The organism is Marinobacterium jannaschii DSM 6295 (genome assembly GCF_000620085.1).
GTDB lineage: Bacteria > Pseudomonadota > Gammaproteobacteria > Pseudomonadales > Balneatricaceae > Pontibacterium > Pontibacterium jannaschii.
In genome coordinates this window covers 57,672-173,014 of record NZ_KK211064.1, presented here as the reverse complement: position 1 = coordinate 173,014, position 115,343 = coordinate 57,672, and the positions used below count along the sequence as shown (strand labels likewise).

The 115,343-nt window shown below is 60.3% G+C and carries 94 protein-coding genes and 2 tRNA genes (2 of these 96 cut by a window edge); 51 read left to right on the top strand and 45 right to left on the bottom strand.

Features of this window, described 5'->3' with window-relative positions:
* From astD to Q354_RS28340, 5 genes are all read right to left on the bottom strand, one after another.
* Nucleotides 1–1,290: the 5' portion of a succinylglutamate-semialdehyde dehydrogenase gene (astD, locus tag Q354_RS0116710; protein WP_027858594.1), read on the bottom strand. The gene continues 180 nt to the left of window position 1, outside the view; 1,290 of the gene's 1,470 nt are visible here — the first part of the coding sequence; its start codon is at nt 1,288–1,290; the stop codon falls past the left edge of the window.
* Nucleotide 1,291: 1 nt separating this feature from the next.
* On the bottom strand, nt 1,292–2,320 hold the full coding sequence (astA, locus tag Q354_RS0116705) for an arginine N-succinyltransferase (RefSeq protein ID WP_027858593.1): 1,029 nt from the start codon (nt 2,318–2,320) through the stop codon (nt 1,292–1,294).
* Between the two features lie 68 nt (nt 2,321–2,388).
* On the bottom strand, nt 2,389–3,438 hold the full coding sequence (gene astA / locus Q354_RS0116700) for an arginine N-succinyltransferase (protein WP_027858592.1): 1,050 nt from the start codon (nt 3,436–3,438) through the stop codon (nt 2,389–2,391).
* The gene (locus Q354_RS27545; protein WP_027858591.1) at nt 3,407–4,354 is read right to left on the bottom strand and encodes a hypothetical protein; all 948 of its coding nucleotides are present in this window, start codon (nt 4,352–4,354) and stop codon (nt 3,407–3,409) included. The genes astA (Q354_RS0116700) and Q354_RS27545 overlap by 32 nt, the downstream gene beginning before the upstream one ends.
* Before the next feature lie 90 nt (nt 4,355–4,444).
* Nucleotides 4,445–4,624, bottom strand: a complete 180-nt coding sequence (locus tag Q354_RS28340; RefSeq protein ID WP_156948400.1) for a hypothetical protein — start codon at nt 4,622–4,624, stop codon at nt 4,445–4,447.
* Here Q354_RS28340 and Q354_RS0116690 point away from each other — a divergent pair.
* Nucleotides 4,623–5,081 carry an aminoacyl-tRNA deacylase gene (locus tag Q354_RS0116690; protein ID WP_051560280.1) on the top strand — a complete coding sequence of 153 codons (459 nt, stop codon included), beginning with the start codon at nt 4,623–4,625 and terminating at the stop codon, nt 5,079–5,081. The genes Q354_RS28340 and Q354_RS0116690 overlap by 2 nt on opposite strands.
* 227 nt (nt 5,082–5,308) lie before the next feature.
* Here Q354_RS0116690 and Q354_RS0116685 read toward each other — a convergent pair whose 3' ends face one another.
* Nucleotides 5,309–6,046 (bottom strand): FadR/GntR family transcriptional regulator, encoded by a 738-nt coding sequence (locus Q354_RS0116685; RefSeq protein ID WP_027858589.1) that lies wholly within the window; start codon nt 6,044–6,046, stop codon nt 5,309–5,311.
* Between the two features lie 400 nt (nt 6,047–6,446).
* Between Q354_RS0116685 and acuI the strand changes: the two genes are divergently transcribed.
* Together acuI and gcvA are read left to right on the top strand one after the other, a co-directional pair.
* A complete protein-coding gene (gene acuI / locus Q354_RS0116680) occupies nt 6,447–7,445 on the top strand; it encodes an acrylyl-CoA reductase (NADPH) (RefSeq protein WP_036230310.1) in 999 nt (332 codons plus the stop codon).
* Between the two features lie 159 nt (nt 7,446–7,604).
* Nucleotides 7,605–8,522, top strand: coding sequence for a transcriptional regulator GcvA (gene gcvA, locus Q354_RS0116675; protein WP_027858587.1), 918 nt, complete (start codon nt 7,605–7,607; stop codon nt 8,520–8,522).
* Between the two features lie 14 nt (nt 8,523–8,536).
* Here gcvA and Q354_RS0116670 read toward each other — a convergent pair whose 3' ends face one another.
* Nucleotides 8,537–9,496: a LysR family transcriptional regulator gene (locus tag Q354_RS0116670; RefSeq protein ID WP_027858586.1), complete on the bottom strand. Its 960-nt coding sequence runs from the start codon at nt 9,494–9,496 to the stop codon at nt 8,537–8,539.
* 193 nt (nt 9,497–9,689) lie between these two features.
* Between Q354_RS0116670 and Q354_RS0116665 the strand changes: the two genes are divergently transcribed.
* The 9 genes from Q354_RS0116665 (at nt 9,690) to Q354_RS0116625 (ending at nt 19,379) form a co-directional block, all read left to right on the top strand.
* Nucleotides 9,690–10,478, top strand: coding sequence for an ABC transporter substrate-binding protein (locus Q354_RS0116665; RefSeq protein ID WP_036230307.1), 789 nt, complete (start codon nt 9,690–9,692; stop codon nt 10,476–10,478).
* Nucleotides 10,479–10,538: 60 nt separating this feature from the next.
* Nucleotides 10,539–11,252 (top strand): ABC transporter permease, encoded by a 714-nt coding sequence (locus tag Q354_RS0116660; RefSeq protein WP_027858584.1) that lies wholly within the window; start codon nt 10,539–10,541, stop codon nt 11,250–11,252.
* Nucleotides 11,253–11,270: 18 nt separating this feature from the next.
* Complete coding sequence (locus Q354_RS0116655; RefSeq protein ID WP_027858583.1) at nt 11,271–12,020, top strand: ABC transporter permease; 750 nt, start codon at nt 11,271–11,273, stop codon at nt 12,018–12,020.
* The gene (locus tag Q354_RS0116650; protein ID WP_281174733.1) at nt 12,010–12,795 is read left to right on the top strand and encodes an ATP-binding cassette domain-containing protein; all 786 of its coding nucleotides are present in this window, start codon (nt 12,010–12,012) and stop codon (nt 12,793–12,795) included. Before Q354_RS0116655 ends, Q354_RS0116650 begins: the two co-directional genes overlap by 11 nt.
* Nucleotides 12,796–12,896: 101 nt before the next feature.
* Nucleotides 12,897–13,907 (top strand): N-acetyltransferase DgcN, encoded by a 1,011-nt coding sequence (gene dgcN / locus Q354_RS0116645; protein ID WP_027858581.1) that lies wholly within the window; start codon nt 12,897–12,899, stop codon nt 13,905–13,907.
* 2 nt (nt 13,908–13,909) lie between these two features.
* Nucleotides 13,910–14,896: an N-acetyl-D-Glu racemase DgcA gene (gene dgcA, locus Q354_RS0116640; RefSeq protein WP_027858580.1), complete on the top strand. Its 987-nt coding sequence runs from the start codon at nt 13,910–13,912 to the stop codon at nt 14,894–14,896.
* 3 nt (nt 14,897–14,899) lie between these two features.
* On the top strand, nt 14,900–16,048 hold the full coding sequence (locus Q354_RS26215) for an alanine/ornithine racemase family PLP-dependent enzyme (protein ID WP_051560221.1): 1,149 nt from the start codon (nt 14,900–14,902) through the stop codon (nt 16,046–16,048).
* 342 nt (nt 16,049–16,390) lie between these two features.
* Nucleotides 16,391–18,562, top strand: a complete 2,172-nt coding sequence (locus Q354_RS0116630) for an acetate--CoA ligase family protein (protein ID WP_051560220.1) — start codon at nt 16,391–16,393, stop codon at nt 18,560–18,562.
* A gap of 1 nt (nt 18,563) precedes the next feature.
* Nucleotides 18,564–19,379, top strand: a complete 816-nt coding sequence (locus Q354_RS0116625; RefSeq protein WP_027858578.1) for an enoyl-CoA hydratase/isomerase family protein — start codon at nt 18,564–18,566, stop codon at nt 19,377–19,379.
* Between the two features lie 38 nt (nt 19,380–19,417).
* Here the strand turns inward: Q354_RS0116625 and Q354_RS0116620 are convergent, their stop codons facing one another.
* The 10 genes from Q354_RS0116620 to Q354_RS0116570 form a co-directional block, all read right to left on the bottom strand.
* The gene (locus tag Q354_RS0116620; protein WP_027858577.1) at nt 19,418–20,065 is read right to left on the bottom strand and encodes a protein-L-isoaspartate(D-aspartate) O-methyltransferase; all 648 of its coding nucleotides are present in this window, start codon (nt 20,063–20,065) and stop codon (nt 19,418–19,420) included.
* A 1,204-nt stretch (nt 20,066–21,269) separates the two neighbouring features.
* Entirely contained in the window at nt 21,270–22,484 is a 1,215-nt protein-coding gene (locus Q354_RS0116610; RefSeq protein ID WP_027858576.1) for an aspartate aminotransferase family protein, read from the bottom strand.
* 154 nt (nt 22,485–22,638) lie between these two features.
* Nucleotides 22,639–27,405, bottom strand: coding sequence for an NAD-glutamate dehydrogenase (locus Q354_RS0116605; RefSeq protein WP_027858575.1), 4,767 nt, complete (start codon nt 27,403–27,405; stop codon nt 22,639–22,641).
* Between the two features lie 335 nt (nt 27,406–27,740).
* Entirely contained in the window at nt 27,741–28,316 is a 576-nt protein-coding gene (locus Q354_RS0116600) for a nitrous oxide reductase accessory protein NosL (protein WP_084332638.1), read from the bottom strand.
* Complete coding sequence (locus Q354_RS0116595; protein WP_027858573.1) at nt 28,316–29,143, bottom strand: ABC transporter permease subunit; 828 nt, start codon at nt 29,141–29,143, stop codon at nt 28,316–28,318. Before Q354_RS0116595 ends, Q354_RS0116600 begins: the two co-directional genes overlap by 1 nt.
* The gene (locus Q354_RS26210) at nt 29,140–30,060 is read right to left on the bottom strand and encodes an ABC transporter ATP-binding protein (protein WP_036230303.1); all 921 of its coding nucleotides are present in this window, start codon (nt 30,058–30,060) and stop codon (nt 29,140–29,142) included. Before Q354_RS26210 ends, Q354_RS0116595 begins: the two co-directional genes overlap by 4 nt.
* Nucleotides 30,047–31,456, bottom strand: a complete 1,410-nt coding sequence (locus Q354_RS26205) for a nitrous oxide reductase family maturation protein NosD (protein ID WP_084332637.1) — start codon at nt 31,454–31,456, stop codon at nt 30,047–30,049. The genes Q354_RS26210 and Q354_RS26205 overlap by 14 nt, the downstream gene beginning before the upstream one ends.
* A gap of 55 nt (nt 31,457–31,511) precedes the next feature.
* Nucleotides 31,512–33,422 (bottom strand): TAT-dependent nitrous-oxide reductase, encoded by a 1,911-nt coding sequence (nosZ, locus tag Q354_RS0116580; RefSeq protein WP_027858572.1) that lies wholly within the window; start codon nt 33,420–33,422, stop codon nt 31,512–31,514.
* A gap of 45 nt (nt 33,423–33,467) precedes the next feature.
* The gene (nosR, locus tag Q354_RS0116575) at nt 33,468–35,627 is read right to left on the bottom strand and encodes a transcriptional regulator NosR (protein WP_027858571.1); all 2,160 of its coding nucleotides are present in this window, start codon (nt 35,625–35,627) and stop codon (nt 33,468–33,470) included.
* A gap of 184 nt (nt 35,628–35,811) precedes the next feature.
* Entirely contained in the window at nt 35,812–36,741 is a 930-nt protein-coding gene (locus Q354_RS0116570; protein WP_036230301.1) for a choline sulfate utilization transcriptional regulator, read from the bottom strand.
* A 208-nt stretch (nt 36,742–36,949) separates the two neighbouring features.
* Between Q354_RS0116570 and betC the strand changes: the two genes are divergently transcribed.
* Together betC and Q354_RS0116560 are read left to right on the top strand one after the other, a co-directional pair.
* Nucleotides 36,950–38,482 carry a choline-sulfatase gene (gene betC / locus Q354_RS0116565; RefSeq protein WP_036230410.1) on the top strand — a complete coding sequence of 511 codons (1,533 nt, stop codon included), beginning with the start codon at nt 36,950–36,952 and terminating at the stop codon, nt 38,480–38,482.
* Nucleotides 38,483–38,577: 95 nt separating this feature from the next.
* Nucleotides 38,578–39,531: a choline ABC transporter substrate-binding protein gene (locus tag Q354_RS0116560; RefSeq protein ID WP_084332636.1), complete on the top strand. Its 954-nt coding sequence runs from the start codon at nt 38,578–38,580 to the stop codon at nt 39,529–39,531.
* Between the two features lie 378 nt (nt 39,532–39,909).
* Here the strand turns inward: Q354_RS0116560 and Q354_RS0116555 are convergent, their stop codons facing one another.
* From Q354_RS0116555 to Q354_RS26200, 3 genes are all read right to left on the bottom strand, one after another.
* On the bottom strand, nt 39,910–40,737 hold the full coding sequence (locus Q354_RS0116555) for a DUF3037 domain-containing protein (RefSeq protein WP_027858567.1): 828 nt from the start codon (nt 40,735–40,737) through the stop codon (nt 39,910–39,912).
* Nucleotides 40,721–41,572 carry a HipA family kinase gene (locus tag Q354_RS28335; protein WP_156948399.1) on the bottom strand — a complete coding sequence of 284 codons (852 nt, stop codon included), beginning with the start codon at nt 41,570–41,572 and terminating at the stop codon, nt 40,721–40,723. The genes Q354_RS0116555 and Q354_RS28335 overlap by 17 nt, the downstream gene beginning before the upstream one ends.
* A gap of 275 nt (nt 41,573–41,847) precedes the next feature.
* On the bottom strand, nt 41,848–42,741 hold the full coding sequence (locus Q354_RS26200) for a LysR substrate-binding domain-containing protein (protein ID WP_036230298.1): 894 nt from the start codon (nt 42,739–42,741) through the stop codon (nt 41,848–41,850).
* Nucleotides 42,742–42,882: 141 nt separating this feature from the next.
* On the opposite strand from Q354_RS26200, the gene Q354_RS0116545 reads away from it, so the two are divergent.
* Entirely contained in the window at nt 42,883–43,659 is a 777-nt protein-coding gene (locus Q354_RS0116545) for a HalD/BesD family halogenase (protein ID WP_027858566.1), read from the top strand.
* A 13-nt stretch (nt 43,660–43,672) separates the two neighbouring features.
* Here the strand turns inward: Q354_RS0116545 and Q354_RS26195 are convergent, their stop codons facing one another.
* The 3 genes from Q354_RS26195 to Q354_RS26190 all read right to left on the bottom strand — a co-directional run bounded on the left by Q354_RS26195 (nt 43,673) and on the right by Q354_RS26190 (nt 46,749).
* Complete coding sequence (locus Q354_RS26195) at nt 43,673–44,779, bottom strand: flavin reductase family protein (RefSeq protein WP_051560219.1); 1,107 nt, start codon at nt 44,777–44,779, stop codon at nt 43,673–43,675.
* Nucleotides 44,780–44,789: 10 nt separating this feature from the next.
* Nucleotides 44,790–46,070: an aromatic ring-hydroxylating oxygenase subunit alpha gene (locus tag Q354_RS0116535; protein ID WP_084332635.1), complete on the bottom strand. Its 1,281-nt coding sequence runs from the start codon at nt 46,068–46,070 to the stop codon at nt 44,790–44,792.
* A gap of 181 nt (nt 46,071–46,251) precedes the next feature.
* The gene (locus Q354_RS26190; protein WP_051560218.1) at nt 46,252–46,749 is read right to left on the bottom strand and encodes a Crp/Fnr family transcriptional regulator; all 498 of its coding nucleotides are present in this window, start codon (nt 46,747–46,749) and stop codon (nt 46,252–46,254) included.
* A gap of 213 nt (nt 46,750–46,962) precedes the next feature.
* Between Q354_RS26190 and Q354_RS26185 the strand changes: the two genes are divergently transcribed.
* The gene (locus Q354_RS26185; RefSeq protein WP_245601070.1) at nt 46,963–47,997 is read left to right on the top strand and encodes a GlxA family transcriptional regulator; all 1,035 of its coding nucleotides are present in this window, start codon (nt 46,963–46,965) and stop codon (nt 47,995–47,997) included.
* A gap of 21 nt (nt 47,998–48,018) precedes the next feature.
* Here Q354_RS26185 and Q354_RS0116515 read toward each other — a convergent pair whose 3' ends face one another.
* Entirely contained in the window at nt 48,019–49,266 is a 1,248-nt protein-coding gene (locus tag Q354_RS0116515) for an EAL and HDOD domain-containing protein (protein ID WP_027858564.1), read from the bottom strand.
* A gap of 533 nt (nt 49,267–49,799) precedes the next feature.
* Complete coding sequence (locus Q354_RS26180) at nt 49,800–51,872, bottom strand: hypothetical protein (RefSeq protein ID WP_051560216.1); 2,073 nt, start codon at nt 51,870–51,872, stop codon at nt 49,800–49,802.
* Nucleotides 51,873–52,444: 572 nt separating this feature from the next.
* Here Q354_RS26180 and Q354_RS0116500 point away from each other — a divergent pair.
* Nucleotides 52,445–52,645 (top strand): hypothetical protein, encoded by a 201-nt coding sequence (locus tag Q354_RS0116500; protein ID WP_027858563.1) that lies wholly within the window; start codon nt 52,445–52,447, stop codon nt 52,643–52,645.
* Between the two features lie 65 nt (nt 52,646–52,710).
* The gene (locus Q354_RS0116495) at nt 52,711–53,847 is read left to right on the top strand and encodes a methyltransferase (RefSeq protein WP_027858562.1); all 1,137 of its coding nucleotides are present in this window, start codon (nt 52,711–52,713) and stop codon (nt 53,845–53,847) included.
* 22 nt (nt 53,848–53,869) lie between these two features.
* On the opposite strand, the gene Q354_RS0116490 is transcribed toward Q354_RS0116495, so the two are convergent.
* Both Q354_RS0116490 and Q354_RS0116485 read right to left on the bottom strand, forming a co-directional pair.
* Nucleotides 53,870–54,706 (bottom strand): substrate-binding periplasmic protein, encoded by an 837-nt coding sequence (locus Q354_RS0116490; protein WP_156948398.1) that lies wholly within the window; start codon nt 54,704–54,706, stop codon nt 53,870–53,872.
* A gap of 57 nt (nt 54,707–54,763) precedes the next feature.
* Nucleotides 54,764–55,258 carry a thioesterase family protein gene (locus Q354_RS0116485; RefSeq protein ID WP_051560215.1) on the bottom strand — a complete coding sequence of 165 codons (495 nt, stop codon included), beginning with the start codon at nt 55,256–55,258 and terminating at the stop codon, nt 54,764–54,766.
* Between the two features lie 269 nt (nt 55,259–55,527).
* Here Q354_RS0116485 and Q354_RS0116480 point away from each other — a divergent pair, with 269 nt between their 5' ends.
* From Q354_RS0116480 to Q354_RS0116450, 7 genes are all read left to right on the top strand, one after another.
* Entirely contained in the window at nt 55,528–56,181 is a 654-nt protein-coding gene (locus Q354_RS0116480; RefSeq protein WP_027858559.1) for an ABC transporter permease, read from the top strand.
* A 42-nt stretch (nt 56,182–56,223) separates the two neighbouring features.
* Nucleotides 56,224–57,381, top strand: a complete 1,158-nt coding sequence (locus Q354_RS0116475) for an ABC transporter ATP-binding protein (RefSeq protein WP_027858558.1) — start codon at nt 56,224–56,226, stop codon at nt 57,379–57,381.
* A 14-nt stretch (nt 57,382–57,395) separates the two neighbouring features.
* Nucleotides 57,396–58,124 (top strand): ABC transporter permease, encoded by a 729-nt coding sequence (locus Q354_RS0116470; protein ID WP_027858557.1) that lies wholly within the window; start codon nt 57,396–57,398, stop codon nt 58,122–58,124.
* A gap of 69 nt (nt 58,125–58,193) precedes the next feature.
* Nucleotides 58,194–59,081, top strand: a complete 888-nt coding sequence (locus tag Q354_RS0116465) for a glycine betaine ABC transporter substrate-binding protein (protein ID WP_027858556.1) — start codon at nt 58,194–58,196, stop codon at nt 59,079–59,081.
* 62 nt (nt 59,082–59,143) lie between these two features.
* Nucleotides 59,144–59,983: a nitrilase-related carbon-nitrogen hydrolase gene (locus Q354_RS0116460; protein ID WP_027858555.1), complete on the top strand. Its 840-nt coding sequence runs from the start codon at nt 59,144–59,146 to the stop codon at nt 59,981–59,983.
* Between the two features lie 125 nt (nt 59,984–60,108).
* Complete coding sequence (locus tag Q354_RS0116455) at nt 60,109–61,437, top strand: MmgE/PrpD family protein (protein WP_027858554.1); 1,329 nt, start codon at nt 60,109–60,111, stop codon at nt 61,435–61,437.
* A 140-nt stretch (nt 61,438–61,577) separates the two neighbouring features.
* The gene (locus tag Q354_RS0116450; RefSeq protein ID WP_027858553.1) at nt 61,578–62,564 is read left to right on the top strand and encodes a GlxA family transcriptional regulator; all 987 of its coding nucleotides are present in this window, start codon (nt 61,578–61,580) and stop codon (nt 62,562–62,564) included.
* A 72-nt stretch (nt 62,565–62,636) separates the two neighbouring features.
* On the opposite strand, the gene Q354_RS0116445 is transcribed toward Q354_RS0116450, so the two are convergent.
* Both Q354_RS0116445 and Q354_RS0116440 read right to left on the bottom strand, forming a co-directional pair.
* Entirely contained in the window at nt 62,637–63,437 is an 801-nt protein-coding gene (locus tag Q354_RS0116445; protein ID WP_245601069.1) for a DUF1338 domain-containing protein, read from the bottom strand.
* 147 nt (nt 63,438–63,584) lie between these two features.
* The gene (locus Q354_RS0116440) at nt 63,585–64,499 is read right to left on the bottom strand and encodes a LysR substrate-binding domain-containing protein (protein WP_027858551.1); all 915 of its coding nucleotides are present in this window, start codon (nt 64,497–64,499) and stop codon (nt 63,585–63,587) included.
* A gap of 211 nt (nt 64,500–64,710) precedes the next feature.
* Here Q354_RS0116440 and Q354_RS26175 point away from each other — a divergent pair, with 211 nt between their 5' ends.
* From Q354_RS26175 to Q354_RS28895, 5 genes are all read left to right on the top strand, one after another.
* Nucleotides 64,711–67,320, top strand: a complete 2,610-nt coding sequence (locus Q354_RS26175; RefSeq protein ID WP_051560214.1) for a putative bifunctional diguanylate cyclase/phosphodiesterase — start codon at nt 64,711–64,713, stop codon at nt 67,318–67,320.
* A gap of 141 nt (nt 67,321–67,461) precedes the next feature.
* A complete protein-coding gene (locus Q354_RS0116430) occupies nt 67,462–72,555 on the top strand; it encodes an alpha-2-macroglobulin family protein (protein WP_051560213.1) in 5,094 nt (1,697 codons plus the stop codon).
* Entirely contained in the window at nt 72,542–74,893 is a 2,352-nt protein-coding gene (gene pbpC / locus Q354_RS0116425; RefSeq protein ID WP_156948397.1) for a penicillin-binding protein 1C, read from the top strand. Before Q354_RS0116430 ends, pbpC begins: the two co-directional genes overlap by 14 nt.
* 136 nt (nt 74,894–75,029) lie before the next feature.
* Entirely contained in the window at nt 75,030–75,368 is a 339-nt protein-coding gene (locus Q354_RS27540) for a VanZ family protein (protein ID WP_051560212.1), read from the top strand.
* 221 nt (nt 75,369–75,589) lie between these two features.
* Entirely contained in the window at nt 75,590–75,721 is a 132-nt protein-coding gene (locus Q354_RS28895) for a hypothetical protein (RefSeq protein WP_281174731.1), read from the top strand.
* 199 nt (nt 75,722–75,920) lie between these two features.
* Here the strand turns inward: Q354_RS28895 and Q354_RS0116410 are convergent, their stop codons facing one another.
* Together Q354_RS0116410 and Q354_RS26165 are read right to left on the bottom strand one after the other, a co-directional pair.
* The gene (locus Q354_RS0116410) at nt 75,921–76,835 is read right to left on the bottom strand and encodes a DMT family transporter (protein WP_027858548.1); all 915 of its coding nucleotides are present in this window, start codon (nt 76,833–76,835) and stop codon (nt 75,921–75,923) included.
* A gap of 81 nt (nt 76,836–76,916) precedes the next feature.
* Entirely contained in the window at nt 76,917–77,846 is a 930-nt protein-coding gene (locus Q354_RS26165; protein ID WP_051560211.1) for a LysR substrate-binding domain-containing protein, read from the bottom strand.
* 150 nt (nt 77,847–77,996) lie between these two features.
* Between Q354_RS26165 and Q354_RS0116400 the strand changes: the two genes are divergently transcribed.
* From Q354_RS0116400 to Q354_RS0116375, 6 genes are all read left to right on the top strand, one after another.
* Entirely contained in the window at nt 77,997–78,344 is a 348-nt protein-coding gene (locus Q354_RS0116400) for a RidA family protein (RefSeq protein ID WP_027858547.1), read from the top strand.
* A gap of 98 nt (nt 78,345–78,442) precedes the next feature.
* Entirely contained in the window at nt 78,443–79,438 is a 996-nt protein-coding gene (locus Q354_RS0116395; protein ID WP_051560210.1) for a TRAP transporter substrate-binding protein, read from the top strand.
* Between the two features lie 107 nt (nt 79,439–79,545).
* A complete protein-coding gene (locus tag Q354_RS26160) occupies nt 79,546–80,115 on the top strand; it encodes a TRAP transporter small permease (RefSeq protein ID WP_211252275.1) in 570 nt (189 codons plus the stop codon).
* Nucleotides 80,115–81,425 (top strand): TRAP transporter large permease, encoded by a 1,311-nt coding sequence (locus Q354_RS0116385; RefSeq protein ID WP_027858545.1) that lies wholly within the window; start codon nt 80,115–80,117, stop codon nt 81,423–81,425. Before Q354_RS26160 ends, Q354_RS0116385 begins: the two co-directional genes overlap by 1 nt.
* Before the next feature lie 99 nt (nt 81,426–81,524).
* Complete coding sequence (locus Q354_RS0116380; protein WP_051560209.1) at nt 81,525–82,778, top strand: NAD(P)/FAD-dependent oxidoreductase; 1,254 nt, start codon at nt 81,525–81,527, stop codon at nt 82,776–82,778.
* Between the two features lie 71 nt (nt 82,779–82,849).
* The gene (locus Q354_RS0116375; protein WP_027858543.1) at nt 82,850–83,734 is read left to right on the top strand and encodes a LysR family transcriptional regulator; all 885 of its coding nucleotides are present in this window, start codon (nt 82,850–82,852) and stop codon (nt 83,732–83,734) included.
* 18 nt (nt 83,735–83,752) lie between these two features.
* Here Q354_RS0116375 and Q354_RS0116370 read toward each other — a convergent pair whose 3' ends face one another.
* The 4 genes from Q354_RS0116370 to Q354_RS0116355 all read right to left on the bottom strand — a co-directional run bounded on the left by Q354_RS0116370 (nt 83,753) and on the right by Q354_RS0116355 (nt 87,064).
* Nucleotides 83,753–85,429, bottom strand: coding sequence for an amidohydrolase (locus Q354_RS0116370; RefSeq protein WP_036230296.1), 1,677 nt, complete (start codon nt 85,427–85,429; stop codon nt 83,753–83,755).
* Nucleotides 85,430–85,700: 271 nt separating this feature from the next.
* On the bottom strand, nt 85,701–86,666 hold the full coding sequence (locus Q354_RS0116365) for a DUF3179 domain-containing protein (protein WP_036230294.1): 966 nt from the start codon (nt 86,664–86,666) through the stop codon (nt 85,701–85,703).
* A gap of 126 nt (nt 86,667–86,792) precedes the next feature.
* Nucleotides 86,793–86,879 (bottom strand) — tRNA-Leu (locus tag Q354_RS0116360).
* 98 nt (nt 86,880–86,977) lie between these two features.
* Nucleotides 86,978–87,064, bottom strand: a tRNA-Leu gene (locus Q354_RS0116355).
* A 160-nt stretch (nt 87,065–87,224) separates the two neighbouring features.
* On the opposite strand from Q354_RS0116355, the gene Q354_RS26155 reads away from it, so the two are divergent.
* The gene (locus Q354_RS26155) at nt 87,225–87,632 is read left to right on the top strand and encodes a response regulator (RefSeq protein ID WP_036230292.1); all 408 of its coding nucleotides are present in this window, start codon (nt 87,225–87,227) and stop codon (nt 87,630–87,632) included.
* Here the strand turns inward: Q354_RS26155 and znuA are convergent.
* Nucleotides 87,605–88,582 carry a zinc ABC transporter substrate-binding protein ZnuA gene (znuA, locus tag Q354_RS0116345; protein WP_051560207.1) on the bottom strand — a complete coding sequence of 326 codons (978 nt, stop codon included), beginning with the start codon at nt 88,580–88,582 and terminating at the stop codon, nt 87,605–87,607. The genes Q354_RS26155 and znuA overlap by 28 nt on opposite strands.
* A gap of 64 nt (nt 88,583–88,646) precedes the next feature.
* On the opposite strand from znuA, the gene Q354_RS0116340 reads away from it, so the two are divergent.
* From Q354_RS0116340 to Q354_RS0116320, 5 genes are read left to right on the top strand one after another with little or no spacing between them, the layout of a single operon-like run.
* Nucleotides 88,647–89,138 (top strand): Fur family transcriptional regulator, encoded by a 492-nt coding sequence (locus tag Q354_RS0116340; RefSeq protein WP_027858539.1) that lies wholly within the window; start codon nt 88,647–88,649, stop codon nt 89,136–89,138.
* Nucleotides 89,135–89,902, top strand: coding sequence for a zinc ABC transporter ATP-binding protein ZnuC (gene znuC / locus Q354_RS0116335; RefSeq protein WP_027858538.1), 768 nt, complete (start codon nt 89,135–89,137; stop codon nt 89,900–89,902). Before Q354_RS0116340 ends, znuC begins: the two co-directional genes overlap by 4 nt.
* Nucleotides 89,895–90,686: a zinc ABC transporter permease subunit ZnuB gene (gene znuB / locus Q354_RS0116330; RefSeq protein WP_027858537.1), complete on the top strand. Its 792-nt coding sequence runs from the start codon at nt 89,895–89,897 to the stop codon at nt 90,684–90,686. Before znuC ends, znuB begins: the two co-directional genes overlap by 8 nt.
* Nucleotides 90,683–92,017, top strand: a complete 1,335-nt coding sequence (locus Q354_RS0116325) for an MATE family efflux transporter (protein ID WP_036230290.1) — start codon at nt 90,683–90,685, stop codon at nt 92,015–92,017. Before znuB ends, Q354_RS0116325 begins: the two co-directional genes overlap by 4 nt.
* A complete protein-coding gene (locus tag Q354_RS0116320) occupies nt 92,014–93,114 on the top strand; it encodes a PQQ-dependent sugar dehydrogenase (protein WP_027858535.1) in 1,101 nt (366 codons plus the stop codon). Before Q354_RS0116325 ends, Q354_RS0116320 begins: the two co-directional genes overlap by 4 nt.
* A gap of 333 nt (nt 93,115–93,447) precedes the next feature.
* On the opposite strand, the gene Q354_RS0116315 is transcribed toward Q354_RS0116320, so the two are convergent.
* The 3 genes from Q354_RS0116315 to Q354_RS26150 all read right to left on the bottom strand — a co-directional run bounded on the left by Q354_RS0116315 (nt 93,448) and on the right by Q354_RS26150 (nt 96,411).
* Complete coding sequence (locus Q354_RS0116315; protein ID WP_027858534.1) at nt 93,448–93,702, bottom strand: YheV family putative zinc ribbon protein; 255 nt, start codon at nt 93,700–93,702, stop codon at nt 93,448–93,450.
* A 129-nt stretch (nt 93,703–93,831) separates the two neighbouring features.
* The gene (gene prlC, locus Q354_RS0116310) at nt 93,832–95,865 is read right to left on the bottom strand and encodes an oligopeptidase A (protein ID WP_027858533.1); all 2,034 of its coding nucleotides are present in this window, start codon (nt 95,863–95,865) and stop codon (nt 93,832–93,834) included.
* 123 nt (nt 95,866–95,988) lie between these two features.
* Nucleotides 95,989–96,411 carry a hypothetical protein gene (locus tag Q354_RS26150; protein WP_027858532.1) on the bottom strand — a complete coding sequence of 141 codons (423 nt, stop codon included), beginning with the start codon at nt 96,409–96,411 and terminating at the stop codon, nt 95,989–95,991.
* A 226-nt stretch (nt 96,412–96,637) separates the two neighbouring features.
* Between Q354_RS26150 and Q354_RS0116300 the strand changes: the two genes are divergently transcribed.
* The 6 genes from Q354_RS0116300 to Q354_RS0116275 all read left to right on the top strand — a co-directional run bounded on the left by Q354_RS0116300 (nt 96,638) and on the right by Q354_RS0116275 (nt 105,230).
* Complete coding sequence (locus Q354_RS0116300) at nt 96,638–97,186, top strand: gamma carbonic anhydrase family protein (RefSeq protein WP_027858531.1); 549 nt, start codon at nt 96,638–96,640, stop codon at nt 97,184–97,186.
* Nucleotides 97,187–97,391: 205 nt separating this feature from the next.
* Nucleotides 97,392–98,687 carry an imelysin family protein gene (locus Q354_RS0116295; RefSeq protein ID WP_027858530.1) on the top strand — a complete coding sequence of 432 codons (1,296 nt, stop codon included), beginning with the start codon at nt 97,392–97,394 and terminating at the stop codon, nt 98,685–98,687.
* 69 nt (nt 98,688–98,756) lie between these two features.
* Nucleotides 98,757–100,226: a di-heme oxidoreductase family protein gene (locus tag Q354_RS0116290; protein WP_051560206.1), complete on the top strand. Its 1,470-nt coding sequence runs from the start codon at nt 98,757–98,759 to the stop codon at nt 100,224–100,226.
* Entirely contained in the window at nt 100,226–101,314 is a 1,089-nt protein-coding gene (locus tag Q354_RS0116285) for an imelysin family protein (protein WP_036230288.1), read from the top strand. The genes Q354_RS0116290 and Q354_RS0116285 overlap by 1 nt, the downstream gene beginning before the upstream one ends.
* Nucleotides 101,301–102,419: a DUF1513 domain-containing protein gene (locus Q354_RS26145; protein ID WP_036230287.1), complete on the top strand. Its 1,119-nt coding sequence runs from the start codon at nt 101,301–101,303 to the stop codon at nt 102,417–102,419. The genes Q354_RS0116285 and Q354_RS26145 overlap by 14 nt, the downstream gene beginning before the upstream one ends.
* Nucleotides 102,420–102,557: 138 nt before the next feature.
* Nucleotides 102,558–105,230 (top strand): cation-transporting P-type ATPase, encoded by a 2,673-nt coding sequence (locus Q354_RS0116275; RefSeq protein ID WP_027858527.1) that lies wholly within the window; start codon nt 102,558–102,560, stop codon nt 105,228–105,230.
* Between the two features lie 114 nt (nt 105,231–105,344).
* Here Q354_RS0116275 and Q354_RS0116270 read toward each other — a convergent pair whose 3' ends face one another.
* The 6 genes from Q354_RS0116270 to Q354_RS0116245 form a co-directional block, all read right to left on the bottom strand.
* Nucleotides 105,345–107,714 carry a Lon protease family protein gene (locus tag Q354_RS0116270; RefSeq protein ID WP_027858526.1) on the bottom strand — a complete coding sequence of 790 codons (2,370 nt, stop codon included), beginning with the start codon at nt 107,712–107,714 and terminating at the stop codon, nt 105,345–105,347.
* Between the two features lie 168 nt (nt 107,715–107,882).
* Complete coding sequence (gene aroE, locus Q354_RS0116265) at nt 107,883–108,710, bottom strand: shikimate dehydrogenase (protein WP_027858525.1); 828 nt, start codon at nt 108,708–108,710, stop codon at nt 107,883–107,885.
* A 2-nt stretch (nt 108,711–108,712) separates the two neighbouring features.
* Nucleotides 108,713–109,627 (bottom strand): oxygen-dependent coproporphyrinogen oxidase, encoded by a 915-nt coding sequence (gene hemF / locus Q354_RS0116260; RefSeq protein ID WP_027858524.1) that lies wholly within the window; start codon nt 109,625–109,627, stop codon nt 108,713–108,715.
* Between the two features lie 27 nt (nt 109,628–109,654).
* Entirely contained in the window at nt 109,655–110,224 is a 570-nt protein-coding gene (locus tag Q354_RS0116255; protein ID WP_027858523.1) for an L-threonylcarbamoyladenylate synthase, read from the bottom strand.
* Between the two features lie 219 nt (nt 110,225–110,443).
* Nucleotides 110,444–111,568 (bottom strand): DNA-processing protein DprA, encoded by a 1,125-nt coding sequence (gene dprA, locus Q354_RS0116250; protein WP_027858522.1) that lies wholly within the window; start codon nt 111,566–111,568, stop codon nt 110,444–110,446.
* A 71-nt stretch (nt 111,569–111,639) separates the two neighbouring features.
* Complete coding sequence (locus tag Q354_RS0116245; protein WP_027858521.1) at nt 111,640–112,671, bottom strand: LysM peptidoglycan-binding domain-containing protein; 1,032 nt, start codon at nt 112,669–112,671, stop codon at nt 111,640–111,642.
* Nucleotides 112,672–112,813: 142 nt separating this feature from the next.
* On the opposite strand from Q354_RS0116245, the gene def reads away from it, so the two are divergent.
* From def to rsmB, 3 genes are all read left to right on the top strand, one after another.
* A complete protein-coding gene (def, locus tag Q354_RS0116240) occupies nt 112,814–113,329 on the top strand; it encodes a peptide deformylase (RefSeq protein ID WP_027858520.1) in 516 nt (171 codons plus the stop codon).
* Nucleotides 113,330–113,546: 217 nt separating this feature from the next.
* Complete coding sequence (gene fmt, locus Q354_RS0116235; RefSeq protein ID WP_027858519.1) at nt 113,547–114,491, top strand: methionyl-tRNA formyltransferase; 945 nt, start codon at nt 113,547–113,549, stop codon at nt 114,489–114,491.
* Nucleotides 114,492–114,500: 9 nt separating this feature from the next.
* Nucleotides 114,501–115,343, top strand: partial view of a 16S rRNA (cytosine(967)-C(5))-methyltransferase RsmB gene (gene rsmB / locus Q354_RS0116230; RefSeq protein ID WP_027858518.1) — the 5' portion only. It continues 468 nt past the right edge of the window; the window shows 843 of its 1,311 coding nt (coding positions 1–843); its start codon is at nt 114,501–114,503; the stop codon falls past the right edge of the window.

The following is a 115,343-nucleotide window of genomic DNA, read 5'->3' as shown; positions in this document are numbered from 1 at the left end:
GTTAACGATACCGGCACGGATGCGACCGTAGAAGTTATCGAACTGGGCATCGGAATCGGTAAAGATACCGGCAGACAGACCGTAGCTGGTGTTGTTGGCTTCATCGATCGCCGCATCGAAATCGTCGTAACGGATCAGCTGCAGCAACGGACCGAAGTACTCATCGTCCGGCAGGGAAGCGATCGCCGTGACATCGATCAGGCCCGGGGAGACAAAACCGGTACCGGCCTGCAGTTTCTTCAGCTCAACCACCGGAGAGGCGCCCAGCTCGATCAGGTTAGCCTGTGCCGCCACCATGCCGTCAGCCGCCTGTTCGGAGATCATAGAGCCCATAAATGGCGCCGGGTCGGCCTTCTGCTCGCCGACCTGGATCTTCTCAACCGCCGCTTTCAGCAGGCTGATAAACTGATCGCCGGTCTCATTGCGCGGTACAAACAGGCGACGGGCGCAGGTGCAGCGCTGGCCAGTGGTGATGTAGGCAGACTGGATGGTCTCATGTACCGCCGCCTTCACATCGGAGATCTCACCGATAATCAGCGGGTTGTTGCCGCCCATCTCCAGCGCCAGGATTTTATCCGGACGGCCGCCAAACTGCTGGTGCAGGATATGGCCGGTGCGGGAGCTGCCGGTGAAGAACAGACCATCGATCTGCTGATGGTTCGCCAGTGCAATACCCGTATCACGCTCGCCCTGTACCAGGTTCAGCACGCCTTCTGGCAGGTCAGCCTCCTGCCACAGTTTAACCATCAACTCAGCGACCGCCGGGGTCAGCTCGCTTGGCTTCAGTACCACGGTGTTACCCGCCAGCAGGGCCGGGATAATATGGCCGTTTGGCAGGTGGCCCGGGAAGTTGTACGGGCCAAATACCGCGACCACGCCGTGTGGCTTGTGACGCAGTACCGCGCGGGCACCCGGCATTTCGGATTCACGGCTGCCGGTACGTTCGTTGTAGGCCTTGATGGAGATTTCAGCCTTACCGACCATGGCGCCGGCTTCGGTGCGGGTTTCCCACAGCGGCTTACCGGTTTCCATGGCGATGGTCTCGGCCATCAGCTCTTTGTTCTCTTCCAGCTTGGCGGCATAGGCACGGATAAATTCCGCACGCTGCTCGAAGCTTTTCGCAGCCCAGGCCGGGAAAGCGGCACGGGCAGCGTTCAGTGCCTGGTCTACCTGTGCGGCATCAGCACTGTTACCTTGCCAGATCACTTCGCCCTTGGCCGGGTTGAGTGAGCTAAAGGCTTCGGCTGCACCTGGCAGCCACTGTCCGTTGATAAAGAGGTTATCAGCCATTTCAGAATCTCCTGTCGGCGAAAAGCGGCACCGCACGCAGGGTGTCGCCCGATTGAATATTGAGACCCGCAGCGGTTTCAGCGCTGATCAGGGCTATGTCATTTCCTTGCATCCGCATCGGCGCCATAGCGCAGCGGTAGTCGTTGAACTCGCAGTTACTCAGCAAAAACAGCTCACCATCCAGCTTCTGGTCCACCAGTTTGGCCTTCACATAACGGCTGTCATGCACCGCGCGGATCTCGCGCAGCGGTGCTTCCAGCGCCGGACCGGCATCGAAGATGTCGATATAGCCGCTGTAGCGGAACCCTTCCTGCTCCAGCAGGCGGCGCGCCGGGGTGGTGTTGTCATGGGTCAGCCCGATCACCTCGCGCGCCGATTCCGGCAGCAGATTGGTGTAGATCGGGTACTTCGGCATCAGCTCGGCGATAAAGACCTTGGTCTTGTAAGACAGCTGATCGGCGTGATCGAAATCGATCTCGAAGAAGTGACGGCCCAGTCCCTCCCAGAACGGCGATACGCCGTTGGCGTCGGAGTAGCCGCGCATCTCGGCCAGCACCGTGTGGTGGAAACGCTCCTGGAACTCGGCCAGGAACAGGAAACGCGACTTGGAGAGCAGGTGACCGTTCTTGCTGTGACGGTAATCCGGATCGAGAAACAGGGTGCAGAGTTCGGTGTAACCGGTGAAATCATTACTGATGGTGAGGATCTGGGTCTGCTTGTAGATATCCAGCTCACGCGACGCCTGCACCATGGTTCCGACACGGTAGTTGTACCAGGGATAACTCAGACCCACGGCGGCATCGATACCACAGACGCCCACCACCTTACCGAGGCTCAGATCTTCCAGCACAAACAGGTAGTTACAGGCGTCCGGCGCGGTACCGTTGGCCATCGCCTCGACCCCGGCCTCCAGCTTGGCGCGTACCTGCTCATCATTGTCCTGCAATGAGGTGAAGCCCGGCCCTGTCTTGGCGGCCAAAGCTCTCAGGTCGTCCCAGTCCTGTTCCTTGATTGGTCGTACTACCATCATTTGTAGTGTCTGCCTCTGTTATTCTGTTTCAAGTCCCCGCGGACGGGTTGCAACGACAGCTGCCGCTCTCAACCCAATCCTACGCCAGCATCGGCCAGCTCAATCTCACCGGCGTCCAGCTTCAGGCAACGTATTTCGTCGCCCGCTTCCAGCTTCAGTGCCGCCGCCTCGGCCGCGGTCAGCGTCGGTGCCGCAGCATTGCTGCGCACCAGGGCACAGCGGTAATCCTGCAGCTTGTTGTTACTCACCAATACCCAGTCACTGCCGCCCTCTTCGCTGATCTGCAGCGGCAGGTTACGGCTCATATAGACCGAGCGGATATCATCACTGCGTACCTCAAGGGTCGGCCCGGCATCGAAGATGTCGACATAGCCCTTGTAGGTGAAACCTTCATCTTCCAGTAGGTCCATCACCACCTCCACGTCTGGACGCGGCTGGCCCAGTGCCGCGCGGGCTTCCGCGCTGAGCAGGGTGGCGTAAACCGGGTAATGCGGCATCAGGTCGGCGATAAAGCCCTTGGAGCTGATGCTGGTGAGGTAGTCTGCCTGGGCAAACTCCATCTCAAAAAAGTGCCGGCCCAGACACTCCCAGAAAGGCGACTGGCCGTTTTCGTCCTGCAGCCCCTGCAGTTCAGCCAGGGTGCGGCGGGCAAAGCGCTGCGGATGCTGTGCCATAAACAGCATCCGCGAGCGGGACAACAGGTGCAGCGCCGCCGGGTCACGGTGGTGCTGATCCAGGAACAGCGAACAGAGCCGGGTATTGCCGGTGTAGTCCTGGCACAGGTGCAGTGCCGGAATCCGGTTATGGATCTGCAGCTCGCTGGACGCGTGGACGATCTCGTCGATGCGGTAGCTGTAAAACGGTGTACGCAGCCCCACAGCGGCTTCGATGCCGGAGATGCCGACAACATTGCCGCTATCCGTCTCCTCCAGCACAAAGTGATAACTCTCTTCGCCTGCCCGTCCCACCTCTTTGGTCAGGGACTGCTGGGTCAGGCTGACCAGCTCACTCAGGTGGTCACGGTTTGCAGGCAGGGTCGTCAGACTCCCGCGCGCACTGTCTGCCAGGCGTTCCAGCGCCTCCAGATCAGCAAAGTTGAGCGGTCGGATAATCAGCATCGGTTTCCTCCAGCCAGGACAGCTCCCCGGCAGCAGCCAGTTTCATCAATAACAGGGCGCTCAGTTTGGCACGTTCGGTCAGGCTGAGCACCTGCATATACTCATCACTGCTTCGGATATTGCCGCCGACAACGCCGAGGTTGCGAATCTGCGGCAGGGTCACTCGCGGCCAGGCCACGTCAGCGCCGGCCGCGGCCAGCGGACGGAAAATACCGAGGCTGCGGGCGGTGTCATTGAGCCATTGCTGCATTGCCCCGCCACCCGTATCGGGCGGCGGACAGTCGATCGCCGCATCTGCGGCCACCGGGTTAAATCCCAGCATCAGCTGATGTCGGGTGGAGGCATCGGTGATGAACGCTGAAGTCGCCGCGCTTGGCTGCTCCCCGTCTGGGATCAGGAGCAGTTCCCAGCCGATCTGGCTGGCCCAGGGCGTCCGTTCCAACGCCTGCAGCGCCTTGATCATCACCATAATGCCGCCTTTCAGATGGGCAACGCCGGGTCCGCGGAGGATCTCGCCAGCAACTGCGTCATCCTCCAGCCGCGTTACCGCCTGAAACGGTTGAGTTGCCGGACAGGCCGTATCCAGCTGCGCCACCAGCAGCACCTGGCGTGGTGCCTGCGGTCGCTGGCACAGGCGGATCAGCTGACCCTGTCCGGACGGTTGTTCATTGCCCTGCGGATCTGCGAGCACACAGGGGCTTTGGAAAATCCCACGGTCGGGATTCAGAGCAAACACTTCACTTGTCGCACCCAGGCCGGACAGTAAGTCACGCACCAGCTCTCCAACCCGGTTTACACCTGTGGCATCACCGCTGCGGGAATCGATACGCGCCAGGCGGATCGTCTTCTCCAGCATCGCCTCGAACTGGTCATCCAGCCAGTCGAGCCAGGGTGTAAATGGGGTTATCTGTCGCATGCTTCGCCCTCGCGCTTTGGGTAAAGGTATTATTGAAGAAAGGGCTAAATCGACCAATATGCCCCCTGTCACTGAGGCGACACGGAGTTTTCATTTGCAGACATTTAGGAAAAGTTCTGTGAAAACAGCGCTAAAAACGCGCTTGAAGGCAGCAAAAACAGCGAAACACTCAGCCCGGCGCTGAGGTGAAAAATCCGCAAGTGCAGGCGGCGGCAGATCGGCTATTTTTGTTACTAAAAATACGGAGGAAAGCAGGATGGCTATCGCCATGTCTCTGTTAAACCATCTGCACGACCACGCCACCCCCTATCAACTGCTGCAGCACAAGGCGACCGGCTGCAGCCGCGACAGCGCCTATGAGGCAAAAGTCCCGGAAGACCACCTGGCCAAGGCGGTACTGTTAAAGGATGAACAGAGCTACCTGCTGGCGGTAATACCGGCCGACAGCTGGCTGCAGTTGAAGCGGCTGAGCCAGAAGCTGGGGCGTCAGCTGGAGCTGGCCAGTGAAACCGAGCTCAGGCTGATGTTTTCCGACTGCCTGCCCGGCGCGGTCCCGGCACTGGGCAAAGCCTATGAGATCGATACCGTAGTGGATGAAGACCTGGCCACCCTCTCCAACGTCTATATGGAAGGCGGCGACCACCAGACCCTGATCGCCCTCTCCGGCAGCGAGTTCCGCCTGCTGATGCAGGGCGTCAGGTACGGGCATTTTTGTCACCGACACTAAGCCTGAGCCGCGGGCCGGGCGCTGCGAGCGGCGCGCAAGAGCAGAAGCGCGCTTTGATTAAGCGCCTGCTGTTGAGTAGGTTGGGTCGAGGCGCGCAGCGCCGAATCCCAACATGGCGATGTTGGGAAGGGTGTAAATTCTCTGGTTTGGTTTGTCGGATGCGTTCCTTATCAGCCCTTCGGCAGCAGCGAGCTGGAAGCCACGCGCTAAAAGCTTAGCGCTTGCCGCTAGCTCGTCACCTGCTGCTTCTGGCTTACCGCTTTCCCATATTGTTCCTTCAGATAGGTCATCAGCAGGCTGAGGGCATTGAGGGCGTCCCAGAGGTTTCGTTCTTTCAGCGCGTCGTGGATCGCCTGATGGTGGCCGGTGATCACCTCACGGTCACGATAGCGGTTGGCGATCATATTGGTCAGCGGCTGCAGCGCCTCGATCACCGTGTACATATTGAACTGCAGTACCGGATTGGCGGTGGCTTCGACGATGGCGCGGTGGAAGCGAATATCGGAGGCACAGAACGCCTCATCACTGATGCCGCTGCGCTGCAATTCGATCTCGGCCGCCATCGCCGCCAGGTGATCCTCGCTACGGCGCTCAACCGCCAGCTTGATACAGAGCGCCTCCATATCGGCACGGGCTTCGGCGATGGAATCCAGGTCGAACTCCCCCAATGAGACCATCAGGGTGGCGGCGTTGGTCAGCGAGGTGTTGAGTTCCTCAGTCGACGGACGTTTGACGAAGGTACCGCCGGTCGGGCCACGGCGGGAACGGATCAGGTTCTGCGCCGCCAGCCGTTTCAGTGCCTCGCGGATGGTCGGACGAGAGACCGAAAAGCGCTCTGCCAGCTCCTCTTCGGTGGGCAAACGGTCGTCCACTTTGAGGTGGCCTTGCAGAATGGAGTCACGTATATTTTCAGAGATCTGTTTGGCCAGACTCTGGGTTACTATCTTCTCGTATTTGATGCTCATCAACGGGCTCCGGGTCTTTCAGGCGGTTCTGCGGCAGGCGTCGCAACGCTCTTAGCCAATATCAGCTCACTGCTGCCAAAAACGATTAACCCTTTGAATTAAAAAGGGTTTTAAAAAGCCACGCTTTCTCGCGCAGTGCCTTCACAGCTTCTCAGAACAGTGCTCTGAGCCATTACCCAACTAATATAACATATATTTTTTAGTTCATATTATTTATATTTGTTTGACAAATAGAGGAATCAGAATCTACTGTAAATGGAGCGTTCGGTTCCGACCGGCTTCCGATAAGAGATCGGAAGTGGCGGAAAACTGAATATTTGGTTACTACTGCACCGGTGTCATCTGCCTGCTACAAACCTCGCAGCGTGTCCGGTTACAGCCCATAACAGGAGAGACCGTCGTGACCCGTGAATCCTTTAAAGCCCTTGTCCTGAACCAGGATGAAGAGAAGAACACCCTAGCCGAGATCAAGCAGCTGAGCCTCGGCGACCTGCCGGATGAGGAGGTGCTGGTAGCGGTGGATTACTCCAGCCTCAACTACAAGGACGGCATGGCGGTCAGTGGCACCGGCAAGATCGTGCTGCAGTGGCCAATGGTGCCGGGGATCGACCTGGCCGGTACCGTGGTCGAATCCGCTTCCGACGACTACAAAGCCGGTGACAAAGTGGTGCTGACCGGCTGGAGCGTAGGTGAGAAATACTGGGGCGGCTACAGCCAGATGCAGCGCGTTAAAGCCAAGTGGCTGGTACCGCTGGCAGAAGGCCTGGATGCCAAACAGGCGATGGGCATCGGTACCGCCGGCCTGACCGCCATGCTCTGCGTGATGGCACTGGAAGAAGGCGGTGTGACACCCGACAGCGGACCTGTGGTGGTGACCGGCGCCGCCGGGGGCGTGGGCAGCGTAGCCGTGGCCCTGCTGGCCAATGCCGGTTACAAGGTTGCCGCCGTGACCGGTCGTGAATCCACCCACCAGTACCTGCGTGACCTGGGCGCCAGCGAGATCCTCAGCCGCGAAGAGATGTCCGAGAAAGCCCGCCCGCTGGAGAAACAGCGCTGGGCCGGGGCCGTCGATACCGTCGGTGGCGAGATGCTGGCCCGCGTGCTGGCCGAAGCCGACTACAGCGCGACTGTTACTGCCTGTGGCCTGGCCGGTGGCTTCAAACTGCCCTCCACGGTGATGCCGTTTATCCTGCGCAACGTGCGCCTGCAGGGTGTCGACTCGGTGATGTGTCCGGTCGAGCGCCGTACCATCGCCTGGCAGCGTCTGGCGAAAGAGCTGCCGGAATCGATGCTCAATGCCATCGAGCAGGTGGTATCACTGGAAGAGATTCCGGAGAAAGCCCAGCAGATTATGAAGGGCCAGGTTCAGGGTCGCGTGATTGTCGACCTGAACGCCTGAGGCGCACCGCGCTGCGAGCTACGGGTGGCGCGCTGATAAAGGCGCCGCTCGTAGCTACAAGAGCTGACCCCATTGGCTGCGATCAGATTATAGGTTGGTTGCGGCGCGTAGCGGCAAAACCCAACATGGGTCTGAGCGCCCGTCTGAGAACAAGACTGCATGAAAAAGAACCTCCCTCCCCTCAACTGGTTACGCTCCTTTGAAGCTTCGGCCCGCTACCTGAGTTTTACCCAGGCGGCGCAGGAGCTGAATATGACCCAGGCCGCGATCAGCCAGCAGGTTAAGGGGCTGGAGGCTCAGCTGGGTACGCCGCTGTTCAAGCGCCTGGCGCGCGGGCTGGAGCTGACCGATGCCGGGCTGGCATTCCTGCCCGCCGTGCGCGAAGCCACCGACCGGCTCGCCGCCGCGACCGAAGAGATCTTCGGCCAGGGCCGCAACAAGCAACTGACCCTGCGCGCTAATCTGGTGTTTTTCACCACCTGGCTGGCGCCCCGCCTGCACCGCTTCCGCGAGCGCTATCCCGATGTCGGCCTGCGCTTTACCAGCAATATCTGGGTACGCGAGCAGGACAGCCCGGCGGATGTGGATATGGAGGTTCGTTACGGCAAGGGCTACTGGCCCGGGCTGGAGTCCGACCGCCTCACCTGGGACAAACTGTTCCCGGTCTGCAGCCCGACGCTGCTGCAGAGCCAGCCACTCAATCACCCAGCCGACCTGGCACAGCACACCCTGCTGCATGTGATCGGCTATGAGGAGGGCTGGGAGTACTGGCTGCAACAGATCGGCGAAGGCCAGCTGATCGCGCCGCGCGGCCTGCAGTTCGACACCCTGATCTCGGCACTGGAGATGGCGGCTCTGGGCGAGGGCCTGGCGCTGGGACGCAGTTCACTGGTGGCGGGTATGCTGGCTGATGGCCGCCTGGTCGCTCCCTTCGACGAGGTGATCGAAACCAACGAAGCCTTCCACCTCACCTACCCCGCCTCGGCGCTGAAGCATCCCGATGCCGGGCTGTTCCGTGACTGGTTGCTGGAGGAGGCAGAACTGGCGGCGCAAGCAGCGCCGATAAACTGTCCGTAGTACTCCGGCCCGCGTCATTCCGTATCGGCGGTCCTGCCGCTGCGGATCTCGTCATTGGCCGCCTTGCGCAGCATCTCGACGAAACCTTGCTCCACTTCGGTCAATGGCACACTGTCTGCCGTTACCAGATAGATCTCCGTCAGCGGCAGCTGTTCGTAGGGCGGTAACGGCCATAGCATGCCCGCTTCGACAAACAGCCGCGCCGCTTCCGTCGCCAGGGCGCCGAAACCGACCCCCGCCAGAATCAGGCGACGCACCTCCTCCTCATTAGAAGAGACCGCCACCAGCTTGCCCCAGAGCTGCTGTTCGGCACGGTAACGGGCAATCGCTCCCAGGCCCTCGCCGGGCTGGTCGCTCTCAAACGAAACATACGCCAGCCCCCTGAGGTCATCCAGCTGCAGGTCTTCCCGGCCATAGAGCGGATGGCTGCGGCCACAGTAAAACGCCATCTGCTCGTAGCCGACACCGTCAAAGCGCAAGCCCGTTTGCGACACCTTCTTATTGCTCAAACCGATCCGCAGCCGGCCATCGGCTACGGCGCTGACGATATCGGCGCTGGGCTGGGTATTGGTGGTAATGAATACATTCGGATAGCGGGCGTGGTATTGCGCCAGCGTCCTGTCCAGCGGCGGGCAGTGGATATGACTGGCGATCTCAATATTGATCTCACCGCTGATTTCGCCCGTCGGGGCAGCAAACTGATCCGCCAGGTGGCCCATGATACTGCCGATGGAAGAAGCCGACTCGTACACCCTAAGCCCCTGATCTGTCAGAGAAAAAACACCCTTTTTGCGGACGATCAGACGTTCGCCCAGGTACTCTTCCAGCCGCTTCAGCGCATTGCTGACACTGGGCTGGCTGTAGGCCAGTTTACGCGCTGCGCCGGTAATGCTGCCCTCATCGACAATGGTGATAAAGGTGTACAGCAGGTTCCAGTCCAGGTTGCGCAGAAAGCGATCTTGTGACGACAGCATAGCATCAGTCCAGTGATAGAGAAGCGGTTACACATAGCAGCTGGCTATGTATAGCATAATAACTATTCATTTGTTAAATGAGCGCCCGTTACAGACACTGCGATGGACGGTCCGTTATGGCCGCAGCACGATCAGGGCCGCGGCTTTCGGTGACCGACTCCATCAGCAGAGTCAGACCCAAAGGTAAAATAATATGAATAAGAACCTGCGCTCATTGGCCCTTTCTGCAATGCTTGCGATCGCCCCGGTTGGCAGCGCCCTGGCAGCAGACAACCTTACACTGCGTATTGGTACCGAAGGTGCCTACCCTCCGTTTAACTATTTCAGTGCCGATGGCCAGCTGGGCGGTTTCGATGTCGAGATTGGTAAGGCGCTGTGCGCAGAGATGCAGGCCCGCTGCAGCTTCGTGGCGCAGGACTGGGACGGCATTATTCCGGCCCTGAAGGCGGGCAAGTACGACGTGATTATCGCTTCGATGTTTATTACCGAGAAGCGTAAGAAACAGGTGCATTTCACCAATCCCTACCAGAAAGCGGCGATGACCTTTGTGGTGCCGAAAGACTCGCAGCAGAGCGACTTCTCGCCCGAGGCGATGGCCGGTAAGACCATCGGCGCCCAGGGTTCCAGCACCCAGGCCGATTACCTCACCGCGCTCTACCCGGATTCCGATGTCCGTCTCTATCCAACCCAGGACGCCGTCAATCTGGACCTGGTATCAGGCCGGCTGGACGCCCAGGTGGGGGATATGATCCCGATGCTGGACTGGACCCGCGGCTCCGAGGATGGCAGCTGCTGTAAGCTGGCTGGCGAGCCGATCACCGATCCCGCGTTTGTCGGTGAAGGCGTCGGTATGGCGGTCCGCCAGGAGGACGACGCCCTGCGCCAGAAGCTGAATAAGGCACTGGATACCATCGTTGCCAACGGGACTTATAAGGCGATTAACGACAAGTTCTTTGCCATCAACATTCTCACCCTGAAGTAAGCAGGGCCTCACTGCGGCGGTGCTGCCGGCGCCGCCGCAAGGTCAGCCGGAGGATGTTGTATGCAATGGTTTGATTACCTGGGTTTCGGCCAGCAGGGCTGGGGCGACGAACTGCTGGGCGGGCTGGGCATTACCCTGTCGCTGGCGTTGCTGACCCTGCCGCTGGGCCTTGCGATCGGGCTGGCGGTGGCGGCGGCGTCCGTCTCACAGAAGGCCCTGCCGCGCAGCGGCGCAGTGTTTTTTACCACCACGATTCGCGGCCTGCCGGAGCTGCTCACGCTGTTCATCATCTATCACGGTGCCGGACTGCTGATTAATAAAACGCTGAAGTGGCTTGATCCGCAGGCCGCCTTTTTCGAACTGAGCCCCTTTGTCGCCGGGGTTGTGGCCCTGGCGCTGGTGTTCGGCGGTTACTCCGGCGAAGTCCTGCGCGGTGCCTGGCAGGCGCTGGATCGCGGTCAGCGTGAGGCGGGGCTGGCCTTCGGGATGAGCCGCTGGCAGATCTTCCAGCGAGTCGAACTGCCACAGATCCTGCGTCTGGCGCTGCCGGGGCTGGGCAACCTGTGGATCAACCTGCTCAAGGACACGGCGCTGGTGTCGGTGATCGCCCTCAATGATCTGATGCGGATGGCCAACGTTGCCGTCGGCGCCACCAAGAAGCCGTTCCTGTTCTTTCTTACGGTCTGCCTGATCTACTGGATGATCTGCATCTTCTTTGAATGGTGTATCGCCCGGATGGAAAAACGCGCCAACCGTGGCGTACAGAGCCTCTAGCGGACGGGAGTCAATCTGATGTTTGAACTGCTTATAGACTACGGCCCGCGCCTGCTGGACGGTGCCCTGATGACCCTGAAACTGACATTCCTGTCGGTCAGCATCGCCGCCCTGCTGTCGCTGCCGCTGGCGATCCTGCGCCACTCCGGCGGCCTTGCGGTGCAGCTGCCGATCCGCCTTTATGTCTCGTTTTTCCGTGGCACGCCGCTGCTGGCGCAGCTGTTCCTGCTCTACTACGGCTCGGGTCAGTTTCGCCCGGAGCTGCAACAGCTGGAGCTGTGGTGGTTTTTCCGCGACCCCTTCTACTGCGCCCTGCTGACCTTCGCCCTGAACTCCGCCGCCTATCAGCTGGAGATTCTGCGCGGCGGCCTGCAGGCGGTGCCCCGCGGCGAGATCGAAGCCGGTATCGCCATCGGTATGACACCGCGTCTGCTGTACCAGAAGATCATTCTGCCGCACAGCTACCGCATCGCCTTTCCGGCACTGGGCAACGAGATCATCCTGATGCTTAAGGGTGGCGCGATCGCCAGTGTCATCACCATCCTCGACCTGATGGGCAACACCCGCCGGGTATTTTCGCAAACTTTTGATATCTCAGTGTATTTCTGGGCTGCGCTGATCTACCTGCTGATCACCACCGGCTTTGTGCTGCTGTGGCGCCTGGGCGAGAAACGCCTGACCCGGCATATGCAGCACCAGCTAAACGGCAGCCAGAGCACCACGCCGATCACCGCCACCCGAATGGAGGAGTCCGCCCATGTCAGCTAGTCCCGCGATGCCGCTTGCCACAGCCGGGATCGCCCTGCAGGCAGACGACCTGCACAAGTCCTACGGCGGTACTGAGGTGCTGAAAGGGGTGTCGCTGAGCGCCCGCCAGCATGATGTGATCAGCATCATCGGCTCCAGCGGTTCCGGCAAGAGTACCCTGCTGCGCTGCCTCAACCTGCTGGAGGTGCCGGAAGCCGGCCGCCTCAGCGTTCACGGCGAGGCCCTGGACCTGTCCGGAAACCGCTCGCGCCGCTTCCGTCGCCAGATGGAGCTGACCCGGCGCCGTCTCGGCATGGTGTTCCAGTCGTTCAACCTCTGGTCGCACATGACGGTGCTGGAGAACGTCATCCTCGGTCCCTGCGCCCTGCTCAGGCAGTCCCGTGACGCCGCCATAGCCCAGGCCGAAGTGCTGCTGGATCGGGTCGGCATGCTGAACAAATGCCATATGTATCCCGACCAGCTCTCCGGCGGCCAGAAACAGCGGGTGGCGATCGCCCGCGCGCTGGCGATGGACCCCGAGGTGATGCTGTTTGACGAGCCCACCTCGGCGCTCGACCCGGAACTGGTCAACGAAGTGCTGCAGGTAATCCGCGAACTGGCCGCAGAGGGCCGCACCATGATTATGGTGACCCATGAGATGCGCTTCGCCCGCGATGTCTCATCGCAGATCGTCTACCTGCATCAGGGACTCATCGCCGAACAGGGGCCGCCGGAGCAGCTGTTCGGCAACCCGCAATCCGAACAGCTGCAGCGATTTATCGCGTCACTTTACTGAATCCCCGAAACCACTGATCTGAGTGGTCACTGAAAAATATTCGATTGAGTTCGAAGGACCTTTTGCGGCCTGAACTCCAGTACTAGCAAAGGAAAACAGCCATGACACAGAACGAACTGAAAGCCCCCTACCTGGTATTTATGGGCGATGCCGAAGACCTGCTGATGGCCAAGGTTGCCAAGGGCGTGGCCCACTGGCGGCCGGAGAAATGTGTTGGCCAGATGCGCCTGCCCGGCGCTAAGGCCGACCTCGGCCTGACCGAAATGTCGGTACAGCAGGCCGCAGCGGCGGGGGCAAAGACCTTTATCCTCGGCCTGGCCCCGGCCGGTGGCAGCCTGCCGGCTGAATGGCTGCCGATTCTGATCGAGGCGATGGAGGCCGGTATGGATATCGCCAGCGGCCTGCATATCCGCCTCAACGCCATCCGGGATCTGGTGGCCGTGGCGGAGCGCACCGGCCAGCGCCTGATCGACGTACGCGAGCCCCAGGTGGAGATGGTCTGCGGTAACGGCCTGCCCCGTTCCGGCAAACGCCTGCTGGCGGTGGGCAGTGACTGCTGTGTCGGTAAGATGTTCTCCACCCTGGCGATCCATCAGGAGATGCAGCGCCGCGGTATCAACGCCACCTTCCGCGCCACCGGCCAGACCGGCATCCTGATCGAAGGGTCCGGGGTGCCGGTAGATGCCGTAATCTCCGATTTCATCGCCGGGGTTGTCGAGCAGCTGTCTCCGGCCAACGATCCGGATCACTGGGATATTATCGAAGGCCAGGGGTCGCTGTTTCACCCCGCCTACGCCGGGGTCAGCCTGGGCCTGCTGCATGGTGCTCAGGCCGATGTCATCATCGTGTGCCATGAATCCGGCCGTCAGCAGATGGACCTGATGGAGGGCTACCCGGTACCGGACCTGGATGCCGTGATCAAAACCAACCTGCAGCTGGGCGCGCTGACCAACCCGGCCATCCGCCTCGGCGGTATCGCGCTCAACACCTCCGCCCTGAGCCCGGCCGAAGCCGCTGCCGAGATTGCCCGTTGCCAGGCGCTGTACGGCGTCCCGGTGGTCGATCCGGTCCGGACCGGCGTCGCTGCGATCGTCGACGGGCTGGAGGGCTGAAGATGCGTACCCTGTCTATCAAGGCTGAAAAGTGGCCGCTGAAGAAGCCGTTCATCATCTCCCGCCTGGCACCGATGCATTTTGGCGAGGTTGTGGTAGTCGAGATCGAGCAGGACGGCCTGACCGGGCGCGGCGAATGCGAGCGTACCGAGGCGCTGGAAGCCGATTATCCACCGGTCAGCGACAGCATCGAACGGGCCCGCCATGCCATCGAGCAGGGTGCCAGCCGCAGTGAGCTGCTGCAGCTGATGCCGGCGGGTAGTGCCCGCAACGCGGTGGACTGCGCCCTGTTCGACCTCGAAGCGCAGCAACGCAACCAGCATGGCTGGCAGCTGGCCGGGCTGGCACAGGCACCTAAGGCGGTCACCACCGCCTACACCCTGTCGCTGGACAGCCCGGAGAATATGGCCGCCGTCGCAGCGGCCAACTGCGAACGTCCGCTGCTGAAGCTGAAGCTGGGGCGCCCGGGTGATGTCGAGCGGGTCGCGGCCGTGCGTGCCGCCGCGCCGGACTGCCGCCTGATGATCGATGCCAATACCGGCTGGAGCCTGGCGCAGTTGCAGGAGTACCTGCCCAAGCTGGCGGCGCTGGGCGTCGAGATGATCGAGCAGCCGCTGCCGCCCGAGCAGGATCACCTGCTGGATCAGGTCGAGCCGATCATCCCCATCGCAGCCGACGAATCCTGCCTCGACCGCAGTTCACTGCCGCGGCTGCAGGGCCGCTACCAGGTGGTAAATATCAAACTGGATAAGACCGGCGGTATGACCGAAGCACTGGCGCTGGCAAAAGCCGCCACCGAGCAGGGTTTCGAGATCATGGTCGGCTGCATGATCGGCACCTCGCTGGCGATGACGCCGGCACTGCTGCTGGCCCAGCAGGCACGCTGGGTCGACCTGGACGGCCCGTTACTGCTGGCGGAGGATCGCAGCGACGGCCTGCGCTATGAAGGCAGCCGTCTCCACCCGCCCGCCACGCCACTCTGGGGGTAAACCATGACCGCACCGCAGATCACACCCCGGCTGGAGATCGACCTGGCCAGGGTATGGCATAACAGCGCCCAGCTGAGCGGACGGCTGGCGCTGCGCAAAGTGGCCGTCACCGGCGTCACCAAGGTGGCACTGGGCGATCCGCGTATCGCCCGCGCCATGCTGCAGGGCGGTGTCAGCAGCCTCGGCGACTCGCGGATCGAGAACATCATCAAGATGCGCCAGGCCGGCATCCAGGCTGAATTTATGCTGCTGCGCTCACCCCAGCTGAGCCGTATCGATGACGTGGTGCAGTATGCCGATATCAGTCTCAACAGCGAGCCGGAGGTGATCCGCCGCCTCTCCGTCGCGGCGCAGCGTCTGGGGCGGCGTCACCGGGTACTGCTGATGCTGGAGCTGGGCGACCTGCGCGAAGGGATTCCGCTCAGCGAGATTGAGCAGGTGGTGAGTCTGTGCCGCAGCCTGCCCAATATCGACCTCGAAGGCATCGGTACTAACCTGACCTGCCTCAGCGGCGTCAAACCCGATGCCACCAATATGCACCGCCTGTCGGACACCGCCGTCCGGCTGCGCCAGCGCTTTGGCCTGCCGCTGCTGCAGGTCTCCGGCGGCAACTCCTCCAGCCTCGACTGGCTGCTGAACAGCGACAATATCGGCGCCGTCAATAACCTGCGGCTGGGCGAGGCGATCCTGCTGGGCCGGGAAACCCTCTACGGCCAGCCGCTGCCAGCGCTGTATCAGGATGCGATCAGCCTGGTAGCGGAAGTGATTGAGGCCAGGGTTAAGCCCTCAGTCCCGGAAGGCGAGCTGACACAGAACGCCTTTGGCGAACGTCCCAGCTTCGTACAACGCGGCGAATTCCAGCGCAGCATTCTGGCGATGGGGCTGCAGGATATCCAGCTTGCGGGCATAGTCCCGCAGCAGCCCGATCTGGCCGTGATTGGTGCCAGCAGCGATCACCTGGTGCTGGACTCCGGCCGCCATCCGCTGCAGGTGGGTGATGAGGTGCGCTTTAACCTGAATTACGCCGCGACGCTGGCGGCAATGACCTCCCCCTTTGTCGAGAAAACCTATCTCAATGAGGGCAGCGCCGAGCACTCCCCGTCCGGCGTCCGGTCGCCGTCTGCCACGCCCCGGCAGCCGGCCGATAGTTAAGCCGCGACGACAGGGTTCCCTATCCGGCCCTGTCGTTTCTGGTTGCCTGACTTAACCAATCACGACCCCTTTCCACCTGCGCTGGACAGCCCGTACGGCATAGCCTCCAGCGATTTCACGCCCTGCCGCCCAGGTATAAATATTCTTGGGCCTCAGGGCTTTTTTTTATTGCTTGTTGCCATCAGGGCCTCAGGACACACTCGGCCTCAGACAAGCAACCTGATCAAAAAGGCAGCAATGGATGCTGCCCGCCCCGGGGCCGGTTGCGATGATTCAACGCCTGAGCACAACACAGATTCAGGCGGACAGCTTAATAAAAATAACAGTCATTGGAGGCTCACGATGAGCAATCAGAACAGCGCCCTGAAGGCCCCAGAAAATACCCGCCCGGATCTGGGCAACCGGCACCCGCTGACGCCACTGCTGGCACCCCAGTCCGTTGCCCTGATCGGCGCATCCACCCAGGTGGACGCCGCCGGTAACGATATGGTGCTGGAGCTGCTCGACGGCGGTTTTATGGGCCACGCCTATGCGGTCAATCCGAAATATGACGAGATCGAGGGTATTCGCTGTTATGCCGCCCTCAGCGCCCTGCCGGAGGTGGTCGACCTGGCGGTGATTGCGGTGGGTAACGGCCGCATCGAAGCGGTACTGGACGAGGCGATCGAACTGGGCGTCGGTGCCGCCGTGATCTTCGGCAGTGCCTATCTGGATGAGGATCCACAGCTGTCGGAGCGCATTCGTGACAAGGCCCGCACCGCCGGGATGCCGATCTGCGGTGCCAACTGCATGGGCTTCTACAACATGGACCAGGGCCTGCGCGCCTTCCCGCAGCATATCGCCCGCGACTTCCGCCCCGGCGGTGTGACCTATATCAGCCAGTCCGGCTCGGTACTGACCGGCCTGCTGTGGAACGACCAGAAACTGCGCTTTAACCTGGCGGTATCCGCCGGTATGGAGCTGGTGACCACCGCCGCCGACTACATGGACTATGCGCTGGAACAGCCCAGCACCCGGGTGATCGCGCTGTTTCTGGAAGCGGTACGCGATCCGGACGCCTTTGTCGCCGCACTGGAGAAGGCGCGCCAGAAAGAGATCCCGGTGGTGGTGTTGAAGGCCGGTCGCAGCGAAGCCGCCGCCGCCCTGGCGGTCAGCCACTCCGGCGCCATCGCTGGTGACGATGCTGCCTACCAGGCGCTGTTCGAGCGCTACGGCGTAATCCGGGTGAAGAGCCTCGACGAACTGGCCGCCACTTCATTGCTGCTGTCCCAGCCACGCCGCATGGCCGCTGGCGGCATCGCGGCGATCGGTGACTCCGGCGGCGAGCGTGAGGTACTGATGGACCTGGCCGATGAGGCCAATGTGCCCTTCGCGGCGATCAATGACGACACCGTTGCCAGCCTGAAGGAGAACCTCGACCCGGGGCTGGAACCGATCAACCCGCTGGATGCCTGGGGCACCGGCAACAACTACCAGCAGATTTTCGAACACTGCTGGCAGGCGCTGATGGACGACCCGGACACCGCCATGGGGGTGTTTATGGCCGACCTGACCTCGCGCTTCTGGCTGCACGAATCCTTTGCCCGGGTCTGCCGCCGTGTCTCTATGCGCTCCACCAAGCCGGTGGTGATGCTGACCAACCATGTCGGCACCGACTCGCAGGATCTGGCGATGCGCCTCTGCCGTGCCGGGATTCCGGTACTGGATGGCACCGAACAGGGCCTGTCGGCGATCCGTCATGCCATGGACTACCGCGACTTCCTGAAAAAACCACAGGACAACCTGCCTGAGGCGGTCGGCCTCGATATCAGCCTGAAATGGCGTACCCGCCTGAGCCAGGCGCAGATGCTGGACGAATATGAAGGGCTGCAGCTGCTGCAGGATTACGGCGTGCCGACCCAGGCGGCGATGCTGGCCGACTCACTGCAAGAGGCACTGCAGGCTGGCGAACAGGTCGGCTATCCGCTGGTGCTGAAAACCGCCATGCCGGGCATCCTGCATAAATCCGATGTCGGTGGCGTCAAGCTCAACCTGCAGGACAGCGCCCAGCTGCGTGACGCTTATGAAGATATCAATAGCCGTCTCGGCAGCCGGGTACTGCTGGCCGGGATGGCCCAGGGCACGGCCGAAGTCGCCTTTGGCGTCCTCAACGATCCACAGTTCGGCCCGATGGTGATGATCGCCGGGGGCGGCATTTTCATCGAGGTGCTGCGCGACCGCCAGATCGCGCTGGCCCCGGTCGGCCAGCGCGATGCCCGCGAGATGATCGACAAGCTGGCGATGCGCCCGCTGCTGGATGGCCTGCGCGGTCAGGAAGCCTGCGATGTCGATGCCGTGGCCCATGCCCTCTCCCGCCTGTCGCTGCTGGCCAGCGACCTGGGTGATCTGATCGCCGAGATGGATGTGAATCCGGTCAAGGTCAGCGCTGCAGGCTGTGTCGCCGTCGACGCTCTGGTGGTCCCCAAGGCGGCCCTGGAAACCGAACAGCAATCTGTTCAGCAGGAGACCCACTGATATGGACTTTGAAACCATCAACTACCGCCTCGAAGGCCCGGTGGCGATGATCGGCCTTAACCGGCCCGATAAGCTCAACGCCATCAGCCAGCAGATGGTGGCCGAGCTAAACCAGGCGATGGACGCCGCCGAAGCAGACGACGCGGTACGGTCGATCCTGCTCTATGGCGAAGGCAAGGCGTTCTCTGCCGGCTTCGATATCGAAGCCGGCACCGCCGACGGTGATATCACCGCCAAGCGCGCCCTGCTGGAGAATGACTTCAAGCTGATCATGCGCTTCTGGGACTCGCCCAAGCCGACCATCGCCGCACTCCACAAGTACTGCCTCGGCAGCGCACTGGAGATCGCCATGGCCTGTGATATCACCCTCTGCGCCGAGAACACCCGCCTCGGCGTGCCGGAGGTGAAGTTCGGCTCCGGCATCGTCGCCCTGCTGATGCCCTGGATCAGCGGCCCGAAACAGGCCAAGGAACTGCTGATGAGCGGCAACGACCGGGTCACTCCGGAACGGGCGCTGCAACTGGGGCTGATCAACCAGGTCTCCAGCGAAGAGGAGCTGCTCAGCGATGCACTGCAGACCGCCCACAGCCTGGCGATCCTCGACCAGACCGCAGTACGTCTGACCAAGCTGGCGATCAACCGCAGCTGCGACATTATGGGGCTGAGGCAGGCGCTGCTGCAGGCACTGGAGCTGGATGTAGTAATAGAGACCACCGAGACCGCTGAGTCGCGGCAGTTTAACGAAGTGCTGGCCCAGGATGGCCTCAAGGCCGCCCTGGCCTGGCGCGAAGCGCAGTTCGCCTCGCCTGAAAGCTAGTCTTCTACCAGCGGTAGCTAATCCTCGACCAGAGGTACTTAATCCTCGACCAGAGGTACGAAGGACACGGCCAGCACGGTGCGCTGTTTCAGCTCGCCCTGCTGGTCTTTTTCCAGTAACAGCAGGGTCTGGCGGTAGCCCGCCATTCCCACCGGAATCACCATCCGGCCACCCGGTGCCAGTTGCTGCATCAGCGGCCGGGGAATCATCCTCGCGGCGGCGGTGACGATAATGGCGTCGAACGGGGCCTGCTCCTGCAAGCCATGAAAACCATCGCCCAGATAGCAGTGAACGCCGTAGCCGAGGGATTTCAGGCGCTGACTGGCGCGTCGATAGAGCAGTTCATGGCGCTCCAGCGTATGTACCTCGCCACAGAGTTCAGCCAGCACCGCCGCCTGATAGCCGGAACCGGTACCCACCTCCAGCACCCGCTGCTCATATTTCAGCTGCAGCAGTTCGGTCATAATGGCGACGATAAAGGGTTGCGAGATGGTCTGCTCACAGGCGATCGGCAGGGCACAGTTATCCCAGGCCTCGAGGCGGAATTCCGGCAGCACAAACTTCTCACGCGGTACCCGCGCCAGCGCCTGTTTCACGTTAGTGGAGAGTTCAGCCACCCCGGTCTCGGCCGACGTCAGCCGTACATCCAGCTCGATCTGCCGCATCAGCGTTGCCTGATTAGCCATACTCCCTCCACTGCCAGAACCGCATACTCTGCATTTAGCATAGCCAGTCACGGCGCGCTTGGGCAGAGTCTAAAGGCCCCTTGGATCAGCAAGGTCGGGGATTTAAGGCAAATGGCTGATTTCGGGAGTGAGATGCGTAGGCTGTGGATGAGTCTGCTAACCCCAACAATCAGGATCGAATTTTGCGGCTATTCGTAACTTTGGAGCAGTGTTGGGTTTGTCGCTGCGCTCCTCAACCCAATCTGCCTAGGAATTAATTAAAGGCCTTTAGCTCAATAATTAATAATAAGAAAAATAGATTACGAGAATAATCATCCTAAAAAAAGGGGTGCACATTTTATCTACAAATACTGCGAATTCAATATTTTAAAGGCATATCTATGTCACTTTCTATTGATGAACATTAGGAATGTACTTTAAGGCAAAGGTGAAAATATTTCTTTAAGGTCACTTGATGACGGGAAGCCAGTAAATGTCGCTTCTGGCTTCAGCTTTCGCCTTTGGTCTACACAGTTGTGCTTGCAAATCAATATTGAAATTAAGTGATAGAAAACTATATTTGGGCACAAGGAATACGACGAAGACCGCATGATATGTGGATAAGTATTTCGGGACTTTCGCTCAAGGTGAGCAATAAAAAGCCCCGTGGTGCTCCAACACTCACGAGGCTCTGCCAAGAAGGCATTGTCCATACAGCAGCCGGCTCACTGGCAAGCGCTATAGGATGATTGCAACCGGATTATAGTTCTTGCCAATGCCACTGTCAGCACTGTACGTGTGGACAGTGGTATCGAGTGTGGGCCGGTTTGGTACCAACCTACACAAAGGACTTTTATGAGAAGTAAATTTTTACGGTTTACCTTTGCAATAGCTCGAGCGATTCAACTAGCGATTTTTGTAGAGGATAAGCTAATTCCTACGATCGCTGATTGGCTAAGTAAGCTTGATTGGTTCGATTAAATATTAACGGCGGGGTAACCCGCCTTTTTTATTGCTTACAGAATCACTACAAAATTTTATAGCTTATATACCGTACAAGAAAAAAAGGCTCTTCCAGCTAATCTTGAATGAAATGAATCGAATGTTAAGAAGCTTAATAGACAGGGTATTTGAGTGGCGGGAGCGGGAAAAGGGTACCCGCCCCCGCGCGGGGAGCTAAAGGGTCAGGGAGCCGAGCCCTGACCCTTTAAAGTGGCGAAGAAGCTTAGGCTTCAGCTGCCAGGATCTGTTCGATCGCTTTTTCCAGACGCGCTAGACCGGCTTCGATCTCGGCGTCTTCCACCAGCAGGGATGGAGTGAAACGCAGGACGTTCGGGCCAGCAACCAGCATCATCAGGCCGTTGGCGTGCGCGGCTTTGTTGAATTCACCGGCACGGCCGTGGAATTTCTCAACCAGCTCGGCACCGATCAGCAGGCCAGCGGAACGGACTTCCTTGAAGATCTCAAACTTAGCGTTGAGTGCGTCCAGGCCTTGCAGGAACAGCTTGTTCTTAGCGTTAACGCCGTCCAGAGTCTCCGGGGTGTTAACGATATCCAGAACGGTAGACGCGACCTTACAAGCCAGCGGGTTACCGCCGTAGGTGCTGCCGTGAGTACCCATCACGAAGCTGGCCGCAACCTTAGCGGTGGTCAGCATCGCGCCAACCGGGAAGCCGCCGCCCAGGGCTTTAGCCGTAGACAGGATGTCTGGAGTAACGCCCAGGCCTTCGTAGGCGTACAGGTGACCGGTACGGCCCACACCTGTCTGCACTTCGTCGAATACCAGCAGGGCGTTGTGCTCATCGCACAGCTCGCGCACCGCTTTGGCGAATTCAGGATCAGCCGGGATGATACCGCCTTCACCCTGGATCGGTTCCATTACCACGGCACAGGTCTTGTCGGAGATCGCCGCCTTCAGGGCTTCGATATCGTTGAACGGTACGTGATTGATGCCGCCTGGTGCTGGCTCGAAACCTTCACGGTATTTAGGCTGACCACCAACGGATACGGTGAACAGGGTACGGCCGTGGAAGGCTTTCTCGAAGGCGATGATTTCGTTCTTTTCCGGGCCGAAGTTGTCGAAGGCATATTTACGCGCCAGTTTGAAGGCGGCTTCGTTGGCTTCAGCGCCGGAGTTGCAGTAGAAAACGCGGTCGGCAAAAGTGGCTTCGGTCAGCTTCTGACCCAGCTCCAGTGCCGGCTCGTTGGTGTAAACGTTGCTCAGGTGCCACAGCTTGTCGGCCTGCTCTTTCAGCGCAGCGACCAGTTTAGGGTGGTTGTGGCCCACGCAGTTCACGGCGATACCGCCGGCAAAGTCGATGAACTCATTGCCGTCCTGATCCCATACGCGGGTACCTTCACCGCGCACCGGAACCATCTGCTGCGGGTTGTAGTTAGGTACCATTACATCGTCAAAAACGCTGCGGGTCAGTTCAGTCATGATTATCTCCCGATTTATATGTGCTTTATGCACCGTTATTTTTGCCTGACAGTCGATGCACCGTAAGTACCAGATGCTATCTCGTGACTATCCACATTAGGCGTTCGTTAAGGGGCGGGCAAACAAGTAATATTTACCCCCCCATATAATTTTTTTAAGCTGCGTTCAGGTTGTTCAGTTCGCGCACTGCCACCGACATCATCGCCAGGTTTGGTGCGCTCTGCAGCGCGATCTCATCCAGCGTCAGGCGGAACTGCTGCAGCGACTGGGCGTAGCTGCCCTGCCACAGTGCCAGACGCTCGGACACCGGCAATGCGGCATCGGTGCGGGCCAGCAGGTCGGCGCTGACCTGGGCGGTGAGGGCATCCAGTTCGTTGCGCAGGGTGGCACGTGCCTTACGGCTCCACAGGTCGTCATCCGGCAGCTGGCTCACCAGCTGCTGCAGGCTGTTGAGGTTCAGTGCCTGCTTCAGGCCGAAGTAGGCCGCAGCGGCTTCGCTGACCGCCTGACTCTCGCCGGCCAGCTGGACAATATCCAGGCCGTAGTAGAGGTAATCCAGCGCTGCCAGCGGCTCGGCCAGCTCGGCCGGAATCTCCTGGCTGACCAGGGTCGCGGTCTTGCGCTGCAGGGCGTCGGCATCAGCAGCGCCCAGCAGGGTTGGCAGCTGTCGGGCGATATCGGCAATCGCACCGCTGAACTGCTGTTCCAGCGTGCTGATCGACAGCGGCGCGGCGTTGCGACGCAACAACCAGACACAGACCTCTTCCAGCAACTCCTGAATCCGCATCAGCTGGGCCCGGAACAGGCTGTCATCGATCTGGCCTTCCAGTGCTTCCAGCTGCGCCCAGATCGCCGGGATGCCCATAATACGGCTGGCGGCGAAGAAGGCACGTACCGCATCCAGCGCGCTGCAGCGGGTTTCGGCCTGCAGGTAGCTGATAAAGGTGGAGCCCATGCGATTCAGCGACAGGTTGGTGATATGGGTGGCGATCAGTTCGCTGCGCAGCGGATGCTGCTGCAACTGCTCGGCCATGTTCTCACGGATTGCGCTCGGGAAATAGGCCGGCAGCTCGGCCGCCAGGTCAGCATCCTCACCGACACCGGCTTCGATCAGCTGGTCGAACAGCCACAGCTTGCTGTAGGCCATCAGCACGGCGATCTCCGGGCGGCTCATGCCCTGGCCGTCACGGGCCAGCTGCTCCAGTTGCTCGTCATCCGGCAGGTATTCCAGTTCGCGGTTGAGGCGACCGGCCTGCTCCAGGCCCTGGATCAGGCGACGATGGTCGTTGATCAGCTCGGCAGCCTGGGTGGCGCAGAGGCTGAGGATCTGGCTCTGCTGGTAGTTGTGCTTCAGCACCAGCGCAGAGACCTCATCGGTCATGCTTTCCAGCAGCTGGTTACGCTGCTTCTCGGTCATATCCTGATTCTCGACCTGACGGCCCAGCAGGATCTTGAGGTTAACCTCATGGTCGGAGCAGTCCACCCCACCGGCGTTGTCGATGGCATCGCTGTTGATCAGGCCGCCGTTACGGGCGATCTCGATCCGGGCACGCTGGGTCAGTCCCAGGTTCCCGCCCTCGCCCACCACTTTGGCGCGCAGTTCAGGGGCATCGATGCGTACCGCTTCGTTGGCGCGATCGCCGACTTCGGCGTGGCTCTCATCGCTGGCCTTAACGTAGGTACCGATACCGCCGTTCCAGAGCAGGTCGACCGGCGCCTTGAGGATCGCGTTGATCAGCTCGTTCGGCGTCATGCGGTTCTTTTCCAGCCCCAGCGCGGCACAGGCCTGGCTGCCGAGGGTGATCGACTTGGCGCTGCGGGAGTAGATACCGCCGCCTTCGGAGATCAGACCGCTGTCGTAATCTTCCCAGCTGGAGCGCGGCAGGTTGAAGAGGCGGTTACGCTCCTCCCAGCTGCTGGCCGCGTCCGGAGTCGGGTCGATAAAGATATGCATATGGTTGAAGGCCGCGACCAGGCGGATATGCTTCGACAGCAGCATGCCATTACCGAACACGTCACCGGCCATATCGCCGACGCCGACCACGCTGAAGTCCTGGTTCTGGCAGTCGATATTCTGTTCGTTGAACAGGCGCTTGACCGATTCCCAGGCACCGCGGGCAGTGATGCCCATGCCCTTGTGGTCGTAGCCGTTGCTGCCGCCGGAGGCGAAAGCATCGCCGAGCCAGAAGCCGTACTCTTCAGAGATGCCGTTGGCGATATCGGAGAAGGTCGCGGTGCCCTTGTCGGCGGCGACTACCAGGTAAGGATCGTCCTCGTCGTGACGTACCACATTCTGTGGCGGCACGATCTCGTCGCCGCGACGGTTATCGGTGATATCCAGCAGGCCACGAATAAAGGTCTTGTAGCAGCGGATACCCTCAGCCAGCATCGCCTCGCGGTCGCCCTGAGGCAGTTGTTTCGGTACGAAACCGCCTTTGGCACCGACCGGCACGATCACCGCGTTTTTCACCATCTGCGCCTTCACCAGACCCAGTACCTCGGTACGGAAGTCTTCACGGCGGTCGGACCAGCGCAGGCCACCACGGGCGACCTTACCGGCACGCAGGTGGACACCTTCCACGTAAGGCGCGTAGACGAAGATCTCGAACGCCGGACGCGGCTCAGGGGCAAACTCGATCGCCGAGGTGTTGATCTTGAAGGAGACGTAGTCCTTATCCACCTGATAGAAGTTGGTGCGCAGCGTCGCCTGCAGGATCGCCAGATAGTGACGCAGGATACGGTCTTCATCCAGGTTATCGACCTTGTCCAGCGCGGCTTCGATCTGGCTTACCAGTTCGGCGCAATGGCTGTCGCGCGCCGCGGCTTTGGCCGGGTCGAAACGCTGCTCGAACAGTTTCACCAGTTGCGCGGTAATGGCGCTGTTGTTGACCAGGGTCTGTTCCATATAGTGTTGGGAGAATGGCACACTCAGCTGCAGTAAGTACTTACACAAGGCACGCAGCATAATGACCTGCTGCCAGCTCAGACCGGCGGAGATCACCAGACGGTTAAAGCCGTCGTTCTCGATCCGTCCGGCATAGGCGTGGCGGAAGCTCTGCTGGAACTGGCTGCGCAGGCTGCTGTTCTCCATATCCAGCCCCTGAGCCACCTCGAGGCGGAAGTCCAGCAACCAGAGGTTATCTTCACCGCTGTCGGCCAGCTGGTACGGGGTGGCGCTGAGCACGCGCACGCCCATCTGCTCCAGGATCGGCAGCACATCGGACAGCGCCATAGTGCCGCCCAGGCCGAGGACGCGGAAATGCACTTCGTCACGGGTCTCGACGGTCTGGTAGAGGTAGCTCTGCATCGGCTCGGCGGCCGTCAGCTCGCCCAGGCGCAGCAGGTCGCTGACCGCACGGCCCGGCAGGGTGTCGTCGCGATAGGCCGCCGGCAGGCGCTCGGAGAAGCGGCGGAACAGGCGATTGGCCTCGGCTTCCGGCAGGCGCTGCAGCAGGGACTGGTGCAGACGCTCCTGCCAGGAGGTCATCGCCAGCTTGATGCGGTCAGTGAGGCGCGCCACGTCGAGGCGCTTCTCGTTGGCCTTGTGGCAGTGGATGGTGAACTGCAGCATCATCAGCGGCTTTTCCGACAGGCGCACGCCAAACTCGGCGCTGTGGCCGTCGAACTCCTGCAGCAGGATCTGGCGGATCTTCTGGCGTACCGCGGTGTTGAACTGGTCACGCGGGATCAGCAGCAGCACCTTGATAAAGCGGTCGTGGTGGTCGGGACGCAGGAACACCGCCAGGCTGCGGCGTTCGATACTGGCCAGCATCCCCAGCGCGGTCTGCTCCAGTACTTCATCGCTGGTCTGCAGCATCTCATCACGCGGATACTGCTGCAGCACTTCGCGCAGCTCCTTATCGCTGTAGCTGCCCTCGGGCAGGTCAAGCTTATCCAGCATACGCTGGATCTTGCGGCGCAGCAGCGGCACCTGGTCGGCCGGGGTATCGTAGGCACGGGCGCTGTAGAGACCGAAGAAACGCCATTCGCCGCGCACGCGGCCATCGATCACCTGCTTCACGCCGACATAGTCGAGGTGGGCATCACGCTGCACCGTGGTGCGGCTGGTGGACTTGGTCAGCACCAGTGACTCGCACTGGCGCGCCAGACGGCTCTGCTCGGCATTGAGGCGGATCAGTGCCTGGTCATCGCTGACCGGCTCGGCAAAGTTGCCCAGGCCGCTGCCCGGCTGGTAGATCAGGTCACAGCAACCGTCGTTGTTCTCTTTCAGGTCGTAGTAGCGGTAGCCCAGCAGCAGGAAATTATCTTCGGCCAGCCAGCGCAGGAAAGCGGCGTTCTCCGCTTCTGACTGTTGCTCCAGCCACTCGGCCGCGTCGCCCAGGCGCTCACGCATCCGCAGCTGATCCTGTACCGCGGAACGGACATCAGTCAGTACTCGCTTCAGCTCTGCTTCAACGGCGGTCAGCTCTGCCTTCTCCTGCTGGCGATCAATCTCCAGACGCAGGCAGGCTTCGGCAGCGGTCTTTTCGGAGACTTTCTCGTGCAGTGCCAGCAGCTGACCCGCAGCGTCACGCTCGACGTTCAGCACCGGATGGCTGATCTGGTGGATGCGGATACCGGCACGGGCCAGCTCGTTGGTGACCGAGGCGGTAATAAAGTTCATGTCGTCCAGCAGTACCTCAACGATACTGTGGTTGCTGTGCCAGCGGTGTTGCTGGGGGTCGGTGTTATAGACCCGCACCAGTACTTCACCGCTCTGGCGTTGTTGCAGCAGATCCCAGACGCATAACAGCGCACCGTACTGATCTTCGGCATCTTTCGGGAGTTGTGCGGTCGGGTTACCCAGGAATGCCTGCGCCAGCTGCTGCAGGGAACCGGATTCAACCTTCGGCAGGCGCTCAGTAAGCAGGGCGCCGACCTGTTCGATACTGTTTTTGTTGTTATGCGTCAGTGTGTTCATAGCACCTTCTGATCTGCTGCAAAAAGAATGTGGGGTGGGCTGCTGGCAGGCCCCTTGTAAGGGCCGGCAAAACAGCCGGTTCAGGCCGGGTAGGCCTGAGGAAACTTCTATACAGGCATTATCAGTGAAGGGCAGAACAAGCAACAGGCGGGGAATTTCACTAAGGCGACGCGAAATTTAAACGCGCTGCCATTGGACGCCAAAGCAACGCCGGGCGACAAAAAACACCCTGATCACACGCCAGTTGCCCGGCGTGTGATCAGGGGGTGCTTGAAGTTAATCGATTGCGGCAAAGGAGTTGGCGGGTAAAACCGCTTCAGCATTGCACCGCACGCTCAGTGCCCGGCATGGCTGAGGTTAGATAGCTGCGCCAGGTCGATCTGGTCGAAGCGCTGGATCTTACCGCCAAATTCGCGGGCAAAGGCTTCGGCATCGGCCTGCTGGCTGAAGCTGGCGAGGGTCGGCCCCATCGCGCCTTTTCTGGAGGAGCCAACCACAAAGAACGCCTCGCGGGCATCGATATAGGTCTCCTCATCCGGCGTATCCCAGGGGTTCTTTGCCATATCATGGACAAATACCGACTGGATATTGTGCTGGTGCTCCGGGTCGAGGGCGTAGGCGAACATATCCCGGGTGGAGCAGAACTTCATGCTGCCTTGCAGGCCGCGTTCATAGAGCTGGCCCTTGGGTCCGGGGAAGTTGCCGATAATCATGCCGCAGAGGTGACACTCCTCACCGCTCTCCAGTGCCATCGCCTGCTGGGCGATCTTCTGCCGTTCATCCTCCTTGCCGCAACCGGACAGCAACAGTCCCAGTCCGACCAGCAGCACCAGCAACAGGGCCTGGGCCAGCCGCAGCTGACGCTTGTGGGCAAACAAGCCCGACAGCTCATTGTCGTTATTCAATGTCATCACAGGCTCCTCCGGTTAAAGATCATCAGGGCGGCTCCCACCGGCAACGCCAGCCACACCAGCAGTCCGGCCAGCAGAGTGCCGGTCTGCAGACTGGCGTGCTGCGCCACCGCCATCAGGCCGCTGAGCGGCTGGTCGGCGAAGTAGCTGATATTCACCAGGCGGAAAATATCGGTGGGGTTAAGCAGCAACAGGTAGGGAAACAGTTCGGCATCGACATCGCCCTGGGTGCCCACCAGCAGACCGAGCAGGCCGAGGTCGAATACCAGCACGAACAGGAACCAGCAGATCAGCGCCAGCCCGGCGGCCTTGGACTTCTCCGCCACCAGCGCGCTGATCAGATAGGCGATGGCGACGAAGATCCAGCCCAGCAGGATCGCCGAGAGCATAAACAGGCCGTAGGGCAGCAGCATATCCTGCCAGCCGATATTGTCGGCAAAGGTGGCGATAATCACCGCCGCCGAGCCAAACCCCACCAGGGTAGAGAACGCCATGATGGAGCCGTGGCCGATCAGCTTACCCAGCAGCAGCTGCCAGCGCGCCAGTGGGTAGGTCAGCAACAGCAGCAGGGTGCCGCTCTCCTCCTCACCCACCAGGCCGTCATAGGCCAGCATCAGGGCGATCAGTGGGATAATAAACACCGCCAGGCTGGCGAGGCTGACGATGGTGGTCGACAGCGAGGTAAAGCCGATCTGCCCGGCCGCCGCAGCGCCGAAATAGGCCAGCCCGGTGGCCAGTACGGCAAAGATCAGGGCGATCGCCAGTACCCAGCGGTTGCGCAGGCCGTCACGAAACTCTTTCGCGGCCACAGTGAGAATAGCGTTCATAGCGTGGCCTCCAGCGCGTCAGAGCCCTTCGCCTGTCCGGCGATAAAGTGGGTATAGAGGTCTTCCAGCGAAGGCAGGTGCAACTCCAGGTCGGTGAGGCCCTCCAGCCCCATCAGCTGCTGCATCACCGCCATCTTGTCACGTTGGTGTACCTGCAGCTGCACGCCGCTGCCCTGCGCTGTGGCCCGCGCCTGCAGCGGCTCTGGCAGGCTCAGCCCTTCGCCCTGCAGGTTGAGGGTCACCGGCAGCTCCGCCTGGGCACGCAGCTCAGGGATACTGCCTTCGGCCAGCAGATGGCCCTTACCGAGGATCAGCGCGCGGTCGATATACTTCTCCACCCCCGGCAGCACATGGGAGCAGAGCACCACGGTACAGCCCTGCTCTTTCAACTGCGCGATACGGTGATAGAAGTCCTGAGTGGCGATCGGGTCCAGCCCGACGGTGGGCTCATCCAGCAACAGCAGCTTAGGCTCGCCCAGCAGCGCCTGTGCCAGGCCGAGGCGCTGGCGCATCCCCTTGGAGTAGGTCTTCACCCGCCGCCCGGCGGCGCTATCCAGCCCCACCTGTTGCAGCAGGCGCGGACATTCAGATACCTTCACCCCTTTGAGACGGGCGAAATAGCGCAGCACCTCCAGCCCGGTCAGCTGCTCGTAGAAGCTGACATTCTCCTGCAGAAAGCCCAGCTGGCGGCGTTTCTGCCGCGCCGCCGACTGGCAGGGGTCTTCACCAAATACCCGCACCTGACCACGACTGGCCTGGATCAGGCCGAGGATCAGCTTGATGGTGGTGGTCTTGCCTGCACCGTTATGGCCAAACAGCCCCAGTACCTCACCCTGCTTCAGCTGCAGGTCGAGGCCGGCCAGCGCATCGACGCCCTGGTAGCGTTTCTGCACCTGTTCCAGTTCAACTATGTTCATCGTCTTTACCTTCTTCCTGCGTGGCAGGCTGGCTCTGCTGTGCCGCGCGGGTCTCATCGGGTTGCAACTCGGGCATACTCATCAACGGATGGCTGTCGACCACCCCCGGCGCCTTCAGCACCGGGAACTGGCGCTGTACCCAGCGCAGGGTCTCCACCGCCGGACTGTTCAGCAGTACCCGCGCCACCGGGTATTTCCACAGCAGGCGGTCGACGCCGTCGGTAGGCTCATAGCGGGTATCGCCGATTCCATCGGCATCCATATCCCAGCCCAGGTAGTCGCTCCAGTAGTTGCCGCTGCCCTCGTGGGACCAGTCCTGCTTGCGGTTGGCGACATACTTCACCTGCTCGCGGTTATTGATAAAGGCGTTGCCGCTGAAGATATTCTCTTCCGATCCGGCGGTCAGGTGCACGCCAAGGTCACTGTCGCTGAAGTGGTTGCCACGGATCTCGTTAAACAGCGAGTTGTAGATAAATAACGCCTTGGCTTCGGAGCCGCTGATGCGGCTGACCCCGGCCTGCATCAACGGGTTGCGGCTGTTCTGGGTGCCGCTGACCTGGTTGTTGAGGATCTTCGAATAGGTGATGTAGTTCATCAGGATGCCGTAGTTGGCATCGTTCTCAGAGCGGTTGTTCACCACGGTGAGAAACTTCGACTGCATCAGGGCATAACCGGTGCGGGTATTGCGGGTGTGATTGCGCTCGACCCGGTTATGGTAGGAATACATATAGTGCACGCCGTAACGCAGGTCGTGCAGGTAGTTGCCCAGCAGGGCATTGTTGTTGCTGGTATCAATATAGATACCGTCACGGGTGGCCCAGACCTCATTATCCTCCACCCGGGCACCTCGGACATTAAACAGGTGGATACCGTTGCCGCGATCGGTGGAGCGCATCTGCAGATTGCCTTCGACGCGGTTACCTTTAATCAGCATATCGCGGGTGGCATCGACCCAGATACCGAAGGCATCGCCCTGCAGGCGGTTGTCTTCGATGCGGCTGCCGTGCGCCTTGGGACCGATATAGATCCCGGCATCCTGCGCCGTCAGGTCATCGCCCCAGTTACGCAGGGAGAGCTGCTCGACCACAGTAGCGGCGGCCAGCACCTGCAGGCCGTGGCCGCTGCCGGCAGCATCGAGAATCGCCCCGTCACTGCCGCGCAGAGTCAGGCTCTGGCGGATAATAAAATTGCCCCGGTAGATACCGGGGCGCAGTTGCAGCAGATCGCCTTTCTGCGCCCGGTCGAGCTGCTGCTGCAGGTCCTGCTCCGGCGTCAGCCAGTACTCTGCGGCGGCGGCCGGATGGGCCAGCAGCCAGCAAACCAGCGCCAGTCCGCCAAGCAGGGCGCTCCCCCTGGGGCCGCTTGACAGCAGAAAGGCCGGGCGGTTTAAGTGCATAGCGATCTCCTCAATAGACAGCAGGGCGTCCCGCCCTCAGCGGGACGCCTGCGGATCAGGCTGGCTCAACCAGCATCCGGCCGCGCATCTCCATATGCAGGGCGTGGCAGAACCAGTTGCAGTAGTACCAGTGCACTCCGGGGCGATCTGCCTTAAAGGTGATGGACGCGGTCTGCTGCGGGCTGATCTCCATCTGCGCGCCGTGATTGACCATACAGAAACCGTGGGTCACATCCTCGATCTGGTCGAGGTTGGTGACAATCACAGTCACTTCATCGCCCTGCTTGACGCTGAACTGGTCCATACCGTAGCTCGGTGCCACCGAGGTCATATAGACCCGCACCTTGTTACCGTCACGGATCACCTTGTTATCGGTTTCCAGGGTCACGCCATCGGCCTTGGCCATCGCCACGGTGCCGGCGAAGGTCGGATCGTCACGCTTGTAGAGCTTGGCGGTCTTCACCTTACTACGATGTACGATCATGCAGTCATGTGGCTCGGCATAGGTCGGGCCATCATGCAGCAGCTTCATCTCATCGCCGGAGATATCGATCAGCTGGTCGTTCTCGGCGTGCAGCGGGCCACACTGCAGGAACCGGTCTTTGGAGAACTTACACAGGGAGATCAGGTACTTACCATCGGCATCACGGGTTTCACCCATAGTGGTGTGGTTATGGCCCGGCTGATAGTGCACATCCAGTTTCTGCAGGATGTAGTTGACCTTCTCGCCCTTGTAGGCACGGATCGCCTTCTCCACATCCCACTTACAGATCTGGCTGTCGATAAACAGGGTAGTGTAGGCGTTGCCGCGGTTATCGAAGGCGGTATGCAACGGCCCCAGTCCCAGCTCCACTTCCGCTACCACGGTATCACGCGGCTTGATGCTGCCGTCGAACAGCGCATCGAACTTCGCCAGCTCAAACACGGTGACGGTCGGTGACAGCTTACCGTTGGCCACGGCGTACTTGCCGCCCGGCGCGGTGTTGATGCCATGCGGGTTCTTCGGTACCGGCACATAGGCGGTCAGATCAGAGCCCTTACGGCCATTCACCACCGGCACCTTGGAATCGCCCAGGGTCTGGAAGTTACCGGCTTTCACCGCCGCTTCGATACGCTCGATATTGAAGATCACCAGGTGGTCACGCTCATCGCGCATGGAGCCGGCCAGATCGACCGCACCCTCGGCGTTATAACAGGTGGAGAAAGCGTACTTACCGGTGTAGTCGGCATCGGTGTTGTCGAGGTTACCGTCGACGATCACCTGCCAGTCGACCTCCATGGTTTCTGCGTTTACCGCGGAGAACAGGGTGTAGTACTTATCGATCGCATCCATCGCCAGGCCGTTGTTCGGGTGCGGGATACGGAACTCGGCGTTAGCGAAGATGTACTTGGTGTAGGGCACTTTCTGTACCCGCAGGCCGTGGATCGCCTGGGTGTTGGGGATGGTAGTGATCTTATCGGTCTTCATAATGTCGCCACGGATACGGGCGACACGGGAGTTGGCCTTGTCGTTGATAAAGACGTACTTACCGTCGTACTGGCCGTCGGTCATACTCATATGCGGGTGGTGACAGTCGCCGCCCAGCGGGGCGTTTTCGCCCAGCACCGCCTTACTCTCGTTGGTCAGGCCCCAGCCGGTGGCGCTGTCGACGTTAAACACCGGGATACGCATCAGTTCGCGCATCGATGGCAGGCCGAGGATACGCACCTCACCGGAGTGACCACCACTCCAGAAACCATAGTACTCGTCCAGCTCACCCGGGCCGACATTGATATGGGCCGCATTGCTGTTGCCCGCCGCCTGCACATTCGCCGTCAGCAAGGAGCCGCCGAGGCCGGCCGCGCCCGCGCCCACCAGCGCCGCGCCACCACCGAGAAACAGACGACGGCTCAGCTTCACATGTTCACTGGCCTGAGAATCCTGGGTGTCGATCTCGGGCAGATTCTTATCCTTCGGGTTAATCATGGTAAATCTCCGATTTTTATCGTGTCCAGAGGCGCCGGTCAGGCCTTAGCTGGCCGGGTCGCTGATTTCTACGGTTGGTATTTTGTTTGCCTGCGCCTGTTTCAGCGCTTTACGGCGTTTCTGCACCAGCGGTGGGCACTTGGCGTGATTGTGATAGGTCATCTGGCAATCAAGACAGTGGTGGCACTCGTTGGCATTAATGGTTCCATCGGGATGGATCGCCTGGATCTCGCACTCATTGGCGCAGACCCGGCAGGGCTGCCCGCACTCCTTACGCCGCTTCAGCCAGTCGAACAGCCGCAGCCGGGACGGGATCGCCAGCGCAGCGCCCAGCGGGCAGATATAACGGCAGTAGACCTTGCGGGTGAAAATCGAGATAAACAGCAGCACCGCGGCATAGAGCACATAGCCCCACTCACGCTGGAACTTCAGCATGATGGCGGTCTTGAACGGCTCCACCTCGGCATAGCGTTCGGCCTCGGTGAGGGACTCCAGCGAGACGGCGAACAACAGCAGCAGGATGATGTACTTGATCGCCCAGAGGCGCTCGTGCACCGCAAACGGCAGCTCGTACTGTTTCACCTTCAGCTTGCGGGCGGCTTCGTTGATCAGCTCCTGCAGCGCACCGAACGGGCAGAGCCAGCCGCAGAAGATACCGCGTCCCCACAACAGCAGGGTCATAGCGACAAAGCCCCAGAGGATGAACAGCATCGGGTCGAGCAGGAAGGTCTGCCACTGGAACTCGCCCTGCAGCGCATGCAGGAAGGTAAACACATTGACGATCGACAGCTGCCCCAGGGTGTACCAGCCAATAAACAACACGGTATAGGCGAGGAACACCCGGCGGATGTTGTGCAGCAGGCGCGGGTAACGCACCAGCCAGTCCTGCAGGAAGATAATCACGGTCAGCAGCACCAGGCTGACGCTGAGGACGCCGATCTGGAAGGCGCGCTCACGCCAGACCGATACCCACAGCGGCTCCGGCTCGGCCTGCTCGATCACCGGCGGTGCCGGCCGGTCGATATACTGTTCCGGGGTGCTGTAATCGCCGAAGAAGCTGGTAAAGACACTGTCCAATGCGCCGACCTGGCGTCGCACCAGCAGCTCCAGCTGCCACGGCTGGCCGAGGTCGAAGTCATAACCGGCACGGACGATAAACAGCGCCATCTCATCAAAGTCAGGGAAGCCGTCGATATAGACATCGTCGAGGCGGTAGTAATCGGTGTCGTGGAAACTGATCACCTGACCGCCCTGCTGCAGCTGGGTGCGGTCGAAGATACCGCCACGGACATAGCCATTACCCTTGAAGGAGTAACGGCCCCGGCCCATCACCGCGATCACCTGATCGCCGGGATTGATCTCGCCCATCAGCCAGTTGTACTGGCTGTCGCCGAGCAGGTTACGGCCGATAGTGGGAATATTCACCGGGGCATAGAACAACTCGACAAAGGCCTGCTGGCGCTTACCCTTCTGTTTGCCAACGCCCTGATCCTCGGCAGCGGTGCCGACAAAGGCATCGTCGACAGTACCCCGGTCGAGGTAGAGACGACGCACCGAGCCGTCACCGGTGAGCTGAGTCCAGTCGGCCTGGCGGTAAACGTCCGGTTTGATGGTTGCAGGCGGTACCTTGGCCACCGCACTCATCCCGGCCAGCCCCAGCTCGCGCGCCACTTTCTGCGCCGCGCGCATAATGGTTTCGTTCACCACCATCACGGTCACGGTGGCTCCGGAAACCGCATCGACACTGATCACATCATCGCTGTTGGCCGCGCCGACCCGGACCCGGTCGGTCACGCCCATCTGCAGGTACTGGTCGGCAAAGTCGAACAGCTTCTGCTCCGGAATACCCACCAGCAGGATCGGCTCCTTATGGCTCAGTACCCGGCTGACCTTGAAGCGTCCCTCCAGGTCCATCGCCACCAGCATATTGATCGGCTTGCCGGAATAGGCGGCGATACTGACCACATCATCGGATTCGAAGGCGTAGCCGATAATCTCTTCATCGTGGTAGAGGGTGCGCAGCGGCAGCTGGCTGTCACCATGCGGCTGCTTCTCACTGATAAGGGTGGCTTCGGGAAATGCCTGGCGCAGGCTTTCCAGCTGTTGGGATTCGCTGACAGGTGCCATGGCGCGGGCTGCCGAGGTCAGCAACAGGAAAAGAAACAGCACGGCGCTACAGGCGCGGAAAACAGATCGGGCGGTCATATCGGGACCTATAAAATGCATAACAAATACAACTTATAGGTCGAGCATATTCCTGTTGCCGCATTCAGGAATTGATGTGCATCAATTGCACTATCGGTTTAAAAATTAACGTTCAAACCCGTTTGCAGCAGCCCTGACCAGGGCGGAATGGAGGCGAGTCGCTCAATTCAGAGCCCGGGCGTCCTTACGCCTCGGCCTGCGCAGCGGTTGCTTCGCCCTGTTCCGACAGCAGCCAGTCGATAAACTGCTGCTTCGACTCGCGCAGTTCGTTGGGCTTGGGTTCGGCAATAAAGTAGCCCCCGTCCGAGCGCAGGCTGAAATCGCGCAGTCCCACTAAAACACCACTGTCGATCAGGTCATCCACCAACGTGCTCCAGCCCAGCCCGACCCCCTGGCCGGCAATCGCCGCCTGCACCAGCAGGGTGTAGTTGTTAAAGGTCAGCACCGGTTCGCTGGCAACCACCTGGCTGCCACGGCCCTTAAAGAAACTGTGCCAGTCCTGCCAGCCCTGACCGGCATCGGCCCCTAACTTCAGCAACGGCAGCGACGCCAATCGCTTATGGCTGCTGACTGCGCCCAGTTGCGCCAGCAGGGCCGGACTGCAGACCGGGAATACCTCTTCATAGAACAGCCGCTGCGACGGCATGCCCTGAGGCGGCTGGCGATCGAACACCACCGCCACATCGACATCCTGGGTCAGGAAATCGTACTGCCCCTGAGAGGTGATAATGCGGACATCCACATCCGGGTGCAGGCGGCGGAAGCGGGGCAGACGCGGCAGCAGCCAGTAGGCCGCAAAGGCAAAATCAGTTGCGACATTTATATGCTGGTGGCGACGTTTTTTCTGCAGCCGTTCGAGACAGACCGCCATCTGCTGGAAGCCGCCCTGCACCGCTTCATACAGCAGGGAGCCCGCCTCTGTCAGCTCGACGCCGCGATAGATACGGCGAAACAGCGCCAGCTCCAGGCGCTGCTCCAGACCGCGTATCTGCTGGCTTACGGCAGACTGGGTCGATCCCAGTTCGCGCGCAGCGGCGGTAAAACTGAGGTGGCGCGCAGCCGCCTCGAAGATCAGCAGGCTCTGCACCGGGGGAAGCTGTTCGGAAAGTAACATTAGCTGGACTTATCTTTCAGATTAACTCAGGCCCAGTTTACAGAAACCGGTCACAAAACCAACAATGAGGACCATACAACCTGACTACCCGGCCTGTCAGGCCGATTTCGGGCACCGCCGGGTAACAGAAAATAACAACAGTTCCATTATCTCAGCTAATTTAAAAATTACCGAGGTAGTGGGGATCAGTCAGAAAGGTCGCTCTTCCATGACACAGCAGCAGAAGCCAAAACAGCCGAATATCCTCTTTATCATGGCCGACCAGATGGCGGCCCCGGTGCTCTCCATCTACGGCGGCAAAACCGCCCGCACCCCCAACCTCGACGCCATGGCCGAGCGCGGCGTGGTATTCGAGTCCGCCTACTGCAACAGCCCGCTCTGTGCGCCAAGCCGCTATGTACTGATGAGCGGCCAGCTGCCGAGCAAGATCGGTGCCTGGGACAACGCCGCCGAGTTTCCGGCCGATATCCCCACCTTCGCCCACTACCTGCGCCATGCCGGTTACCGCACCGCGCTGTCGGGCAAGATGCATTTCTGTGGCCCGGACCAGCTGCACGGCTTCGAAGAGCGCCTGACCACCGATATCTACCCGGCCGACTACGGCTGGTTCCCGGACTGGGAAGACTTTGAAAACCGCCCGACCTGGTACCACAACATGTCCTCCGTCACCCAGGCGGGGCCAACCGTGCGCACCAACCAGCTGGATTTCGATGACGAAGTGGTGTTCCACGCCCAGCGTTACCTGCTTGACCATGTGCGTAGCAGCGACGAGCGGCCGTTCTGCCTCACCGTCTCCATGACCCATCCGCACGACCCTTACGCGATCCCGCAGGAATACTGGGACCGCTACAGCGACGATGAGATCGAACTGCCCTCCTTCGAGATCTCGGCCGAGGAACAGGACCCGCACTCCAGGCGCCTGCTGCATGTCTACCAGATGGACCGCAACAACGTCAGCGACCAGCAGATCAAGAACGCCCGCCGCGCCTACTACGGCGCCATCAGCTACGTCGACGACCAGATCGGCAAGCTGCTGAAAGCACTGGAAGACAGCGGCCTGGCCGACGACACCATCGTGGTGTTCTCCGGCGACCACGGCGATATGCTCGGCGAGCGCGGCCTCTGGTACAAGATGAGCTACTTCGAGTGGTCCACCCGGGTACCGATGGTGGTCTGCGCACCGAAGCACTTCGAACCGCACCGGGTAGCGGAATCCGTCTCCACCATGGACCTGCTGCCGACCTTCGCCGAGCTGGCTCACGGCGGCACGGCACCGGAATACGTGATGCCGATCGATGGCCGCAGCCTGATGCCGCACCTGACCGGTGGCCAGGGCCACGACGAAGTGATCGGCGAATACATGGGTGAAGGCGTTATCGCGCCCATGTTTATGATCCGCCGTGGCGACTACAAATACATCTGCAGCCAGCCCGATCCGGATCAGCTGTTTAACCTCAAACAGGACCCGCAGGAGCGCAACAACCTGGCCGAAGACCCGGGCCACGCCGAACTGCTGGCCTCGCTGCGTGAAGAAGCCGCACAACGCTGGGACTCCGACGCGATTACCCGCGAGGTGATCATCAGCCAGAAACGCCGCCGCATGATCGCCGCCGCCCACAAGCAGGGCATCGAACCGAAATGGGACCACCAGCCGATCTTCGATGCCAGCCGCATGTATATGCGCAACAACATCGACCTGGACGACCTGGAAAAACGCGCCCGCTTCCCGCAGGTGGACTGATCCGGCCAGACTGACGCCGGGGAGCATGCCCCGGCCCGTTAAACAGCCAAGCCAGACATTAAAAAGCGACACAATAAAAATAAGAGGATCTGAAGATGCTTCGCCTACCTGTGCTGAAAAAACTCTCCGCTGCCATCGGTGTTGGCCTGCTCTCCACTGCGCTGCAGGCCGCCGAACCGGCCCAGTGCCAGACGGTGAAATTTACCGACCCGGGCTGGACCGATATCAACTCCACCAACGCCCTCGCCAGCACCGTGCTGCAGGGATTGGGTTATAACACCGAGATCAGTACCCTGGCGGTACCGATCGGCTTCGAGGCGCTGAAGAGCAGCGAAATCGACGTCTTCCTCGGCAACTGGATGCCGGCGCAGCAGAAGTTTATCGACAAGTACGTCACCCCCGGTGATATCGAACAGGTGCGCACCAACCTGGAAGGCGCGAAATATACCTTGGCCGTGCCACGTTACGTCTATGACGCCGGAGTGACCGACTTCGCCGACCTGAGCAAGCACGCCGACAAGTTCAACGGCAAGATCTACGGCATCGCCGCCGGATCACCGGGCAACCAGCTGCTGCAGAAGATGATCGACAGCGGTGACTTCAACCTCAAGGACTGGCGTCTGGTGGAATCGGGCGAACAGGGCGTGATGAGTCAGGTGAAACGGGCGGTAAAACGCCAGCAGTTTATGGTCTTCCTTGGCTGGGAACCGCATCCGATGAACTCCAACTTTGAAATCGCCTACCTTACCGGCGGCGACAAATATTTCGGTGCCAACTTCGGCGGCGCCACCATCCATACATTGACCCGCAAAGGTTACCAACAGGAGTGCCCCAACGTCGGCAAGTTGCTGGATAACCTGGAGTTCAGCCTGAGTATGGAAAACGAGATGATGGGCTACATCCTCGACGCCGGCTGGCAGGCCTCAGACGCCGCCCGTGAATGGCTGGTGCAAAACCCACAAGTCCTCGATGGCTGGCTGCAGGGCGTCACCACCCGCGACGGCCAGCCGGGCCTGGCGGCGGTCAAGGACTACCTGCAGATCAACTGAGTTATACCCCCGGGTTCAACCCCTAAGCGGCCGACAGCAACCTGCCGCCGATGGTGCAACAACGCTAGAACCATCCTTCTCCGGCAGGTTCTGGCTCCCTTTCGGATCCTCACTCGCTGGGCAGGGTCCAACCGCCCGCAGGCAACTGCGGGCTTTTTTCACCGCTCATTCTCAATTCTCTACTATCAAAGAAGATAGAGCTTTCAATTGTTCAGGCTATTAAACCGGCGGGAAACTACATCGGGTAAATTAGTCTACAGGCTGCGTTATACGACCTATACCACGATCTAAACTTCCGCCGGGTTAATATTACCAAACACCTAGAGAACGTTATAATCTGAATTACTTCAGCACCCTTTAATATCTCGACAAAATAATTTATATATTGCTTTTGGAAACTTCTATCGCATCTTCAATTATATCGAAATAAACTTTCATATCTTCATTACTACGTATGTTATATAAATGTTCCGTATGCTCATCTAGTAGATCGAGATGAGTACCAACTTCTCGCTGCTTTTCTGCAGTAGCAGAATAAATAACATAAGTACCTGTTTCTTTTCCAAACACTCCAACTGCCTTATCCAAAGTAAGTGCATTTAACGCAGCTTGACCATGTTTTTTACTAACATCCGATGTATCAAAGTCAATAGTCTGGGTAATGTGCATGGCACCATTTTTCAAGGCAAAATCAGCAGTAAATATACTTTTATCATCTATAGGAAAATTAGGAACTACTAAGTGATTTTCAATATCCCCTCGATTCCCCAACATGTTTCTTCTTTTGAATAAATTTTTCATTCTTGTTGATATTCGTGGACTACGTGGCACATACTCTTTTCTAGAAGGATATATCAGCTTATTCATAAGAGAAGACACTTTACTAGGATAGTCCTCAACTGAGTTAACTCCAAAACCACCGAATTGAGAGCACCTAATTATATCTTTCGAAGCAGTTGATAGAACTAAGATTTTCTCATCCACACTATCAAACCTTTTAGCTAAGAATGACATATTATCCACAAGCTCACTTATTATCCCATCCGTAAAACTAGCATCAAGAGTCCGAACCTTATTAAAATTCTTAGATAAGTGTATATTAAATTCACCATCAGGAGATATCGTTATCAACCCAATATTAACAATCTCACCGCGCACAGGATCGGGGCACACACGAATAATTGAATATTTATACCAAAATTCCATTTTGATACGCCCCCTTTATTTTATTAATTCTTTTATAACGAAATTCCGAATCCCACCAGCGAATAATTGCTCTTTTACGATCCTCTGAACACCATTCATCTGGTACACGCTGCAAAATATTTTCTATAACATTTACTGTAATTTGTTCCAACTTTATTAGGGTATTAAAAAAGGAACCGCCATTAATCTGATTAAAGATACTCCATATAATTTTGGCATGTATATAGGTATTCGAGTTATTACCAGCATTAGATTCGTGATGAGGTGGTGACATGTATATTGTAGGAAGCATTGGCGGCGACATTATTTTTAGAGAGAGATCAACCGGGCAATTAAGATTATTCCACGATCTACTAAAATCCATAGCCAGCATCACATACGATTTGTGTGTTGATCTAACTAAGTAGTTACCAAAATGCCTATCATCATTGTGTACAAACAAATCAAAAGCATATATTGCAGAAAGATGCCTAATTAATTTTTCGGTTGGTATAACTTCAGACCCACCTTCCTCATAATTTTTTAATATGGATATAAGTCCTCCGCTCAGCAAACCACCTTCCCATGTTGACCCAAAAGCAAGTTCACCACTTGGCATCTTCAGTACATTATAAGGGGGAACTGCAATGCTACATAACCTGGCAAGCTCATAACAAAATAGTTCATCAAACGGCGTAAATGGTAATGCAGGGTTATCTGAAACCTGCTTTACTGCGTAACGATGTCCATCTATTCCCTCGCAGTAAGTCTGACAGTCTGCAGACTCATCATGCTTAGGAAGCAGATTATCAACATCCACAGGCATCAGCGACAGCTGTTGAATAGCCACTGTCATATTCAAAATCCCTCTCAAAAATCAAAAAGTTCCTCATAAATTCTTAAGCATCTAAATAAGAATTAACGACTTAATATTATACTCTACCGTTACCCTTTCGTATCACCGCGACATATCTAATAAATACAGATCCAACCCTCTGTACAGTGGGCTAATTTCCAAGTCACGATTTACAACAACAATAGACTCTCGACCTTCCAACCATGGCGGATGATATGCCCATCCAGTTTTGCTCATATTTATATATTAATCCATGCTATCTTTGAATAAATTGACTATCTTTTCACAGAAATCCGCTCAACAATTCCCTTAAGTAACGAGCAATCTAACGCCTGCCTCGGATAAACCAGAAAATAACTCTTCTCCAGCGTCAGGCTGATATCACTGACCTTTATCAGCTGGCCGCTGGTGAGTTCTGTTTCGATCAGCAGTTGCTGGCCCAGCAGCAGGCCCTTGCCCTGGACGGCGGCTTCGATCGCCATGCTGGAGAGGTTAAAGCGCGGGCCAGGGGTTGGGGGCTGCTGGCCCTGTCCGGCGGCCGTAAGCCACTGCTGCCAGCCGGGCAGGTAGCGGTTATCGCTGCCCCAGTCGATATGGATCATCGGCAGTTGCAGCAGCTGTTGCAGGTCGTGCGGGTTGTCCAGGGTATCGAGCAGTGCCGGGCTGGCAACGGCGCTGACGCTATCGGTAAACAGCAGTCGCTGTTCCAGTTCCGGGTAATCCTGGTCGCCGAAAGCGATGCAGAGGTCGATATCACCGCGTCCGAAGTCGACCCGGGCGTGGCTGGCTTCGACCCGGATCTCCTGCTCCGGGTGGCGCTCCATCCACTGCAGTACCCGTGGCATCAGCCATTTGGAAGCAACCGAGGGATAGGTGGCGATGGTGATGCTGTCTGGCCGTTGCTGGCAGGCCAGTTGCTGCTGGCCAAGGCGCAGTTGTTCGAAGGCGGCGCGGACGAAGGTCAGGTAGCCTTCGCCCGCCGGGGTCAGGTGAACGCCGCGCGCGGAACGAACAAACAGGTTGCTATCCAGGTGCTGTTCCAGCTGGCGGATCTGCTGGCTGATGGCCGCCGGGGTGACACAAAGCTGGTCGGCAGCACGGGCAAAGCTGCCTGCCCCGGCAGCGGCTTCGAAGGCGCGCAGGGCAGCCAGTGGCGGCAACGCTTTCATGCAATCCCCTATGGTAAGTTTTCCTTAACAACAGGCTAAAAATTTATCGTTATTCCCGCTCACTGTCATTACCTAAGCTAATGACAGGCTTTTCCCCTGAGCCACAAAGCCGCCCCGAATAACAATCAGCAGGAGTGTCCGATGCAGCTTAGCGATATTGTCAGCCTGGCCGATTACCCGATCGAAGAACCTCATTTCCGCCAGCTCTGTAAGCAGCAGCTGGACAGTGTCGGGGCGCTGGTGATGCCCGGTTTCCTGACCCCGGCGGCCATTGCGGCTGTCGCCGGGGAGGGCCGGAGTAAGCAGTCTCAGGCCTACTACACCCGTGACCAGCACAATATCTACCTGAAAGAGCCGGACCCGGCGCTACCCGCGCAGCATCCGCGCAACCGGCTGGTGAACTCCTCCAAGGGCTGTATTACCGATGACCAGATCGACGGCGATTCGCCATTGCGGGCACTCTATGATGACGGGCTGTTCCGCAGTTTTCTTGCCGCGGTGCTGGGGGAGGATCAGCTCTATCCCTACGCCGACCCGCTCTCGTCGATCAACCTGCACTATGCCGCCGACGGCCAGGAGCTGGGCTGGCACTTCGACAACTCCTCCTTCGCCATTACCCTGCTGATCCAGAAGCCGGAACAGGGCGGCCAGTTCGAGTATGTCGAGGCGATGCGCGATGCCGATCGGGGTGAGATGAACTTTGCCGGGGTGCAGCAGGTGCTGGATGGCGAGATCAGGCCCAAGGTGCTGGATATCCAGGCCGGTTCGCTGGTGATGTTCCGTGGGCGCAATGCGATCCACCGGGTCACTCCGGCCTGGGGGGACCTGACGCGGATGCTGGTCGTACTGGCCTACAATTCGGCACCGGGAATCGCCCTGTCGGAGTCGGCGCGCATGACCTTCTACGGCCGCCTCTGACAGGTTACAAGGTTCAGCCTTTGCGGCTCAGGATCAGGTCGCCCCTGGCGGTCGAACAGCAGCTGAGGATATAGCCCTGCTGCTCTTCACGGGCGGAAAGGCCGCCCTGTTGCTGCATATCCACCTCCCCTTCGATCAGCTTCACCCGGCAGGTACCGCACTGGCCCTCCTTGCAGGCGGTCGGGATACGCAGGCCGGATGCGGCGGCGGCATCGACGATCGTCTGTCCCGCCGCGATCGGGAAGCGGTGCTGGTCCAGCTGTACCGCGCTGGCCCCCTCGGCAACCTCCAGCGCAACCGGCGTCTGTGCCGTTTTTGCGTTTGCCAGTGACGGGCTGCCGAAGGTTTCGGTGAGAAAGCGCTGCAGATCGCCGCCTTCGGCGCGGTAGATCGCCTGCACGCTGTCCATAAAGCCCTGTGGGCCACAGCAGAAGACCGTGCGGCGGGCCAGATCAGGCACCAGGGCACGCAGGCTCTGGCGTGACAGCAGTCCACGGGGGCCACGCCAGGCTTCGCCCGGCGGCACCTCGGTGACGGCATCGATATGACAGAGGCCCGGCATGGCACGGTCGATCGCGTCCAGCTCATCAGTAAACAGCAGGTCGGCCGGGGTGCGTGCCAGCTGCAGCAGGACCACATCGGTGGCTTCGCTCCGCGCCGCCAGCCAGCGCAGCATCGACATCATCGGCGTCAGGCCACTGCCCGCGCCCAGTAACAGCAGCGGCTGCTGCGGTGTATGTACCAGCGAGAACTGGCCAAAGGGGCCGCGTGCCTGCAGCCGGTCGCCCGGTTGCAGCCTGTCCGCCATATAGCGGGTGCCGTAGGCATGGGGCCCGGCCTTGATGGTCAGGGTCAGGCTGGCGTTATGGTCCGGTGCCGAGGCGATGGTAAAGGTGCGTACCAGCTCCTCGCCGTCCAGCGTCAGGCGCAGGGAGATCGCCTGGCCCGGATGGTGGCGAAAGCGCTCGCCATCCTCACGGCTGACGCTGAAGCGGTAGGAGGTGATGTCGGCGGTTTCGGCGTGACGCTCGATCAGCTGCAGCTGCAGCGCGCCGGAGCGGATCAGCGGTACGCCGGGCTTGCCCACCTGCGTATCGGGCATGTTACTCAGGTCATTCACAGCGTGATCCTCACTCCTGATCCTGCGGCCGCTGCAGGAATTCGCTCAGCTTGGCGCGATACCAGTCGGTAAAGTTGATCGCCATAAACTCGGCCACCTCGGAGTAAGGCCCCGGCTCGTAACCCGGCGAGCAGATACCGCGGTGGTTCTCCTCTGCCAGCTTACGGTCCTGATCGTTAGTGGCGCGCCAGACGGTGGAGAGCCGCTCAGGATCATAATCCCAGCCCTCGATCGCATCCTCATGCACCAGCCAGGTGGTGCGCACCTCGGTACGGTCCGGCCCCAGCGGCAGTACGCGGAAGTGCAGGATATGGTCGGAGAGGAAGTGGTGCCAGTTGTTGGGGATACGGAAGGCGCGCACCGAGCCGAGATCCTCCTCGGTCAGCTCGCCCAGCAGTTTCTTACAGCCCAGTTCACCATCCAGGGTCATTGACTTGATCCCCTGGCGGAACGGCAGGCGGATACAGCGGAACTCCCTGCCGCCATCGACCGGTGCATGAGGCAGGCCGAGCTGATCCCAGCGCTGCGCCTTCTGCTGCATGATCTCGAACTCTTCGCCGTTGCGGTCGTCATCCGGTAAAGCCATCTCCACCAGCGAGATCAGCAGCTCCGGATGGTTGCCGCTGCAGTGGTAGCACTCGCGGTTGTTCTCGATCACCAGTTTCCAGTTGGCCTCTTCGATGATGGTGGATTCATACACCACCTTGGTGCGCTCCGGCTGGTGCGGCGCTATATAGGAGCTGATGCTGTCGCGGAAGTGGTTAAAGTCAGGCGGCGTCTCGGCCAGGCAGATGTAGATCATGCCGTGCAGGGTTTCCAGCTGTACCGGCTTCAGCGGGAAGCGCCTGGCATCGAAGTCCTGCGCCATATAGCGGGTCGCCAGCAGCTCGCCATTAAGGTCGTAGGTCCACTGGTGATAAGGGCAGACCAGGCGATTGGTGTGGCCCTTCTTGTGCTCGCAGATGCGCGACCCCCGGTGGCGGCAACTGTTATGGAAGGCGCGCAGCTGGCCGTCCTGGTCACGCAGTACGATCAGCGGTGCCTTGTCGATCGTCAGGGTCAGGTAGTCGCCCGGCTGCGGGATCTCACAGCCGTTGGCGACAAAGACCCAGTCGTTATGAAACACCGCTTTGATATCCAGCCGGTAGAGGTCGGCATCGGTATAGAATGCCTGCTCCAGGGCGTAGCCGCTGCGGCTGCGGGCCAGCTCGCGGCGCGCCTTACGATAGTGGATCGGTTCGATATCGCTGCAATCGGCGCGGGTCGGCGCGATGGAGATGCGGTCGTTCATGGTCGGCTCCGGAAGAACTCGCCTGTTATTTTTATAGGAATGTCACTGGTCCCGAAACGGGCTCAGACGGTTTCATGATGAACGATACAATGGCGCAAAAATGGGAGGATTCCGACTTTATGAACGACAAATCCGACGTCGCTGATCGGGCCGGTCCGGCAGCGGCCGGGGAATAGCAGGGTTAGACCTGATCCCCCAGCAGCAGGTTAAGTTCGGCACATTTGGCATCCAGTTCGGTGATTTCGCGGCTCATCTCTCGGGTCATATTGATCATAAAGATGACAAAGTCGGCCGAGTAGCGCTCACATACCTGATGGAACAGATCGCAGCTGACCTGCAGCGCGACGGTTTCCTCCTCGGCAAAAACATCGCCGAGGCGCTCGATCAGGCCGATCATACCGACAAACCCCACCTGCTCACCCGGGGCAAAACTGCGCACATGTACCGGGCTGTCGCCGATATAGCGGAAGTAGGCGAGGCGGCCGGTCAGCAGAATATAGAAGTGATCAGACAGGTCGCCCTTCTGCATCAGCTGTTCGCCGTTTTCGATCATCATCACGCTGCCTTCATGCAGCAGATAGTGGACACACTCCTCGCCCAGGGCGCCAAACATCGACAGCTGGCGACAGAACTCGGGCGGGAAGCGGCGTTGGATCTCATAGGGTGAAAGCGCGTGCATGGGGGTTTCCTTAACTCTGTACCTTGAGTGTAGGTGATTTTTGAACGGCAGATTTTTCATTCAGGCGACCGGAATTTAAAAACTCCGTCACCTGAACGTAACAACCCTTTTCTGAACGCGCCAAGCAGGTATGCTTGGCGCTTCCAGCTAAACTGGTGATAGCTGTATAAAGACCGTGCCGACCTACAACCTGGCCATATGAGGCAGCCCAGCGTGCAGAAGTCCACCCCGAACACAACCGAGCGACGCCCTTTGCGCTATGGCTTTGTGCTGGTGCCTAATTTCTCACTGATTGGATTCTCCACGGCGCTGGAGCCACTGCGCATGGCTAATATCGTCGCCAGTGAAACCCTCTATGAGACCCTCACCGTCAGCCGTGACGGCGAAGCGGTGACCAGCAGCGGTGGCGTGCCGGTGCAGGTAGACCACAGTTTCGATAACCTGCCGCCGCTGGATGCCCTGTTTGTCTGCGGGGCCAGTCCGGTTGCCCGCACCGGCAACGAGGCCGTGATCGCCTGGCTGCGTAAGCGCCAGAAACAGACTATTGGCGGTATCGGTACCGGCTCCTACCTGATGGCCTGCGCCGGTCTGCTGGAGGGGCATAAGGCCACCATCCACTGGGGTGACCTGGAAAGCATGCGTGAGGAGTTTCCCACCACCCGCCTGAGCAACAACCTGTATGAGATCGACGGCAACCGCTTCACCTGCGGCGGCGGTACGGCGGCGATGGATATGATGCTGTTTCTGATCGGCCAGCAGCACGATATGAACCTGGCGGCGCAGATCTCAGAGCAGTTTGTCTGCGAGCGGATGCGTTCCAGCGAAGAGCCGCAGCGGGTGCCGCTGCGCTCGCGCCTGGGCACCAGTCAGCCGAAACTGGTGGAAGCGGTGGAGCTGATGGAGGCCAATCTGGAAGAGCCGCTGAGCAGCGATGACCTGGCCCAGCTGGCCGGTGTATCGCGCCGTCATCTGGAGCGGCTGTTTAAGAAGCATCTGCAGACAGTGCCATCACAGCACTATCTCGAGCTGCGGCTGGAGAAGGCGCGTCACCTGCTGCGCAACAGTGACCATCCGATTCTGGAAGTGGGTCGCCTGACCGGTTTTGCCAGTGCCAGCTATTTCAGCACCGCCTACCGCAATCACTACGGCATCTCGCCGCGTGAAGAGCGCCGTGGCCTGAAGCAGGTTCAGGAAAGCCGGGATCTGGCGCCACGCTTTGGTCATTCCCGCGCAGTACGTTCCGGCTGATCATCAGCGGCGATACAGGCGCTAGCCGATATCCTCTTCCAGCATGCGGCTGGTCTGCAGTGCCCAGCGGGTCGCCTCGTTCAGCAGTAACAGCATATTATCGCCCTCGGCAATGCACTCCTCACACTGATCACAGCTCTGCTGTTGCAGGCCGATGCTGCAGCTCAGGATCTCGCCCTGAGGCCCGGCCATATCAACGATCGCGGCCACCTGTTCCGGCGGCAATGGCAGTTCCTGCAGCGCCTCTTCGATCGAGCAGTCCATCAGGGCGTCCAGCAGCGAGAACATACCGACAATAAAGTAGTCCTCCGGGTCTTCCCTGCCCTGCTGTTCGGCAATCAGCCGGCACAGCTGGGCGCGCTGTAGCATGGTGCGGACCAGGGCCAGCGGCGTCGCCTCCATCCGGCACATGGCAAACATGGTGGCGATCGCCCGCAGGCGGATAATCCCCAGCAGCACCAGCACCTGGCGCAGGTTGCTGAAGGTACGGCTGCCGGCAACCAGCGCCGAGTTCACATAGCGGAACAGCTTATAGCTCAGCCCCGGGTCCTGACTGACCAGCGCTTCAAGTTCATCGAATTCGATATCGGGGTCGTTCAGGCGGGCAACCAGACGGAAGGTGGTGGCGCGGTTGTGGCAGACACTGCGGCCACTGATCAGCTGGGGTTTGGCAAAAAAGTAGCCCTGAAACAGATCGAAGCCGAGGGATTTGCAGTATTCGTACTCCTCCCAGGATTCCACCTTCTCGGCGATCAGCACCACCGGAAACTGCCGCAGCCGTTCGACGTGCTCGCGGATCGCCTCGCGCCCCAGTTCCAGCACATCCACTTTCACCACATAGGCGATGTCGACCAGTTCGTTATGCAGTCCGTCCAGGTTAAAGTCGTCGAGGGCGAAGCGGTAGCCGGCGGCGACCAGCTCTTCGATCTTGGCGCGCAGCTGCAGATCGATCTCGACATGCTCGAGGATCTCAAACACCACCTTCTCTTTCGGCAGTGACAGCTGATCCATATTCAGGATCGCTTCCCGGGTCATATTGATAAAGGCCGTGCTGTTGCCCGTCAGCTCCTTCAGGCTGGCCTCACTGAGGCTGGTGGATAACACCTGGGCGGTTGCCATATGGCCGGTGACCGCATGGGGCTGGTCTTCCATACGGCGGTAGAGTAACTCATAGCCAACAAGTCGTAACTCACGATCAACAATCGGCTGGCGGGCAATCAGGTACTGATGCCCCTGTCCAGCGTCATCCTGCGTTGTGCCACTTATCACTATTCAAGTTCCTTCTTGCTGATTCGGGCTGAAATGCAGACAGCATATGCTCAGGAAATGAGCATACAGACCCGTAACAATACGTTAATAGAGCAGCGGTTCAAATAAAAAAATCGCCTTAAACCGGCGTTTTAAAACAGGCTGTAATCCGGGATCCACCTGCGCCGGGGGCTGTGCCGGATATTCAAACAACTGTAATCCTGAATACCGTTCAATAACTTACCCACACCCTATACAGCACAAGATACACACAACTTAACCACAGCATACCCTTAGTCTGCCGTGGGCACAGCCGATCTGCCCACAGGCAGTGCCGCACATCTTAAATACAACTTACCCACAGATTAACCCCTGATTTATCCCGGCTATATCCGCAGCCAGGCTGTGTATAAACGCCTTTATACCTCTTTAAAGATAGCAGCCTCCAAGCGCCCGCCTGAGCCGGATCAAACAGACCACAGCATAAGGCACTGTAAACGAAGCTGCCGCCCGGGTGGGCGGCAGTGTCAGCGAGCTGTGAATAAAAATACCGGCTAGCGGTACTTAAACTCAGTCAGATATCCACTGGCAAACTCAGCATACTGTTTAGCCTTTCTCAGGCGACGCTTGTTCTTACCTTTTGAGCGCGCTACTTCGTCGCGGCATTTCTTCAGGTAAAGTACGGCGTCTGGCCCCAGCTTGGCCGCATCCAGCACCTCGATAGCATCATCGATATTGGCCAGCAGCGCGTTATAGGCACGCTTATGCGAAGCCTTGCGTTTCACCTTGTAGATGTTATCCATACTCTGGACTGCCTGGCGCACGTTTTCCCGGGCGTTCAGCACCCGCAGGAAGGCGGCGATGGCAGACATCTCACTGTTGTTTATGTTCAGGGTATTGGCAAACGGGCCGCCCGGACCAATCGAGCCATCGATATTCTGGACAATGGCTGCAGCCGGCGAGGTGACAAACTCAGGGGTAAAATAGAAGCCCAGGAAGGATTCCAGTGTCAGGAAGGCATTATCATGGCCATAAGGGCCACTATCCGCCGCTTCCACCAGACGCGGAATATTGAACGCCCCGGTACCAAAGCCTACGCCGCTGGGATGAGGGTCACGTCCGACCCCCTGGTCCTGCGGATTCAGGCCCGGCTCAAGTATGCGCCCCAGGGTATCGCCAATATCCTGGAAGCCGATATCCAGGTTGAGGTTGTAATCGCCCGGCGGAGTGATACCGGCTACGTTCAGGAAGCCCTGGCTGACATTACCGCCGGCATCGGCGTGGCAACTGTGACATTTACCCGCTCTGACGCTATTGCCCTGATCATCCTCGTTGAGGAATAACTGTCGACCGGCCTCGGCCAGAGGCTCATTCATCGTCATCGACGCCAGGTCCAGGTCCTGCTGCAACCCCAGCGACATCTGGAATGCCTCCATCGCATCCAGCTCATACTCGGTCGGCAGGCGGAAATCCTGCCCCTCGATACGCGCCAGTGTTTGCGGGGCATGCTGGGTCACGGCACCAATAGCGAAGCTACGCAACGAGCCATCACCCGGCGCGCCGTCGCCGCCCCAGCCCAGCCTGGACATCGGTGTCGGATTGTCAGCTCCCGGTTCCGGGGTGGTCGATACGGCCATCGCCGCCACGCCGGGTACACCGCGCATCACACCGGGATTTTCGAAGCCATCAACATTTTCCAGAATCAGCCCAAGCTCGCGCATCAGGCTCGGTACTTCCAGATCCTCCAGCGCAGGGTTGTTCTCGGCCACAAACAGCGGATCGTTTGGCGGCAGGCTGGCGACAAACTTCGGGTCGATGGTGAAGTTATTATCGGCCGGGTGACAGGTACCGCAGGTACGGCCGTTGCCGGCGAAGGTCTCTTCGAAGAAGAGGATCTCACCGTCACGCACCAGCTTGGCAAAGGCAGCACTGTTTTGCGGAATCGCATGCGCTTTCGGCACCAGGAAGCTGAACGGCGATGCGGACTCGGTCAGAGCTTCAGGCGCACTGTCCTGACGTAGTGCCAGGGTGGCGGACCTGGAGCTGTGATACATCCGCTGGAACAGCGTCGGCGCCCCGTACAGCAGACCGGCTTCGACCGGCGACACGCCTTTCCGGGTGACGCTGATCAGGTCAAGCTCCATGCCATTAAGCTGGGCCAGGTCCAGCGCCATCTCCAGGGTGGCGATGCCATCCTGATGTGTCAGCTCGCCGACCATCAACAGGGTATCGGCCTGCTCCGGCTTAACGTTCTGCCCGGCACCCGGGCGGTTATCGATAAGCCACACCTGATACTGCTGCTGTGGCTCCAGCCCGGTGACGCTGACCTTCAGGCTGCCATCGATCAGATCCACTGCGGCCTGACCCGCTGCCTCGGTAAACTGCGCCGACAGCCCTTTGCTGTAACCCAGCGGTAACGCCAGGCGGCGATCGCCTCCGGTCTGAACATAGACATCCTGCCAGCGCTGGTAGAGATCTTTAAGTGCATCGACATCACCGATGGCCGATACATCCTGTTGTGGTGTTTGTTCGGGAAGGTATGGCCAGCCGATAACCACGGTCGCCAATAGAGTACTCGCCGCAACTGCCCTCACCAGTTTACGACGATGGAAAGAAAGTTTGCTCATGTGGATGTTCCCCTGCCTCGCCCGCAGAGCGGTAACCTCCCTGTTTCCCCTCCATTGGCCAATCAGATTAAGGTTTGGTGAGAATAAAGTGCCCTGACGTTTGCAGGCGCTCGGGCCCCCTCTCTTCATCCCCTCTGAGCAATGAGCAAAAACCACACCATTCAAGCAACGACTCGCTAATACACTGATTTCAAATAACTTTTATTATCCAGCTGTATTCATTCGCGCGTCCGGCCCGCAGCGAGTGTAAACCACTCAGGGAACACCCTCGCCGCAGCCGCTGTTCAGGCGCGGGTCAGCCAGGCGAAAATGTCCAGCTTTTGAAAAATTAAATCCTTTTGTATCAATTAATTAGCAGTATCCGGCCTGAAATTGCACCAGGAATGTAACGAATGGCGCTGTGCTGGCGGCAGATGTTACAACTTACTTACAGCCGCCACCTCAGGCCTGTAAATTCATGCTCCGGGTTTTATAAAACAATAAGTTAGCAATCCTGCTCAAAACTGTTTCATCTCTGGGACAGCAATATCAGTTGCGGCGTCTATGCTTGGGGAAGGCAGATGGAGGGGGCGATGACCAGAAAGGGCCTGAAAAACGAGCTGTTTGCTGAAGCCGACCGCTATATGCGCATGCGTTACGGCATCTCGATTATCGAGGCGGGTTACAGCCGCCGCGAGTGGTTGCTACGCTATGCCTGCAGCAAGCCGGTCAATGCCGTCGAGGATCACGCCGAGCGCTTTGGCTTCAGGCCGGTGGATGACAACCTCTACTAAAGCAATCGCCCGCTTATGGTAAGATGCCGGCTCTTTTCTGATTGTCGAGTCACGGGTCTACACCTATGCAAACCCTCTCTGTGCCGCAGGGCGAATTCTGCCTGCAACGCTATCCGGTCCGTAAAAACGAAACCCTGCGCGCCTGGGATGCAGCGGATGAATATCTGCTCAGCCAGGTCGCCGAAGAGGACGGACTGACGTCGCAGAGCCGGATACTGATCATCAACGATCAATTCGGCGCCCTCGCCGTGGCACTGAATTCCTATCACTGCACCAGCAGCACCGATTCCTGGCTGGCAACGCGCGCGACCCAGCACAACCTGAGCAAGAACAGTCTCAGTACAGATGACCTGACCCAGCTGGACAGCCTGGCCACGCCACAAGGGCCGTTCGATCTGGTACTGATCAAGATTCCGAAAAGCCTGGCGATGCTGGAAGACCAGCTGACCCGGCTACGGCCGTTGCTTAGCGAAGACACCCGGGTGATCGGTGCGGCGATGGCGAAGGCGATCCACACCTCCACCCTGAAACTGTGCGAGAAGATTATCGGTCCGACGACGACCTCGCTGGCGAAGAAGAAGGCCCGGCTGATCTTTCCGACACTGGATAGCAGCCTGCAGCCGGCCGAGGATAAATATCCCAGCGCCTATACGCTGGAAAATACCGATTACACCATCTGGAACCACGCCGGGGTATTCTCCCGTGACAGCCTCGATATCGGGACCCGGTTTTTCCTGCAGCACCTGCCCGAGGCGCTGCATCCGCAGCAGATTATCGACCTTGGTTGCGGTAACGGTGTGGTGGGACTGATCGCCGCCGCGAAAAACCCTGAGGCCGAAGTGACCTTTGTCGATGAATCCTATATGGCCGTGGCCTCGGCGCAGAAGAACTTCGAGGCGGCCTTCGGCGACAGCCGTAAGGCGCGTTATATCGCCACCGACTGCCTCAAAGGTATACCGCAGGGCTGTGCCGATCTGGTGCTGAATAACCCTCCGTTCCACCAGCAGAATGTGGTGGGGGACTTTATCGCCCTGCAGATGTTCCGTGAGTCGCTAAAAGTGCTGAAGAAGGGCGGTGAGTTGTGGGTGATCGGTAACCGCCATCTGGGTTACCACAGCCAGCTGAAGAAGATCTTCGGCAACTGCGAACTGGTCGCCAGCAACCGTAAGTTTGTCATCCTGAAAGCGGTCAAGAGCCGCTGAGGCGCGGCCCGCTCAGCGGCCGTTAGTGGCGCTGCATAAAACCGGCATGCTGCAGCGCCTGCACCACCTGCATCCGGTATTCGTAGCGAAACGGCACTATGGCGGCCCGGATCAGCTGTTCGTAACGGCCGCTGCTGATCAGCTGCTTCAGGCCACGGTTAAAGCGATCGCGCGCCACCCGGCCGGCGCGGTCGCGGCTGAACAGGACGTAGCCTGAATGCTGCTGTACCACGGTATCCTCCAGCCGGTTGAGGCCGCGTGCAATCAGCGCCGCACTGGCCGGGTATTCACTGAAAATTGCCTCCGCCGACGCCAGCATCAGCGGGGTAGAGCGGATCATATCCACCCGGCCATCCAGCAGCCACTGCAGGCAACCGCGCAGGTCCTTCGCCGCCACCAGTTCGACCTTGCGATCACGCAGCAGGCTGTTGACGCGCGGCGCACGGCTCCAGCCCTGCGGCAGGCAGAGACGCGCCGTACGCCCGACATAGTCCAGGTCGTCAATATGCTGTAATACGCTGCGGTTGCTGTAGAAATACCAGCGGTTGGTGAAGATCGGGGCGGAGATATAGAACTGCTCCGGACGTTGCGGATAGGCCCAGGCATAGGTTCCCAGCGCCTGCCGGTGGGCGACCCGTTTATAGGCCGAACTCCAGCTGTCCAGCTCGATCTGCAGATCCAGATGTTCCTCATCCAGCGCCGCGCGCACGATCCGCGTCAGAATGCCACCGTCGTCACGGGTATCGGTAATGTAGGGGGGGAAATCCATCTTGGTCAGCAATCGCATATCGGCCGCCGTTGCGGTGGCAGAAAACAACATGCTGATCAGCATCATCCCTATGCCTGACCATATCTTCATTGGTTACTCCTGAGTCCGGCACAAAGGATACCAGTACCGGCCTCAGGTGCAATCAAATCATATCACCGGTTTGCAAATCGCCCGGCCGACATTCTCAGACTGAGGCAGACGCTGTTGCCGCACTTTGAGCTGTTCCAGCGCAGCCGATACCGGCGCCGGCCAGCAGGCCGCCCGGCGGCTGTTCATATCCACCCCCAGCAGCAGGGTTTCCAGCTCCACCAGCACTTCGCCGGTAATTATATCCCGCAGCTGGTGAAACAGCCGCAGGCGCTTTTCATCAAAGGTCAGCAGGCGGCTCCAGGCTTCGACTTCCTGCCCCAGCTGGCCTTCGGCCAGATAGTAGAGGGTATTCTGTACCGTAAAAGCACTGAAGTTCAGTTGCTCACGCCCGGTCGCATCCAGCCGGATGGCATCCAGTACGCTGTCGGTCGCCTTTGACAGCATCACCAGCGCATGTCCCTCATTCAGATGGCCGTTGTAATCGCAGGCCTCCTCAGCAATGGCGCCGTAGGCGGTCAGCAGGTACCCCTCTTGACTGAACGATGTATTCATTACCACTCCCTGTTTTCTTCTTTAGTGCCAACTTATGCCTTACACCTCCGGGACGCAATGCTGCTTAAGCAAGGATCGCCTGGCGAGGCCACTATAAACCCGGAATCCCCTCGCCGCCGCCCAGGCGATGACGCAAATTTAATACAAAATGTCGTATTTCTTTTAAGGCCGATTCGGGCAACGGTATACTGTTACTGGGTTGCCGTCGCGTCAGCCCACTGCGCCCGGCCTGTCTAATAAAAATAAATATCAGAATTGAGAGGCAGCGCGTGGAAATAATCGATTTCCTGGCACAAAACCTGGACCTCCTGCTAAAACTGACCGTCGAACATATCTCGCTGGTGGCGGTGGCGGTCGGACTGGCAACCCTGACCGGAGTCCCGATCGGAATCGCCATTACCCAGAACGAGCGCGCCGCCAACCTGGTGCTCTATATCGCCTCCATCATTATCACCATCCCGTCGATCGCACTGTTCGGCCTGATGATTCCGTTGCTCTCGACCATCGGCCAGGGCATCGGCTACCTGCCGGCCGTGATCGCCGTGCTGCTGTACTCCCAGCTGCCCATCATCCGTAATACTTACACTGCGATTAATAACGTTAATCCGGCCCTGCGCGAGGCGGCCCGGGGTATCGGCATGAGCCCGCTGCAGCGGCTGCGGATGGTGGAGATTCCGCTGGCTATCCCGGTGATTATGGCCGGAGTCCGTACCGCGGTGGTGATGAATATCGGCGTTATGGCGATCGCCGCCTATATCGGCGCCGGCGGCCTGGGCGTGCTGATCAGCCGCGGCATCTCCCAGAGTGATCCGCGGCAGCTGATCGCCGGGGCGCTGGCGGTAAGTATCCTGGCGATTATCGCCGACTTTGCGCTGTTGCGGCTGCAGAAACGCATGACGCCGCGCGGGCTGGAAACAGCCTGACACACCGACAGGCGATGCTGATTTACTGACGAGATAAGAATAATGATAAAAATCGATAACCTGACCAAGATTTTCGATACGCCGAACGGCCCGGTCACCGCGGCAGACAACATCCAGATGGAGATCCCGCAGGGGGAGATCTGCGTCCTGCTGGGCCCCTCCGGCTGTGGTAAGACCACCACCCTGAAGATGATCAACCGCATTATCCCGCCCACCTCCGGCCGGGTATTTATCAACGGCGAAGATACCAGCGGTCTCGATACCGTCGACCTGCGCCGCAATATCGGCTACGTGATCCAGCAGATCGGCCTGTTTCCCAATATGACCATCGAGGAAAATATCACCGCCGTGCCGCGCCTGCTGGGCTGGGACGTCAACCGCTACAAGGCCCGTGCCACAGAACTGCTGGAGATGGTGGCGCTGGACCCGGCAGTGTTCCTCAAGCGCTATCCGAAAGAGCTGTCCGGTGGCCAGCAGCAGCGCATCGGCGTGGCCCGGGCGCTGGCGGCCGATCCGCCGGTGATGCTGATGGACGAACCCTTCGGGGCGATCGACCCGATCAACCGCGAGGTGATTCAGGATGAATTCCTGAAGATGCAGCAGGAGCTGAAGAAAACCATTATGTTCGTCAGCCACGATATCGACGAAGCGGTGAAGATGGCTAACCGCATCGCCATCTTCCGCGATGGTCGGCTGGTACAGTACGACACCCCGGACGACCTGCTGGCCCATCCGAAAGACAGCTTTGTCGAAAGCTTTGTCGGCGACGACCGCGCCCTGAAGCGGCTGCGGCTGGTAAACGTAGCCCAGGTGATGGAATCACCGGCCCCCTGCGTCACACCGCAGGACTCGCTGGAGACCGCGCTGCAGCAGATGGAAGAGCATGGCTACTCCCATGCCATCACCCTGGTCAACCAGCAACAGCAGCCGATCGGCTTTGTCTCCAAGCAGGTTGCCCAGACCACCAAAGGCTATTGCGGCGAACATTATGTCGGACTCAAGGGGCTGGCAAACATCAATGATGACCTGCGTAAGATCGCCTCGCTGATGTTTACCCATGACAGCACCTGGATGCCCTGCGTCGACGACAGCGGCAGGCTGGTAGGGCATATCTCCCAGCGCGGCATCACCCATTATCTGGGGGCCACCTACCGACGGGATGGTCGCCAGGCCGCACCCTATAACCTGAAGCTGGCCTGAGCCGGGAGTTGTCTATGTTACGCCCGGCCCTTAAGCGCGCTAGCTATATCCTTGCCCTGATCCTGATGTTTCTTATCGGTGCCGAGTTGCAGAGCAACGGCTTTATCGAGGAGATGCTCGGCTATCAGGAGGACGTGGTCTACCTCACCGGACAGCATATCGAACTGGTCGCGATCTCCGGCGGTATCGCCATCCTGATCGCCATCCCGCTGGGAGTGCTGCTCAGCCGTCCCGGGCTGGCACATATCGCCGAAACGGCGATGCAGGGGCTGAATATCGGCACCACGATTCCCACCCTGGCGATACTGGCGCTGTCCATGAGCCTGCTCGGCATCGGTACCCTGCCGGCGGTCTTCGGTCTCTGTGTCGCCTCGCTGCTGCCGATCGTCCGCAATACCTATACCGGGTTACTGGAAGTCCCGGCACACCTCAGGGAGGCCGCGGCCGGTATCGGCATGACCGCCCGCCAGATGCTGCTGCAGGTAGAGATACCCAACGCGCTGTTTGTCATGTTTGCCGGTATCCGTACCGCGCTGGCAATCAATGTCGGCACCGTACCGCTGGCCTTCCTGATTGGCGGCGGCGGCCTGGGCGAGCTGATCTTTACCGGCATTGACCTGGATGAACCGGTGATGATGCTGGCCGGGGCGATACCGACAGCACTGCTGGCGATTGTGGTGGATCTGCTGATCGCCATGCTGGCCTTCCTGATCGTACCCAAAGGCGTTAACCCGCTGCGCTAAACCCTGCGAACCCAAGGCCTCTGCGCCTGAAGAACACAAGCTGAAAATAACAACAACAGGAGCACTTTGATGATCAAACAGATGTCTCAACTGGCTGCAGTAACCCTGCTGAGCGCGTCATTCACCCTGTCAGCCCAGGCCAGCGAGCTGGTGATTGGCGGCAAGAACTTTACCGAACAACAGCTGCTGACGGAGATCACCGCCCAGTACCTGGACACTAAGGGCTATGAGATCGACCGCCGCGCCGGTATGGGCAGTGCGGTGCTGCGCAAAGCCCAGGAGAACGGCCAGATCGACCTGTACTGGGAGTACACTGGTACCTCGCTGCTGAACTACAACAAAGTGAAAGAGAAGGTGCCGGCCGATCAGGTATACAGCCGGGTGAAAGCGCTGGATGCCAAGAAAGGCCTGGTATGGCTGAACCCGTCAGCCGCCAACAACACTTACGCCCTGGCGATGCGCAGCGATGACGCCGACAAACGCGGTATCAGCAAGCTGAGCGACCTGGCCCAGGCGGTGAACGATAAAGTCGGCCTGGTGCTGGCGGTGAATGCCGAATTCTATGCCCGCAAGGATGGCCTCAAGCCGCTGCAGAAAGCCTACGGCTTCAAGTTTCCGCGCAAGGATATCAAGCGCATGGACTCGGGCCTGACCTATACCGCGCTGAAAGAAAACCAGGTGGATGTGGCGCTGGTCTTCGCCACCGACGGCCGTATCCCGGCGTTCAACTTCAAGGTTCTGGAAGACGACAAGCAGTATTTCCCGGAATACGCCCTGACCCCGGTGGTACGTGAAGACACCCTGTCGGCAAACCCAAAACTGGCCGAGCAGATGAACCGCTTGTCAGCCCGGCTGGATGGCCAGCTGATGTCGAAACTGAATGCCCGGGTCGATGTCGAGAAGCAATCGGTGGAGAAGGTTGCCGCCGACTTCCTCGCCGAACAGGGCCTGAACTGAGGCCGCACACTGCCGGACGGCAGCGCTGTCCGGCTTTTTAACCCACGCCAGAGGTAGCCACCATGCCGAATGCGCAACTTCAGGTCAGCATCGCCCAGATCAATGTCGGGCTGCGGGCACTGGAAGCCAACCTTGCCAAGCATGCCGACTATATTCGCCAGGCCCGGCAGCAGGGCGCCGAACTGCTGCTGTTTCCGGAACTGTCCCTGACCGGCTACCAGCTGGGCCGGGAGGTGCCGCAGGTCGCTATGGCGGCGGATGACGAACGGCTTCGGGCGCTGGCGGCGATCGCCCCGGAGCTCTGTGTAGTGGCAGGCTTTGTCGAACAGGCAACACCGGGCGAGTACTACAATGCCTGCGCCATTCTGCATAACGGCGCGGTGCAGGCGGTACATCGCAAGCTGAACCTGCCCACCTACGGCGGGCTGGAGGAGGGCAAGTGGTACAGCCGCGGCCGCCAGCTGAGCCAGACCGCAATCAAGCCCGGCTGGCGCGCCTCCACCCTGATCTGCGCCGACCTGTGGAACCCGGCGCTGGTGCACTGCGCCATGCTGCAGAAGCCGGAACTGCTGTTGGCACCGGTCAATTCCGCCTCCGCCATCGTCAGCGAGGAATTCTCCAACGAACGCAACTGGCTGACCAATATCGGCTTCTACGCCATGACCTATGGCGTCCCGGTACTGATGGCCAACCGCTATGGCCCGGAAGGCGATGCCTTCTTCTGGGGCGGCAGCCGTATCCTCGGTCCGCGCGGCGAGTTGCTGGCGGCAGCGGAGGAGGGCGAAAGCCTGATCAGCGCCCGCCTCAACCTGACGGACATTGGCGCGGCAAGGTTTGACCTGCCCACCCTGCGCGATGCCGATACGCCACTGATCAGGCACCTGCTGGATCAGTCCGGCTAAATACCCGGCTATACCCGGCTCAAGTTCCCTGCTGGCCTGCCGTCCGAGCCCGGCAGCCCGGCGCTGCCTGAAAAAGCCCGCAACGCCGCTGCCTTACAACCATAAACCCAACAGACGACAGAGCTATGCAACAGATTATCGACTTCATTCACGACCTGAGTTTTGACGACCTGCCTGATGAAGTGGTGCGACAGGGCGGTATCTGCCTGCTCGACCTGCTCGGAGTGGCCGCCGCCGGACACGCTACCCGGCTCAGCCGGATTATGGCCGACTTTGTCTGCAGCCAGTATCCGGGCGAAGTGCCGCTGCTGTTCAGCCGCCGCCGTGCCAGCGCCTGCGGGGCCGCCCTGTTCGGCGCTACGCTGATCGACAGTATCGATGCCCATGACGGCCAGGTGCTGACCAAGGGGCATGTCGGGGTCGCGGTACTGCCCGGCCTGCTGGCGGCAGCACAGGGTAAGGATCTCGATGGCAAGGCCTTTCTGACCGCACTGGTGCTGGGCTATGAGATCGCCACCCGTGCCGGGATCGCCCTGCATGCCACGGCCGACGACTACCACACCTCGGGGGCCTGGAACGCCATCGGCGTCGCGGCGGTGGTCGCGCGCCTCAACGGCCTGAGCCCGGAGCAGACCCGCGAGGCCCTCGGCAGCGCCGAGTTCTATGGTCCGCGCAGTCAGATGATGCGCTGTATCGACCATCCCACCATGCTCAAGGACGGCTCCGGCTGGGGTGCCCTGGGCGGCGTCAGCAGCGCCTTGCTGGCGGCAGCGGGCTTTACCGGGGCACCGGCAGTGACCCTGTCGGATCAGGCAGTGGCACCGATCTGGGCCGACCTGGGGCGGCGCTGGTATATCCTCGAACAGTACTTTAAGGCCTACCCGGTGTGTCGCTGGGCACAACCAGCGGTGGAAGCGATCCGTCAGATACGGGCCGGCCACAGCCCTGATCCGGCAGAAGTGTGCGAAATCCATATCCACAGTTTCCATGAAGCGATCCGGCTGCATACGGTGCATCCCGAGACGACCGAGCAGGCGCAGTACAGCCTGCCGTTTTCCGTCGCCAGCGCCCTGTTGAATGACGTGATCACTACCGGGGCAATTGCCGAGGATGGCGGGGGGCTGTTCTGTGAACAGCGCCAGGCGCTGAGTGCCAGGGTGATCTGTCATGAAGAGACGCGCTATAACGAGCGCTTCCCGGCCGAACGCTGGGCCCACGCCCGGCTGGTGCTGCAAGACGGCCGCGAACTGACCTCAGCACCCTGTATCGCCCGCGGCAACCCGGAAAACCCGCTCAGCGAGCAGGAGCTGGTCCGCAAATATCAGAGCCTGGCCACACCCGGCCTGCCGGCAGCTGTAGTCGACAGCATTCGGCGCCAGAGCCTGGCGATCGAGCGACTGCCCGCCGCCGGCCTGCAGGCCTTTCTGCAACTGCTGACCACGCCCGTCAGCTGACAGGCCAGGCGGACCCAAAGCCGGCGGATTAAGTCCTGTCTGCGGCCGCAGTGTACTCTGCGCGCCGCCCGGGCTAGCCAGAGCGGCGCGAGTCCGACAGTATGGGAGTCATTTCCGCCCGCAGCAGGTTAACTCCGTCTATGTCCTCCGATAGCGGCAGTCCCGAACATATCGGCTTCTTCCTGATCAACGACTTCTCGATGATGTCCTTCGCTGCCGCGCTGGAACCGCTGCGCATAGCTAACCGGATGAGCGGCCGGGAGCTGTATCAGTGGCATTTCTACTGTGTCGACGACCAGCCGGCCTTTGCCAGCAATGGCGTGCCGGTATGCCCGACCCGGGCGGTGCATGATGTGGCCGACCTCAGCTCACTGTTTGTGGTGTCCGGCATCGATGCCCATCTGGCCGGAGATGAAGCCCTGTTCAGCTGGCTGCGCAGCCTGCTGCGGCGGGGCATCAGCCTCGGTGCCACCTCCACCGCCAGCCTGCTGCTGGCCCGGGCCGGATTGTTACGCAACCGCACCTGCACCATCCACTGGGAGAACCGCGACAGCCTGGCGGAGCAGTTTCCCGATCTCAATGTCACCGGCGAGCTGTATGAGATCGACCAGAATATCTTTACCTGCTCCGGCGGTCTGGCCGGGCTGGATATGATGCTCTACCTGATCGCCATGAAACATGGCGAGGCGCTGGCCAAGGATATTGCCGAACAATGCATCCACCCGGCAATCCGGCCCGCCCATGAACAACAGCGGATGGAACTGAAACTGCGGCATCAGACCCGCCACCCGCGGCTGCTGAAGGCGCTGGAGCTGATGCGCGCCAATATCGAAGAGCCGCTGAGTTGTCAGGATATCGGCGAAATGGTCGGCCTTTCCACTCGCCAGATGGAGCGGCTGTTCCGCGACCAGCTGGACACCACACCGGCCAGCCACTATATGAACCTGCGCCTGGAAAGAGCCCGCCACCTGCTGCTGCAATCGACCCTGCCTGTACTGCAGATCAGTACCGCCTGCGGCTTCAGCTCCACCTCCTACTTTGCCCGCTGCTACCGCAACTGCTTCGGCCATACGCCACGCGAAGAACGCCTGCAGCAGCATCAGCGCAGCCTCTCCGGCAGCGAATAGGCACAAAAAAGCCGCACCCTGTCACCAGAATGCGGCTTGTTAGCTTTTAGCTTTTAGCTTTTAGCTTTTAGCTCAGCTTACGTTGGTCGATTCGAAGATCTTATCGGCGTTGGCGGCGATAAAGCCCTGGTACAGCTGGCCGTCGCTGTCGGCATGACGCTTGGCAAACTCGTAGAAGCAGCTGGCCACGCTGTGGCTGTCGCCACCGGCAAAGGTGACATCGATGCGATCCGCCATAGTGGAGCCCTGCTCCAGCAGATCGGCCGGTACGCCTTTGACGCGGCCGCCGGCTTCATTGATGGCATAACCGGCATCCTCAACCCGTTGCAGCACCTCGCGGATGCAGTCGGTGGATTCCAGCAGGTCGACGCTGACGGTGAAGTGGTTGACACGGATGCCCATCACCAGCAGCCAGGCGGCGTATTCGCTCTCTTCCAGCAGGGTCTGGTAGTGCTCCCAGCTCGGCATATTCCAGTGGCGGCCCGACCAGAACACGCTCTGTTCCAGCTCTTTTGCTTCGATCTGGTCGCAGTAAGGCTGCAGGATGGCCTGCGCCTGTTCGCTCAGCTTGTGACGCTCCAGCTCGGAGATAAACACCTTCGGCACCGTCGGGTCCGGATGGATAAAGCTGATCGCACGCAGTTTCTTGGCTTCGAAGTTGTAATCCGCCTGTATCTCATAGCCCATCGCCAGAATCAGCGGCTGCAGCTGCGCCAGGCAGAGCGGGGTATCGGAGAAGGTACGGAAGGCGACGTGATCGTTGATCACCTGCGGATCAGTCTGCAGGAACAGCTGGCGGATCTGTTCCGCCTGCGGAGTTACCTCGATGTAGTCCTGCCAGAGTGAGGAGAAGAATTCTTTCGGCTGCATCATATTCACCATCGTTATTGTTCTGTTCGCGGCCGGCCTTAAGCGAACCCGGCGCCGACGCTTTATTAGATGCTGAAAACCATAGTTTTATGCTGCCCATACGGCAAACAAGTAAATTTTACCTTGGCAGGTAAATATAATTGCAGCGGCCTAATCCGCCTGCTGTGCCGCCGCTTCGCTGATCTTCACCACCCAGTCGGCAAAGCAGCGGACTTCGCGGCGGTGGCTGTAGTCACGGCACAGCAGCCAGTAGCCCGGAGTCAGGGCCGGGTTCAGGTCGCTGATGCTCCAGTCACCCAGCGGCATCACCAGGGTACCGGCCTGACAGGCGGCGCGGGCCTCGCTCTCACTGATCAGGGCGATGCCCAGCCCGGCGATAGCGGCTTCCAGCATCGAAGCATGGCTGTCGAGGCAGAATACCTGCCGCGCCACATCCATATTCACCCCCAGCTGCTGGGCAAAGCGCTCCCACAGGTTAACCGACAGCTCGGTGCAGAGCAGGCGCAGCTGAGCCAGGTCCTGGGGCTGTTTCAGGGGATGCTGTTGCAGCAGGGCCGGGGAGCAGACCAGCAGCTTGTCATCGCGCAGCAGCAGCCGTTTATGCGCATGCGGCCAGTCACCGAAGCCCCATTTAATCGCCACATCCACCGCATCGTTCTCCTGCGACAGCTTCAGCGCAGCATTGAGGTTTACCCGGATATCCGGGTGCTGCCGCTCGAAGTCCGCCAGATGCGGCAGCAGATAATGGACGACAAAGAAGGGCGAGGAGCTGACCTGCAGCTGGGTCGCCTGCTGCTGCGAACTGATGCTGTTGATACCGCTTTCGATCAGCTCAAACGCCTGCTGCACATGTTCCAGCAGGGTGCGGCCGGCATCAGTCAGCTCAATGCCCTTGGCATTGCGCCGGTACAGCGGCACCTGCAGCCGGTCCTCCAGCAATTTCATCTGGATACTGACCGCCTGCGGCGTGACGAACAGCTCTTCGGCGGCATGTTTAAAGCTACCCAACCGGGCTGCCGCCTCAAAAGTGCGAATCGATTTCAGCGACAGGTTGCGGAATTTCATAGCGTTCTCATCAGGAATTACGGAAACAGCTCAGCACTCACAGGGGTTCAAACAAGGATCGGCTCAGATCAAACAGGGCAATATGCCAAATAAACCGAAAAGCCGTTAACTTGATTCAAATCATAAGAAAATTTCATGAAAAACAATAATCTGGTGCGCATATAAACAGGCCTTAATCGCATTTAAACAGCGGCTGGATTTGCAACTCCCTATGACCATCAAAAAATACCTGCTTCAGCGCACCATCCTATTTTCGGTTCTGGGCTTTCTGGTTATTTTCGTCCTCGCCAGTCAGGTTTACAACCAGAGTATTCGCGAAAATGCCTCCAATGTTGCCGAACGGGTCGCCCACCAGACGTTTAATTCCATGTATCTGGTGATGAGTCAGGGCTGGGACCGCCAGCAACTGGAGCGTTTTATCCAGCAGATGGAAGCCGACAACCTGAATGATGACCTGAAAGTCAGCGTTTACCGGGGACCGGTGGTAGAGGAGTTGTTCGGCCCCATCAATCAGCCGGCGATGGACAAGGTACTGCTGCAGGGCCTGCAAAGCGGCGACAGCCAGACCCTCACCAGCGACCACGGCGTGCGCTTTACCTACCCGCTGATTGCCAGCGAGGTCTGCCTGCAGTGCCACGTCAACGCCAGTGTCGGCGACAGCCTCGGCATTATCGACGTACAGCAGGATATCGAAGCGGCAGTGGACGGTGCCAACCGGCGCCTGATTCTGAATATGTTTCTGCTGGCCCCGCTACCGCTGTTACTGGGCTTTCTCGCCGTACGCAGCCTGACCGGCCGCTTCAACCGCTCTATCGATCAGCTGGGCCAGAGTATCAGCCGGGTGGACAGCCTGTCCGACCTGAAACTGCTGGAAAAAGAGCAGGATAAGCAGTCGTTTCAGGAACTGGCGACTATCTTCCGCCAGGTCAGCCAGCTGTCGTCCAAACTGCGCGAAGTAGCGGTCGATAAGGAGCTGCTGGAGTTTGAGATCCGCCTGCTGGAGAAGTTCGTCATTACCTCGGAAGTGGTGCGCGACTGGCGCGAATACATCAACTACCTGCTGATCGATATCAACCAGATTATCGTCGCACATACCCTGTTCTCGATCTTCAAGATCGATGATGAGGTATTCGACCTGGAGATCTTCTGGCTGCACCGCCCCACTGACGAGACCCGCGACTCGATGGAAAAGGCGATCCTGCGCCGCCTGCGCCACAGTGACAGTCAGTTCTGCATGCTGGATATCACTGTGCGCCACAATATTGCCAACAGCGATCAGCAGACCATCGAGCTGGACCAGGACAGCATCGAACTGCAGTGTAAGTCGCTGCTGGTGGAAGCGCCGAAGATCGGCGGCATCGTCGGTATCGGCGTGCAGTCCGACATCATCCAGGACCAGACCAAGATGCTGGTGCTGGAGAGTATCCTCTCGACCCTGCTCAACGTGGTCGGTTCGGTCCGCGCGATCTACAAGTACACCAAGGATCTGGAGTATTACGCCACCCGCGACCCGCTGACCAACCTCTACAACCAGCGTATGTTCTGGGAGCTGCTGGACTACGAACTGGACCGTTGCTCGCGCCATGACGAGAAGCTGGCGGTACTGATGATCGACCTGGACAACTTCAAGACCATCAACGACGGCTACGGCCACAGCTGGGGCGATCGCCTGCTGGCCAGCTTTGCCGAGCTGCTGCAGGGCGAGATGCGCAGCGGCGACATGGTGGCCCGCTACGGCGGCGATGAATTTGTCATTATGCTGCCGGGGAGCTCGCTGGAGCATGCCGAGAGTACCGGCCAGGCGTTGCTGAACAAGATCCGCGAATTCAGCGTGATGCATGACAGCGGCAATCCGCTGCAACTGACCGCCTCAATCGGAATCGGCCTCTATCCCGACCATGCCAGCAACAAGAAAGAGCTGTTCATGTTCGTCGATAACCTGATGTACCGCGCCAAGCAGGATGGCAAGAACCGCCTCTGCATCGCCAGCGAAAGTGAACTGGTGAATATCTTCAAGGATATGAACGAGAAGACCATGCTGGTGACGCGGGCGATCGAGCAACGCACCCTGATTCCGGCATTCCAGCCGATTATGCATACCGACAGCGGCGAAATCCGCGCGCTGGAGGTGCTGAGCCGCATCCAGCTGCCGGATGAGACCCTGATGAGCGCCGCCGAGTTTATCGAAATTGCCGAATCGATGGGTAAGATCCACCTGCTCGACTATATCGTGATGGATAAGGCCTTCGCCGCCGCCCGGGCCGAAAACTATCAGGGCCTGCTGTTCGTCAATATGTCACCGCGCGCGGTGATCATCAGCGACTTCCTCAGCGAGGTGAAGATGCTCACCGCCAAGCACCAGCTGAACCCGACCCAGATCGTGTTTGAGATCACCGAGCGTGACACCATCAAGAATATCAGCGTGCTGGAGCGCTTTGTCGGCAACCTGCGCAGCCACGGCTACAAACTGGCGATCGATGACTTTGGTTCCGGCTTCTCCTCGTTCCACTACCTCAAGCACCTGCCGATTGACTACGTCAAAATCGAGGGCGAGTTTATCGCCAATATGGCCAGCGATAACCGCGATATGGCCTTTGTCAGCAGCATTGCCAAGCTGTCGCAGGAGCTGAAACTGGAGACCATTGCCGAGTTTGTCGAAAGCCAGGAGGTACTGGAGATGGTCAGCAGCTGCGGTATCGACTATGCCCAAGGCTACCATATCGGCCGCCCCAACACCGACCTGCCCGCATTGCTGCGCCAGACAAGCCTGGCCGCTGCGGAGCCGCCGGAGGCATCACTGGAAGCGGCCCCGGAACACTGACCACACGCGCTGAGACGCAGCGGATCAGCCTTTAGCCTTTGATCCGGGCCTGCCATACTGCAGGTTCAGCGAACGGCAAGCTGGCTGAGGATAGTCTGTCGTTCGGGATTCTCCGCAACGGGCTACTTCAGGGAAGCGATTATGATGCCGCTGCATACTCTGCGCCGAACACTGGCACTGCTGTTCTGTCTCTCACTGCTCAGCGCCTGCGACCAGGCCGGGCAGTCTGACCCTGCCGATCAGGCCCCTGTGGCCACGCCTGCCGAAACCACAGGTGACACGGCGGCTCCCACAACGCAAGTCCCGGCTGTCGCTGCCGACACCGCGGTAGTGCAGGCGAATTCCGGTGCGGATAGCGCTGTAGCGACCACCTCTGAAGCCACGGCCGGGGCCGGGGCCACAGATCCGCTGACCCTGCTGGATATCAGCGAGCGCAACCATGACGGCCGCAACGAAGTGGCGATCCGTTTCTCAATCCCGCTCGACCCACGCCAGAAACTGCAGGACTTTATCGATATCAGCGCCAAAGCGGCCGATAGCAGCGCAACGGTTGCCGTCGATGGCGACTGGGTGCTGGATCAGGCGGGTAAGACGCTCTGGTTTCCCGCCACCCAGCCCGATACCACTTACCAGATCAGCGTCAGACGCGGCCTGAAGGCCGCCAATGGTGCCCTGTTGACGGCTGAATCACAGGCAGAGATCCGCAGCCGCCACCTCAATGCCAGCGTCAGTTTCGACTCCGACGGCCTGCTGCTCACTCAGGGACTGGGACGCGGGTTGTCGGTCAGCACGGTAAATGTGGCGGCGGTGAATATCGACTTTTTCCGTATCCGCCCCGACAAGCTGCCGCGCTTCCTGCGCGAGGTGCAGTACGGTGGCCGGTCCCTGTGGGGGGTCGAGAACCTGACCCAGTGGGGCGAACTGGTCTACAGCGGCCGCTACGACCTCGACCCGGAAGCCAATAAGCGCAGCCAGCGCACTATCAACGTCGAAGGGATCGACGCGCTGCAGCCCGCCGGACTTTACCTGGCGGTAATGCTGCCTCAGGGCCAGTACGGGCAGAAGCAGGTCAGCTGGTTCAGTATCACCGATATCGGCCTGCACGCACGCTTTTACAACGGACAGCTGGATATCTACGCCAGCTCGCTGGCCAGTGGTAAGGCACGACAGGCAGTTGAGGTCGAGCTATTGGATAAGGGCGGTAAGGTGCTGGCGCGGCAAGCGAGCGGGCCCGAAGGCCGCAGCCGCTTCCAACCACTGCCGGAGAAGGCCACGCTGGCGCTGGCCCGGCAGGGCAACCACTTTGCCCTGTTGCCGCTGAAAAGCCCGGCACTGGACCTGTCAGCCTACGACCTGGGCCAGCGGCCACAGCGGCCATACGAACTCTTTGTCTATGGCCCGCGCGACCTCTACCGCCCCGGCGAACAGGCCGACTTCGCCGCCCTGCTCAGGGATGGCGATGGCCGTATCAGCCAGTCACCACTGCTGGACGCCCAGCTGCGCCGCCCCGACGGCACTGTGGCGAAAAGCTTCCGCTGGCAGCCGGACAACGGCGCTTACTACCGCCAGCAGTGGCCGATCCCCGACAACGCCATGCGCGGGCGCTGGGAGCTGGTGCTGAGCGGTGCCGCCCTGTCACAACCGGTCAGCTATCCGTTTCAGGTCGAGCAGTTCCTGCCTGAACGAATGGAGTTGCAGTTCAACTCCGGCAACAGCCAGCCCCTGCGCCTGACACCCGGGCAGGCGCTGCAACTGCCGGTCAGCGGGGCCTACCTCTACGGCGCACCGGCCGCGGGCAACCGTCTCAGCAGCCGCATACAGGTAAGCCAGTGGCGACATCCGGTGGCCGCGCTGGCGCAGTTCCAGTTTGGCGATATCCGCGAAACGGCACCACTACAGCCGATCGAGCTGAGCGATATCCGGCTGGATCAGCAGGGTCAGGGCACGATTCAATCCCCCGCTCACTGGGCCAAGGCCCGATCGCCGCTACGGCTGAATATCAGCGCCAGCCTGTATGAAAGCGGCGGCCGGCCGGTGCAGCGCAGCTATCAGGCCGAAGTCTGGCCCGGCCCGGCCCAGCTGGGGATTCGTCCGGCCTTTGGTGACCTCAACCCACCACAAAACAGCCGGGTAGAGTTTGCCCTGGTCAAAGCAGATATCGATGGCAGCCTGCACCCCAGTAAGCCGCTGGATATCCGCCTGATCCGCGAAGATCGCAGTTATTTCTGGGTCTACAACGAACATCGCGGCTGGCATTACGAATGGAGCGACAAAGAGTATCCGGTCGCCGTGCAGAACCTGGCGCTGGATGGCCAGCAGCCGCAAGCGGTCAGCTTTGAGGTGGAGTGGGGCCGCTACCGGCTGGAGGTCTCCGAGCCGGCCAGCGGCCTGCTCAGCAGCCTGCGCTTTCGCGCCGGTGAGGACTGGTACGAGCGCTGGCAGCGGGCACAGCAGGGTGGCAGCGCGGCCCGCCCCGATCAGGTGGGGCTGAGCCTGGACAAGGCCGCCTATCAGTCCGGCGATACGGCCAGGTTGCAGATCGATCCGCCGGCGGCCGGCGAGCTATTGCTGATGGTGGAGGGCGACCAGCCACTGTGGATCAAGCGTATCCAGGTACCGGCGGAAGGGATGCAACTGCAGATCCCGGTCGATCCGGCCTGGCAACGTCACGATCTCTATATCAGCGCCCTGCTGCTGCAACCGGGCCGGGCCGATGCCACAGTGCAGCAGGCTGCCCGGCGCACACCGAAACGGGCGCTGGGACTGATCCACCTGCCCCTGTCACGCCAATCCCGTCGCCTCGGGGTTGAACTGCAGGCACCGGAGAAGATCGAACCGAACCGCACCCTGCAGGCCGAAATCCGCCTCAGCAGCCCCTCTGGCGAGCCGCTGCCACAGAATGCCCGGGTCACCCTGGCCGCCGTGGATGTGGGCGTACTCAGCCTGAGTCGCTTTGAGACACCCGACCCCTTTGAGGGCTTTTTTGGCCAGCGCCGCTACGCGGTCGAGAGCCGAGATCTCTACCATAAGGTGATCGAGGTCTCGCAGGCCGCCAATGCCCGGCTGCGCTTCGGTGGCGATGCCGACCTGGCTCGGGGCGGGGCGGAGCCTGCCTCCGATGTACAGATCGTGTCGCTGTTCAGCGAGGCGGTCGACGTGGACAGCGATGGCATTGCCCGGGTCGAGCTGGCTATCCCGCAGTTTAACGGCCGCCTGCAGCTGATGGCACTGGCCTTCAGCGATCACAGCTACGGCAGCGGCGAGGCCGAGCTGACGGTGGCTTCACCGCTGGTCACCCAGCTCTCCAAGCCCCGTTTCCTGGCCAGTGGCGACCAGTCAGTATTACAGCTGGACCTGACCAACCTCAGTGGACAGTCGCAGCTGCTGACCGCCGAACTGGCGATCAGCGGCCCGGTCGAGCTGGCAGCTGAAGCCCTGCCCGACCAGTTGCTCTCGCTGGACGATGGCGAGCGCCACAGCCTGCGCCTGCCGGTGATTGCCAGCGGTTACAGCGGTCGTGCAGAGATCCGCCTGACCCTGAAGGGCGAGCATCTGCAGCAACCGATCGAGCGCCACTGGACACTCGGTGTACGCCCTCCCTGGCCGGCGCTGCAGCGTCAGGATCAGCAGCTGCTTTCCCCCGGCGACCAATACAGCCCGGCACCGGCCCTGCTGCAGGGCCTGCGGCCTGAGACCCTGGCCGCCCGCCTGAGCCTCTCATCCAGCCCCGACCTGAACCTGGCGGCTCAGCTGGATGGCCTGCTGCAGTATCCCTATGGTTGCCTGGAACAGACCGGCAGCCGGGCCTGGCCGCTGATCTTTGCCGATCCGCAGGCGCAGCAGCTGTTCGACCTCAAGCAACTCGACCAGCAGCAACGCCGTCAGCAGGTCGAGGCGGCGCTGGACCGCATCACCGCCCTGCAGCGCCGTGATGGCGGCTTTGGCCTCTGGGATAACCGCTCCGACGAGGAGCACTGGCTCGGCGCCTATGTGGCCGATTTTATGCTCAGCGCCCGTGCACAGGGTTATAGCCTGCCGCAGGGTGTGCTGGAGAAGGCCCTGACCCGGCTGCAGCAGTATGGCCAGCGGCGCGGCGGCTTTTTCGATGAACGCTGGAGCGACAACAGCCAGCACTACCGCTTTGCCTACAAGGCCTATGCCGCTTATGTATTATCACGCAGCAATCAGGCCTCGCTCGGCAACCTGCGCCTGCTGTTTGATCGCCAGCGCCAGCATGCCCGCAGTGGCCTGTCACTGTTGCACCTGGCCCTGGCCCTGCATCAGGCCGGTGACCGTATCCGGGCCCAGCAGGCACTGGCTGAAGCCCTGAAAATCCGCCGCGGCCAGGGCTATCTGGGTGACTACGGCAGCGCAATCCGCGACCGGGCCATGATGATCCACCTGCTGCTGAAACATCAGCTGATCAGCGATAAAGCCCCGGCCCTGATGCTGGCCCAGCAACTGGCGACAGAGTTGCAAGGCCAGCGCTGGCTCAGTACCCAGGAACGCAATGCGCTGTTCCTCGCCGGGCTGGCACTGGAGCAGTTCGGGGGCGCGCCCTGGCAGGCGCAGTTAAGGCTGGGTGAGTCAGAACAAACCCTGAGTGGCAGCCAGAGCCTGCAGCGTGCGCTCGATGGCTCGGATATCAGCGGCCCTGCACGGGCTACAGAGCAGGGCAGGGCGCTCAGCCTGACCAACAGCGGTGAGCAGCCGCTGTTCCTGAACCTGCAGCTGTCGGGCTATGGTGACCAGCCACCGGCTGCGATCAGTCAGGGAATCAGTATCGAACGCCAGTGGTTTAACCTCAAAGGCGAGCCGGTCTCACCGGCCCGCGTGCGCAGCGGCGATCAGTTGCTGGTCCACCTGCGCCTGCGCAGTCAGGAGCGGCTGCCGGATGTGCTGCTGGTCGACCTGCTAGCGGCCGGTTTCGAACTGGAGAACCAGAACCTGGCCCATGCGGCCGACCTGGAGTCGCTCAGCATCGATGGCCGCAGCATCAGCGAGCTGCTGGCCGATACCCGGCTGAAGCATCAGGAGTACCGCGACGACCGCTATGTGGCTGCGCTGGAAGTCACGCCCTGGCAGGGTGCCGACCTGATCTACCTGATACGGGCGGTCACGCCGGGACGTTACAGCCTGCCCGCGACACTGGCCGAGGATATGTACCGGCCGCAGATCCGCGCCGTTTCGGATACCCCGGTCACGATTGAGATCAGCCCCGGTGGCACGCCTTAAACTGCCGGACAGCAAGGGGATACGGCGCCCGGCGGCGGCCCTGCTGCTGGTCGTGTTGACGATCGGGCTGACCGCCCTGCTGCTGGACTGGCGCTATCCGCTCAGGCTGCCACAATCGGAACAGCTGTTTGCCCGGGTCGTGACCGACCGCCAGGGCGAACCGTTGCGCGCCTTTGCCGATGCCCGCGGTGTCTGGCGCTACCCGGTGAGCGCCGATCAGGTCTCACCACTCTACCTGCAGGCCCTGCTGGGCTACGAGGATCGCTGGTTCTACCGGCACCCGGGCATCAACCCGCTGGCGCTGGTCCGCGCCGCCTGGCAGAACCTGCGCGCCGGACGGATCATCTCCGGCGGTTCCACCCTGTCGATGCAGGTCGCCCGCTTGCTGCATCCGCACCGTCGCAGTCTCGGCGGCAAGCTCCAGCAGATGCTGCGCACCCTGCAGCTGGAATGGCACCTGAGCAAACAGCAGATCCTTGAGTTATACCTCAACCTGGCGCCCTTTGGCGGCACTCTGGAAGGGGTGCAGGCCGCCAGCTACAGCTACCTGGGTAAGTCGGCGGCAGAACTGAGCCATGCCGAAGCCGCCCTGCTGGCAGTACTGCCGCAGGCACCGACCCGGCTACGTCCCGATCGTGCCCCGGCACGGGCACAGCAGGCGCGGGATAAAGTATTACAGCGCCTGGCCACACTGGAGATCTGGCCACCGACAGTCAGCCGGAGGGCAATGCAGGAGCCCGTGGCGGCGTTCCGGCCAGAGCAGCCCAACCTGGCACCGCTGCTGGCCCGCCGTCTGATCCGCCAGTACCCGCACCAGCGCCTGATCCGCTCCAGCATCGACCGCCAGCTACAGCAGGCGCTGCAGGATTATCTGGCCTACTATATCCGTCGCCTGCCGCCACACAGCTCGGCCGCGGCGCTGCTTGTCGATAACCAGGATCACAGTGTGCTGGCCTATGCCGGTAGCGCCGTCTTTGGCGACGCCGCCCGCAGCGGCCATGTGGATATGGTGCAGGCGATCCGCTCGCCCGGCTCGACCCTGAAACCCTTCCTCTACGGCATGGCGATCGAGGAGGGGCTGGTCCATTCCGAATCCCTGCTGAGCGATCTGCCGCTGGTCAGTGGCAGCTACCGGCCCGATAACTTCAGCAGCGGCTTTTCCGGCCCGGTCTCCGCCTCCGAGGCCCTGCAACGCTCGCTGAATATCCCCGCGGTGAGCCTGCTGCAGCGCTTTGGCAGCGCCCGCTTCGCCGCCCGGCTGGCCAACGCCGGCGCGCCGCTCAGCATCCCCGGCGACCGTGCCGGACTGGCAGTGATTCTCGGAGGCGCAGGGACCACGCTGGAACAGTTAGTTAGCCTTTACTCCTCACTGAGCACAGAAGGCCTGGTCTATCCGCTGCAGCTGACGCCCCCGGTCATGGGAGTTAAACCGGCAATACCACGCTACCTGATGGCCCCCGGAGCGGCCTGGATCAGCCGTCAGATCCTGTCCCGAATCCGCCGCCCCGGCGCCCCGCTGCGCCACAGCAGCCTGCAGGCCCGCCCGGGGCTGGCCTGGAAGACCGGCACCAGCTACGGCTTTCGCGATGCCTGGGCGATCGGCGTCAGCCAGCGCTACAGCATCGGCGTCTGGGTCGGCCGCCCGGATGGCAGCCCGCTACCCGGTCACTATGGCCGTATCACCGCCGGGCCATTGCTGTTTACCCTCTACGACCGGCTACAGGACGAGTCTGTACTGTCTGCGGCCCCCGATACCGTCAGTCGTGCTGCCATCTGCTGGCCGGAAGGCTTGAGTGTCGCAGAAACTCCGGCGGCACAGTGCCACAGGCGCCGTCAGGCCTGGCTGTTGCACCAGCAGATACCGCCCAGCTGGCAGCCCCACGGGCAAAACCCCGGGCAGGGCAGCCGGGTTCGCTTCTGGCAGGACAGCAAGACAGGTGAGCGCTTACTTCCCGGCTGCATCACGGACACTAAGGTACAGCGGGACGTCGCGCTCTGGCCCCAGGCACTGGAGCCCTGGTTACCGCCCCGCTGGCATCGCGCACAGCAGATTCCGCCGCTGTCAGCGCGCTGCAGCCACCGGGCACCGGATACAGCACCGTTACGGATCAGCGAGCTGCAGGCTGGCAGCCACTACCGTCTCAGTGACCGGCCGCAACTGACACTGACCGCCAGCGGCGGCAGCGGACAACGCTTCTGGTATATCAATGGCCGCTATCGCTACCAGGGCCCGCCGGATCAGGTGCTGCTGCATCCCCTGAGTCAACGCGGGCCGTTGCAACTGCTGGTAACCGACGAAAGCGGCAATATCGACCGGATCGCCATCGAAGTGCATTAAAAGACAGGGTAAATAGTCAAATAGCGCCCGATACCGATTGGTTCGGTCACGACGAAACGGTACCCTGCGCACTCCATCACCAAAGCAGCCAGCGAACAGTTAATTACCGATGCCTTTCAACCCGCGCCACCGAGCTATGCCTCTGGTCCTGATCCTGCTGGGAATCACCGTCCTCAGCCTGTTACCGATCGCCGGTCTGCCGGAAAAAACCGGCTTTACCGATAAGCAGAGCCACTTTATCGCCTGGGGCAGCGCAGCGCTGGTCGGCTTCACCCTGTTCCCCCGCGCCGGCTGGCGCATCCTGCTGTTGCTATTGTTCTGGGGAGTGGCGATCGAGTATGCCCAGCAGCTGATTCCCAAGCGCCAGTTCAGCGGTCTCGATGTGATCGCCAATACTCTCGGCATCGTGCTGGGCTGGGGCGCCGCCATGCTGTTACGCCGGCTGCGTTATGGCCGCTGGACACGGCAGGAGTGACGAAGTCCGGCGCCAGGCCCTAAGAACCGACTGCCATATTTGTCAGTCATGCCATTGACGACAGGTCAGGATCATCAGCAAGCCCGGTGACAGGCTGTGCCTGAGCCCACCTTGTCACAATATAAACCCTTCTAGATCATACCCTTAGACACCGTTCCCCAAAGCTGGCATCGCTGTTGCTATATCTGGTTAACCCAACGCTATAAACGGAGATTCCAGCCATGGCACATACACATGATGAAGAAGGTGTTGAAGTAATCGGTATTGTCCCATCCGTACTGATGGTGCTAGCAGGTCTGCTGGTCGCCATTTTTCCGGCGCTCGTGCAGCTGTATTTACTGATCGGCAACTGAGTCCGGCCCATCCGGCGCCGCAGACTGGCTGAACGGATGTCCCCCTCAGGCCTCTGACACAGAGGCCTGATCGCCATTTTCCTGTCCCGGCTTCCGGCCCAAGCCTCTATGTCACACCCTGATCTAAGTCCCTGATCCAAGCCTCTAGCCTAAGCTTCGACCCTTCAGGCCCCAACCGGGGCCTTTTTTACAGTGCCGTTCAGGCCTGCCGCACGCTTTCCGACTGAGGCGGCGGTGCCGCTGGCGCGCGCAACGCCACGATCATACCTAGACTCACCAAGCCGATACCCGCCCACTGCAACAGCACCACCGGCTGCGCCAGTAGCAGCAGGGCCGCCAGTGCCGCACCGCCCGGTGCCAGGGCACTGAACAGCGCGCCTTTTTCCGGCCCCAGCCGGATCACCGAACGGCCATAGGCAAATACCGCCACCACCGCCACCAGCAGGCCCTGATAAAAGCCCTGGAACAGCCACTGCCCGGCTGCCACGTCGGCAGGCCAGGGCGAGATCCAGTACAGCAGCGGTAGCAGCGGCAGGGAACCGATACAGGTGATGGCAACACCGGGCAGGGCCGGTACCTGCCAGCGCGCGGCGCAGACGGCATAAGTTGCCCAGAGCAGGGCGGAGGTACAGAACGCCAGCTCTCCAAGCCAGAACTGTTCGCCCAGCGGCTGGCTGGCGGCACCCGACGCAAACAGCCCCAGTCCGGCCAGCATCACCGCCAGGCCGGCAAAGGCACGGGGTGAGGGCCGGCGCCGTAGCCAGAGCCAGTTCAGTATCAGGGCGAATAACGGCACCAGGCCGAGGCTCAGCACCCCGGAGTGCGCCACCGGTGCGTACTGCAGGCCGGAGATATTGATCAGGCTGAAGGGAGCGCCGGCGGCACAGCAGAGCACCAGCAAACGCCACCAGCCCAGCTGGCGGAAGGTCGCAGCATAGCGCCACAGCAGCGGCAACAACAGTAGCGCCCCCACCAGAATGCGCAGGCTGACCAGGTCGTAGGGATTGAGTCCGGCCCGCAGGCCGAAGCTGGAAGCGGTGGTATGACCGCTCCAGATCAGTGCCGCCAGCAGGCCGTAGCCGACACCGCTGAGGCGGGGATCAGAATGTTTCATCGTTAGTCTCTCCGTGGTCTGGAGAGAAGACACAGGGGCCGGCCGATCATACGCCGCTTACCGCAGGATGGACAGCACCACTCAGGTGATCCGTACCGAGGCCGGGTCTACCTCCTTCAGCTCCAGCCGCTGGCGGGCAAACTGCTCGAAGCAGGTGATAAACTCCTGCGCCAGCCCGGTCAGGGGACGGTTGAGCGGGGTGATAAAGCCGAAATAGAACGGAATCGAGGGCGAAAATGGCCGGCTGACGCCGCCGCGCCGCGCATGCAGTTCGGCGGTAAAGGGGTCGATCACCGAGACCCCCAGCCCCTGCTCGACAAACGCCTGCACCGTGATAAACAGCTGGGTTTCGATATGCTGGTCCGGCTTCACCAGCGCCGCCTTCAGCGCCGCGTCGATACGGAACCGGGTCACGGTGTTAAGTTCGCCGATGGCGATAAAGGCTTCATTATCCAGTGCCGGGGCGTCGACCTGGGCCTGCCCGGCAAAAGGATGTCCGGCCGGGGCAATACAGCGGCATTCCACTTCGTAACAGGGACCGAAACTGATCTCGCTGCTCTCCACCGGCAGCATAATCACCCCCAGATCGGCTTGCTGCGCCCCCAGCAGGTTGGTCACCTCGACCGTATTATGTGGTGCCAGGTTGATCGAAACCCCTTCACGCCCCTGCATGAATTCCCCGATCACCTGCGGCAGGCAACTGAACGCCAGCGCCGGCATCGCCGCAATACGCAGCCGGCCGCGTTTGTTCATCCGGATCTGATCGGCGGCCTGGGCCAGGTTATCCATACCGATGAAGTGACGCCGGACCTCGACGAAGAAGGCATGCGCCTCCGGGGTCGGGTAGAGGCGGCTGCTGCGGCGCTCAAACAGGGTAAAGCCGAGCGATTCTTCCAGGTCCTTGATCAGACGGCTGACCGCCGGTTGCGAGACATAGAGCATCTGTGAGGCCTCGCTCATCGAGCCCGCCAGCATCACCGCCCGGAACGCCGTTAATTGCTTCGCATTCATGCAGTTACCCCATAGCTATCAGCTTTTTGTATAGATCGTTGAAAAAATTGTATTGGATGTTATGCGCTTGCGCCAATGATAATGAATCCACGAGAAGCACACAGGGCCGCGTTCTCAATTTTGTCCCACCCCAACCAATGGAGATCCTGCATGAGCATTGAACGTCTAGACAGCGGCAGCCGTATGAGCCGCGCCGTGATCCATAACAACACCGCCTACTTCTGCGGCCAGGTCCCGGCAGACGAAACGCAGGATATCCGCGAGCAGACCGCCTCCACGCTGGCCAAGATCGATGCCCTGCTGGCCGAGGTCGGCAGCGACAAATCCAAACTGCTGTCCGCCACCGTTTACGTGCGGGATATGAAGGATTTTGCGGCGATGAACGAGGTCTGGGATAGCTGGATCGAATCAGGTGCCGCACCGGCCCGCGCCTGTGTTGAAGCCCGTATGGCACGTCCGTCCCTGCTGGTCGAGATCTCTGCAATCGCAGCAGTCTGAGCCGCAGCCCGGGCTGTAACTGACACTGAACTGCCCCGGTATGCGGTAGCCTGCCGATACACCGGGTAAACTATAAAAATAAACCGAGGAAAGACAATATGACTTTTACCCTGCGCACCGTTGCCAAAGCCGTTGCCAAGGCCGCCGCAATTACCACCCTGGCTACTGTCAGCAGCCTGAGCATCGCCGGCGAGAAGTGGGATATGCCGATGGCCTATACCGACAGTAACTTCCATACCCAGAACGCCAAGGCGTTTGCCGAGGCGGTGAAGATTGCTACCGGCGGTGAGCTGGAGATCAAGGTACATGGCGGTGGCTCACTGTTTAAGGGCGGCGAAATCAAACGTGCGGTACAGACCGGCCAGGCCCAGATCGGCGAGCGAATCCTTTCCGCCCATGCCAATGAGAGCCCGGTGTTCGCCTTCGATTCAGTGCCGTTCCTGGCCACCTCCTTCGAGGAATCCGAAAAGCTGATGACTGCGGCCCGTCCGACACTGGAGAAGCTGCTGGATAAGCACAACCTGGTGCTGCTGTACTCCGTGCCATGGCCTCCGGGTGGTTTCTATGCCAAGAAAGCCCTCGACAGCGGTGCTGACCTGAAAGGGGTGAAATTCCGCTCCTATAACAGCGCCACCGCGCGCATGGCCGAGCTGTCCGGTGCCGTTCCGGTACAGGTTGAAGCTTCCGAGCTGAGCCAGGCGCTGTCCACCGGCGTGGCTGAGTCCTTTATCTCCTCCGGTGCCACCGGCTATGACCGTAAGGTCTGGGAGCACCTGACTCACTGGTATGACGTCAAGGTATGGCTGCCGCGCAACTATGTCTTCGTCAACAAGCAGGCCTGGAACGGTCTGGACGAAAACACCCAGAACATCGTTAAGGGTCTGGCACTGATGGCAGAGAAAGCCGGTGCGGCACGCTCTGAGCAGCTGGCCGGCTGGTATATCGAGCAGCTGTCCGCCCACGGCATGAAAGTCGCGCCGGCGGGTGAAAAGCTGGCAGCTGATTTCAAACAGATCGGTGACACTATGACCAAGGAATGGCTGTCCCAGGCCGGTGCTGACGGTCAGGCAATCCTGAACGCTTACAACAAGTAAGCCCCGTTCAGCGCTCCCCAACCCGGATATTTTCTGGCGGATGGCAACAGCCTCCGCCAGCTTTTTCCGCGCCACGGTTTACACTTAATCCTACGACGTACTTCAATATGAATAGCAAAACCATGACTCAGGCGCAGAAAGGATCTCCTGTGCTGGTGCTGCTGCGCAAATGCCTGGATGGGCTTTACACGCTGTCTGGTCTGGTTGGTGCCCTGTTTCTGGTCGCCATCCTGCTGATCATCGTGGCTCAGATGGCGTCGCGCTGGCTTGGTATCCAGTTTCCCGGTTCGGCAGAATATGCAGGTTACTGCATGGCTGCCTCATCCTTTTTTGCCCTTGCATACACCCTGAACAATAACGCCCATATCCGCGTCAGCCTGATCCTCTCCCACCTCAAGGGACGGGTACGTCACCTGGCCGATATCTGGTGCCTCGGCGTCTCCACCCTGCTGGCGGGCTATCTGGCCTGGTACTGCATCCGCAATGTGCAGCTGTCACAGCTGATTCACGATATCTCTCAGGGCCAGGATGCCACCCCGCTGTGGATTCCGCAGCTGGCGCTGGCGATCGGCTCGGTGATCTTCACTATTGCCCTGCTCGACCACCTGATCCGCACCCTGATGAATGCTGATCATACCTTTGACGATACCCAGCATGTAGAAGGGGAGGAGTTCTGATGGACCACTATCTGTTGACGGGGATCTTTCTGATCACCCTGTTTTTCCTGCTCGGCTCCGGTATCTGGATCGGCCTGGCCCTGATGGGCGTGGCCTTTGTCGGCATGGAGCTGTTTACCAGCCGCCCGGTGGGCGATGCCATGTTTACCACCGTCTGGTCGGCTTCCTCCAGCTGGTCGCTGACGGCGCTACCGCTGTTTATCTGGATGGGCGAGATCCTGTTCCGTACCCGGCTGTCGGAAGATATGTTCCGCGGCCTGGCCCCCTGGATGGCACCGCTGCCGGGCCGCCTGCTGCATACCAATGTGGTCGGCTGCACCATCTTTGCGGCGGTATCCGGCTCCTCGGCCGCGACCCTGACCACCGTCGGCAAGATGTCGATCCCGGAGCTGAAGCGCCGTGGCTACCCCGACTTTATGATCTTCGGCACCCTGGTCGGCTCATCGACCCTGGGCCTGATGATTCCACCGTCGCTGACCCTGATCGTCTACGGTGTCACCATCAACGAATCGATCTCCAAGCTGTTTATGGCCGGTGTACTGCCGGGACTGGTACTGGCGGGGATCTTTATGAGCTATATCGCCGGCTGGTCCTTCCTGCGCCGCGATCAGGTGCCTCCGGCCGAGCCGAAGATGAGCTTTGCCGAGCGGCTGTATAACTCGCGCTTCCTGATTCCGGTGATCCTGCTGATCGGCCTGGTGATCGGTACTATCTATACCGGTGTTGCCACCGCCACCGAATCCGCCGCCTTTGGCGTCCTCGGCGCCCTGGCCCTGGCGGCCGGCCAGCGCTCGCTGACCAAAGAGGCACTGATCGAAAGCCTGCTGGGCGCAACCCGTACCTCCTGCATGATTGCGCTGATTCTGGCCGGTGCCGCCTTCCTTGCGCTGGCGATGGGCTTTACTGGCCTGCCATCTACGGTCGCGGAATATATCGGCTCACTGGAACTGTCACCGCTGACGCTGATCTTCGCGCTGATGTGCTTCTACATCATTATCGGCATGTTCCTCGACGGCATCTCCTCGGTGGTCCTGACCATGGCGGTGGTCGAGCCGATGGTGCGTCAGGCCGGTATCGACCTGCTCTGGTTCGGTATCTTCATCGTAGTCGTGGTGGAGATGGCACAGATCACGCCACCGATCGGCTTCAACCTGTTCGTGATGCAGGGCATGACCAAGAAACCGATCGGCTATATCGCTAAGACCGCGTTTCCGATGTTCCTGCTGATGGTGCTGATGGTCGGGGTACTGATCCTGTTCCCTGAACTGGCCACCTACCTGCCGGAAAACATGCGACAAACGCCGGGCTAAGCCCCGGCGACTCCCGGAAAACCCACTAGATCCAACGCCTGACGGCGGTTGCTCCGGCAACCGCCGCGGGCTCCTGCGCGCTAAATAGCGGAGATTTTGATGATGGACAGAGATCAGGCACCCGATATTACGGTCATTGGCGCCGGAATTATCGGTATCTCCTGCGCCGTTCAGCTGCAGGCCAGAGGCCTGCGGGTGGCGGTAATCGATAAACTGGCCCCCGGCGATACCACCTCCCACGGCAATGCCGGGGTATTTGCCGTCTGCGGCTGTATTCCGGTGGCGACACCGGGTTTCCTGTGGACAGTACCCCGTCTGCTGCTGGACCCGCTGGGACCGCTGTCACTGCCACTGAACTACCTGCCGAAGCTGGCCGGCTGGGGCACTAAGTTTGCCCTCAATACCCGGATGGAGCGCTTTCGCCATATCAGTAGCGCACTGAATCCGCTGCTGGAGAATGCCACCGAGCTGCATCTGCAACAGGCGCAGATGGCCGGCGCCGAACAGTGGGCCAAAGCCTCACCTTACTACTACCTGTATAAGGACCAGGCTGCCTACGAGGCCGATAAACTGGCCTGGGATACCCGGCGCAGCTTCGGTATCGAGTACGAGATGTTGCAGGGCGAAGCGCTGCACAGCCGCGAAGAGGCGATCTCGGATCAGTTCAACCTGGCGGTGGCGCTGAAGCACCACGGCTTCAGCCCGAACCCGGGACAGCTGGTCAAAGCGCTGGCCGAACACTTCGTGCGCCAGGGTGGCGAGCTGATCACCGGCGAAGTGGTGAAGTTTGCGATCAGCGACGGCCGGCCGGACAGCGTCATCACCGACCGCGGTATCTATCCACTGAATAAGGTGGTGATCGCTGGCGGCGCCTGGTCCGCCCGACTGGCGGAGCAGCTGGGTCACAAGGTACCGCTGGAATCAGAGCGCGGCTACCATGTGGAGCTGAGCGATCCCGGTGTCGAACTGAAAGCACCGATCATGTTCAGCGCCGGCAAGCTGGTGGCGACGCCGATGGAGGGCGGTATCCGCCTCGCCGGGCTGGTCGAGTTCGGCGGCCTCAAGGCCGATCCCGATTACGACTTCTGTGACCGCCTGCTGCACCATGCCAGGACCCTGTTTCCGGGTATTAATACCCGGCAGGCGATTAAGTGGATGGGCCACCGGCCCTCGGTCAGCGACAGCCTGCCGGTGATTGGCCAGTGCCCGCGGCACGATAATGTCTACTATGCCTTCGGTCACCAGCATATGGGGCTGAGCATGGCGCCGCGTACCGGCCATATTATTGCCGATCTGGTCAGCCGCGGTGACTGTGAGCTGGATTTGTCGCCCTATCGCATCGATCGCTTTTAGGCCAGACGCAATCCGGCAGTAGTGCTATCCTCAGCGCCATTTATTATCAGGGGCCCTTGCCCGGAGCATTAATGGAGCTGAAACATCTGCAGGCCTTCTGCCTCACCGCCGAGCTGGGTTCGGTCTCGGCCGCCGCCCGGCGGCTGGGTAAGGGCCAGCCACTGCTGAGCCAGTGGCTGGCTGACCTTGAGGCCGATCTCGGCGTGCCACTGCTGGTCCGCAGTGGTAACCGCTGCCAACTCTCTGCTGCCGGTGAACAGCTGCTGCCCCAGGCGCGCCAACTGATCACGCAGGCCGGTCAGCTGGCCGGGGCGGCGACACAGCTGAGCCGGGGCGAGCCGCTGCATCTGGCGATTGGCCTGGATGACTGGCTGCCACAACAGCCGGTTACGGCGGCACTGTCACACTTCCTGCAGGCCCATCCGGAGCTCTGCATCAGCCTGCAACGCTATCCGCGCCAGGAACTGCTGCAACGCCTGACGTCAGGCGAGTTACAGCTGGCACTGGCAACGGAAGAGCAGATTCACCTCCCGGGCATCCGCTACAGCCGCATCGGCGTCTACGAGGACTGCCTGGTCGCCGCGCCGGATTTTGCCCTTGCCGGTATCAGCAACCTGCAGCCGGAGCAGCTGGTACAGCACCGCGAACTGGTGCTGAGTCAGGAAGGGGACGAGGATAGTCAGGAGCAGGGCTATGGCAGCTGTTTCGCGGCGATCAGCGATATGCCGCTGCTGCTGTCACTGCTGAAGTCCGGATGCGGTTATGCCATGCTGCCCAAGGAGAGCATTGCGGCGCCGCTGGCCGCTGGCGACCTGGTGCTGCTCCAGATCGCCTTCGAGCCGGCCGCGATGCTACGCCGGGTCGAGCTGCTGTGGCGGCAGGAGCTGGAGCAGAGCCAGGTGGTACAGCAGTTGCTGCAGCTGATCCGGGAACAGCATCAGTTCCGCACCCTTTAGCCGCACAGGCCGCAACGACTACAGCGCTTCGGCGCGCCAGGTTTCCTCTCCCGCCAGCAATGTCAGCAGTACCCGGGTCTGGCTGATCTTGCTCACCGGGGTGCTGAACAGATCCCGGTCGAGCACCACCAGATCCGCCGCCTTACCCGCTTCCAGCGAACCGGTCAGCGCGTCCTGTCCCATCAGGTAGGCCGCATTAATGGTATAAGCACGCAGGGCCTGGGTCAGGCTGAGGCTCTGGGATCCCCGCTGCAGGGCATGCTGGACGCCGATAAAGGGCGACATCGGGCTGACGGTCCAGTCACTGCTCAGCACCACCGTGGCACCGGCATCCTGCAGGTCCTTCAGGCGGTACATTTTTTCTGCCCGGTGTCCGACATAGGGCCGCTGCCAGTGTGAGTAGCCGGGCAGGGTAAAGGTCCCGGCCACCTGCATATCGGCGATCACGCCCAGCCCGGCGAAGCGTGGCAGATCACTGTCGGCCACCATCTCGACATGGGTCAGGCGGTGCCGGCGATCCTGCTGGGCAGATTGCCGCTGCGCCGTCTCGATTGCATCCAGCGACTCGCGCACCCCGCGGTCACCGATGGCATGGATATGAAAATCAAAGCCGACCGGCCCCAGCGCTTCGATATAGCGCTGCATCCGCGCCTGAGTGAAATAGTTCAGTCCCCGTGACGGCACCCGGGGCAGGCTTTCGCGGTAGGGCTGCAGCAGCGCCGCCGTGGTATTGTGCACGATGCCATCGCTGTACAGCTTGACCTGGTTAACCTGCAGCAGGCTGTCGGGATTGCGCTGATAGAGCCGTTTCAGGGTCTTCAGCTGCAGCTCATCGTCCATATCCGGATAGGCCCAGAGGCCCAGGTTGACCCGCGCATTAAGCAGGCCTTCCGCCTCGGCACGCTGCCACACCTCCAGCCAGCCGCGCTGCCAGTAGACCCGGGCATCACAGAACGAGGTGATGCCGTTGGCGGCCACCTCTTCCAGGGTATAGCGTAACCCCTCATAGTTGATCTCCGCCGCCAGCGGGTTGGGCTTGAGTGCAAGGTTGAATACCTGTTCTGCCGCCGCATCGAGCAGGATACCGTTGGGCTGGCCTGCGCCATCATGCAGTATCACACCGCCCTGAGGATCAGGCGTATCGGCATCAATCCCGGCCTGCCGCAGCGCCGCGCTGTTCACCCAGGCCGAGTGGGAGCTCTGCTCCATAATCGCCACCGGCTGCCCGGGCAGCATACGATCGAGCACCGCGCGCGGGCTCTCTTCCAGTTCCAGCAGCATCTCCAGCGAGTGACCATAGGCCAGCAACCAGTCACTGCCCTCGGCCCGGTCGGCACAGTCGCGCAGCTGGCGCGCATAGTCTTGTACGGACTCTACGGTCTCCAGCGAGCAGTTGCCACCGACCTCGCTGCCCCCCTCCAGTGCATGGATATGGCTGTCATGGATCCCCGGCAGCACCATCCGGCCATCCAGTTCGATTACCTCGGTAGCCGCGCCGATATAGGCTTCTGCGCCCGCATTGCTGCCGACATACAGCAGCTTTCCGCCCTGCATCGCCAGTGCCTGCACCACCCGGTCCTGTTGATCCGCGGTATAGATCACGCCATCCAGCAGCACCCGGTCCGCCGGGCCGGCCGCCAGGGCCGGTAGAGCTGTTACAGCCAGCGCCGCCAGCAGTGATTTAAGTTTTGCCATTATTCTGTCTCCTGATCCAGCCGCTATGCTACTCAGTCCGGATAGCGCGGTACAAATACTCAGTATCAGATATCCGGATAGCAACACCGGCCTGCCTGAGACTATCCGCTCAAAGCGCTGCCGTTAGCAGATCTCAGGGCAGCATAGCGGCACGGCAACGCACAGGAAGCAGGGACGCAGGGACGCAGGGACAGAGGGACAGAGGGACAGAGGGACAGAGGGACAGAGGGACAGAGGGACAGAGGGACAGAGGGACAGAGGGACAATACAGTCAGTCTTGCCGGGCCGGCGATTCGTCCGCCTTATAAAGGGCTGCATCAGGATAAAAGGCGTACCAGGCAAACCAGAAGACGGTGACGGCAGGCAATGGCTGTCCGGCCGGGTCAAATGCCGTGGCAGAGGCGGTGACCGGGTTATACCTCACCAGCAGCTGTTGCCCGCCAAGCTGATCGCGGATCTCCGTCAGGCCGCTGCGGCTCAGTTCACTGTAGGGATAGGCTTTGTGCTTGCCGCCCAGGCTGATTCCCAGTACCCGTTCTTTCGGATGATACTTCTGGCTGCTAAAGGCCACCGGAAAATACAGCCCTTCACTGCTGTCATAACCGGCGTAGGGATTGCGACTGTAATTACGCTGGTGACCGGTCTGGCGGGACAGCACCTGGCTGTCGGGGTGGAGGCGGCGCCACTCGCCCAGCGTCATCTGCTGCAGCGGCAACGAGGTCAGCCGGGTTCCCGCCAGAGGCCCGCTGATCGCTTCGGAGCGCAACTGCGACCAGAGCGACTCACTCTGGCGGTCGTACAGCAACACATCACTGTTGTAGAGCAGGCCAGAGACCCCGAACTGCAGGTTATCCTCAGCCACCGCCGCATCGAATGCCATGCCGCTGCCACAGAGCGGGCAATAGGTGATTGCCACCGCGCGGTCGGCAATACGGTCATTGACCACTTCATGCCAGTTCATAATCGCCAGCGGGTAGGCACGCGCCTCGCCACCGATCTCAAGCCCCAGTACCAGGGCATCATCGCCCAGCCAGCGCACGGCGATGGCAGCGGCTTCAAATCGCGGCTGGTCTATCGAGGGAATACCATCACGCGGCGGCCCGCCCTGATAGATCTCAGTGTGGGCAATACGGCTGTTATCGAGGTTAAAGCCATTCAGGCTGGCGGCCGAAAGAAACAGAGAGTGGCTGAGCAGCAACAAGGCGAGGGTAATAAATAGCAGTAAGCGAGAGAGCATAGGTCGGCCCGAAGCTGGAGAGATATCAGCTTGGAGTCAGCCTTGAGGGAAAGATTCCCGAATTACAGGCATAAAAAAATCACCCGAAGGTGATTCTCTTTGAAGCGGCACCAATCGAAGAACGATTGGTGCAGATGGGGAGACTCGAACTCCCACGCCCTTGCGAGCACTAGCACCTGAAGCTAGCGTGTCTACCAATTCCACCACATCTGCGCTGTCGTTGCGTTTTTCCGGTCGCCTCCGGCAGCTCTTACAAGCTGAATTTTCACTTTCGTTGCACCGCATCTATGCCTAAGTATAAGCGATAGATTTGGTGCAGATGGGGAGACTCGAACTCCCACGCCCTTGCGAGCACTAGCACCTGAAGCTAGCGTGTCTACCAATTCCACCACATCTGCGCTGAAAGTGGGGCGTATTCTAAGCAGGCTTCCGGAAGCTGTAAAGGCCTTTTTTCAAAAAAATTAATTTTTTTACTCAGGCCGCATAAAGTCGACTGTTCAGCGCCGGATTTTCTAATAAAATGCCGGCTTTCAGCCGTAGCACGATGAACATTATCTTATGGAATATCAAAAGCTTCACGTAATGGTTGCTGATGATATGCAGGCAATCAGGATGCTCACCCGCTCAGTCCTGCAACACCTGGGTATTCGTCAGATCACAGAGTGTCCCAACGGCTATATCGCCTGGAAACGCCTGCGCGAAGAGCACTTTGACCTGATTATCTGTGACTGGGATATGCCCGAGATGGACGGCCTGACTCTGCTGCAGCATCTCCGCCAGTCGGAGGAGGAAAGGCTGCAGCAGCTGCCTTTTCTGATGCTCACCGGCCATGCCTCTACCGATATGGTGAGGCAGTGCATCAAGGCCGGTGTCAGTGATTTCGTGGTCAAGCCGTTTCAGCCCAAGGCACTGAGCGACAAGATCAGCGCCCAGCTGGCTCAGCGTGACAGGCAACCGGTCAGCTGATCGGCCAGTCCCTGCAGGTAGCTCAGATAGGCACCGGCCCCCGGTTTCTGGTCCCGCGCCAGTGGATCCAGCACGCCATGGCCCACTTCGACCCCTTCGGTAATCGCCTCTACCACCGCCGCCTTAAACTGCGGCTCGCTGAAGACACAGACCGCGGCGTTGTTTTCCAGCTGTTCGCGGATCTCCGCCAGGTGACGGGCCCCCGGCTGGCGACCCGGATCAACCGTGAAGTAGCCAAGCTGTTTCATATGATAGTGATCGACAAAGTGGCCATAGGCATCGTGGAAGACGAAGAAGCCCTTATCCTCGACCGCACTTAGCTGCTGACGCATCGCCTTGTCCGCCTTCACCAGGCGGGCAGCGAAAGTCTGGTAGTTCTGCTCGAAGGCGGCGGCCTGTTCTGGCGCCACCGCTTTCAGCTGGTCACGGATTTTGCCGGCCATCTCCAGTGCCAGGAAGGGATCAAGCCAGAGGTGGGGATCAACATCGCCATGGTCATGTTCGTCATGACCTGCATGCTCATCATGACCTTTGTGTTCGTCATGACCTTTGTGTTCGTCATGACCTTCATGCTCATCATGACCTTTGTGCTCGTCATGACCTTTGTGCTCGTCGTGACCTTCGTGCTCTGCATCCTCGGCACTCGCCAGCAACTGCAGCACCGGTGCATTGTTATCAGCCAGCGGGCGTTCAAGGAAGGTTTCCAGTGACGGGCCCACCCAAACCACCAGGTCTGCAGCCGCCAGTTTGCGACGATCGGAAGGTTTCATGGCATAGTGGTGAGGTGAAGCACCTGGCGGGATCAGGGCGCTGGTTTCCCCCTGTTCACCGACAATTTCGTCGGCGATCAGCTGCAACGGTTTAATACTGGTTACGACGCTTAACTTGTCTGCCACAGCAATCGTCGGTAGCAGGCCGAGTATCAGGGTGGAAAAAACTCTAAATTTCATCGATCATCAGATCCTGTGCCAATTTGATTCGTTATAATATAACAAACAGCCAAAACTAAACGCTATGCATTCCGACCAGATCGCGTTTCATTCCGACCATAACCACCAGCACTGCATCGATACCGCGCTTCAGGAAGCGCGCACGCTGTGTCGTGCCCGTAAACAACGCCTGACGCCAATCCGCGAGCTGGTACTGAAGCTGATCTGGCAGAGCCACAAACCGCTGGGGGCTTATGAGATTCTGCCAACATTGGCCGAGGCAGGCTTTAATTCAGCCCCGCCCACCGTGTACCGGGCACTGGATTTCCTGCAGGAGCAGGGTCTGGTGCACCGTATCGCCAGCCTGAATGCCTTTATCGGCTGCCCCCATCCAGAGCACCAGCACCAGGGATCGTTCCTGATCTGCAGCCTCTGCAATACGGCACAGGAGATCGAGATCGACGAAGCCGCCGCCCAGATCAATGCCAAGGCCGAGGCGCTGGGCTTCAAGCCCCAACAACAGATGCTGGAAGTCCTGGGAATCTGTCCCAACTGCCAGAAAGGTGAAGAGCGATGAGTACACACCATGCGTTGGTGAAACTGCAGCATGTGGGCCTGAGGTATGGCGCACGCGAAGTGCTGAAGAACATCAACCTTGAGGTACACCGTGACTGTATCACCACTCTGATCGGTCCCAACGGTGCCGGTAAGACCTCGGTGGTTAGGATCGTGCTGGGCCTTAACAAAGCGTCCACCGGCAATGTATGGCGTGAAGCGGGACTGCGCATCGGCTATATGCCACAGAAGCTGCAGATCGACCAGACCTTTCCATTGACCGTGCAACGTTTCCTCCAGACCACCCAGTGCAAGGATAAGCAGCAGATGCAGCAGGCACTGGATGAGGTCGGCGCCGGCCACCTGCTGAGCCAGTCGATCCATAACCTGTCCGGCGGCGAAACCCAGCGCATCCTGCTGGCCCGGGCCCTGCTGCGCGATCCCAACCTGCTGGTGCTGGACGAGCCGGTGCAGGGGGTGGATATCAACGGCCAGATCGAACTATACGACCTGATCAGCCGGATCCGCCAGCAGCGCAAGTGCGGCGTGCTGATGATCAGCCACGACCTGCACCTGGTGATGTCTGCTACGGATCATGTGATCTGTATGAACCAGCATGTCTGCTGCTCCGGTCACCCGGCCCATGTCACCCAGGATCCGTCCTTTACCGAGTTGTTCGGGGTTAAGGGCGCCGAGGCACTAGCGGTCTACAGCCACCACCATAACCACCGCCACAGCGCCCACGGCGATGTGATTCCAGAGAGAAATAACTGCAACCATGGCTGATTTTCTGCTTCGCGCCCTGCTCGGCGGCCTGGGGGTCGCCGCGATTGCCGGCCCACTGGGGGCTTTTGTGGTCTGGCGCCGCATGGCCTACTTTGGCGACACCCTGGCCCATTCCGCCCTGCTGGGGGTCTCGCTGGGCTTCCTGCTCGATATCAATATGAACCTGGCGGTGGTCGCCTGCTGCGTGATCCTGGCGATCAGCCTGGTCACCCTGCAACGCCAGCGCCTGGTCGCCACCGATACCCTGCTGGGGATTATGGCCCACAGCGCCCTCTCCCTGGGCCTGGTGGCGATCTCCCTGCTGGAGGATGTGCGGGTCGACCTGCTGGCCTACCTGTTCGGCGACCTGCTGGCGATCAGCAGCACCGATCTTTACTGGGTTTTTGGCGGCGGCGTGCTGGTACTGGCGCTGCTCTGGTACCTGTGGGAACCGCTGCTGGCGATCACCATCAATGAGGAACTGGCCCAGGTCGAAGGGGTGCCGGTCACCCAGGTGCGGCTGGCGCTGATGCTGCTGATCGCGGTGGTGATCGCCATCGCCATGAAGATCGTCGGCATCCTGCTGATCTCCTCGCTGCTGATTATCCCGGCGGCGGCCGCCAGACGCCTGGCGGCATCGCCCGAGCAGATGGCGGTCGGTGCCGCCGTGCTGGGCTGTATCTCAGTCGGTGCCGGACTGGCACTCTCCTGGCACCTGGATACCCCCGCCGGCCCCTCCGTGGTGGTGGCCGCCCTGATCTGCTTCCTGCTGCTTTATAGCCTGCCGCTCAGCCGCAATCGATGAGCGGCATCAACTGGTTCGATAAGGCCCGCCACCGCCAGGTCTGGCAGCTGGCGTGGCCGATGATCCTCTCCAATATCACGGTACCGCTGCTGGGACTGGTGGACACCGCCGTAATCGGTCATCTGCCGGACGGCAGGCACCTGGCTGCGGTGGCGGTGGCGGCGATGATCTTCTCCATCCTCTACTGGGCCTTTGGTTTCCTGCGCATGGGCACCACCGGCCTGACGGCACAGGCCTATGGTGAGGAGGATGGACAGCGCAACCGCCTGCTGCTGGTCCAGTCGCTGATCCTGGGCGGCGCTATCGGATTGATGCTGTGGCTGCTGCACAGCCCGCTGATCGCCCTGGCACTGCAGCTGGTCGATGCCGCGCCGGAAGTGACCGCCGAGGCGGAGAAGTATGCTGCGATCCGGATCCTCGGCGCGCCGGCCGTGCTCTGCAACTATGCCCTGCTGGGCTGGTTCCTCGGCAACCAGAACAGCCGCATCCCGCTGGTACTGCTGCTGGCAACCAATATCAGCAATATGCTGCTGGATGTAGTGGCGGTCTACGGCCTGGGAATGCACGCCGACGGCGTAGCACTGGCGACGGTGATCTCCGAGTACCTGTCGCTGGGACTGGGGTTGTGGCTCTGCCGCCGGGTATTGCGCCGTACCGGCGGCCAGCTCGACAGGACGCGGCTATGGCGCTGGTCGGACTATACCGACCTGATTATGCTCAACCGTTACCTGTTCGTGCGTACCCTGTCGATCCTGTTTGCCATCGCCTTCTTTACTACCCAGGGCGCACGCCAGGGCACCGATATCCTGTCGGCCAACGCGGTGCTGCTGAATTTCCTGCTGCTGATCTCCAACGGCCTGGACGGCTTTGCCCACGCCACCGAGGCACTGGCAGGGCGCACCGTCGGCCAGCGTAACCTGCGTGCCTTCTACGATACCGCCGCTACCGCGCTGATCTGGTCGCTGATCACCGCGCTGGCTTTCACCCTGCTGTTCTTTATCGCCGGTGAGGGGATCATCTACCTGCTGACCGATATCGAGGCGGTGAGGCAGATCGCCATCAGCTACCTGCCCTGGATCTGGCTGCTGCCACTGATCGGAGTCTGGAGTTTCCTGCTCGACGGCATCTTCGTCGGCACTACTCAGGTCAAAGCGATGCAGAACACCATGCTGTTCTCGGTGTTTCTGGTCTATCTGCCGCTGTGGTGGCTGACCCAGCCACTGGGCAATCACGGCCTCTGGCTGGCCTTTATCAGCCTGTTTCTGGCCCGCGCCATCAGCGGCGGCTATGTTTACTACACACTCAGTAAACAACAGCGCTGGATCGCATGAACCGACTTTTCCTGCCGCTGCTGATTTCAGTACTGGCAGGAAGCGGGCCGGCCACCGCACTGCCACTGCAGCAGCTGACAATTCACGGCCCCCACGCCGACCAGCTTGCCCTCAGCCAGGCGGCTCAGGTTAACAACGCCCGGCAGATGGCTTTGGCGCCGGATGGCACCCTGTTTGTCGGTACCCGGCGCGCGGGTAAGGTCTGGGCGCTGCAGGATACTGACCGCGATGGCCAGTACGAACAGCGCTACCTGCTGGCGTCCGGACTGGGTATGCCCAGCGGGATCGCCTTTCATCAGGGAACGCTCTATATCGCCGATATCGGCCAAATTCTGCGCCTGCCTGACATTCTTAGCCAGCTGGCATCGCCCCCCGAACCTGAAACGCTGCCGGTGCGGCTGCCGGATGACAGTCACCATGGCTGGAAATACCTCAGGGTGGGGCCGGACGGCTGGCTCTATTTCAATATCGGCGCGCCCTGCAATATCTGCCTGTCGCAGAATCCGCTCTATGCCTCCATCGTGCGCCTGCCGCTCAGCGGTGGTGAGGCGGAAATTATCGCCCACGGCGTCAGGAACAGCGTCGGCTTTGACTGGGATCGCCACGGCTCGCTCTGGTTCAGCGACAATGGCCGCGACCACTGGGGCGATGACCGCCCGGATGATGAACTAAACCGGCTCGGCCAGCCGGGACAGCATTTTGGCTATCCCTTTCTTCATGCCGATAACCTGAAAGACCCGATCTTCGGCAAGCGCAGCGGCCGTCTGAGCCGCTACCAGCCTCCTAAGGCCCTGCTGGGTGCCCATGTGGCCCCGCTGGGCATCCACTTCTACCGCAACGGCAGTCTGGCGGGACTGGACCGCAACAGCCTGCTGGTTGCCGAGCACGGCTCCTGGAACCGCAGCCGCAAGGTCGGTTACCGGGTGGTGCAACTGCAGGTTAACGGCACGGAGGTGGTCAGTCAGACGGTACTGATCGATGGCTGGCTGCAGGGACAACGCCACTGGGGACGCCCGGTGGATATTATCGAAGACCTCGACGGTACTTTACTGATCTCAGACGACCATGCCGGGGTGATCTATCGGCTGTGCCGGTAAGCGGTAAGCGGTAAGCGGTAAGCGGTAAGCGGTAAGCGGTAAGCGGTAAGCGGTAAGCGGTAAGGAGTGTGGCGGCGGTGCCAGAGGAGATCAAACGGGGTGTTTGAAAAAAGACGCACAACGCGCGAAAAATTACGCGATGCGCGCCTTTCTCAAATCCTGAACACCCCCTACGGGGGCGAGCAGGTGATTCCATTAAAGCACATTGACTAAGGTCAAGTTTATAGTGTTTTTAGAATTTTTCAGACCAAAAATTCATCAGCTAGTAACAACATCGAATTAGGCAAATCGTAAAATCTGTTCTACCTGAGCCAATTTTCTGAGTACTGCTGCTTAGTGCTTCTTGGACGAGGGGTTGGGGAAAAACTTGATCGGCTGAGCCTGGACGGGTTCTGACTTAGGCGCCTTGTTGACGCGGGTTTCCAGCTCCCGGGGGTCCGGTTCGCCATCGAGGCGCATCGAGTCGGTGAAATCACAGCGCACACATTCACGGTGCTCGCGCTCCTCATCGCGATACATGCGCAGGGTATCCAGTTCGGCACAGCGTGGGCAGACAGCACCGGCGATGAAGCGTTTAATCACAGACATAAGTAACCACTCACTTGCAGTAAAAGAACGAACAGTAAGCCCATTATAAAGACTGGCAGATAATTCGCTATTATCCGCCAGTCGGAGAGGGGGCTGGCCCCTGTTCAGCACAGGGGCAAACAGCCGGTGTCAGGCAGCGATACCGCTGTGACGTAGCAGGGCATCAACCTTAGGCTCACGGCCGCGGAATGCTTTAAACAGCGCCATCGCGTCACGCGAACCGCCCATTTCCAGCACGTTATTCAGGAAAGAGCGGCCGGTTTCGGTATTGAAGATCCCTTCCTCCTCGAAACGGGAGAACGCATCCGCCGACAGCACCTCGGCCCATTTGTAGCTGTAATAGCCCGCCGCATAGCCACCGGCAAAGATATGGCTGAAGCTGTGCTGGAAGCGGTTGAACGCCGGCGGGGTCACGACCGCGACCTGGCTGCGGACCCGGTCCAGCAGCTGCTGGATATCGGTTTCACCTGGCTGGAATTCGCGGTGCAGCAGGAAGTCGAACAGGGAGAATTCCAGCTGCCGTACCATCATCATGCCGGACTGGAAGTTCTTCGCCGCCAGCATCTTATCGAGCAGTGCCTGGGGCAGCGGCTCTGCGGTCTGGTAATGGCCGGAGATCAGCGCCAGCGCTTCCGGCTCGAAGCACCAGTTTTCCATAAACTGTGATGGCAGCTCTACGGCATCCCAGGCCACGCCGTTAATACCGCTGACGTCGGCGCTGTCGATCCGGGTCAGCATATGGTGCAGGCCGTGACCGAACTCGTGGAACAGGGTGGTGACTTCGTTGTGCGTCAGCAGCGCCGGGTCATCGCCCACCGGCGGGTTAAAGTTACACACCAGGTAGGCCACCGGCAGCTGCAGGGCTCCGTCGTCGAGGCGACGGCGCACCCGGCATTCATCCATCCAGGCGCCACCGCGCTTCTTCTCGCGGGCAAACGGATCGAGGTAGAAGCGGGCGATCAGCTCGCCAGCGCGGCTGATCTGATACAGCTCGGCATCTTTATGCCAGCTGTCGAAATCGGCGACCTGCTCGATATCGATATTGAACAGCTTGTTGGCCACCGCAAACAGGCCGGACTTCACCTTGTTATAAGGGAAGTAAGGGCGCAGCTCCTCCTGGGAGATGGCGTAGCGGGCCTGTTTCAGCTTCTCGCCGTAGTAGGTCACATCCCAGGCCTGCAGGTCGTCCAGTCCCTGCCCGGCGGCAAAGTCGCGCAGCTCCTGATACTCCTTCTGAGCCTGCGGCAGGCTTTTCTCCGCCAGGTCAGTGAGGAAGCCCACCACCTGATCCGGCGTCTCCGCCATCTTGGTCGCCAGGCTGTACTCGGCATAGCTGTCGAAGCCCAGCAACTGCGCTTTCTCCAGCCGCAGGCTCAGCAGTTCCTGCATAATCCCGGAGTTATCCCACTTTCCGGCATCGGGTCCCTGGTCGGAGGCGCGGGTGGCAAAGGCTTCATAGACTTCACGGCGCAGCTCACGGTTATCGGCATGGGTCATCACGGCAAAGTAGGAGGGGAAATCCAGTGTCAGCAGCCAGCCCTGCTGGTCTTTCGCTTCCGCCAGCTGCTTCGCGGCGGCCAGCGCCATCGGCGGCAGTCCGGCCAGCTCAGATTCCGTTTCGATCAGTTTGGTCCAGCCGCCGGTGGCATCCAGCACATTGTTGGAAAACCGGGTACCCAGCTCAGACAGGCGCTGGGCGATGCCGGCGAAGCGCTTCTGCTGCGCTTCCGGCAGGGCGATACCGGAGAGACGGAAATCACGCAGGTGGTTATCGATCACCTTACGCTGAGCTTCGTTCAGGGCCTGATACTGCGGGCCGTTGGCCAGCTTTTCCACCGCCCTGAACAGGCCCTGGTTCTGGCCCAGCTCGGTCCAGTACTGGGACAGTTTGGGCAGGGCCGCATTGTAAGCGTCACGCAGCGCATCGGAATTGACCACCGAGTTCATATGGGAGACCGGCGACCAGGCCTGCGACAGGCGATCATTCATCGCCTCCAGCGGGGCAATCAGGTTATCCCAGTCCGGCTCTGTTACCTCAGCCACCAGTTTTTCAATCGCCGCACGGTTATCGGCCAGCAGCTGATCCACAGCCGCTTCGATCTGCTCGGGCCGGATCTGGCTGAAGGGCGGTAACAGATGGGTTTCCAGCAATGGATTGCTCATAGCATTTTTCTCTTATAAGTCCTTTGGGGTCTGCCGGGATGCAGCCGCGGTCCGGGGCGGTGCTACAGCGGACAGATCAGATCTTTCCAGTATAGATGGGGTGACAGTGCTGCCAATTCAATGTCAGGCCCAGGCCATGACCTGATCGAGACTGTGAATCGCGGCGGTAATGCGCAGCGCCTGATCGACCGCGGCCGGGCTTTCACCGCCGTTAAACAGCGCCATCAGATGACTGCGGAAGCAGGGCATGCCGTTGTTGATCGTGGAGATCGCGATACAGTAGTAGTGGTAGGCAGTCTCGTCCGCCACCCCGGTCTGCGCCAAAGGCCGTAGGGCAAGGGATTCCAGCGAGCCGCCAGCCGGGATATCCGCCACCATACGGGCCTGGAAGTAGGGATTGGTCATGCCCATGCGGCTCGCTGCCAGCAGCACGCTCTGCGCTTCAGCCTGGTTATTCAGCGCCGCTTTCAAGCGCATAATCAGCTCGCGATTACGGCAGGCCGAAGCGGCGGCCAGGGCGATGGCATAGCGGTAGCCCGGAGACAATTCGCTCTCCTTCTCCAGAACGTTTTCCAACGCCGCCCGAAGGTCGGCGCAGTGGGCGGGGCAGAGGATGGGTCATCGGATATTCCTTCGATCATTAAAAGCGGGATATGGCAGCCTTTGGTCTACAGGCAAGCGTTCGGGGAGATGTTAAGCTTGTCGCCCATCAACCCGGTGGAACAGTGTGACCACCGGAGCGTCCACAGGGTTCCCGACCGGAGAGTACCTCATGAAGCTAAGAAGTTATCAGGGCAACAGCCCACAACTGGGTGAACGGGTCTTTGTCGATCCCAGCGCGGTGGTGCTGGGCGATGTAGAGCTGGGCGATGACAGCTCGGTCTGGCCACTGACGGTCATTCGCGGCGATATGCACCGTATCCGCATCGGTGCCCGCAGCAGTATCCAGGATGGTTCGGTGTTGCATATCACTCATGCAGGTCCCTTTAATCCGGACGGTTTTCCGCTGATCATCGGTGATGATGTCACGGTCGGCCATCAGGCGATGCTGCATGGCTGCACTATTGGCAGCCGGATACTGGTGGGAATGGGTGCCATGGTGATGGACGGCGCCGTGGTGGAAGACGAAGTGATCATCGGCGCCGGTTCGCTGGTACCGCCGGGTAAGACGCTTGCAAGCGGTCACCTCTATGTCGGACGGCCCGCCAAGCAGGTCCGCCCGATCAGCGACAAGGAGCGGGAGTTCTTCCGCTATACCGCCGCCAACTACGTCAAACTGAAAGACCAGCACCTGCTGGAAGAGTATGCCCGACAGGATTGAAGCCTGTCCCGGGGCCAGTACCTGAACAGCCGCTTCGCAGTCTTCACGGCGGAGCCGGCTGACAGATTAGTCCTGCAGCCCGCCCCGCCTTGATCTGCATCAGCTGCTGTTAAAATAACCAAAAACACACCGTTAACGGTATTGATAATAATTCGCATTTTGTTTAGATTGTGCGCATTCATTTATTTTTCAGGGTGTGATGATAATGACTTTCCGCAAGACGCTGATCGCTGTGGCGCTGACCGCTGCGGCACTGACCGGTTGCAATTCCGCTGACACTAAGCCTGTCGCTGCCGTTGAAGTAACGCCGCAGGCGGTACTGGTAAACTACGCTGACATCGCTCACGCAACCTATGAAGACTCTCTGATCACTGCCAAAGCGATGCAGAAAGCGATCAATGCGCTGGTTAGCAATCCAACCGAAGCCACTCTTGCGGCTGCTCGCGAAGCCTGGGTCGCGGCACGTGTTCCTTACCAGCAGTCCGAAGCCTACCGCTTCGGTAACGCCATCGTTGATGACTGGGAAGGCAAGGTCAACGCCTGGCCACTGGATGAGGGCCTGATCGATTACGTTGCTACCGATTACGGTGTTGAGTCGGACGAAAACCCGTTCTACAGCGCCAATATCATCGCTAACCCACGCCTGAACATCGCCGGTCAGGAAGTTGATGCCAGCGTTATCACCAAGCAACTGCTGCAGGACCTGCACGAGATCGACGACGTTGAAGCTAACGTTGCGACCGGCTACCACGCCATCGAATTCCTGCTCTGGGGTCAGGACCTGAACGGTACCCGTCCGGGTGCCGGCAACCGCCCAGCGTCTGACTTCGATACCGCCAACTGCAGCAATGGCAGCTGCGCCCGTCGCGCCCAGTACCTGACGGTGGCGACCGAGCTGCTGATCGACGACCTGGAAGAGATGGTTGCTGCCTGGGCTGATAACGGCGCGGGCCGTCAGGAACTGTTTGCCAAGGGAGACAAAGGCGGCCTGGCAACGATGCTGACCGGCATGGGTTCGCTGGCCTACGGCGAACTGGCGGGTGAGCGCACCAAGCTGGGCCTGATGCTGCATGACCCGGAAGAGGAGCATGACTGCTTCGCCGACAATACCCACTGGTCCCACTTCTACGATGCCAAGGGTATCCAGAACGTCTACCTGGGCGAATATACCCGTGTTGACGGTTCTGTCGTGAAAGGTGCCAGCCTGTCCGCACTGGTTAAAGCGGCTTCTCCAGCCGTTGACAGCAAGCTGCGCGGCGAGCTGAACAGCACCCAGCAGGCGGCCCAGGCGATGGTTAATGCGGCACGCCAGGGCGCAACCTTCGACGTGCTGATTGGAGCCAATAACCCTCAGGGCAACCAGCTGGTGCAGACTTTCGTTGACTCCCTGACCACCGAAACCCGCAGCATCGAGCAGGCCATCACCCTGCTGAAGCTGGACGGAATCGAGCTGGAAGGTTCTGACAGTCTGGACAATCCGCAGGCGGTCGTGGCCGAGTAAGCCAGACAGCACGGAATACAGGCCGACTTTTTAGTCGGCCTTTTGCGTTTATTAAGAAGTAACCACATTATGCATCCTCGCTCCCTTTTCCCCGGATCACTGACGTCCCTGCTGGCCTCCCTGCTGATCATGGCGGCGCCGCCCTCTACGGCCGGCGATATCGACTTCAGTCAGCCGCAACCGGGCGAAGCCTTGCCGGGTGGCGCTGCCAGTCACAGTAAGGCGCACAACCGGCGTGCCTTCTCCCACCCCAATGGCAATATGCCGTTCGAACAGCGGCTGGATTTTCGTGTCGGCAATGGCGTTTTCAAGAAGATCTGGGTCAGTTCTCCCAGCTCCACCACTGCCAACGATGGCCTGGGGCCTCTGTACAACGCCCGCTCCTGTGCCCGCTGTCATATCGGCAACGGTCGCGGCCATCCGCCAAAGGACAGCGACGACAGCGCCGTTTCGATGTTCCTGCGCCTGAGCATCCCGCCGCAGAACGCACAGCAGAAGCAGCAGCTGGCCGCCGGACGGATCGGCGTTATCCCCGAACCCACCTACGGCACCCAGCTGCAGGATACTGCGGTACGTGGCCTGAAAGGCGAAGGCCGGATGCAGATCAGTTACCGTGAAATCAGCGTTGCACTGTCCGAAGGCGAAAGCGCCTCGCTGCGGGTGCCGCAGTACAGTGTCGGCGACCTCAATTACGGCCCGATGCACCCGCAGGTGATGCTCTCGCCCCGGGTCACGCCGGCCATGATCGGCCTCGGCCTGCTGGAGCAGATCCCGGCCCGCGCCATCGAAGCGGCGGCCGACCCGGAAGACGACGATGGTGATGGAATCTCCGGCCGCCCCAACCGGGTCTGGAACCCGCACAGCGGACAGCTCGAACTCGGGCGCTTTGGCTGGAAAGCCGGGATGCCGACCCTGAACCAGCAGAATGTCAGCGCCTTCAATGGCGATATCGGCATCTCCACCCCGGACATTCCCCGTGCCGCAGGGGATTGCACGGCACAGCAAAGTCGCTGTCTGCAGATGCCCGACGGCAATAGCGAACTGCACGATGGTGTCGAGGCAAGCCGGATCATGACCGACCTGTTGCTGCTCTACACCCGCAATATAGCTGTGCCCACCCGGCGCAAGGTTAAAGACCCGCAGGTACTGGCAGGCAAGCAGGCGTTTTACCAGGCCGGCTGCCAGCAATGCCACCAGCCAAGCTTTACCACGGCCGATAACCCGGACTTGCCGCAGCTCAGCCGGCAGAAAATCTGGCCCTACAGCGACCTGTTACTGCATGACATGGGTGAGGGACTGGCGGATAATCGTCCCGAGTTTGCGGCCAGCGGTCGCGAGTGGCGCACGCCACCACTGTGGGGTATCGGCCTGACCGAGACCGTCAGTGGTCACAGCTACTATCTGCATGACGGTCGCGCCCGCAACCTGCTGGAAGCCATGCTCTGGCACGGCGGCGAAGCTGAAGCGAGCAAACAGGCGGTTATCACGATGCCGAAGGCAGACCGCCAAAACCTGATACGTTTTCTGGAGTCCCTCTGATGGATAAGACCTCTCTGTTTTCCCGGGCCGGCCTGATCGCCCTGCTGCCGCTGCTGGTGATCAGCAAGCCAGGCCTCGCGGCTCCCTCGGAACAGCAATGGGCCGAACTGAACCGCGCTATCGCCGAGCAGCATATAGTGCCGCGCTATCAGGCCCTGGCCAGCGCCAGTGCCAGCCTGAAGACGGCCACCAGCCAGCTCTGCGCAGCCCCTTCAGAAGCGACACTGGCAGCGGCACAACAGGCCTTCCACTCCACGATGGATGCCTGGCAGGGAATCCAGCACGTACAGTTCGGCCCGATCACCACCCTGATGCGCAACTTCAGCATGCAGTTCTGGCCGGATAAGAAAAACCTCGGCGGCAAGCAGCTCAACAGCCTGCTCAATGCCAAGGATCACCAGACACTGGACGACGAGTATTTCCGCGCGGCCAGTATCGGCGTCAAGGGCCTGCCTGCGCTGGAGCGCCTGCTGTTCGGCAAGGCGCAGGCCAAAGTCATGGCCGAACCCTTTGCCTGCCAGCTGAGCGCATCGATTGCCGGCTATGTCGCCGGCATGGGGCAGGAAACCGCGCAGGAGTGGCAGCAGTACGGCCAGGAGTTTGTCGCCATCGACGGCAACGGCTACTACGAAGACAACACCGAAGCCGCCACCGACCTGATGAAGTCGCTGGTCGAACCGGTGGAAGTGGTACGCGATAACAAGCTGCTGCGGCCGCTGAATAAATCCGCCAGCTCACCCAAGCCGCGCCGCGCCGAGTCCTGGCGCAGCGAGCGCAGCCTGCGCAATATCCGCATCAATATCGAAACCCTCGACGCGCTCTACCGCGATACCGGTAAGGTGTCTGTGGCCAGCCTGCTGCAGGCGGAAGATCCGACCCGGGCGAAACAGATCGATAGTGATTTTGCAGCGGTCAAACAGCAGCTGGCCGACTTGCGGGACCCGATCGCTACTCAATTACGCAATCCGCAGGGCTACGCCGCACTGAAACAGCTCAGCGATCAGCTCAAGCAGCTGCATGGCAACCTGGAAGCGGCAATGCAGCCGCTGAATATCCAGCTGGGGTTTAACAGCCGTGACGGGGATTAATCGCCGCCGCTTCAGCCAGGTGCTGGCCGGGGGCCTCTTCGCCACCAGCTTGCCACTCCAGGCTGGCACGGCAGAGCGGCCCGGGATGCTGTTTGCCTCCGCCTGCAAAAGCCGGGATGGACGGCACTTGCTGCTGTTGGTGGATGAGGAGGGCAACGAGGTATTGCAGCACCCGCTGCCAGGCCGTGCCCACCATGTCGCCTGCCATCCGCAGCAACCGCTGCTGGCCGCCGTCGCCCGGCGTCCGGAGCGCTTTATCGACCTGGTCGACTTCCGCGATAAACACTTGCTGCAGCGGATCGACGCGGGCGAGGGACGCCATTTCTACGGCCATGCGATCTTCTCCGGCGATGGCCGCTACCTGATCAGCAGCGAGAACCGCCTCAGCGACGGCAGTGGCCGCATCACCCTGCGCGACAGCCAGCAAGGCTATGCCATTGTCGCCGACCATCCCAGCTACGGGATCGGTCCCCATGAGATTGCGCTGCTGGCCGGCGGCAGCCAGCTGGCAATCGCCAACGGCGGTATCCTGACCCACCCGGACAAGGGTCGCGACAAGCTCAACCTGGACAGCATGCAGCCTTCGCTGGCGATTATCGACCTGCACAGCGGCGAGCTGCTGGAGCAGCAGTTTATGCCGCCGTCGCTGCACCAGCTCAGTATCCGCCACCTGGACGTTAATGCCCGTAATGAGGTGATTATCGCCCTGCAATACCAGGGCGATGCCTGGGACGATGTGCCGCTGGTGGCACTGCATCGTCCCGGCCAGCCGCTGCAACTGCTGCGCGCCCCGGCCGGGGTGAACCGCCAGATGAAGCAGTATTGCGGCAGCGCACGCTTCGATCGCAGTGGCCGCTATGCCGCAGTTTCCTCCCCCCGGGGTGACCTGATCACCTTCTGGGACAGCCGGGATGGCCGCTATATCAGCCAGTCCCGCGTCCGCGACGGCTGTGCCCTCAGCGCCACCGGCCGGGCCGGTGAGTTCCTGGTCACCAGTGGCCGGGGCAAGGCCTACCACTACGACCTGCTGCGCGGCGATAAGCAGTTACAGCCGTTGCAACTGCAGCAACCGGTCAGCTGGGACAACCATATGACCCTGGTCTGAGCCGCCAGCGGCTCTGCTTCTCCCGCCATCGCCGGGGGCATCTGCTGCGTCAAGGTCTACACTTGGTGCTAGACCAAAAGGCTGGCCAGGCGACAATCAGGATTCCCGGCCTGGCAGCCCCGGCAGGAGGAGCCGGCGATGAATTCAGACTGGCATGCCCGCAGCAGCGAGCAGTGCTTCACCCAGCTCGATGCCAGCCCGCAGGGACTCGACAGCCAGCAGGCCCGGTCCCGGCTGCAGCAATACGGCGCCAACCAACTGGCCGCCGCACCACCACGTCCGCCCTGGAAGCGCTTTCTGTCGCAACTTAACAATGTCCTGATCTATGTCCTGCTGGCCGCCGCCGCTGTCACGCTGATGCTGGGCCACTACCTGGACAGCGGCGTGATCCTGGGAGTGGTGCTGCTCAACGCCCTGATCGGCTTTATCCAGGAGGGTAAGGCGGAGGACGCGCTGCAGGCGATCCGGCGAATGCTCTCGCCCCAGGCGACGGTACTGCGCGATCACCAGCGCAGCCGGATTGCCGCCACCGAACTGGTGCCGGGCGATGTCGTGCTGCTGCAGTCCGGCGACCGGGTACCGGCCGACCTGCGGCTGTTTCAGCTCAGGGGACTGCAGGCGCAGGAAGCGGTACTGACCGGCGAATCTCTGGCGGTCGAGAAGTCCACCGCGCCACTGCCGGAACATATTAACCTGGCCGATCGCAGCTGCATGGCCTATTCCGGCACCCTGATCACCTGCGGCCAGGGCAGGGGGCTGGTGGTGGCCACCGGCGAGCAGACCGAGATCGGCCGCATCAGCGTCCTGGTTGCCGCCGTCGAGAAGATCAGCACGCCCTTGCTGCGACAGATCGATCGCCTGGCCAACCGCCTCACCGCCACTATCCTCAGCCTGGCCGTAGCCACCTTCGCCTTCGGTATCCTGTTGCGCGACTACCCCAGCAGCGATATGTTCCTGGCCGCCGTCGGACTGGCCGTGGCAGCGATTCCGGAGGGGCTACCGGCGATTATCACCATCACCCTGGCAATCGGGGTACGGCGGATGGCGCAGCGCAACGCCATTATCCGCCGCCTGCCAGCAGTGGAAACCCTCGGAGCCGTCAGTGTGATCTGCAGCGACAAGACCGGCACCCTGACCTGCAACGAGATGACGGTTCGCACTATTGCCACCCCGGATGGTGACTTTGAGCTGAGCGGCAGCGGCTATGATTCCCACGGCGCGATCAGCCGCGACGGGCAGGAACTGGGAGCCGAGGAAGCCCCCCTACTGGCAGCGCTGCTGCAGGCAGGCGTGCTCTGCAACGATGCCTCGCTGCAAACCACTGAGACCGGCCCCCGGGTCAATGGCGATCCGATGGAGGCGGCGCTGCTGGTCGCGGCCGTCAAGGGCGGCCTGGCACCACAGGCTGAGAGTCATCACTACCCACGCCGCGACCTGATCCCCTTCGAGTCTCAGCACCGCTTTATGGCCAGTCTGCACCACAGCCACCAGCAGAGCGCCTTTATCTGCCTCAAAGGGGCGCCGGAAAAGGTGCTGGAGCTGTGTCGCTATCAACAGGGCCCGAAGGGGAGGGAGCCTCTGGCACGGCAACACTGGCAACTTAAGGTGGAAGCGATGGCGGCCCGGGGCCAGCGGGTACTGGCCATCGCCCGCAAGGAGGTGGGGCACTGCCAGCAGGAGCTGGCGTTTGATCACCTGGATGGCATGACCCTGTTGGGCCTGTTCGGGCTGATCGATCCGCCCCGTCCCGAGGCGGTGGAGGCGATCAGACGCTGCCACAGCGCCGGTATCCGGGTGATGATGATCACCGGAGACCATGCCACCACCGCCCAGGCGATCGCCCGTCAGGTTGGCCTGAAGCACTGCGACCAGGTACTGACGGGGCAGGCGCTGGAGAGCCTGGACGATCAGCAGCTGGCAGCAAAGGTCACCGAGGCGGATATCTACGCCCGGGTTAGCCCGGGGGATAAGCTGCGGCTGGTGCGGAGCCTGCAGTCCAGGCGACGTATCGTGGCGATGACCGGCGATGGGGTCAATGATGCCCCGGCACTGAAGCAGGCCGATGTCGGCACGGCGATGGGGCTAAAAGGCACCGAGGCGGCCAAGGAAGCGGCAGAGATGGTACTGGCGGACGACAACTTCGCCTCTATCACGGCGGCGATGGAGGAGGGCAGGACCGTCTATGACAATATCCGCAAGGCGATCCTGTTTATCCTGCCCACCAATGGCGGCGAGGCGCTGTGCATCCTGACCGCAATCCTGCTGGGTTACAGCCAGATCCCGCTGACGCCGGTACAGATCCTCTGGGTCAATATGATCACCGCCGTCACCCTGGCACTGGCGCTGGCGTTCGAACCCGGCGAGCGCGATATTATGCAACGCCCGCCGCGACCGGCGCGGGAGTCGCTGCTGCCGCCGCTGTTCCTGTGGCGCATCGGCTTTGTCGCGCTGGTGATGACCATCGGCACCTTTGGCCTCTTCAGCTGGCAGCTATCCCAGGGTAGCAGCGTGGCCGAAGCCCGTACGGTGGCGGTCAACAGCCTGGTGATGTTCGAGATCTTCTACCTGTTTAACGCCCGCTATATCCTCGCCCCGGTACTGAACCGCGAGGGGATGCTGGGCAACCGCTACCTGCTGCTGGCGGTGTGCCTGTTGCTGCTCGCCCAGCTGGCCTTCACCTACCTGGCACCACTGCAGACCCTGTTCGGCACCGCGCCGATCAGCCTGACCCAGTGGGCCATCCTGACGCTGGTGGCCTCTTCGGTGCTGTTCCTGGTGGAGATCGAGAAGCACTTTAGCCGGCGGCGATAGTCGAGAAAAGCTGAAAGCCAAGGGCGTCAAGCCATGCGCTGAATAAAAAGGGGAACGTTAAACGTTCCCCTTTTTATTCAGCTGTTTTGCTCAGCCCCGTGCTCAGCCCCGTGCTCAGGCCTTGGCCTTAGCCAGTTCGCGCAGCCGCAGCACTACCTTGTGGTTGACGCTGCGCTGGGTGTAGTTGCCATCCTCCTTGCGATGCCCGGCCTTGCGATCCATCAGGATCTCCAGACATTCATCGACTGTTGCCACGGCATGGATATGAAATTCACCGGCCTCGACAGCGGCCACGACTTCCGACTTCAGCATCAGGTTACGGACATTGGCTTTAGGGATCACTGCGCCCTGCTTGCCGGTCAGGCCCCGGGTCTGGCAAAGGTGGAAGAAGCCCTCGATCTTCTCGTTCACCCCGCCGATCGCCTGCACCTCGCCGTACTGGTTGATCGAACCGGTAATCGCATAGCGCTGCAGGATCGGGATATGGGTCAGGGCCGAGATCAGGGTGCAGATCTCCGCCAGCGAGGCGCTGTCGCCATCGACATAACCGTAGGACTGCTCCAGCGCGATCGAGGCCGACAGGGTGAGCGGAAAGTCCTGGGCATACTGGTGGCCGAGGTAACCGGACAGGATCAGTACCCCCTTGGAGTGGATCGGCTGGCCCAGCGCGACTTCTCGCTCGATATCGACGATGCCGCGGTTACCCGGATGCACCGTGGCGGTAATGCGGGCCGGGGTACCGAAGGCGACATCGCCCACCTGCAGCACCGTCAGGCCATTGGATTTCCCCACCGCCTGGCCTTCGGTATCGATCAGCACCGTTTCGTTGAGGATACTTTCCTGAATCTTCTCCGACATGCGCGAGGTGCGACGTTCCTTGGCCCCCAGCGCCAACTCTACATGCCCGGCATCGATATAGTCGCCATCGGCACGAATACGGCGGAAGTCCGCTTCACAGAGCAGGTCCACCAGTTCGCCGATATGGGCCGACAGCAGATCCTGGTCTTCCGCCAGGCGCGAGCTGTGCTCCACCAGCCGCGCCACCGCGGCGCGGGTCAGCGGCGCCAGTCCCTCTTCGTCAGCCAGGGTCTTCATCAGCCGGGCATAATTGCGGATCGATGCCGGCGTTCGCTGCACATCTTCATCAAAATCCACCACCACGCGGAACATCTTCTCGAAGTCGTGATCCAGCTCCTGCAGCAGGTAGTAGGTCTGGCGGCTGCCGATCAGGATCACCTTCACCTTCAGCGGTACCGGTTCCGGGTCCAGCGTAATGGTACTGATACCGAATTCGCTGGCCGGACTCTCGATGCGGATCTGATGAGACTTCAGGGCACGCTTCAGGGCGGAGTAGACAAACGGCTGTTCCAGCAGTTTTTCCGACTCCAGCACCAGGTAACCACCGTTGGCCTGATGCAGGGCACCGGGGCGGATCAGGCGGTGGTTGGTGACCAGTGCCCCCATCTCCGAGGTGTATTCCACCCGGCCGAAGAGATTTTCGTAGCTTGGATGGGCTTCATAGATCACCGGTGAGCCTTTGGTCTTGCGGTTATCCACCAGCAGGTTAACGCTGTATTCGGTCTCCACCATCGAGCGGCGCTGGCTCTCGAAACTGCTTTCGAGGGTCTTCTCTTCCCCCACCAGGTCCACAGCCGATTTCACCAGCGAGGTTTCCATCTTCGTCAGATAGTCCGGGACGCCATTGATGTTGGCGTATTTATCCCGTAGTGGCAGGAACAACGGCGTCACGGCCGTGCGGGCGGTATCACGGTCGAGCTGCTTCAGCTTCTCGGCGGCCTCGCGACGCCACTGGGGCATCTCGGTAAGGGAGTCATTCAGCACTTCCTCCAGATAGGCGATGGCCTGGTTGAAGGCGTCCCGCACGTCTTCGGGCAGCTGGGAGAACACCGCCTCGTCGATCGCCTGGCCTTCGGACACCGGGGTAAAGCCGATACTGCCGGAATCGCGGTAGAGGGCGATACTGTGTTCACGGGCCTGACGCTCAACATCTTCAATGGCTTTATCGTAGAGGCGGGTGAAATTACGTTCGAGCTTCAGCTTCTGACGCTGGTAGGCAGGGTTTTCAAATGCCGCAGGCAGCTCGACTAATATACTTTCCAGCAAGTGCTTGATATCACGCCGCAGCTGGCCGGCTTTACCGGCAGGCAGTCTGACAGAGATAGGGTGACGGCTGTCATCCAGATTATTGAGGTAAACCCAGTCATGGGGCTTGCGCTGCTTTTTCGCCACGCTTTTCAGACTGTCCATGGCAAAGGAGAAGCGTCCGGTATGAGGATTGCCCATCACAAACAGGTTGTAACCGGGTCGGTGCATCCCCACACCAAATTCCATCGCCTCAATGGCCCTTTCCTGACCAAAGAAACCGCTGAAATTTTCAAGATTTTCGGTTGTTTTGAATGGCAACAGCTCGGTATCGCAGACACGATACAGCTGTGAAGGGGCGAGTCGGGTGTCCTTTTCCATCGGGCTACTCCCACAGATGTCCGGGGCATCCCACCGCTCGCCGCGGTGGGCGTGAAGGCCGCCTCTGACGGGATGCTTTTCAGAGACGGTCTATAAAGTTATACGCCCTGATTCTCAGCCACGCAAGTTAAGCCCCGAGAAAACAAATCCGATTTTGCTGTTTAAAAATCAACCAGTTATCTGGTTGCGAATGGACGCGATCACAGCTCCGGTAGCAGGTTTGACGCCACGCCAGATACGGAAAGATTCCGCCGCCTGCTCCACCAGCATACCCAGTCCGTCGATCGCCTTTTCGGCACCCTGAGCAACCGCCCAGCGGTTAAAGGCAGTGGGCTCAGCCGCGTACATCATATCGTAGCACCAGGCATTTTCCGCCAGCAGGTCATCCGGCAAGGGCGGTACTTCGCCCTGCAGGCTGGCGGCGGTACCGTTGATCACCAGATCGAACTGCTGACCGGGCAGGGCATCGTAGCCACAACCACTGATTTCACCCTCGGCGGCAAACAGCTCGGCCAGCTCCACGGCTTTGGAGGCGGTACGGTTAGCAATCACCAGCAGCGCCGGCTGCTGCGCCAGCAGTGGCTGCAATACGCCACGCACCGCGCCACCGGCACCCAGGACCAGCACCCGTTTACCGGCGATCTCACCGCCGTTGTTGGCAACGATATCCTGCACCATGCCCACGCCATCGGTGTTATCACCACAGAGCCGGCCCTCGCCGTCGCGGTAGAGGGTGTTAACCGCTCCCGCCAGTTCGGCGCGGGGTGATCGGACCTCCGCCATCGCCCAGGCCTGCTGCTTGAACGGAATGGTGATATTCAGGCCCTTGCCGCTATCCTGCAGGAAATCAGCAACATAGGTGTCAAACCGGTCTTCGGGTACACAGATCGCCTCGTAGCTCAGCTGTTCGCCGGTATCCGCCGCAAACGCCTGATGGATCGAGGGCGACTTGCTGTGTTTGATCGGGTTGCCAAATACGGCATAACGATCGCTCATGCTCAGACCTCCAGCCAGTTGCGCGGCTTCAGGTAGCGCTCATAGAGCACCGCCTCTTCACTACCGGCCTCCGGCTTCCAGTCGTAGCCCCAGCGTACTTCCGGCGGCAGCGACATCAGGATCGACTCGGTCCGGCCGCCGGACTGCAGGCCGAACAGGGTGCCGCGATCGTACACCAGGTTAAACTCGACATAGCGACCGCGACGGTGCAGCTGGAAATCGCGCTGGCGCTCGCCATATTCCATATCCTTGCGCTTCTGCACGATCGGCAGGTAGGCGGCGATATAGGCATCACCGATCGAGCGCATCAGGGCGAAACTGTCTTCGAAGCCCAGCTCATTCAGGTCATCAAAGAACAGGCCGCCGACACCGCGCGGCTCGTCGCGATGCTTGAGGTGGAAGTATTCATCGCACCAGTTCTTGAAACGGGGATAGACCTCCTCGCCAAACGGGTCACAGGCGGCCTTGGCGACCTGGTGCCAGTGACGGCAGTCCTCATCGTTCCCGTAGTAAGGCGTCAGGTCGAAACCGCCACCAAACCACCAGACCGGTTCTTCACCCTCTTTTTCGGCGATAAAGAAACGCACATTGGCGTGCGACGTCGGCACATATGGGTTATGCGGATGGATCACCAAAGAGACGCCCATCGCCTGGAATGAACGACCGGCCAGCTCAGGACGGTGCGCCGTCGCCGATCCCGGCAACTTGTCGCCAAAGACGTGGGAGAAGTTAACCCCGCCTTTCTCGATCACAGCGCCATTGCTGATCACGCGGGTACGGCCACCGCCACCCGCTTCGCGCTGCCACTCATCCTGCTCGAATCCGGCCTTGCCATCCGCCTGTGCCAGCGCCTCACAGATATTGTCCTGCAGCGCCAACAGATAGGTTTTCACAGCTGCGATATCAGGTGCAGACATGACCGGTTTCCTCCTAGGATCAGTAAGTTAAGTACGCAGTACGCGATCGTTTTTCAGATCGCGAATCTGGGTCGGTTGAGCCAGATCGCCAAGTTTACCCGGAACCACCGCATCAAGACGACCATTGAAGTAACTATCGACCTGAGATTGGCTCCTGGCCGGCTCCTCACCCGCCGGGTTCGCCGAAGTCGACACCAGCGGTCCGCCGAAGGCGAGGCAGAGCTCCTGGACCTTGGTGTGAGCGCTCACTCTTACCGCAACACCGCTATGCTGGCCTTTGATCCAGTCGGGAATCTGTTTCTGCGGATCGGGCAGCACCCAGGTGACGGGGCCTGGCCAGTCGGCGGTGACCCGTTTGCGGTCATCGTCGGATAGTGCCGCCAGCAAGAACTCGACCTGCTGCAGCTCGGCGGCGATCAGGATGACGCCCTTTTCAACCGGGCGGGACTTCAGGGCCAGCAGGCGCTCGACAGCCTGATGGTTAAAGGGATCACAACCCAGGCCCCAGACAGCCTCGGTGGGATAGGCGATGACGCCACCTTCACGCATTGCCTGAACAGCCTGCCGGACCGGGCCGCTTTGATTATCGGTGTTCATTGATTTTCAGCCTTTCTACGCAGCTTCTTTTATCGGGTTGTGCGTCGTGGCCAGCGGCGGCTAGAATCCAGCCTGATTTTAGCTGTAATCTTCAGCCAGCTACCCTCAGGCAGCTCAGCCCGCTAAGCGCGGCTGCCTTCGACCCACTTTTTCCAAATTTTATCAGCAATTAACTGCGTTTTCGCCACAGTAAGCATAGGGTTATAAACCGACAGAGGCTTACTTCAGGCGCAGGTAGCCACTGCCCGCCGCTTCGATACAGCCCTTGAGCTCTAACACCACCAGCTGCCTGCTTAGCTCCGGCACTTGCAGCCCGGTCACCTGCAGCAGCTGCTCCAGCGAGATCAACTCATAGCCCATCGCATCCAGCACTGCGCGCTCGCCAGCGGCCAGTTCCGGCAGCGGATCTGCAACGGCGACCGGCGGCGCTGGCGCTGGCAGGTAACTGCCCAGCAAGGCACCGAGCTGATCGACAATATCCTGTACTGACTGCACCAGCACCGCGCCTTCGCGAATCAGTGTATGACAACCGTGACTCATGGGATTATTCAGGGCGCCGGGTATCGCGAACACCTCCCGTCCCTGCTCCAGGGCCAGACGGGCGGTGATCAGCGAACCGCTGCGGGGGGCAGCCTCAACCACCAGCACGCCGGCACTGAGACCACTGATAATCCGGTTTCGGCGCGGAAAGTGCTGGGCCAGCGGGGGTGTCCCGGGTAGCAACTCCGACAGCCAACAGCCTCCGGTTTCCAGAATCTGTTGCGCCAGCAGGCGGTTACGCGCCGGATAGAGCTTGTCGGGGCCGGTGCCGAATACCGCGACGGTAGGCAATTGCTGATCGGCGGCGGCCTTATGGGCGGCAGAGTCAATACCGTAGGCCATACCCGAGGTGATAACCAGGCCGCTGGCGGCCAGCACGCGGGAGAAGCTCTGCGCATGATCGCAGCCGGTACGGCTGGCGTTGCGACTGCCGACCACCGCTACCTGGGGCCGGTGTAATACAGATGGATCGCCACGCAGCAACAAGATCGGCGGCGGGTCGGCGATGGCCTTGAGCAGGGTAGGGTAGCCATCACCGCCAAGGGTCAGCAGATGGGCATCCGGGTAGCGGTCGAGCCATTGCCGTACCTGCCCGATCGCCTGGTGCAGCGGTCCCTGGCCGTTCTGATAGGCCTGCAGGGCCTGGCGTGCGCGGGGCTTCAGCCCCAGCCAGTGCCATTGTTCATCGTTTGCCGCCAGCAACCGGGAAGGCGTCCAGTCAGCCTGCAGCAGACGCTGGCAGGTGATGGCACCGATTCCCGGGACTGCTGCAACGGCGACCCAGTCCATGGGATTGTCCGTCATATCTGTTCCCTGAAAATGTTCTGCGGCAGGGCATCCCGCCCCGCCTGCGGCCCGTTCAGCTCAGGCCGGGCTTAAGGTTCGCGCAGACTGTCACCGACCGAGACCACATTGGAGCTGTGCAATACCAGGCCATAGCTGACTTTCTCAAAGCTGCGGAATACCATCATCAGACCGGACCGCTCCTCCGGCAGGGTGATCAGTTCACGGGTTACCGGGTCTTTGATCCGTTCGCCACGGCGGTAGATAGAAAATACATGACCCGGTTCCAGCCCTTCGCGCTGCCCGAGATTGAAGGCCACTACATTGAACTGGCCGCCATCATTCACGCCGCCCAACACCGACAGCACCTTAGCTTCACTCTTCTCCGGAGCCGGAGCCGGGTGGAACAGCGACTGGATACGCTCCTCTTCGGTCGGCACCACGCGGTCGAGGATGCGGATCTCCTTGTGCGAGCGGCGTACATCCAGTGTCAGTACATCGGCTTTCTTGTCCGCCACCACCACATCGGCGATCTTCAGCAGTTCATAGCCGAGAAACTCTTCTGTCTCCGGGTCGTAGTACTCACCGGCCGCGCGATAGATGGTCTGGCGCGGCGACTCGTCCAGCAGCTCACCCCGGGCATAGACCCGGTCGCCGGCACCGGCAATGATGCGCTCATTATTAGCACCCAGGACATAGGGGGAACGGGTATAGAGGTCGTCTTCCAGTACGCGGTTTTCCTGCAGGAAAGCGATAATATCGCGTAGCGGGATCGCCGGGATCGCCTGCTGCAGGGAAGTTACCCGTGCTTTCGGCATCAGTTTTACCATGCCGCGCTTGAGTTTCAGCTTCGGCTTGCCGTTGACCCATACCAGCTGGATCACATCGCCGGGGTATATCAGGTGAGGGTTGTCGATCTGGGAGTTGATATCCCAGAGTTCGGGCCAGCGCCAGGGCGTCTGCAGGAATCGGCCGGAGATATGCCAAAGGGTATCCCCTTTCACGACCACATACTCCTGAGGATGATCCTCACGCAGTGCCAGCACATCCTTGCGAACTTCGGCTGCCGCCGGTTCAGCCAGTAATAACCAACCCGTCAGCAAACCACAGAGCAGTTTTTTCATAATCTCTTCCTGATGCCGGTAAAACCCCGTTTTCAGCAGATCCTACCGCGATACATCCGACCTCATGTCCGTTATAATCGGTGGTAACACGATTTTCGCCATTCACGGCTAAACATTGCAACCGTAGCAACACGAAAAAACAATGGCAAAGCTTACTATTCTAGAATTCCCTGACCCACGTCTGCGTACAGTTGCAGCTAAAGTCGAAGAAGTAACGCCGGAGATCCGTACCGAGATCGCCGACATGTTTGAAACCATGTATGCCGCCCCCGGCATTGGCCTGGCGGCAACACAGGTTAACATCCACAAACGCATTGTGACGATCGATATCTCGGACGATCAGGATGAACCCCTGGTGCTGATCAATCCCGAGTTTGAAGTGATTGATACCGAGCCGCACAAGTACCAGGAAGGCTGCCTCTCTGTTCCCGGCTTCTACGAAGATGTGGTGCGCCCACAGCATATCCGTGTCACCTCACTGGATGGCGAGGGTAACGAACAGAACTTCGAAGCCCATGACCTGCTGGCCGTCTGCATCCAGCATGAGATCGATCACCTCAACGGCAAGCTGTTTGTCGACCATATCTCGCCCCTGAAGCGCAATCGCATCCGCAATAAGCTGGAAAAGCTGCACCGCGCTCAGGCTGCACAGGCCTGATCTGATCGCCACTCATCACAACAGGTAACTGAGGCCCAGCCCGGTTGAAGCTGGGTAGAAACACAGTGAGCGTAGGCCAGAGAAGGCAAAAGCCACGAGAAAGCGGAATTTACACGGGTAAATGAGCATTTCGAGTGGCTTTTTTAACGTCCTACGGCCAAGTCGTCATAGTTTTCACACCGCCTCAGATCCTGTTCCTCGTTTGGGAGTTTTATCGATGTCCAACCCTCTGCGTATTATCTTTGCCGGCACCCCGGACTTTGCCGCCACCAGCCTGCAGGCCTTGCTTGGCAGTGAGCACGAAGTGATTGCCGTCTACACCCAGCCTGATCGCCCCTCCGGTCGCGGCCGTAAGCTGACACCGGGTCCGGTTAAGAAACTGGCGCTGGAACATGATATTCCGGTCTATCAGCCCCTGAGCCTTAAGGGCGAAGCCGAGCAGGCGGAGCTGGCCGCGCTGAATGCCGATATTATGGTGGTGGTGGCCTATGGTCTGCTGCTACCCAAGGCGGTGCTGGACACCCCGCGCCTGGGCTGTATCAATGTGCATGGCTCTATACTGCCGCGCTGGCGCGGTGCCGCACCGATCCACCGTGCCGTACTGGCAGGGGATCAGAGCACCGGCATCACTATCATGCAGATGGATGTAGGCCTGGACACCGGCGATATGCTCTACAAAGTAGAAACGCCGATCAGCGACAGCGACACCAGTGGTGACCTGCACGACCGCCTGGCGGAAATGGGTGCCGGGGCACTGGTCGAAACCCTGGCGCTGATCCGCGATGACAAGGCCGATCCCGAGAAACAGGATGACAGCCTGGCCAACTACGCCCAGAAGCTCGAGAAGCAGGAGGGCAGGATCGACTGGAGCCAGCCGGCTGAGCTGATCGCCCGCCAGGTGCGTGGTCTGAGTCCCTGGCCGGTGGCTTTCTGCGAGCTGGACGGCCAGACGATGCGGATCTGGTTTGCCGAAGCGGATAATAGCGCGACCGCAACCCCGGGCGAGATTATCAGTACCGATAAGCGCAGTATCCAGGTGGGCTGTGGCCAAGGCTCATTGCGCCTGACCAAGCTGCAGCTGCCGGGCGGCAAGCCGCTGCAGGCCAGTGCCATCCTTAATGCCAAACGCGACCTGTTCCCGACAGGCAAACAGCTGGGATAACCACCGCAGATGAATATCCGTACCCTCGCAGCAGAAACACTGGCGCCGTTGCTGCGCCATCAGGGCTCCCTGAATGCGGTCATGCCGGCGGCGCTAGAGCGCTGCCCGGATAAAGACCGCGCCCTGCTGCAGAAGCTCTGCTTCGGCACGATGCGTGACTTCCCGCGCCTCAACCTGCTGGCAACACGACTGCTGAAAAAGCCGTTTAAGCCACAGGACTACGATGTCCGGGTGCTAGTGCTGGTCGGCCTCTACCAGTTGCGCAGTATGCGTATCCCGGCACATGCGGCGATCAACGAAACCGTCTCTGCGACCACAGACCTGAACAAGGGCTGGGCCAAAGGGCTGCTGAATGCGATTCTGCGCAACTACCAGCGCGAAGGTGAGGCGCTGGAACTAGCGCTGGGTGACAACCCGGTATGGCAATACAACCATCCGGAATGGTTTATCAGTAAGCTGAGCAACAACTGGCCCGATCACTGGCAGCAGATCCTAGAGGGCAATAACTGCGAGCAGGCCCCGCTGACACTGCGGGTCAATCGTCTCAAGCTCAGCCGCCAGCAGTATCTGGAACAGCTGCAAGGCGAGGGCCATGCGGCTCATGCCTGCCGTCACAGCCCGGATGGCGTGACACTGGAAGAAGCCTGTGATGTCGATCTGTTACCGGGATTCTTCTTTGGCGACTGCAGCGTGCAGGACGAAGCCGCCCAGCTGTCAGCCGGATTGCTGGATCTGCAGGCCGGGCAACGGGTACTGGATGCCTGTGCGGCCCCGGGCGGCAAACTGTGCCACATCCTCGAAGCCGAGCCTGCGCTGGCCAGCGTCGAAGCGGTGGAGCTGGAACAGCGCCGC

Excerpts from the sequence above, each read along its gene's own strand:
- def (WP_027858520.1), top strand. The coding sequence starts at position 112,814 with ATGGCAAAGCTTACTATTCTAGAATTCCCTGACCCACGTCTGCGTACA.
- Q354_RS0116450 (WP_027858553.1), top strand. The coding sequence starts at position 61,578 with ATGTCCTCCGATAGCGGCAGTCCCGAACATATCGGCTTCTTCCTGATC.
- aroE (WP_027858525.1), bottom strand. The coding sequence starts at position 108,710 with ATGAGCGATCGTTATGCCGTATTTGGCAACCCGATCAAACACAGCAAG.
- Q354_RS0116630 (WP_051560220.1), top strand. The coding sequence starts at position 16,391 with ATGAGCAATCAGAACAGCGCCCTGAAGGCCCCAGAAAATACCCGCCCG.
- Q354_RS0116620 (WP_027858577.1), bottom strand. The coding sequence starts at position 20,065 with ATGGCTAATCAGGCAACGCTGATGCGGCAGATCGAGCTGGATGTACGG.
- Q354_RS0116445 (WP_245601069.1), bottom strand. The coding sequence starts at position 63,437 with ATGATGCAGCCGAAAGAATTCTTCTCCTCACTCTGGCAGGACTACATC.
- Q354_RS0116430 (WP_051560213.1), top strand. The coding sequence starts at position 67,462 with ATGATGCCGCTGCATACTCTGCGCCGAACACTGGCACTGCTGTTCTGT.
- Q354_RS26190 (WP_051560218.1), bottom strand. The coding sequence starts at position 46,749 with ATGCACGCGCTTTCACCCTATGAGATCCAACGCCGCTTCCCGCCCGAG.
- Q354_RS27540 (WP_051560212.1), top strand. The coding sequence starts at position 75,030 with ATGCCTCTGGTCCTGATCCTGCTGGGAATCACCGTCCTCAGCCTGTTA.
- Q354_RS0116475 (WP_027858558.1), top strand. The coding sequence starts at position 56,224 with ATGATAAAAATCGATAACCTGACCAAGATTTTCGATACGCCGAACGGC.
- Q354_RS0116300 (WP_027858531.1), top strand. The coding sequence starts at position 96,638 with ATGAAGCTAAGAAGTTATCAGGGCAACAGCCCACAACTGGGTGAACGG.
- Q354_RS0116370 (WP_036230296.1), bottom strand. The coding sequence starts at position 85,429 with ATGGCAAAACTTAAATCACTGCTGGCGGCGCTGGCTGTAACAGCTCTA.
- Q354_RS0116395 (WP_051560210.1), top strand. The coding sequence starts at position 78,443 with ATGACTTTTACCCTGCGCACCGTTGCCAAAGCCGTTGCCAAGGCCGCC.
- Q354_RS0116460 (WP_027858555.1), top strand. The coding sequence starts at position 59,144 with ATGCCGAATGCGCAACTTCAGGTCAGCATCGCCCAGATCAATGTCGGG.
- Q354_RS0116655 (WP_027858583.1), top strand. The coding sequence starts at position 11,271 with ATGTTTGAACTGCTTATAGACTACGGCCCGCGCCTGCTGGACGGTGCC.
- Q354_RS0116365 (WP_036230294.1), bottom strand. The coding sequence starts at position 86,666 with ATGCTCTCTCGCTTACTGCTATTTATTACCCTCGCCTTGTTGCTGCTC.
- astA (WP_027858593.1), bottom strand. The coding sequence starts at position 2,320 with ATGATGGTAGTACGACCAATCAAGGAACAGGACTGGGACGACCTGAGA.
- Q354_RS0116490 (WP_156948398.1), bottom strand. The coding sequence starts at position 54,706 with ATGAAGATATGGTCAGGCATAGGGATGATGCTGATCAGCATGTTGTTT.
- dprA (WP_027858522.1), bottom strand. The coding sequence starts at position 111,568 with ATGACGGACAATCCCATGGACTGGGTCGCCGTTGCAGCAGTCCCGGGA.
- znuC (WP_027858538.1), top strand. The coding sequence starts at position 89,135 with ATGAGTACACACCATGCGTTGGTGAAACTGCAGCATGTGGGCCTGAGG.
- Q354_RS0116400 (WP_027858547.1), top strand. The coding sequence starts at position 77,997 with ATGAGCATTGAACGTCTAGACAGCGGCAGCCGTATGAGCCGCGCCGTG.
- Q354_RS26155 (WP_036230292.1), top strand. The coding sequence starts at position 87,225 with ATGGAATATCAAAAGCTTCACGTAATGGTTGCTGATGATATGCAGGCA.
- Q354_RS0116295 (WP_027858530.1), top strand. The coding sequence starts at position 97,392 with ATGACTTTCCGCAAGACGCTGATCGCTGTGGCGCTGACCGCTGCGGCA.
- Q354_RS0116340 (WP_027858539.1), top strand. The coding sequence starts at position 88,647 with ATGCATTCCGACCAGATCGCGTTTCATTCCGACCATAACCACCAGCAC.
- Q354_RS0116325 (WP_036230290.1), top strand. The coding sequence starts at position 90,683 with ATGAGCGGCATCAACTGGTTCGATAAGGCCCGCCACCGCCAGGTCTGG.
- Q354_RS0116605 (WP_027858575.1), bottom strand. The coding sequence starts at position 27,405 with ATGAACACACTGACGCATAACAACAAAAACAGTATCGAACAGGTCGGC.
- Q354_RS0116465 (WP_027858556.1), top strand. The coding sequence starts at position 58,194 with ATGATCAAACAGATGTCTCAACTGGCTGCAGTAACCCTGCTGAGCGCG.
- Q354_RS0116555 (WP_027858567.1), bottom strand. The coding sequence starts at position 40,737 with ATGGAATTTTGGTATAAATATTCAATTATTCGTGTGTGCCCCGATCCT.
- astA (WP_027858592.1), bottom strand. The coding sequence starts at position 3,438 with ATGCTGATTATCCGACCGCTCAACTTTGCTGATCTGGAGGCGCTGGAA.
- Q354_RS0116500 (WP_027858563.1), top strand. The coding sequence starts at position 52,445 with ATGACCAGAAAGGGCCTGAAAAACGAGCTGTTTGCTGAAGCCGACCGC.
- Q354_RS0116485 (WP_051560215.1), bottom strand. The coding sequence starts at position 55,258 with ATGAATACATCGTTCAGTCAAGAGGGGTACCTGCTGACCGCCTACGGC.
- znuA (WP_051560207.1), bottom strand. The coding sequence starts at position 88,582 with ATGAAATTTAGAGTTTTTTCCACCCTGATACTCGGCCTGCTACCGACG.
- Q354_RS26215 (WP_051560221.1), top strand. The coding sequence starts at position 14,900 with ATGACCGCACCGCAGATCACACCCCGGCTGGAGATCGACCTGGCCAGG.
- Q354_RS28895 (WP_281174731.1), top strand. The coding sequence starts at position 75,590 with ATGGCACATACACATGATGAAGAAGGTGTTGAAGTAATCGGTATTGTC.
- Q354_RS28335 (WP_156948399.1), bottom strand. The coding sequence starts at position 41,572 with ATGACAGTGGCTATTCAACAGCTGTCGCTGATGCCTGTGGATGTTGAT.
- Q354_RS0116685 (WP_027858589.1), bottom strand. The coding sequence starts at position 6,046 with ATGAGCATCAAATACGAGAAGATAGTAACCCAGAGTCTGGCCAAACAG.
- nosZ (WP_027858572.1), bottom strand. The coding sequence starts at position 33,422 with ATGATTAACCCGAAGGATAAGAATCTGCCCGAGATCGACACCCAGGAT.
- Q354_RS0116610 (WP_027858576.1), bottom strand. The coding sequence starts at position 22,484 with ATGACTGAACTGACCCGCAGCGTTTTTGACGATGTAATGGTACCTAAC.
- nosR (WP_027858571.1), bottom strand. The coding sequence starts at position 35,627 with ATGACCGCCCGATCTGTTTTCCGCGCCTGTAGCGCCGTGCTGTTTCTT.
- Q354_RS0116600 (WP_084332638.1), bottom strand. The coding sequence starts at position 28,316 with ATGACATTGAATAACGACAATGAGCTGTCGGGCTTGTTTGCCCACAAG.
- Q354_RS26210 (WP_036230303.1), bottom strand. The coding sequence starts at position 30,060 with ATGAACATAGTTGAACTGGAACAGGTGCAGAAACGCTACCAGGGCGTC.
- Q354_RS0116275 (WP_027858527.1), top strand. The coding sequence starts at position 102,558 with ATGAATTCAGACTGGCATGCCCGCAGCAGCGAGCAGTGCTTCACCCAG.
- gcvA (WP_027858587.1), top strand. The coding sequence starts at position 7,605 with ATGAAAAAGAACCTCCCTCCCCTCAACTGGTTACGCTCCTTTGAAGCT.
- Q354_RS27545 (WP_027858591.1), bottom strand. The coding sequence starts at position 4,354 with ATGCGACAGATAACCCCATTTACACCCTGGCTCGACTGGCTGGATGAC.
- Q354_RS26180 (WP_051560216.1), bottom strand. The coding sequence starts at position 51,872 with ATGAGCAAACTTTCTTTCCATCGTCGTAAACTGGTGAGGGCAGTTGCG.
- Q354_RS0116595 (WP_027858573.1), bottom strand. The coding sequence starts at position 29,143 with ATGAACGCTATTCTCACTGTGGCCGCGAAAGAGTTTCGTGACGGCCTG.
- Q354_RS0116270 (WP_027858526.1), bottom strand. The coding sequence starts at position 107,714 with ATGGAAAAGGACACCCGACTCGCCCCTTCACAGCTGTATCGTGTCTGC.
- Q354_RS0116690 (WP_051560280.1), top strand. The coding sequence starts at position 4,623 with ATGTCTCTGTTAAACCATCTGCACGACCACGCCACCCCCTATCAACTG.
- Q354_RS0116380 (WP_051560209.1), top strand. The coding sequence starts at position 81,525 with ATGATGGACAGAGATCAGGCACCCGATATTACGGTCATTGGCGCCGGA.
- znuB (WP_027858537.1), top strand. The coding sequence starts at position 89,895 with ATGGCTGATTTTCTGCTTCGCGCCCTGCTCGGCGGCCTGGGGGTCGCC.
- Q354_RS0116410 (WP_027858548.1), bottom strand. The coding sequence starts at position 76,835 with ATGAAACATTCTGATCCCCGCCTCAGCGGTGTCGGCTACGGCCTGCTG.
- betC (WP_036230410.1), top strand. The coding sequence starts at position 36,950 with ATGACACAGCAGCAGAAGCCAAAACAGCCGAATATCCTCTTTATCATG.
- Q354_RS26165 (WP_051560211.1), bottom strand. The coding sequence starts at position 77,846 with ATGAATGCGAAGCAATTAACGGCGTTCCGGGCGGTGATGCTGGCGGGC.
- Q354_RS0116245 (WP_027858521.1), bottom strand. The coding sequence starts at position 112,671 with ATGAAAAAACTGCTCTGTGGTTTGCTGACGGGTTGGTTATTACTGGCT.
- Q354_RS0116315 (WP_027858534.1), bottom strand. The coding sequence starts at position 93,702 with ATGTCTGTGATTAAACGCTTCATCGCCGGTGCTGTCTGCCCACGCTGT.
- Q354_RS0116535 (WP_084332635.1), bottom strand. The coding sequence starts at position 46,070 with ATGAACGACCGCATCTCCATCGCGCCGACCCGCGCCGATTGCAGCGAT.
- Q354_RS0116625 (WP_027858578.1), top strand. The coding sequence starts at position 18,564 with ATGGACTTTGAAACCATCAACTACCGCCTCGAAGGCCCGGTGGCGATG.
- Q354_RS0116560 (WP_084332636.1), top strand. The coding sequence starts at position 38,578 with ATGCTTCGCCTACCTGTGCTGAAAAAACTCTCCGCTGCCATCGGTGTT.
- Q354_RS0116470 (WP_027858557.1), top strand. The coding sequence starts at position 57,396 with ATGTTACGCCCGGCCCTTAAGCGCGCTAGCTATATCCTTGCCCTGATC.
- Q354_RS26200 (WP_036230298.1), bottom strand. The coding sequence starts at position 42,741 with ATGAAAGCGTTGCCGCCACTGGCTGCCCTGCGCGCCTTCGAAGCCGCT.
- Q354_RS0116495 (WP_027858562.1), top strand. The coding sequence starts at position 52,711 with ATGCAAACCCTCTCTGTGCCGCAGGGCGAATTCTGCCTGCAACGCTAT.
- Q354_RS0116650 (WP_281174733.1), top strand. The coding sequence starts at position 12,010 with ATGTCAGCTAGTCCCGCGATGCCGCTTGCCACAGCCGGGATCGCCCTG.
- Q354_RS0116670 (WP_027858586.1), bottom strand. The coding sequence starts at position 9,496 with ATGCTGTCGTCACAAGATCGCTTTCTGCGCAACCTGGACTGGAACCTG.
- Q354_RS0116440 (WP_027858551.1), bottom strand. The coding sequence starts at position 64,499 with ATGAAATTCCGCAACCTGTCGCTGAAATCGATTCGCACTTTTGAGGCG.
- Q354_RS0116255 (WP_027858523.1), bottom strand. The coding sequence starts at position 110,224 with ATGAACACCGATAATCAAAGCGGCCCGGTCCGGCAGGCTGTTCAGGCA.
- dgcA (WP_027858580.1), top strand. The coding sequence starts at position 13,910 with ATGCGTACCCTGTCTATCAAGGCTGAAAAGTGGCCGCTGAAGAAGCCG.
- fmt (WP_027858519.1), top strand. The coding sequence starts at position 113,547 with ATGTCCAACCCTCTGCGTATTATCTTTGCCGGCACCCCGGACTTTGCC.
- Q354_RS28340 (WP_156948400.1), bottom strand. The coding sequence starts at position 4,624 with ATGGCGATAGCCATCCTGCTTTCCTCCGTATTTTTAGTAACAAAAATA.
- Q354_RS0116545 (WP_027858566.1), top strand. The coding sequence starts at position 42,883 with ATGCAGCTTAGCGATATTGTCAGCCTGGCCGATTACCCGATCGAAGAA.
- Q354_RS0116660 (WP_027858584.1), top strand. The coding sequence starts at position 10,539 with ATGCAATGGTTTGATTACCTGGGTTTCGGCCAGCAGGGCTGGGGCGAC.
- Q354_RS26205 (WP_084332637.1), bottom strand. The coding sequence starts at position 31,456 with ATGCACTTAAACCGCCCGGCCTTTCTGCTGTCAAGCGGCCCCAGGGGG.
- Q354_RS0116375 (WP_027858543.1), top strand. The coding sequence starts at position 82,850 with ATGGAGCTGAAACATCTGCAGGCCTTCTGCCTCACCGCCGAGCTGGGT.
- prlC (WP_027858533.1), bottom strand. The coding sequence starts at position 95,865 with ATGAGCAATCCATTGCTGGAAACCCATCTGTTACCGCCCTTCAGCCAG.
- Q354_RS0116285 (WP_036230288.1), top strand. The coding sequence starts at position 100,226 with ATGGATAAGACCTCTCTGTTTTCCCGGGCCGGCCTGATCGCCCTGCTG.
- Q354_RS26175 (WP_051560214.1), top strand. The coding sequence starts at position 64,711 with ATGACCATCAAAAAATACCTGCTTCAGCGCACCATCCTATTTTCGGTT.
- Q354_RS0116455 (WP_027858554.1), top strand. The coding sequence starts at position 60,109 with ATGCAACAGATTATCGACTTCATTCACGACCTGAGTTTTGACGACCTG.
- Q354_RS26160 (WP_211252275.1), top strand. The coding sequence starts at position 79,546 with ATGAATAGCAAAACCATGACTCAGGCGCAGAAAGGATCTCCTGTGCTG.
- Q354_RS0116570 (WP_036230301.1), bottom strand. The coding sequence starts at position 36,741 with ATGTTACTTTCCGAACAGCTTCCCCCGGTGCAGAGCCTGCTGATCTTC.
- Q354_RS0116665 (WP_036230307.1), top strand. The coding sequence starts at position 9,690 with ATGAATAAGAACCTGCGCTCATTGGCCCTTTCTGCAATGCTTGCGATC.
- Q354_RS0116320 (WP_027858535.1), top strand. The coding sequence starts at position 92,014 with ATGAACCGACTTTTCCTGCCGCTGCTGATTTCAGTACTGGCAGGAAGC.
- Q354_RS0116290 (WP_051560206.1), top strand. The coding sequence starts at position 98,757 with ATGCATCCTCGCTCCCTTTTCCCCGGATCACTGACGTCCCTGCTGGCC.
- Q354_RS0116385 (WP_027858545.1), top strand. The coding sequence starts at position 80,115 with ATGGACCACTATCTGTTGACGGGGATCTTTCTGATCACCCTGTTTTTC.
- hemF (WP_027858524.1), bottom strand. The coding sequence starts at position 109,627 with ATGTCTGCACCTGATATCGCAGCTGTGAAAACCTATCTGTTGGCGCTG.
- dgcN (WP_027858581.1), top strand. The coding sequence starts at position 12,897 with ATGACACAGAACGAACTGAAAGCCCCCTACCTGGTATTTATGGGCGAT.